This window comes from Pseudomonas sp. MWU12-2029 (assembly GCF_023242425.1).
Taxonomy (GTDB): Bacteria; Pseudomonadota; Gammaproteobacteria; order Pseudomonadales; family Pseudomonadaceae; genus Aquipseudomonas; species Aquipseudomonas kribbensis.
Genome location: NZ_JALJDY010000008.1, coordinates 168,628 through 283,506 on the forward strand (window position 1 = coordinate 168,628; position 114,879 = coordinate 283,506).

The window sequence follows — 114,879 nt, forward strand, 5'->3', positions numbered from 1 at the left end:
TGACACCGTTCGCCTGCCGGGTGCTGGTGATGCATGGCTATCTGGACGATCCGCAATATGCGCGGCTCTACCAGGCCGCCAGTTTTTACGTCAACGCGTCACGTTGCGAAGGCCTGTGCCTGCCGCTGATGGAGTTCATGTCCAGCGGCAAACCGGTGATTGCTCCGGATCACACGGCGATGGAGGACTACATCGACGACGCGGTGGCCTTTGTCGTCAAGTCCAGCGAAGAGCTGACGATCTGGCCCCAGGACACCCGCATCATCTATCGCACCCTGCGTCACCGGCCGGACTGGGGCTCGCTCAAGAGTGCTTACGAGAACAGTTACCGGATGGCCAAGGCGCAGCCGCAGGACTATCGCCGAATGTCGGTCGCCGCTGTCGAGCGAATGCACGACTACTGCTCTTTCGCCCCGGTACAGCAGCGCCTGGCGGACTTCTTCGGCCTGGTGCCGGCGGCTGCCGATGACGCCCCCGTGACGGACAACGCCCCATGCTGATCATCATTCATTCGGAAACCAACCAGCACACCATCGCGCAGAACCTTGGCCGTTCCGAGTACAGCTATTACTTCGTGCTCAAGGAATACCGCCCGGTGCTCGAGCGTCTCGGGCGGGTGGTGGAAGTGACGGACCCGGCCCATGAAGTCGACGCGCTGTACCTGGAATGCCTGGCCCGTGGCGAACCGTGTGTGTTCCTGTCGTTCTCGCCGCCCCATCGAACGCCGATTCATCTGGCTTGCCCGACATTGCCGGTGTTCGCCTGGGAGTTCAGTACCATCCCCAACGAGCCTTTCGACGGCGAACCACGCAATGACTGGCGCACGGTGCTGAGAGCCTGCGGGGCGGCAATCACCCATTCCAGCTACACGGTCAACGCGGTGCGCGAGGCCATGGGCGCCGACTACCCGATTGTCGCGGTGCCGGCGCCGGTGTGGGACCGCTTTGCCGCCCGGGGCGCCCAACTGCAAGGCCAGCCCTCGACCGGGCCGGTACGTCTGAAGATCAAGGGGCTGGTGGCCGACAGTCGCCAGCTCGATCTCGACGCCTTCGGCCCGAAGCCTCTGCGCCGCGGCAAAGGCATCGACTTCGAGGCGCCGGTCCGCGAGCAGGAGCTGTTGCTGGACGGCGTGGTGTACACCTCGGTGTTCAACCCCGGTGACGGGCGCAAGAACTGGGAGGACATGCTCAGTGCATTCTGCGTGACGTTCCGTGAGGTCGAAGACGCCACGCTGGTGCTCAAGCTCACCCACCACGATGCCGAAGAAGCCCTCAGCGACATCCTTCATCACCTGTACAAAAACCGCTCCTACCGCTGCCGCATTGTGTTGATCTACGGCTACCTCGCGGATGCGGACTACGAGCGCCTGGTGCAGGCCACTCGTTATGTGGTGAACACGTCCTACGGCGAAGGCCAGTGCCTGCCGCTGATGGAGTTCATGTCTTGCGGCAAACCGGCGGTGGCGCCACGCACCACGGCGATGATCGATTACCTGAGCGAAGACAATGCGTTCCTGGTCGAGTCCACCGATGAACTCACCGCTTGGCCTCACGATCCGCGCAAAGCGTTCCGCACGCTGCGCTACATGACCAACTGGGCGTCCGTCTGCGTCGCCTATCGCAACAGCTACGAGGTGGCGAAACACCAGCCACAGCGTTACGCGCAGATGTCGGCTCAAGCCGTCCTGAGCCTGCAAGGGTTTTGCAGTCAGGCTGTGGCCGAGCAGCGTTTGCGGGACTTTCTCGCGCAACTGTTCGAGCATCGCGCAATGGCGGTCGAGGCTTCCGGCTCATGATCCGCGCATTGATCAGACGCCTGCGCCCGGCGGCGCAACCCGCGCCAGTGCCTGCCCCTGAGCCTGTCAGCGAACGTGGTTCACCGCGGGATATCGGCTTGCTCGACGCGATCCTCGATGGCTGGTTTCGCGCTGACAGCGGCGAGTTGCTAAAAGGGTTCGCCATCGGTGCGGACGATACCTTGCTCGATGTCGGTTGCGGTGAAGGTGTGGCGACCCTGTTCGCGGTGCGTCAGGGGGCGTCGGTGATCTTCACCGACAGCGAGCTCGACAAGGTCCGTGAACTCGCCCGGCAGGTCGAGGCGCAATCGACCCGGACGAATCTGGGCCTGGTCAGCAACAGCCTGCCATTGCCTCTGGCCGATGGTTGCGCCAGCAAAGTGGTGTGCATGGAAGTGCTCGAGCATATCGACGAACCCGAACCGTTCATGGCCGAACTGGTGCGCATGGGTCGTCCCGGTGCTCAGTACCTGCTGAGTGTCCCGGCCCCGGTGGGCGAGCATCTGCAAAAAGGCATCGCCCCCGCCAGTTACTACCAGTCGCCCAATCATGTGCAGATTTTCACCCCCGAGCGGTTTGCCGCGCTGGTGGAGGACGCCGGGCTGGTGATCGAGCATCGTCAGGTCAACGGATTCTTCTGGGTGATGGGCATGATCTTCTTCTGGGCCAGCGAACGGGCGGCCGGTCGCGATCTGGAAGGCGCGGTGCGTGACCGCATCCAGGCGCCGTATCCGCCGTTGATGGAAAGTTGGGCGCGCACCTGGCAAGACCTGCTGGCGCTGCCCGACGGGCCGGCGATCAAGCAATTGCTCGATCAACTGATGCCAAAGAGTCAGGTGATCATCGCCCGCAAACCGCTGCAAACCGCTTCGTCCACCGCCGAACCTCTTTCTGGAGCCACCCCATGTTGAGCCTTTTGAAGAAACTCACGGCGACGACGCCTGCACAGCCTATCGCGCCAGTGGTCGAGGAGGTCGACACGTTCCAGCTCGGCTTGCGCGATGCCATGCTCAGCGGCTGGTTCAACCATGACACCGGCGAGCTGTACAAAGGCTTCACGGTAGGCCCCGAGGACACACTGGTCGACGTCGGTTGTGGCGACGGCGGCAACATGCAGTTCTGCGGGATGCGTGGGGCGCGGATTATCGTCGCCGACATTGACGCGGCGAAGATCGAAGCCGCCCGCCAGCGGCTCAGCGAAACCTCGGCGCGCAGCGTCGAATACCATGTCACCGACGGCAATCCGCTGCCGATCGCCGATGGCACCGCGACCCGCGTGGTATCCACCGAGGTGCTTGAGCATGTCGACGATCCGGCACAGTTCCTCGCCGAACTGGTGAGGATTGGCCAGCCGGGCGCCCTGTATCTGCTGAGCGTGCCGCATCCAAGCTCCGAGGATGTACAGAAAGGCATCGCCATGCCTGAGTATTTCGAAAAGCCCAACCACATTCGCATCATCAGCGAAGACCAGTTCAAAGCCATGGTCAGCGAGGCGGGCCTGGAGATCGTCAGTCACAGCCAGTACGGCTTTTATCGGTCACTGTGGATGTTGCTGTTCTGGGAAGCCAAGGTGGATCTGAGCAGCCCCGATCATCCGTTGCTCAATCAATGGACCAAGACCTGGGAGGCTGTGCTCAATTCGCCGCGCGGCACTCAAATCAAACATGCGCTGGACAGCGTCATGGCGAAAAGTCAGGTCATCATCGCCCGTAAGTCATAGAGCGCATTTTTCCGGGAGCGGCCGCGCTCCCGCCGGTTTTGTGTAACCTTGCAGCCTTGTGTTGCCATGGATTTGCATGTCATGCGGTTTCTCTTCGGGCTGTCAGCAATGCTTGCGGCAGCCCTGTTGCTTTCTGCCTGCGAGCGTCAGGACGCAGTACCTCTCGATCAACAACTGTACGTCTGGCAACGCCAGTGGACGCCGGCTCATGAGGCGGCGCTCAAGGGCAGCCGCGCGGATTTCTCGACCCTTCGGGTACTGGCGTTGCAGGCTTTCCCACAAGCAGGCTGGAGCCGTGCACGGATCGATCCGCCGTTGCTGAAGAGCGATGGCCGGCCGCTGATTGCGGTGATTCGCCTCGATGGCCAGCTCAAGGCGCTGGATCAGGAGCAGGTTACGGCGCAGATACTCCAGGTCATCGATGGCTGGCAGAGCCAGGGACTCACGCTGTCCGGGGTCGAGATCGACCACGATGCCGGTAACGCGCGACTGCCGGCCTACGCTGACTTCCTGACTCATCTGCGTACGGCTTTGCCGCAATCACTTCCCTTGAGCATCACTGCGCTGCCGGCCTGGCTCGACAGCCCGCAATTGCCGGCGCTGTTGGCGACGGTCGACAGCAGCGTGCTGCAGGTACATGCGGTCAGCGATCCGCGACGCGGTCTGTTCGACCCTGAGCAGGCGCGCAACTGGGCGAAGCGCTGGGGGAGGGTCAGCGATAAACCGTTCTACCTGGCCCTGCCGGCCTACGGTGTGGCGCTGTTGCCGGACAGTGGTGGTGCGCCGGTGGTGGAAAGTGAGGTGACGCTGGAGCGAAGCGGGGAACGCCGTGAATTGCTGGCCGACCCGCAGCAACTGAGCCGACTCGCCACAGAGCTGCGCGAGGATAGACCGGCGCACCTGGCCGGGCTGATCTGGTTCCGCCTGCCGCTGACCAATGACCGCCGTGCCTGGAGCCTGACCACTTTGCGTGCGGTGGCCCTAGGCGATGCACTGTCCAGCAGACTCGACGTGAACTTCAAGGCGCAGGACGGCCTCTACGACATCACGCTCGGCAACGCCGGTAACCTTGATAGCCCCTGGCCTGCGCGCTTGCAGGTCAAAGTCAGTGGCTGCGAAGGCGCCGATGCGCTGGCCGGTTACTCGTTGCAACAGACTGCGGATCTGCTTACCTTCACCCGCTTGCGCGACGGCCGATTGCCGGCGGGCGGGCGGCGTGCGATCGGTTGGGCACGTTGCGCAAATATTGATCAAGGAGGTTCGCATGTTGACCCGTAACTGGCCCCGCCATCTGCTTTGCCTGAGCCTCAGCCTGCCGCTGGGCTCGGCGCTGGCCTGCGGCCCGGATTTCCCGATGCGTCTGCTCGACGATCGCGGGCAATCGCTGACGGAACTGCCGGAGGGCAACTTCAGGTTCGAGATCAGTCGCCTCGGCAAAGCCATTCCCGGGCTGAAGAACGTTACGGCGGTCACCTACAACCCGGACGACGTCTATGGCGAACCAAAGGAGCCCGCTGAACTGCGCGAGAAGGCCGAGCAACAGGGCCTGAGTGCGGAGCAGCAGGCGCTGGTCAAACAACTGCGCAGCCTCACCGATGCGCGTCAGGTCGAGGAGCAGGGCGCGAGCCTGCCGGCGGAGCTGCGTCTGTATGTGGCGGGCGCCGTGGCGTTCGGCGCTGGCGATCATCAACTGGCCGTCGAATATTTCCGCCAGTTGCTGGCGCTGCCGGCCGATCAACGCGCGCTGCGCAGCACCTGGGCCGCTTATTCGCTGGGACGGGCGTTCTTCGCCATGAGCAGCGAAGCGGGTGATGCGCTCGAGGCGTTGGAAAACGCCATCGAAGCCTTCCGCCAGACGCGGCAACTGAGCATCGACGGTTTCAGCGATCCGCTGGAGCTGGGCGTGGCCAGCCTCGGCGAAGAAGCACGAGCGCTGCGCACGGCGGGCAGTTGGGACAAGGCCATCGAGCTCTATGCCACGCAAAACCTGCATGGCTCGAACGTCGGCTACACCTCGTTGAAGTTGTTGATGAACGATCTGGCCGAAGAACCCGAGGATCGACTGGAAAAGTTGCTACGTGGCAAAGCGGTGCAGCAATTGGTCACCGCCTCGCTGATCAGCCGGATCGGCTGGTCGTTCGGTGATGAGCCGCCGAACGAGAAAAAACTGATCAAGGCGCTGCAAGAGAGCACCCGTGGCAGCCTCGATAACGCGGATCGTCTGGCGGCCATGAATTATCAACAGGGCGATTACGCCAGCGCCAAGGCGTTCCTTGAGCACGCCGGCGACAGCGGCCTGGCGTGGTGGCTGCGGGCGAAACTGGCGGTGCGCGACGGCGATAAAAACGCCGCTGCAGCGGCTTATGCCAAAGCCGCCCAAGCCTTCCCGCAGGACGAGTCCTGGGGCGAGCGGCGTACCGCCGACTGGAATCTTGAATCCCTGCAGCCCAAGTGCCGGGTCGAAGGTGAAAGCGCGATTCTGGCGCTGCAACGTGGCGAGTATCTGCAGGCGTTCGATCAGTTGTATCGCAGCCAGAGCATTTACTGGTTCGACGCTGCAACCGTGGCCGAGCGGGTCCTGACACTTGAGGAGCTCAAACAGTATGTCGATGCCAAGGTCCCGGCGCCGCCCGCGCTGAGCCAGAAGGATCGCGACAATTACGTGCCGCTGCCGGTGGCCGCGAGCCTGCGCAATCTGCTGGGTCGACGCTTGTTGCGTGAGGGGCACTACGAAGAGGCGGTTGGCTATTTCGACAATCCCGATCTGCAACACAAGGCCCGGCTCTACGGCCAGCAACGCCTGAAAGCCGATTCCGCGTGGTGGCCGACCAAGCGTGCCAGTGCGCTGTTCAATGCCGCGTGGACGGCCCGCGAGTGGGGCATGGACATCCTGGGCTACGAAATGGCCCCGGATTACGCGACCTTCGGCGGCAACTACAGCCTGGAAACCCCCGAGCTGAAAGTCGGGCCGCTGGTGAGCGAGGCCGAAGTGCAACGCCAGAAGGCCAGCGAAGCGCAGCCGGATGAGCGCTATCACTACCGCTTCGTTGCCACGGCGTTGGCCAGTCGTGCGGCGGATAATCTGCCGCACACCAGTCAGGCGTTTGCCGCTGTGTTGTGCTCCGCGGCGGGCTGGAACAGCAGCCTGGAAGAGCAAAGCGCGTTATACAAGCGTTATGTCGATGAAGGGCCTTACGTTCCATGGGCTGTGGACTTCGGTCATCAGTGCCCGTATCCGGACTTCGAAAATGCCGATAAGCGCTATGTCACCCAGGTGACCGACTCGGTGCGTTCGACTCTGCGGCCCTACAAGTGGCCGGTGATCGGTGCGATTGTCGCGTTCACGGGCGTTGCGTTGTTGCTGATCAGCCGCCGTCAGCGCAAGGCCCGTAAAACCTAAGCCTGCTGCACGAACGTCAGGCGCACGGCAAAGCCGATCAACAGGCTGCCGAACAACCACTGCTGTACCCGTTGGGCCGTCGGGCTGTGTTTCAGCCAGCGGCCCAGCGCGGTGCCGAGCAAGGCATAGGCGCTGTCGAACAGCAATCCTGCGGCCACCAGCATCGCGCCGAGCGCCGCAAACTGCGTCAGCACCGGTGCGCCATCCGCCACGATGAACTGTGGCAGCAGCACCGAGCAGAACAACAAGGCTTTCGGGTTGAGCAGGTTGGTCAGCAGGCCACGGCGGATCGCTGCGCGCCACTGGCCATGGCTCGCCGTTACGGTGCCGGCGTTCAGATCCGGCAGCAGCGTGGTGCGCAGGCATTGAATGCCGATCCACAGCAAGTACGCTGCCCCGGCCATTCGCACCGCATCGAACGTCGACGGCGCAGCCTTGAACAGCGCCGCCAGCCCCAACGCCGCGAGCGCAACATGACAGCCTCGGGCAATCGCCAGACCCACTGCCGTGGCAAGTGCCGCGCCGCGACCCTGGCGGGCACCGGTCTGCAGCAGCAGGATCATGTCCGGGCCGGGCAGCAGATAGACCACCGCCAAAGCCAGGAAAAACAGCCAGAGACTCGCCATGTCGCACCCCTTTCGTTATCGATTCGGTGCAACCAGTCTATGACTGAGAGGCAGGGCAGGTGCTTGCGTAGTTCGCTTCTATAACCGTTGGGATTGGCATAATCTGCTTTCTTTTTTCGGTTACACCATCAGGATCTGCCAACCATGAAACTCGACGCCTTCGATCGCAAGATTCTCGCTGCGCTGCAACGGGACGGACGCCTGAGCAATGTGCAACTGGCGGACGAGATCGGGTTGTCCGCGTCGCCGTGCCTGCGTCGGGTGCGCATGCTGGAGGAGGCCGGGGTAATTCGCGGGTATCAGGCGAATCTGGATCGCGATGAAGTCGGGCTGGGGCTGACGGTGTTCGTCGGGGTCAAGGTGGAACGGCACAACGATGAACAGGCCGAAGCGTTTCACCGGGCGGTGACGGCGTTGCCGGAGGTGATTTCGGCGTTTCTGGTGTCCGGGGAATCGGACTTTCTGCTGCAAGTGGTGGTGCCGGATCTGCGCGCCTACGACCGCTTTCTCACTGGTTGTCTGCTGAAGCTGCCGGGGGTGAGCGACATTCGCAGCAATTTCGCGATTCACACGGTGAAGACCCCAGGAGCGCTGCCCCTGGGGCACCTACCGTCCTGATACTTCCCGCATTACGCGGGAAGTATCCGCGAAGTGCTTACATTTGCGTTGCCATGCCCTCGACATTCATGGCCGCCTGACGCAGGGCCTCGGAACGGGTCGGGTGAGGGTGGCAGGTCAGGGCGATATCTTCGGCCGATGCGCTGAATTCCATGGCCACGCAATACTCGCCGATCATTTCACTGACGCTCGGGCCGACCAGGTGCACGCCGAGGACTTCGTCGGTGTGCGCGTCGGCGAGGACTTTGGCAAAGCCTTCGGTTTCGTGATTGATCTTCGCCCGGCTGTTGGCGGTGAACGGGAATTTGCCGACCTTGTAGGCCCGGCCTTCGGCCTTGAGCTGCTCCTCGGTCTTGCCGACGCTGGCCAGCTCCGGTTTGGTGTAGATCACGTTCGGGATCAGGTCGTAGTTGACCTCGCCCGCCTTGCCGACGATCTGCTCGATGCAGGCCATGGCTTCGTCTTCAGCCTTGTGCGCCAGCATCGGCCCGGACGTGACATCGCCGATCACCCAGACGCCCGGTGCTTCGGTGCGATGGTGTTTGTTGGCAAGCATGCCGCGTTTGTCGGTGCTGAGGCCGACGTTTTCCAGCCCCAGACCTTGGGTGTAGGGGCGACGACCGATGGCGACCAGCACGTAATCGGCTTCCAGCAGTTCGGCGGTGCCGCCGGCTGCCGGTTCGATGCTCAGTTGCACGCCGTTGGCCGAGGACGTGGCGCTGGTGACTTTTGAACTCAGTTTGAAGCTGATGCCCTGTTTGGTCAGCGAGCGCTGCAGGGTCTTGCCGGCCTCGCCGTCCACGCCCGGGCAGATGCGGTCGAGGTATTCCACCACCGTCACCTGCGCGCCGAGCCGCCGCCAGACCGAGCCGAGTTCGAGGCCGATCACGCCGGCACCGATTACTACCAGATGTCTGGGCACTTCGCTCAAGGACAACGCGCCGGTGGAGTCGAGAATGCGCTGGTTGTCGATCGCCACGCCGGGCAGGGGAGTGGGCTCGGAACCGGTGGCGATGATGATGTCGGTGGCGGTCAGTTCGATCCGGCTGCCCTGATCGCCGGTCACGCTGACTTTTCCGGGACCGTCGATGTGGCCCCAGCCCTTGATCCAGTCAACCTTGTTCTTGCGGAACAGGAACTCGATGCCTTTGGTCAGGCCGGCAACGCTTTCGTCCTTCTGCTTCATCATTTGCGCGAGGTTGAGTGTCGGTTTGACCTCGATGCCGAGGTTGGCAAACTCCGCGCCCATTGCCGCATCGTACAGTTCGGACGCGTGCAACAACGCCTTGGACGGCATGCAACCGACGTTGAGGCAGGTGCCGCCCAGTGTGGCGCGGCCTTCCACGCACGCGGCCTTGAGGCCCAACTGGCCGGCGCGGATCGCTGCGTTATAACCGCCGGGCCCACCGCCCAGAATCACTACGTCATAGTTGCTCATGCGCTTACTCCTGGCTGAAGAATGCGGATCGCTAAAAATTACGTACGTAATATGTGCGTTTCCGGACATTTCGGTCAAGGCTTCAGGAACGCGACAGGTTGAGCGACTTTGAATGGCGCAAATGAGTACAAATATTTCACTGCTTTCGTTATATCGTAACGAGTTAAGCAGTGAGCCAAGGGTTTTGGGGGGTTATGCAAGTCGATCTGGACGTTGATGGCACGCAAGTGACCGGTTTGCCGCGCTTTCAGCAGGCGGCGGCCCAGGGTCGCCGATTGCGCCGGTTGGCCATCGGTCTCGGTGGGTTGGCCGTGGCCGGTGTGGTGCTGGCGTTTTTTGTTGGCCTGTTCGCGTCGCAATCGTTGTGGCCGGCGCTGTTGGTCAATCTGAGTGCAGCGTTGCTGGTGTTGGTCGCCGGGTTGCAATCGGCGTGGTGGGTGACCGATTGGCGAGCGCGGGTAATCAGCCCGGTGGTGCCGGTTACCGTCGAGGAAGAAGCGCCCGGACCGGACGGCTGGTACGAGCGACTGCTGGATCGGCTGAGCCGCCGCAGCCTGCATGTACTGGGGCAGATCGGTGCAGCGACATTATGGCTGGGCGGTCTGGCGCTGCTGGCGTTGCTTGGCATCGAGCAGGTGTGGAATCTCACGCTGCAACCGACTGCCGTGGGGTTGTCCGCTTCTGTCTGCGCGGCGATTGCGCTGCTACTGGCGTTCGGTCTGCTGGTGCTGGAGCGGCAACTGGCTCAGGAAAACCCGGCGCAATGGCCCGAGGCCGGTGCGCTGGCGCAACTGACGCGCGCGACCATCATCAGCCTGGTGCTGGGCGCGTTGTGCTTGTTGTTCGCCAGCGAGAATTCGGTCTGGCCCGTGCGACTGGCGGTGCTGATCGGCATCCTGCCGGGGTTGGTCGCGGCGGAGTTGCTGCTGCGTGCGGTGCTGTCGTTGTTCAGCCCGCGCCGCGAACAACTTGAACCGGTGCTACTGGCCCGCAGTTTCGTCGCCGATCTGCTGCGTTGGCCACCACAACCGCTGCTCGCGTTGCAGCACGAATTGCACAACCGCTTCGGTATCGACCTGCGGCAGATCTGGGCCTTCAGCTACATGCGCCGTGCGTTCCTGCCGGTGTTGGTGCTGGTGGCGGCAGTTGGCTGGGTGCTCACCGGCATTCATGAAATCCCGCTGCAAAGCCGTGGCATCTACGAGCGTTTCGGCAAACCGGTGCAGGTGTTCGGCCCCGGTTTACATGCCGGTCTGCCATGGCCATTGGGCCGGGTGTTGAGTGTGGAGAACGGCGTGGTGCACGAACTGGCGACCAGCGTCGGCGAGAACCCGGCGCCGGTTCAGCTGGATCCGGCAGAAGGTCCGGCCCCGATTACCGCCAACCGTCTGTGGGATGCCAGCCACGTCAACGACAAATCCCAGGTCATCGCCAGCAGCCGTGGCGAGCAACAGAGCTTCCAGATCGTCAACATGGACGTGCGTTTCGTCTACCGCATCGGCCTCAGCGATCAGGCTGCGTTGGCTGCGACTTACAACAGCGCGGATGTGCCGACGCTGATCCGCAGCACCGCGAGCCGGATTCTGGTACACGATTTTGCCTCACGCACCCTCGACGGTTTGCTGGGGCAGGACAGGGTAGGGCTGGCTGACGAGATCGGCCGAGCCGTGCAAAGCGATCTGCAGAAACTCGATAGCGGTGTAGAGATTCTCGCCACTGTGGTGGAGGCGATTCACCCCCCGGCCGGTGCCGCCAATGCTTATCACAGCGTGCAGGCAGCGCAGATTGGCGCCCAGGCATTGATCTCTCGCGAACGCGGTGCGGCGGCTGAAGCGAGCAATCAGGCGCAGTTGCAGGCCAGCCTCGCTCGCGACCAAGCCACCGCCAATGCCCACGAAACCAGTTCGACCGCCCGCGCGGCGGATCTGAAATTCAGCGCCGAGCAAAAAGCCTACGCCAGCGCCGGCCAGGCCTTTGTGCTGGAGCAATACCTCAGTCAGCTCAGTCAGGGACTGGGTAAAGCCAAGCTGTTGGTGCTCGACCATCGTCTGGGCGGCAGCAACAGCGCGCCGACTATCGACCTGCGTACGTTCACGCTGCCGGCTGACCCGTCGCCGGCGCGCACCACCGTTCAACCAGGAGCCACCCATTGAGCCAGTCGCATACTCACGATCACCATGACCACAGCGGTCACGACCATGCTCATGGCGGCCACCACCATCACGGGCATCATCACCATCATCATGGCGCGCCGGAAGAGGCGGGGCCTTTCCCTTGGCGCCGCATGGGCTGGGCCGTGTTGCTGGTGGCGTTTGCCATCGCCGCGGCAAGTCTGGTGCAGGTGCGCTCCGGCGAAGCCACGGTCATCACTCGTTTCGGCAATCCGTCCCGGGTGTTGCTGGATCCGGGACTGAGCTGGCGCTGGCCGGCGCCGTTCGAAGCGGCGATCCCGGTGGATCTGCGCCTACGCACCTCATCGAGTGGTTTGCAGGACGTCGGCACCCGCGACGGTTTGCGCATTATCGTGCAGGCGTATGTCGCGTGGCAGGTGCAGGGTGACGCGGACAACGTCCAGCGTTTCATGCGTGCGGTGCAGAACCAACCGGACGAAGCGGCGCGGCAGATTCGCACCTTTGTCGGCTCGGCACTGGAGACCACCGCCAGCAGTTTCGATCTGGCCAATCTGGTGAACACCGATGCCAGTCAGGTGCACATCGCCGATTTCGAAGCGCAGTTGCGTCAGCAGATCGATCAGCAATTGCTCGCCACTTACGGTGTGCGCGTGGTGCAAGTGGGCATCGAGCGATTGACCTTGCCGTCGGTGACGCTCACCGCAACTGTTGACCGGATGCGCGCCGAGCGTGAAACCATCGCCACCGAACGCACTGCCATCGGCAAGCGTGAAGCGGCGCAGATTCGTTCTGGCGCCGAGCGTGATGCGCGAATTGTGCAGGCTGACGCGACGGTGAAAGCGGCGGAAATCGAAGCGCAGTCGCGAGTCGAAGCCGCGCAGATTTATGGCCGCGCTTATGCCGGATCGCCACAGCTGTATAACCTGCTGCGCTCACTGGACACCCTCGGCACCATCGTGACGCCGGACACCAAGTTGATCCTGCGCACCGACGCTGCACCATTCCGTGTGCTGGTGGACGGTCCGCCGAATATGGACAGCAAGAGCGGAACGCAGCCATGAGTGAAGTTCCACGTGGAACAAATTCATTGAACAGTCCGTGGATTCAGGCGGGGCGTCTGGCATTTTTCGCCCTGTACGCGGTGACGGTGTTGGCGGCGCTGGCCTGGGCGTTTTCCAATGTGCGGCAGATCGATCCGCAGAATCGCGCGGTGGTCATGCATTTCGGCGCACTGGATCGCATCCAGAATGCCGGGTTGTTGTTGGCCTGGCCGCAGCCGTTCGAACAGGTCGTTCTGCTGCCGGCGGCAGACCGGGTCATTGAACGTCGCGTGGAAAACCTGCTGCGCAATCCCGCTGCAATACAGGCAGATCGCGTCGCGACATTCGCCACGCCAATCAGCGATGCACTGGCCGGTTCCGGCTATTTGCTCACCGGTGATGCCGGCGTGGTGCAGCTGGATGTGCGGGTGTTCTACAAGGTCACCGATCCTTATGACTTTGTGCTGCAAGGCGATCATGTGTTGCCGGCACTGGATCGGCTGGTGACCCGCAGTGCGGTGGCCCTGACAGCGGCGCGGGATCTGGACACCATTCTGGTGGCGCGACCGGAACTGATCGGCGCCGACAATCAAGCCGCTGAACGACGCGAACGCTTGCGCGGTGATCTGGTGCAAGGCATCAATCGTCGCTTGGCTGAATTGAAGGCGAACGGGCAGGGCGTCGGTATCGAAGTGGCGCGGGTCGATGTGCAATCGAGTCTGCCAGAGCCGGCCGTCGGTGCGTTCAACGCTGTACTGACGGCCAGCCAACAGGCTGACAAAACCGTGGCCAATGCCCGCACCGACGCTGAAAAAATCACCCAGACTGCCAACGAACTGGCCGACCGTACGTTGCAGGTGGCCCACGCCCAAGCCGGTGAGCGCCTGGCGAAAGCCTCCGCCGATACCGCCACCGTTCTGAGTCTGGCTCAGGCCCGACAGCAGGGCACCGACCCGCAAATGCTGCTGCGCCTCTACCGCGAACGGATACCGAAGATTCTCGGCCAGGCCGGATCGGTCACCACGGTCGATCCGAAAGACGATTCCCGCCTGATCATTCAGGGAGCCAGTAAATGACTGCCACTACTGCCGCACCGAGCCTGTTGTCCTCGGCCGAGCAACGTCGCGCTGCGCGCCAATTGACCCTGGCGATGCTCGCCCTCGGCCTGCTCGGGCTCGGTCTGATCTGGCGCTGGTTGATGCCGGAACAAACCGGGGTCAGTCAGTTGCTGCTCGGTTTTGCTTCTTTATTGGTCGCGGTGCCGGTGATGCGTTCGGCGTGGTTCAGCCTGCGTTATCCGAGCCTGCACGGCATTACCGACCAGTTGATCGCATTGGCGATGCTCGGCGCCTGGGCCACTGGCGATCTGCTGACCGCCGCACTGTTGCCGATCATCATGATCTTCGGCCATGTGCTGGAGGAACGCAGCGTGATCGGCTCGCAGGAAGCGATTCACGCGCTGGGCCAGCTCACTCGCAGCCATGCGCGGAAAATCCAGGCGGACGGCACAGTCATCGAAGTCGATAACGGCACGCTCAAGGCTGGTGACACTGTTGAAGTCCGCGCCGGCGATCGGGTGCCGGCGGATGGTTGCGTGTTGTCTGGCCAGGCCAGTCTCGACACGGCGTCGATCACCGGTGAGTCGGTACCGGTTGAGGCGGGCGTCGGAATGACCGTGTTCGGCGGGGCGATCAACCTCGATGGCCTGCTGCGTATCGAGGTGACTCGCACCGGCGATGAATCGACCCTGGGCAAGGTCATCGCTCTGATGCAGAACGCCGAGCGTTCCAAACCACCGATCACCCGGCTGCTGGAGCGTTATGCCGGCAGCTACATGGTGCTGGTGTTGCTGCTCGCGGCGGTAACCTGGTTTGTCACCAACGATGCGCAGGCGATGTTGGCGGTGCTGGTTGCTGCCTGTCCTTGTGCGCTGGTGCTGTCGGCACCGGCCACGGCGATTGCCGGTGTGGCGGTTGCGGCGCGGCACGGGATTCTGATCCGCAGTTCGGCGTTCCTTGAAGAGTTGGCTGATCTCACGTCCCTGGTGGTGGACAAGACCGGGACCCTCACTTACGGCACATTGCGTTTGCAGTCGATCAACAGCGCGCAGGCGGATCACGATTCAGTGATGGCGCTGGCTGCCAGTCTCGGTGCTGCCAGCAGTCACCCGGTCAGTCGTGCACTGGCCGGACTGGTTCACGCGGACAACGTGCTGGTGCTGACCGACATTCACGAACGCCAGGGGCTGGGTGTGGTGGCCAGAACCGAGCAGGGCGAAGCCGCGCTGGGTCGCCCGGAGCTGTTTGCGCAGCTGGGGATCCCGACCACAACGATTCCCGAACACGACGGCCCGATTGCCGGCCTGGCCTTGAACGGTGAATTCCTCGCCTGGCTGTTGCTGGCCGACAGCGTCAAACCGGAAGCGAAATTCGCGTTGAGCGAACTGCGCGAGTTGGGCCTTGGTCGGCAACTGTTGCTGACCGGCGACCGTCAGAGTGTGGCGCAAACACTCGCGCGGGATGTCGGTCTGCAGGAAGTCGAAGCCCAGGCGTTGCCCGAAGACAAACTCAATCGAGTGTTGAAGGAAATCGACAACGGTTTCCGGCCGATGGTGGTCGGCGACGGCATCAACGATTCGCTGGCACTCAAGGCGGGTGTGGTTGGGGTTGCGATGGGGGCGGGCGGAGCGGACATTGCGCTGGCGTCCGCCGACATCGTGCTGATCGGCAGCGACCTGCGCCGCCTCGGCACCTGTGTGCGCCTCAGCCGTCAGTGCCGGCGCACGCTGCAAGTGAACGTGATCATCGGTCTGGGCTGGACGCTGGCCATCGTGGTGTTCGCCGCATTCGGCTGGCTTGGCGCGGCCGGGGCGATGATTGCTGCGCTCCTGCACAACCTCAGCACATTGTTGGTGTTGGGCAATGCCGGTCGCTTGTTGCGATTCCAGGAGCCGTTGCTGAAGCTGAACGAGCAGAACTGATCATTTTTCGAACTGTGCGCCGGACTTGAAGTCTTCAGAGAAGGCGCACTGAAGCAGGGAGATCGGTGCCATTACGGCCGATATGGCTGATAGGTGGCGACTATCGAATCGATAGCCTGCTAATTTTCAAGGATGGTCTACCCTCAGATCAGACGTCTGAAACCAGGGGGATATTCCATGCTCGCGCAACTTCCACCGGCCTTACAGAATCTGCAGCTTCCGCTTCGCCTGCGACTCTGGGACGGCCATGAATTCAATCTGGGCCCGACGCCCAGCGTCACCATCGTGGTCAAGGACCCGTTGATGGTGTCCCAGTTGACCCATCCAAGTCTCGACGCGCTGGGGGCGGCGTTCGTCGAGGGCAAACTCGAACTCGAGGGCTCGATCAGCGAGGTCATCCGGGTTTGCGACGAATTGAGCACGGCGCTGCTCGATGAAGATGAAGACAGTCAGCCGGTGCGAACCGTGCACGACAAGGAAACCGACGCCAAAGCCATTTCCTATCACTACGACCTGTCCAACGCGTTCTACCAGCTGTGGCTGGACAGCGACATGGCGTATTCCTGCGCCTATTTCGAAACCGGCAGCGAAACCCTTGAGCAGGCCCAGCAGGCCAAGTTCCGGCATCTGTGTCGCAAGCTGCGTCTGCAGCCCGGCGATTACCTGCTGGATGTCGGTTGCGGCTGGGGAGGTCTGGCGCGTTACGCTGCCCGTGAGTTCGGTGCAAAGGTATTCGGTATCACCTTGAGCAAGGAACAACTGGCGCTGGCTCGTGAGCGGGTCAAGGCCGAAGGCCTGGAAGACCAGGTCGAACTGCAACTGCTCGACTACCGTGATCTGCCGCAGGACGGTCGGTTCGACAAAGTGGTGAGTGTCGGGATGTTCGAGCACGTTGGCCACGCCAACCTGGCCGAGTACTGCAAGACCCTGTTCGGCGCGGTGAAAGAGGGCGGTCTGGTGATGAACCACGGCATCACCGCCAAGCACACCGATGGCCGTCCGGTGGGACGCGGTGCCGGCGACTTCATCGAAAAATACGTGTTCCCGAACGGCGAGCTGCCGCACCTGGCGATGATCTCGGCCGAGATCAGCGAGGCCGGTCTGGAGATCGTCGATGTCGAGAGCCTGCGTCTGCACTATGCGCGCACGCTGGACCACTGGAGCGAACGGTTGGAGGACAACCTCGAAGCGGCCGGCAAACTGGTGCCGGATCAGGCCCTGCGTATCTGGCGTCTGTACCTGGCCGGTTGCGCCTACGCGTTTGCCCGGGGCTGGATCAATCTGCACCAGATTCTCGCGGTGAAGGCCCACGCCGATGGCAGCCACGAACTGCCGTGGACCCGTGACGACATCTACAACCCTTGAGCTAGAGAATCGGTGAAATCAGCCGGGCGATCCGCATGCCAAGTTGTTGCAGGCGGTGGATCTCCCGGCCTTCTTCCTTGGCGATTTCGTAGGCCTGGTCGAAGTCGTCGTTGAGCATCTGTTCCACGTGGCCGGCGAATTCACTGTCGACCGTCAGCAACATTACTTCGAAATTCAGCCGGAACGAACGGTTGTCCAGATTGGCGCTGCCGATGGCGCTGATTTCGCTGTCGACCAACACCACTTTCTGATGCAGGAAACCCGGTTCGTAGCGGAATACCCGCACCCCGGCGCGCACCGCTTCGAATGCGTAAAGGCTCGATGCGGCGTAAACGATGCGGTGATCGGGGCGCGACGGTAGCAGCAATCGCACATCGACACCGCGCAGAACCGCGAGGCGCAACGCAGCGAACACCGCTTCGTCGGGGATGAAGTAGGGGCTGGTGATCCATACGCGTTCGGTGGCGGCATGGATGGCTTCGACAAAGAATAGTGAGCAGGTCTCGTAGGCATCCGCTGGACCGCTGGCCAGCAGTTGGCAGAGCACGCCGTCTTCCGGGTAAACCTCCGGCAGGATCAGCGGAGGCAGCGTACGGGCGGCCCAGAACCAGTCTTCGGCAAATGATTCCTGCATGCACGCAACCACAGGCCCGCGCACCTGCACGTGGGTGTCGCGCCATGGCGCCAGGGGTGGTTTTTCGCCCATGTATTCGTCGCCGACGTTGTGCCCGCCAACAAAACCGATCAACCCGTCGACCACCACAATCTTGCGGTGGTTGCGGAAATTCACCTGGAAGCGATTGAGCCAGCCGCTGCGGGTGGCGAACGCCTTTACCTCGACCCCGCCATCGCGAAGTGCCTGTACGTAGCTGTGGGGCAGGGCGTGGCTGCCGATGCGGTCGTACAGCAGATGTATCGCGACACCTTCGGCGGCTTTCTTCAGCAGCAGTTCGCGCAGGCGCTGGCCGAGGCGATCGTCGTGAATGATGAAAAACTGAATCAGCACGGCTTCCCGTGCCTGGTCGATTGCGTGGAAAATCGCTTCGAATGTGGCGGTTCCGTTGATCAGCAATTTCACTTCGTTGTTCGCCAGGCACGGCATGCGTCCCAGCTTCGGCATTGCCCGTAGTGAATCGTAGGCATTCGAGGCGCGAGCGGTCAGGGCTTCTTCTACCCAGGGGCGCCAGTTCAGTTCGGAAACGGCCTGACGCATTTGTTCGTTGGCCTGGCGTCGGGCCTTGATGTAACCGTCGAAGGTGCTGCGACCGAACACCAGATAGGGAATGAGGGTGAGATAGGGAATGAAGATCAGCGACAGCGCCCAGGCGATCGCGCCTTGCGCCGTGCGGACGGTCAGCACCGCATGGATGGCGGCAATTGTGCCCAGGCTATGTATCAGCGCGATCAGATAACCGAAGATGTGCGGTCCAAAATAATCCATGGGGCAACCTTGCTCCTGAAGATTCAATGCTTAACAGACCATGTTCCTTTGCGCTTGTCGCTATTTTCTTTTTAGCCATGAAAGCAGGCCATGAACCGAAACAAGCGGCCGGCGTCTAACGGCCACTACTGATCAGGAGTTTTGCAATGAACGTTCGTCTGCTGGGTTTGGCGCTGGGTCTGGGGTTGGCCTTGCCGTTGGTGGCTCAGGCGCAAATGCTGCAGCCGGGGTTGTGGGAAATGACATCGAGCAATGTGAAGGTCGATGATCAGGCCATGGACGTGCAATCGATCCTCGGCCAGATTCAGGGCCAGATCACCCCGCAACAGCGGGCGGAACTGGAGAAGCAGGGTATCAACATTGGCGGCAAGGGCATTCGTGCCTGCCTGACACCGCAGCAAGTGGCGACCAACGATATCCCGCTGGCAGACCCGCAGTCGGGCTGCAAACAGCAGATCACCGAGCGCAACGGCAACCAGTGGAAATTTCGTTTCAGCTGCCCGCGAGCCTCGGGCACCGGTGTGGCCACGTTCGTCAGCGATCGTGAATTCACAACCATCGCCAACGGTACGTTCAATGCCATCGGCATCAACCAGAAGGGCAGTCTGGAAACCCGCGCCGTGTGGCTGGGTCAGGATTGCGGCACCGTCAAACCAAGAGCCTGAAAATCGAAACCGCCCCAGAACATTGTGGGGCGGTTTTTTTCTAGCGCATGAAGCGCAACGGCAATCCCTGACACCCGTCATGCAGCCGATTGTTGTGCCACGCAACCTGTCCCGACACCAGTGTCGTACTCACCCGATGGCGAAAGCTTCGACGGGCAAACGGCGTCCATCCGCACTGCGACAGGATCGGTTGGCGTGATACCGCGACACCCTCGGGCTCCGGTTGAATCAATACCAGATCCGCCCAATAACCTTCCCTCAGATAACCGCGATCCGGAATGGCAAACAGGTCTGCCACCCGGTGACTGGTCTTCGCCACCAGCGTGGTGATCGGCAGCACGCCATCCGCTACCAGTTCCAACAACGCCGGCAACGCATGTTGTACCAGCGGCAGACCGGACGGTGCCTGGGCATACGACAGCTGTTTCTCCGCCCAGGTATGCGGGGCGTGATCGCTGCCGATCACATCCAGTCGATTGCTCAACAAGGCCAGGCGCAGGGCATCGCGATCAGCCTGGCTTTTGATCGCCGGGTTGCATTTGATCTGGTTGCCGAAGTCCGGATAGTCGCGATCATCGAACAGCAGGTGATGCAGACAGACCTCCGCCGTGATGCGTTTGTGCGCCAGCGGTTTGTCCTCGAACAGCTCCAGCTCTCGAGCCGTGGTCAGGTGCAGCACGTGCAGGCGGGTGCCATGGCGTTTGGCGAGATCCACCGCCAGCGAAGAGGAGCGATAGCAGGCCTCGGCATTGCGGATCAATGCATGAGCATCGGGCGGCAGATGCTCGCCGAACTGCTCGCGCAACCTGGCGGTGTTGGCCTCGATGCTCGGCGTGTGTTCGCAATGGGCCAGCAGGATCGTTGGCACCTCGGCGAACAAGCGCTCCAGTGTCCGAGGATCATCCACCAGCATGTTGCCGGTCGACGCGCCCATGAACACTTTGACCCCGGCCACCTCACTCGGGTTGAGTGCCGCGACGGTGTCCAGGTTGTCGTTACTGACGCCGAAGTGGAAGCCGTAGTTGGCCACCGAATTGATCGCCGCCCGACGCTTCTTGTCGGCCAACGCGTCGAGGGTGAGGGTGGCTGGATTGGTGTTGGGCATGTCCATGAAACTGGTGATGCCACCGGCCACCGCCGCGCGGGATTCGGTGTAGATGCTGCCTTTGGTTGGCGAGCCCGGTTCACGGAAATGCACCTGGTCGTCGATCATCCCCGGCAGCAGCCATTGGCCGTTGGCGTCGATTTCCAGCGTGGCGCTTTCACCTTCAATGCTGCGGCCGATCTTGACGATGCGACCGTGGCTGACCAGCAGATCGGCGTAGAACTCATGCCCGTCATCAACCAGGCGCGCATTGCGAATCAGCACACTGTTCATGGGATCAGAACTCGTTCTGCAGGGCTTTGTAGCCGCGCACCAGATCGACGTTAGTGCGCGCCACGTCTTCGGAAAACTCCGAGGCGCTGACGCTCACCGGCGGGAATTGCGACAGATCGGTGTTCGGACCGATGCGGGTGGTGGAGGGCACATAAAACGCATCCGGCAGATCCCGGCCATCGACCACCGAGTTGTGCCGCACCACGCAACCGTTGCCCACTACGCAGTTGAACAGCACGCTGTTGAAGCCGATGAACACCCGGTCGCCGACTTTGCAGGGGCCATGCACGATCGAACGGTGGGCGATGGAACTGAACTCGCCGATGGTCACCGCTGCGCCGGACTTGGAGTGGATCACCACGCCGTCCTGGATGTTCGAGTTGGCACCGATGGTGATCGGCTCCATCTCGCCCGAGGCGTCCACTTCATCGGCGCGAATGACCGCGTAGGGACCGACAAACACGTTTTCGCCGATCACCACTTTGCCGCAGATGATCGCGGTTTTGTCGACGTAGGCAGACTCGGCAATTTGCGGCAGATCGCCGGAAGGATTTTTGCGGATCATGGTTGGCTCAGGGCGTCGTAGAGGGTGTTGAGGTTGTATTCGAACAGGCCGGTGAACGTGCTGGCCGGACCCGAAGCAGCGAGGGCATCGGAGTACAGCGTGCCGCCAATGTGCGCACCGCTTTCATCGGCGATCTGTTTAAGCAGGCGTGCGTCCTTGATGTTTTCCATGAACACCGCTTTGACCTTGGCCTGACGGATCTGGGTGATCAGCGCGGCGACTTCGGCGGCGGAAGGTTCACGTTCGGTGGACAGACCTTGCGGCGCCATGAAGTCGATCCCGTAGGCTTGGCCGAGATAACCGAAGGCATCGTGGCTGGTGACGATCTTGCGATTGCCCGGCGGCAGCGAACCGAGCTTGGCCTTGGCTTCGGCGAGGAGGGCGTAGATCTGTTTCAGGTAGGCTTTGCTGTTGCGTTCGTAGTCGGCTTTGTTCGCCGGGTCGGCGGTGATCAGTGCCTTGGTGATGTTGGCGACGTACAACTCGGTGTTGGCCAGGTTGTGCCAGGCGTGAGGGTCGGGAACGGTTTCGCCGTCTTCATCCAGAGAGCGGGGAATCACGCCATGGCTGGCACTGATCACCGTAGCTTTGGTGTCGGTGCTGGTCACCAGTCGATCCAGCCAGGGTTCGAAGCCCAACCCGTTTTTGACGATCAGTTTCGCTTTCAGAAGTGCCTTGGCATCGTCCGGCGTCGGTTCGTAAGTGTGGGCGTCAGCGTCCGGGCCGACCATGTTGGTGATCTGGATATGCTCGCCGCCGACCTGATGCACCATGTCGGCAAGGATGCTGAAACTGGTGACCACCGGTAGTTTCTCCGCCGCCGACAATGACATCGACAGCATCAGGCTGAACAACACAAGTAGAGCGCGCATCGGGAAACACCTCATTGGGATGTGAGCAAGGGCGGGCGGCGCATCAGGCCGTGAACCGGCCCGAGCACGACGGACAACAGGTAACCGATGCCGGCGACCAGCACTATGGCCGGACCGCTGGGCAGCGAGTAGTAGAACGACAGCAACAGACCGAGCCATACCGACAGGCAACCGATCACGGCGGCGATGGCGATCAGGGTTGGCAATCTTCGGCTCCAGAAACGTGAAGCGGCAGCGGGCAGCATCATCAGGCCGACCACCATCAGCGCGCCGATGGCCTGGAAACCGATAACCAGATTCAGCACCACCAGCGTGAGGAAAACACCGTGGGCAATCGGGCCGAGTCGGCTGACGGTGCGCAGGAAGAGTGGATCAAGGGTGTCGAGCAGGAGCGGGCGGTAGATCAGTGCCATGGCCATCAGGCTTAGCAGCGACACGCCCAACATTCCGTTCAGGGTGGGACCGTCGACCGCCAGTGCTGAACCGAACAGCAAGTGCAGCAGGTCGAGACGTTTGCCGGCGATACCCAGAATCAGCACGCCGCTGGCCAGGGAGATCGGGTAAATCGCGGCGAGGCTGGCGTCTTCGCGCAGGCCGGTTCGGCGGGTGATCCATGCGGCGAGTCCGGCCATGCTCAGGCCGGCACCAAGGCCGCCAAGGGTCAGCGCGGGAAGACTCAGGCCGGCAAACCAGAAGCCCAGCGCCGCACCGGGAAGGATGCCGTGGGCGACGGCGTCACCGATCAAGCTCATTCGCCGCAGGATCAGGAACACGCCCAATGGCGCAGTACTGCACGCCAGCAGCAAACCGCCGAGCAGTGCCCGACGCATGAACACGAACTCAAGGAACGGTTGCCAGAAGTGTGCGGTGGTGTGCATCAGGCCACCTGCACGTTGGGTGTTTGCTGGATCAGTTCGACACTGGGGCCGAACAGGCAGCCACTGTTTTTGATCAGCAGCGTTTGTGGAATGTGTTGGCGGACGGCGGCGAGGTCGTGGCAAACCATCACCAGCGTCCGTCCTTGCGCATGCCAGGTGTGCAGGTGTTGCCAGAGTAATGCCTGACCCAGTTCATCGAGGGCGGCATGGGGTTCGTCGAGCAGCAGCAAAGGCGTGTCGGCCAGACTCAGTCGAGCGAGAAGGGCGCGTTGCAGTTCACCGCCGGAGAGGGCCATTAATGGGCGCTGTTCCAGGCCGCTCAAGTGCCAATCTTCAAGTGCCTGGGTCAATCGTTGTGTACGCAGCTGGGTTGATAGTCGACGTCCCCAGAAACCGGCGGCTACCAGTTCCTGAAGGCTGATCGGGAATTGGCGATCCAGGTGCTGTTGCTGGGGGAGGAATGACAAACCACTTTGGCGAGGGACGCCTAATGCGACAGCGCCGGCCAAAGGCCTCTGTAGTCCGGCGATGACTTTGAGCAGGCTGCTTTTGCCGCTTCCATTTACTCCGATGATGGCGGTCGAGCTACCGCGTTCCAGTTGAAGACTCAGCGGTGGCGTGAGCGGTTGGCCGGGTGCGCCCCAACTCAATGACTGCAGGCGGATCATGCGGTCTCCCGGCGCCAGTGACTTTCAGCGACTGCATCGTGGGCGTGGAGGCTTTCGGCATGGATCACGCGCAGGTGGAACTCGCGGATGCCGGGTGAGCGACGCAGCGCCAGATTCAGACGGCGAGCGGCGTCTTCGCAGAACATCAGGTTCTGGCCATTGGCGAGGGCGAAGGCTTGTTCGTCGGCGCGTTTCACTGCGGTTTGTACGGCGGTGCCGAGGGCCGCTTCGGCATCGTTGATGGTCGAGGTCAGTGGTAAGCCATCGACGAACTCATCCAGGTGTAGATGCAGTTGTGCGGTGCTGCGCTGGCTGTGGGGCGTTGCGATGATCCCCTGAGTCGAGCCCAGCCAGGCCAAAACTTCTGAATGTCGCAACGGCTTGTTGGCGAAGTCGTCGACGAATTGCTGCTGGATCAATTGCCTCGCCAGCGCGGCAGAGCAGGGGCAAGTCGAGGAGTAAGCCACCTCGATTTTGAGTTCCACGTGGAACACTGTGTTTTTCAGAGTGGCTGCAATAGTCACCGGATAGGTTTTCCATCCTGCCAATGGGCTGACCAATGCGGGTCTTCTGAGCAGTAAATCGGTATGGATATTCAGATAGGCGGAATTAGCCAGGCCTTCATGGCTGTCGAGAAAACGCTGCAAAACCTGCTGCAAAAGTGCGGGAGTGAGGTTTTGTTGTTCCAGCCTTTCAAGCGCCAGATACAACCGTGACATGTGAATGCCACGGGCCTCGCCGTCATCCAGGCTGACACCCGCATCGGCTTTGGCAGCCAGGCGTTGCCCCTCGATAAATACAGGCAGAGCGATGCCACGCATCCCCACCCAATCAAGCGGCAAGGCTTGGCGGGCGGCTTGCGCGGCGATATCCGGCAGCGTCAGCGCATTCATGTTCAGTACCATCGTGTTGATTGAATTTGATGTTACATTATAACAATTCAAATCACGATGCCTTTTTCATGAACGGGCTTTCAAATGCACAGACGCCATTTACTTAACCTGATGTTGGCCAGCGCTGCCTTGACTTTTCCATTCAGTGTCAGCGCCACACAAATTCGCAATGCACGCCTCTGGTGGTCGGATGACAAGCTTCGGTTGGTCTTCGATTTGAGCGGGCCGGTCAGCTACAAGACGTTCATGCTGAGTGCACCGGATCGTCTGATCATCGACCTGAGTGGTGCCAGTTTGAGTGGCGATTTCAGTCAATTGGCGCTCAGCGAAACAGTTATTCGCAGCATCCGCTCAGGGCATTTTGGCAAGGGTGATACCCGAATCGTTCTGGATTTGAATCGCCCGGTTCAGCTCAATACTTTCCTGCTGGCACCTCAGGATGGCCAAGGGCACCGCCTGGTTCTGGACCTTTTGAGCGACTCAAAAGTGGCAACGCCAAGCGTTCCACGTGAAACACCGGGGAAAACCAATCATCCAAAACGAGACATTATTGTCGTGGTTGATCCTGGTCATGGCGGCAAAGATCCGGGGGCAGTGGGTGCAAAAGGCGAGCGTGAGAAGGATGTTGTGCTCTCGATTTCACAGCTGCTCGCACGTCGCTTGAAGAGGGAAAAAGGCTTTGATGTGAAGCTTGTGCGCAACGACGACTTCTTTGTACCGCTACGCAAGCGCGTTGATATCGCCCGCCAGCACAAGGCCGACATGTTCATTTCGGTGCACGCAGATGCCGCGCCGCGTCTGACCGCTTCGGGCGCTTCGGTGTATTGCCTGTCTGAAGGTGGCGCGACTTCAGCCACTGCGCGCTTCATGGCTCAGCGGGAAAACGGTGCGGATCTGCTCGGTGCAACCAGTCTGCTGAATCTGAAAGACAAGGACCCGATGCTCGCCGGGGTCATCCTCGATATGTCGATGAATGCCACCATCGCCGCCAGTTTGCAGTTGGGTAGCACGGTCCTGGGAAGTCTGGCGGGCATCACCACGCTGCATCAAAAACGTGTGGAGCAAGCAGGATTTGCGGTGCTGAAGTCACCCGATGTGCCGTCGATTCTGGTGGAAACCGGGTTCATTTCCAACGCACGGGACAGTCAGCGATTGGTCACTGCACGCCATCAGCAGGCGGTTGCTGACGGATTGTTTGAAGGATTGCAGCGCTATTTCCAGAAAAATCCACCGGCCGACAGCTACATCGCCTGGCAGCAGGGGCAGCAACAAGCGCGTGTCTAGCAGCCCGTGAGTCGGCTGCAAGTGAACTTCCCGGTGCTTCCGCCGGAGCTGGAGAAGCGGTTGATCGTCGTCCAGCCCACCCGGCGGTTGTAACCGACCCAGGCCTCGCCGTCGGAGGCGATCCCGGTGAAGAACGTCAGTTGCCCATAAATGCTGTTGGTTTGCGCCCAATAACGTTGGCCAACCTTCTCGAAACCCCGCAGATAAATCGTCTTGCCGGCGGTGTTGACGCTATAGGCGTTGCCATTGGCATCCACGCACGCCAGCAGGTTGGCGCTGCGCGTGCAGGTGGCGAGCCCCGGGACTTGTGCCCATGCATCGAAGGTCAGCAAGGCGAGACCAAAGAGTGAGCATTTCAGCGCTGTTTTCATGAGATCACTCGACGGCGAAGTGTTTCCAGCTTCCAGCCCTTTGTCGTTTCCGGCAAGAAGAAAGTGGATCTTTAATATTGTTATACTATAACATAAATTTGATCGGGCTTTCCGTGGCTCCTGTTTTCAAGCGTCTGCTTCTCTGACGGTCTCGTCGAAGCCCAAGAACGCCTGCCGCCGAGAGCGTTTCTTGTGTTTAGCTACCGTTTGATGAGGTTTACCCCATGTCTTCCCCTCTTCCCGTGACCGTTTTATCCGGCTTTCTCGGCGCCGGAAAAAGTACACTTTTGAATTACGTACTACGTAACAGAGACGATTTGCGTGTGGCGGTGATCGTCAATGATATGAGCGAAATCAACATTGATGGCAGCGAAGTTCAGCGTGATGTCGACCTGAACCGCGCAGAAGAAAAACTCGTGGAGATGAGCAACGGTTGTATCTGCTGTACGTTACGCGAGGACCTTCTGGAAGAAGTCGCCAAACTGGCCCGGGAAGGCCGATTCGATTATCTGCTCATCGAATCCACCGGGGTTTCCGAGCCACTGCCGATTGCCGAGACCTTCACTTTCCGCGACGAGCAGGGCCAAAGCCTCGCTGACATCGCGCGCCTCGACACCATGGTCACTGTAGTCGACGGTCTGAATTTCCTGCCTGATTTCCAGGCCGCCGAAAGCCTGGCCTCCCGTGGCGAAATTCTTGGAGAAGAAGATGAGCGTTCGATCACCGATCTGTTGATCGAACAGATCGAATTCGCCGACGTTCTGTTGATCAGCAAGATTGATCTGATCAGCAGCAGCGAGCGGGAAGAGTTGATGGCGATCCTCAAGCGGCTGAACGCCAACGCCGAGATCATCCCGATGGTGATGGGTGAAGTGCCGCTGGAGAAGATCCTCAACACCCACCGCTTCGACTTCGACAGGGCCGCAACCGCCCCGGGCTGGCTTCAGGAGTTGCGTGGCGAACATGTGCCGGAAACCGAGGAATACGGCATCGCGTCCACAGCCTACCGCGCGCGCCGACCCTTTCACCCTCAGCGTTTTTTCGAATTCATCGATCGGCCCTGGCTGAACGGTAAGCTGCTGCGCTCCAAAGGTTTCTTCTGGCTCGCGAGCAAACCCACGGATGCCGGTAGTTGGTCGCAGGCCGGCGGTTTGATGCGCCATGGTTTCGCCGGGCGCTGGTGGCGTTTCGTGCCGAAGAATCAGTGGCCACAGGATCAGGAAAGCACCGCTGCGATCATGGAAAACTGGACCGCGAGCGTAGGAGACTGTCGTCAGGAGCTGGTGTTTATCGGCCAGAACATCGATTTCGCACAACTCAAATCAGCCCTCGACGATTGCCTGCTCACCGATGCCGAGATGGTACTGGGTGTCGAAGGCTGGCGATTGCTGGCCGATCCGTTCGGCCCCTGGCATGACGAGGCCGCATGATGCTTGCCCTCAAACCGCTGCAAAGCAAAACACGTCATCAAGTCCTCGGTCCGACCCCGCAAGCGCTGGCGAGCATTCTTGAAGACGAAATCAACCTCGCCGTCTGGCAGCGGCAGCTCCCGTTGCATGTCGCCGAGTTTGCGACGTTGTTGCTGTCACTCAACGAGCCCTGCGCCGAAGCGCTGAGCCTCGAATTACACGACGAAGATACCGAACCGGACCTCACTGGCCTGGCCAGCGGATTTCGTGATCTGGAAGGTTATGAAGGATTTATCGCCGACCTGAAATGGCTGGTCAGCGCCTTCGCCTGCCTGCTCGGTGCACGGCGGATCGGCCTGCGCTTGCGTGTACTGGACAAGGCGATGTGCCCGCGTTTTCACGTCGATCATGTGCCCGTTCGGCTGATCACCACCTACGCCGGGATCGGTAGCGAGTGGCTGAGGGAGGGGGAAATGGATCGCCAGCAACTGGGAAAACCACTGGCCGAGCCGCAAGAAAAATCGCGAATTCAGCAACTGGTCAGCGGTGAAGTGGCGCTGCTCAAAGGGGAGAAGTGGCACGGTAACGAAGGTTTTGGGCTGATCCACCGCTCTCCACAACCGGCGCCGGGCGAACGGCGTCTGATGCTGACCCTCGACTGGCTGGGCTGACGCCTCAAGGCTTGAGCCAGTTGCCCTGGCTCTGGCTCTCGCAGTACGGCTTCAAATACGCCGCATCGGTGGCCACGCCGTAATAGTGGATATCCTGGCGATAAGGCATATTGGCGACTTGCGCGTTGCTGCACACGCCAAAAGCCCCGGCAGGGCACTGATCGACGTACTGCACGTCGACTTTTTGCCCCGCCAGCGTGGGTTGGCAGAAGCCGTCATTGAACAGCTTCTCCGGGATGTTGCGGTTCTGCTGGCAGACCTTCACGTCGAGGCGTTCTGCCTGGCTGTGTACCACACAAGCCTGGGCCAGCGCTTCGCCCGACACCAGCGCCAACAGCAACGACCATCCCATCCACCGCATTCCCTACCTCCAGAAAACCTTGATCATGTTGCAGAACATCCCTACCCACGTCATCGCAGGTCCCTTGGGCGCCGGCAAGACCAGCCTGATTCGCCAGCTCATGGCGCAACGACCGGCCGGTGAGCGCTGGGCAGTGCTGATCAACGAATTCGGCCAGATCGGCCTCGACGCTGCACTGTTGACCCGGGACGCCGATGGTATCGCACTGGGCGAAGTGGCCGGGGGCTGTTTGTGTTGTGTGAACGGTGCGCCGTTTCAGATCGGGTTGGGACGTTTATTGCGCAAGGCTCAGCCGGATCGTCTGTTCATCGAGCCTTCCGGATTGGGGCATCCGGCGCAGTTGCTGCAGCAACTGAACGAAGCACCATGGCAGGGTGTTCTCGCGGTTCAACCCTGCGTGCTGGTGCTGGACGCCCAGGCACTGTCGGCGGGCAAGACACTACCGCCGGCTCAACGGGAGGCGCTCCCGAATGCCGGTTTGCTGGTATTGAACAAGGCGGAAAACCTCGATGAATCCCGGCGAGAGCAGATTGCCCGTCAGTTGCCGTCCGTCAGGCTGATCTGGACGCAACAGGCATCGTTGCCCCTGAGCGAATTGCCGGGTGTGGCGACACAAGCACAGGCGGGTGTGGATAAGTTGATCTTGCCCAAAGGTCTGGCGCAGATGCCGGTCATCTGGAGCGATCCGGCTTCGCCGATTTGCCTGAGTCAGGCGCAGGAGGGCGGCTGGAGCATCGGCTGGCGCTGGCACCCAAGCCAGACGTTTGACGTGATTCGCATCACTCAGTGGCTGGAGTCCCTGCACTGGCGCCGGGCGAAGCTGGTTATCCACAGTCAGACTGGCTGGGAATCAGCCAATGCCCTGGATAGCGCCAAGCTGGCCTGGCAGCCCAGCGAATGGCGCAAGGATTCGCGGATCGAGCTGATTTTCGACGTACCGCAGGCGATCGATGAGTTACAGGCAGAACTGGCCGGCTGTCGGATTCAAGCGACCTGACTCAAGGCTTCCACTTGGTGTGTTCCTGGCGCCATTGGCTCAGTTCGATGACCTGAGCGCTCGGCTTGGCCACCTCCACTACCGGCGGGGTATCGTCGAACGGTGCCGGGTAGGGCGCCAGTTCAATCTGCGCGCTGTGTGGGCCGAACTGGGTGATGGTGCCGTTGTGACGGGTTTCGCCGGTCACGGTGAATTCGAAGTTGTAGACCCGGGCCAGACGCCGACGGCCATTGGCATCCTTGATGAGACCGATCTTCTTTAGTGCCACGTTGCCGTCGAGCAGTTCGACGCCGACATTCACGCAATGCTGCTTGACCCGTTCCAGCGCCCGCTCGCGCAGGCCGTGGTTGTGCCAAAGCCACGCGCCGGCAACGGCGAACAGCATCAGCACGAAAATGTTTTCCAGGGTCAGCATCAACAAGAAACTCCATAAGTTGGCATCAGCTTAACTGCGTCGCCGGTCTGTCGTACAGACTGTGTTTCGTCGCATACTGCGCGGCTTGAATTTCAATCGTTTTACGGAAAAACCCGAATGAAACGTACGCCTCATCTGCTCGCCATCCAGTCCCATGTGGTGTTCGGCCACGCCGGCAACAGCGCTGCGGTTTTTCCGATGCAGCGGGTCGGGGTCAACGTCTGGCCGCTCAACACCGTGCAGTTCTCCAACCATACCCAGTACGGCCAATGGGCCGGAGAAGTGCTGGCGCCGCAGCGGATCCCGGAACTGGTCGAAGGCATCGCCGCCATTGGAGAATTGGGCAATTGCGACGCGGTGCTGACCGGCTATCTAGGCAGTGCGGCCCAGGGCCGGGCGATTCTCAGTGGCATCGAGCGGATCAAGGCGGTCAATCCGAAAGCCCTGTACCTGTGCGACCCGGTGATGGGCCATCCGGAGAAGGGTTGCAGCGTGCCGGCCGAAGTCAGCGACTTCCTGCTCGACGAAGCCGCAGCAGTAGCGGATTTCATGTGCCCGAACCAGCTTGAGCTGGACAGCTTCTCCGGGCGCAAGCCTCAGTCGTTGTTCGATTGCCTGGCGATGGCTCGGGCGCTGCTGGCGCGTGGGCCGAAAGCGGTGCTGGTCAAGCATCTGGATTACCCGGGGAAACCGGCGGAAGGCTTCGAGATGCTGCTGGTGACGGCCGAGGGCAGCTGGCATCTGCGGCGTCCGCTGCTCGCGTTCCCACGGCAGCCGGTCGGTGTGGGCGATCTGACGTCCGGCCTGTTCCTGGCGCGAGTGCTGCTCGGCGACAGTCTGGTGGCGGCGTTTGAATTCACTGCGGCAGCTGTGCATGAAGTGCTGCTGGAAACCCAGGCCTGTGCCAGTTACGAGCTGCAACTGGTGCGGGCTCAGGACCGGATTGCGCATCCGCGGGTGAAGTTCGAGGCCACGCCGATCAGCCTCTGATACGCGTCGGCTTCAATCGCGAGCAGGCTCGCTCCCACAGAGAAAACATCAACTGTGGGAGCGAGCCTGCTCGCGATAGCGGTCGTCAGATCGCTACAAATCTCAGGCGTCGCCCTTGATTTCCTGATAGCGCTTTTCCAGCTCTTGGCGAATCTGCCGGCGCTGCTGGGCCTGCATGTAGCGGCGTTTGTCTTCGCTGTTCTGCGGTTGCAGCGGCGGTACGGCGGCCGGTTTGCGCTGATCATCCACGGCAACCATGGTGAAGAAGCAGCTGTTGGTGTGGCGCACCGAGCGCTCGCGGATGTTCTCGGTCACCACTTTGATGCCGACTTCCATCGAGGTATTGCCGGTGTAGTTGACCGACGCCAGGAAGGTCACCAGTTCGCCGACATGGATCGGCTCGCGGAAAATCACCTGATCCACCGACAGGGTCACCACGTAGCGGCCGGCGTAGCGGCTCGCGCAGGCGTAGGCCACTTCGTCGAGGTATTTGAGCAGGGTGCCGCCGTGGACATTGCCAGAGAAGTTGGCCATGTCGGGGGTCATCAGTACCGTCATCGACAGCTGGGCGTTTCCGGGTTCCATAACGTTCTCACGGGTCAAGGCAGGGTTGCTGGAAGAAGCACCTCTGCGGGTGCCTGGTCGCTTTTCAAAACCACCGTTATCGGGACGCCGGGCAACTGGCCGCCGTCACGCCCGGATCGATCTGTTTCCATATATTGCACCGCCTTTCAGCCGGAAGTCGCGGTGTTACCCTGCAAAAGCCCACCCCAAGGGCGATTCCTACACCTAAAGCGGATTTTTACTCAGCTCGCCCAGACGTTTCAGACGCCTGCCGCGAGCATCGTCATTCAAGGAGCCCACGCCATGCATGCCATCAGCTTTATTCAGGATCTGGCAGTGATCATGTTGGTCGCAGGCGTGGTGACCGTGCTGTTCCACCGTTTCAAGCAGCCGGTGGTGCTGGGATACATCGTTGCCGGCTTCATCATCGGCCCGCACACGCCGCCGTTCGGCCTGATCCACGACGAAGAAACCATCAAGACCCTCGCCGAGCTGGGGGTGATTTTCCTGATGTTCTGCCTAGGCCTGGAGTTCAGCCTGCGCAAACTGTTCAAGGTCGGCGCCACGGCGTTTATCGCGGCGTTCCTGGAAATCATCCTGATGATCTGGATCGGCTACGAAATCGGCCGCTGGTTCGACTGGAACACCATGGATTCGCTGTTCCTCGGCGCAATCCTGGCGATTTCCTCGACCACCATCATCGTCAAGGCGCTCAACGATCTGAAGATGAAGAACGAGCGCTTCGCCCAGCTGATCTTCGGCGTGTTGATCGTCGAAGACATTCTCGGCATAGGCATCATTGCGCTGCTTTCAAGCATCGCGGTCAGCGGCACGGTCAGTTCCGGCGAAGTGTTTTCCACGGTCGGCAAGCTCTCGCTCTTCATGATCGTCGCGCTGGTCGTCGGCATTCTGCTGGTGCCGCGATTGCTGGCCTATGTGGCGAAGTTCGAAAGCAACGAGATGCTGCTGATCACCGTGCTCGGGCTGTGCTTCGGTTTCTGCCTGCTGGTGGTCAAGCTCGAGTACAGCATGGTCCTCGGCGCGTTCCTGATCGGCGCGATCATGGCCGAGTCGCGGCAATTGCTGAAGATCGAGCGCCTGATCGAGCCGGTTCGCGACCTGTTCAGCGCGATCTTCTTCGTTGCCATCGGCCTGATGCTCGATCCGATGATCCTTCTGCAGTACGCGTGGCCGATTGCGGTGATTACCGTCGCCGTGGTGCTGGGCAAGATGTTGTCCTGCGGCCTCGGGGCATTTATCGCCGGCAATGACGGACGCACCTCACTGCGGGTCGGGATGGGTCTTTCGCAGATTGGCGAGTTTTCCTTCATCATCGCCGCACTGGGCATGACGCTGCAGGTGACCAGCAACTTTCTCTACCCGGTCGCCGTGGCCGTCTCGGTCATCACCACGTTGCTGACGCCGTACCTGATCCGCGCCGCCGATCCGCTGTCGATCAAGCTGTCCGCCGCCATGCCGCAGCGTCTTGGTCGGGTGTTCGGGATGTATGGCGAATGGCTGCGCAGCATTCAGCCGCAGGGTGAGGGCGCGATGCTGGCGTCGATGATCCGGCGGATTCTGCTGCAGGTCGGGGTCAATCTGGCGCTGGTGATTGCGATCTTCTTTGCCGGCGCGTTCTTTGCCGGGCGTCTCTCGACCTGGCTGCAGGACTGGATCAGCGATCCGAGCTGGCAGAAGGCGTTGATCTGGGGTGGGGCGTTGCTGCTGTCGCTGCCGTTCCTGATTGCGGCCTATCGCAAGCTCAAGGCGCTGTCGATGCTGCTGGCGGAGATGGGCGTGAAGCCGGAGATGGCGGGGCGTCACACACAGCGAGTGCGCCGGGTGATCGCCGAAGTGATCCCGATCCTCTCGCTGCTGGTGATTTTCCTGCTGCTGGCAGCCTTGTCGGCCAGTATCTTGCCGACCAACAAGCTGCTGGTGTTGGTCGCCGTGGTCGCGGCCGCCGTGGCGGCGCTGCTCTGGCGCTGGTTCATCCGGGTGCACACGCGGATGCAGGTGGCCCTGCTGGAGACCCTCGACAACCACAAGGAGTCGTCAGGGCATTGACCCGGCGTGGCGTCTGGCGGATCAGCTTTCCAGCCAGACGTCCCGTGCCCAGTGCCAGACCGACTCCCAGGACTCTTCGGTGATCAGCTCTTCTTCTCCGGACCACAGCACCACGGTGCCGTCTTCTTCGACGCAGTAGTAGTTGTCGCCGTCCTGGCAGATCGGGATCAGGTCGCGCGGCACACCGGCGTCCCAGGCATTGGCGGCTACATCCGGCAGGTAGGTGTGGGACTGCGGGTCGGTGACGGTCACCGGCTCCAGGCTGCCGTAAACTACGTCGCTGACGGTCAGCAGAAATTCTTTGAAGACGAACGGGATGTTGATGAAGAGTTCTTCTTCGACTTCCACCAACTGGTCTTCGTCGGGCAATTCCAGGGGAACCGGCACGGGTTCGTTGGCTTCGCGCAGTTGTTCGATGATTTCTTCCACGTCCGGGATCCTCTTGCTTGAATGGCGCGGTTTATATGGGCCGGTTTATACAGTAGCTCGCTATAGATGCAACCGCGAAATAGAAAACCCCGGCCGAGGCCGGGGTTTTTATTGCTGCGGGTAAAACGTCGGAGGTGATCAGCCGTTCTGGCGGATACCGGCGACCAGCCAAGGCTGGTTGTCGCCCTGTGGACGTTCCATGTTCCAGCTTTCGCTGAACACTTCGCCCTGCTGGTCGAAACGCGAGGTCTTCGACACACCGTTGAAGGTCAGGGTGGCAATGGTCTTGTCCGCACGGTCATCAACGCCATCCAGTTGTACCTGGAGGTTTTCGATGAAGGTGGACTGGAACGCATCGCCCAGTTCCGCGCGCTCGCGCTTGAGGAACTCGAACATTTGCGGAGTCACGAACTCGGCGATCTTGTCCATTTCGTTGGCGTCCCAGTGCTGCTGCAGCGCCTGAAAGTGGCTGCGGGCGGCTTCGAGGAAGCGCTGCTCGTTGAACCAGGCCGGTGCGTTGATCACCGGACGGGCGGCAGCCGGAGCGGCCGAACCACCGAAGATCGAACCCATGGCGGCAGGTTTCTGCTCGAACACTTCACGCTGCATCGGCGCACCGGCCGGCGCGAACTGCTCCTGCTGCTTGCGGCGACGAGCGGCGATGAAGCGGAAGATCACGAACGCGATCACGGCCATGATCAGGATGTCGAAGATCTGCATGCCCTGGAAGCCGCCGCCCATGAACATGGAGGCGAGCAGTCCACCGGCAGCGATGCCGGCCAGAGGGCCGAGCCATTTCGAAGCGCCGCCAGCCTTGGCAGCAGCGCCCGCGGCACCGGCAGCACCGGCAGCACCAGCGGTCGCAGCCGCGCCGCCCATGCCTGGGGAAGAAGGAGCCATCTGGCTGGTCTGGTGCGTCGGCGCAGCGCCGGCGCTTTTGCCACCACCGAAGCGCTTGGCGTTGGCGTCGAGGCTCATCGTCAGGCCGATGCACAACGCCATGGCGATGCTAAGAAAACGTTTCATAAAGGGAATTCCCGTTTGTGGAGACACGCGCGCCATGTTGCACAGCTGAAGTGTCACTGGCTAGCGAGAGAGTGTTTCGGGCTTTTGCCTGACAGGTTACGTTCAGCTCGGTCCAGGCAATAAGGCCATGTACTTTTGTCTGTAGGAAAAGTAGGTACGTTCAGTGGGAAATTGATCAGCGTCGAAACGCCAACATCACCACGCCAGCCGTGATCAGGCCGATGCCGCCCCATTGGCGCAGGTCGAGTTTCTCGCCCAGCAGGATCACGCCGAGCACCGCCACCAGCACCACGCTGAGCTTGTCCACCGGAGCGACCAGCGAGGCTGGCCCGACTTTCAAGGCACGGAAATAGCACAGCCACGAAGCCCCGGTGCCCAGACCCGACAACAGCAGGAACAGATAGCTTTTGGCAGAGATCGATCCCAGGGACTGATATTGGCCCGTGGCGTACAAAATCAAGGCCAGACTGACGAGTACCACGATGGTGCGCAGCAGGGTGGCGAAGTCGGAGTTGACGTTTTCGATGCCGACCTTGGCGAAGATTGCCGTCAGTGCGGCGAAGGTGGCCGAGAGCAGGGCCCAGAATGTCCAGGAGGAAAAGAAGCCAGAGCCCATGGATGTTGTCCTGTCGGTAAGGGTTGCATGAATCCATGTGGGAGCGAGCCTGCTCGCGATGGCTGCACCGTGGTTTATCAGATAAACGTGGCGCTCCAATTCGCGAGCAGGCTCGCTCCCACAGAACAGCAGAGCCGGCGTTTAGATGGCTTCCAGCTTCGCGTAACCCAGCATCAGCCACTTGCTGCCTTCGCTGAAGTTCACCTGCACCCGTGCCTGGGCACCGGCGCCCTCGAAGTTGAGGATCACGCCGTCACCAAAGATCGAGTGCCGCACAGCCTGGCCGAGGCTCAGGCCGGTATCCGGGATCTCGCTGCCGCTGAACAGGTTACTGCCGCTCATCGACTGATTGCCGCCGAACGGTCGGCTGACGCTGTTCGACAGCCGCACTTCCTGAATCAGGCCTTTCGGCACTTCCCGTACGAATCGCGACACCTTGTTGTAGGTTTCGCTGCCGTACAGGCGTCGGGTTTCAGCGTAGGTCATCACCAGGTTCTGCATGGCCCGGGTAATGCCGACGTAAGCCAGACGACGCTCCTCTTCAAGACGTCCCGGTTCTTCCAGGCTCATCTTGTGCGGGAACAGGCCTTCTTCCATGCCCACCAGGAACACGTAAGGGAATTCAAGGCCCTTGGCGCTGTGCAGGGTCATCAACTGAATGCTGTCTTCGTGCTCGTCGGCCTGAGTGTCGCCGGCCTCCAGCGACGCGTGGCCGAGGAATGCCGCCAGCGGCGTCAGGTCTTCGTCTTCCTCGGTGTTCTCGAAGTTGCGCGCGGCGCTGACCAATTCCTCAAGGTTTTCCACCCGGGCCTGGCCTTTCTCGCCTTTTTCCGCTTCGTGGTAGGCGATCAGGCCGGATTGCTCGATGACGGTCTGGGTCATCAGGTGCAACGGCATCTCGGCGCACTTGGCGGCGAGGTTCTCGATCAGCTCGATAAACGCACCGAGGGCGCCGGCCGCACGACCGGTCAGGCCTTTGTTGGCCACCAGTTGGCGCATGGCTTCCCACATCGACACATCGCTGTGGCGCGCATGTTCACGGATGGCTTCGACGGTCTTCTCGCCGATGCCGCGAGCCGGAACGTTGATGACCCGTTCCAGCGCCGCATCGTTGCCGCGACCTTCCAGCAAACGCAGGTAGGCCATGGCGTTCTTGATTTCCGCGCGCTCGAAGAATCGTTGGCCACCATAGATGCGGTACGGAATGCGCTCGCGCAGCAAGGCTTCTTCCAGAACGCGGGATTGGGCGTTGGAGCGGTAGAGAATCGCGATATCGCTGCGAGCCAGGCCGGTTTTCAGCGCGCTTTCGATGGTTTCGACAACGTAGCGTGCTTCATCGTGTTCGTTGAACGCGGCGTACAGGTTGATCGCTTCGCCGTCGCCGCCGTCGGTCCACAGCTCTTTTCCCAGACGCCCGGTGTTGTTGGCGATCAGGGCGTTGGCGGCTTTCAGGATGCCGGCGGTGGAGCGGTAGTTCTGCTCCAGACGGATGGTCTCGGAATCCGGGAAGTCGGAAGAGTACTGATGAATGTTCTCGATTTTCGCGCCGCGCCAGCCGTAGATCGACTGGTCGTCGTCGCCGACCACCATCAGGCTGTCGCCACCCTTGCCCAGCAGGCGCAACCAGGCGTACTGCACGGCGTTGGTGTCCTGGAACTCGTCCACCAGAATGTGGCGGAAACGCTTCTGGTAGTGGGCCAGCAGGCCCGGATGGTCGCGCCACAGGTCGAGGGCGCGCAGCAGCAGTTCGGAGAAATCGATGACGCCGGCGCGCTGGCAGGCAGCCTCGTAGGCCTCATAGATGCCGCGCATGGTGGCCAGGTACAGATCGCCGCTGGCCTGAATGTGCTGCGGACGCAGGCCTTCGTCTTTCTGCCCGTTTATGAACCACTGGGCCTGACGGGCTGGCCAGCGCTGTTCGTCCAGCCCCAGCTCACGGATCACCCGTTTGACCAGACGCTGCTGGTCATCGCTGTCGAGGATCTGGAAGGTCTGGCTCAAGCCTGCTTCCTGCCAGTGCGCCCGCAACAGGCGGTGCGCCAGACCGTGGAAGGTGCCGACCCACATGCCGGCCGGGTTGATCCCCAGCAATTGCTCGATGCGGTGACGCATCTCGGCAGCGGCCTTGTTGGTGAAGGTCACCGACAGGATCGAGTGGGGCGAGGCGTTTTCGACCTGGATCAACCAGGCGATACGGTGCACCAGCACTCGGGTCTTGCCTGAGCCGGCACCGGCCAGGACCAATTGACGACCAACGGGAGCCGCTACGGCCTGGCGTTGGGCATCGTTGAGGGAGTTCAGCAGAAGGGAGAGATCATCGCGCATCGGGGCATTCTAGGGTGCGCCGCAGGCCCGGGCAAACCGAGCTTTGCATTAGCCGATGAAAGTGCTGCCAATGACGACCGGTCGGTCACCGGCTACAGGCGTTGGCCCGCCTGGCGTCGGGGCTTTTGCGGGTGACAGGAGGTCGAAAAGTTTCGGCGAAATTATGATCTGGAGCAGTTTGGCAAGTGGTTGGGCTTGTGTATGCTCCGTCCACGTTTCCGGGCGCATGCTCACACTTATAAGAACAAGAACGTTGCCTATGACCCTCAGCTTCGACCTGTCGGGCCCCTCTGTGGAACCCCGGGTGATCCGCAAGCATTACGCCACCCAGATGGCGGTCGAGCGCACGCGCCTTCTATACCAGGGTTCGCTGTTGCCCACCCTGTTCATGTTGATCAATGGTCTGGTCTGCGCCGGTTTGCTCTGGAGCCCGCAGCGTTACTTCGTGGTCAGCGTCTGGCTGGTATGGCTGCTGTCGCTGGTGGCGTTGCGGGTGATTCAGGTTGCGGCGTTCGATTCAGCGATTCCCGACCGCCAGGCCCAGCCGATCTGGGGCCGGATGTTCCTGCTCGGTTCGACCATGACCGGCCTGACCCTGGCCGGCGCCGGCATCGCCTTGGTCCCGGCCGACAATTTCATGCAGCAGGCGTGGGTGTTCGGCCTGATCGGCGCCGCAACCCTGTCGGCCAGCGTGGCCTACGCCGTGAGCATTCCGGCCTTTCTTTCCTTTACCTTGCCGTGCTTGCTGCCGGCCATCGGCTATTTGTTCTGGGGTGGTGACGAACTGGCGCGGGGCTGGGGCTGGCTCGGACTGATCCTGCTCGGTTCCCTGAGCGTCGTGGCGTGGCAGGTCAACCGATTGATCGACCGTGGCTTGCTGCGGCGCTTTCAGAACCAGCACCTGATCGAACACTTGCAACAAGCCCAGTCTCGCAGCGAACTGCTCAATCAGGCGTTGGCGAAGGAAATCGAACAGCGCCGCTGCGCCGAAGCGAAGTTACGCGAAGCCCAGGTTGAACTGGAGGACCGGGTGGCCCAGCGCAGCCGCGAACTGGATGCCGCCAACCAGGCCCTGAGCAAAAGCGAGGCACGCCTGGCCCTGGCGTTGAAGGCCAGTGAGCTGGGGCTGTGGGACTGGAACCTGCAGACCGACGAAGTTCACCACACGCAGATTCAGGAACTGTTCGGCCTGGATCCGGAATACGTCACCGGGCTGCTCAGGCATTTGCGGCCCCGGCTGCACCCGGAAGATGTCCCACCGCTTAAACGTGCGTTGATCGAGCACTTGAAGGGGCGCACGGAGGATTATCAGATCGAGTACCGCGTGCGCCATGGCGACGGCCACTGGGTCTGGATCGAAGACCGAGGGCGCGCGGTGGAACGCGACGACAGCGGGCGGGTCATCCGCATGGTGGGCACCCGGCGTGACATCAGTGTCAGCAAAAGCCTGGAGGCCCAGCAGCAACTGGCGGCGACGGTGTTCGAGGCCGCCAGCGAAGGCATCGTGATCCTCGACCCGAATTATTCGCTGATCGCCATCAACCAGGCCTTCAGCCGGGTTACAGGGTATGACATCGATGACATGCTCGGGCGCAATGTCGTCGAATTGCCGTGCAGCCGCGACGCGCGGCGGCATTACGTCGCCATTCGCCACGCGTTGGAGCAGCACGGCAGCTGGCAGGGCGAACTGGTCGAGACTCGCAAGAACGGCGAGCTGTATCCACAGTGGCTGCAATTGAATGCGGTACGCGACAGTCGGGGAAATGTCAGTCATATCGTCGGCTTCTTCGCCGATCTGTCGGCAAGACGCGAATCCGAAGAGCGTATGCGTTATTTGACGCACTACGACGAGCTCACCGGTCTGGCCAACCGTTCGCTGTTCCGCGAACGATTGCACGAAGCGCATCAGCGTGTACGGCAGGGCGGGCGGCGGAGTCTGGCACTGCTGCACATCAATCTGGATCGCTTCAAGTTGCTCAACGACAGTCTGGGTCATGAGATAGCCGACCAGTTGCTGCAGAAAATGTCGCGGCGTCTGGTCAGTGCCCTGCCGGAAGCCGACACCATCGCCCGGTTGTCCGGCGACGAGTTCGCGGTGCTGTTCGATGCCTACGGCAATCTGTCGAGTCTGGCGCGGGTCGCCACGCGGTTGTCGGCCAAATTGCGCCTGCCGCTGACGGTGGAAGGGCATGAGCTGGTGGTCAGCGCCTCGATGGGCATCAGCATGTTGCCGGACAATGCCCGGGAGGTTGCTGCGCTGGTCAGTCAGTCGAACATGGCGATGCAACATGCCAAACACCTGGGCGGCAACAATTTCCAGTTCTACACCGACAGCCTGCAAGCCAGCACGCTGGAGCGTCTGCAGCTGGAAAACCAGCTGCGCAAAGCCATCGAGGACAAGCAGCTCAACGTCTTCTATCAACCGAAACTGTGCCTGGCGACCGGTCGTCTCAACGCCGCCGAAGCGCTGGTGCGCTGGGATCACCCGACCATGGGGCGGGTGCCGCCGGGGGACTTTATCGGTCTGGCAGAGGAGACGGGACTGATCGGGCCCATCGGCGAATTCGTCCTGCGCCAGGCCTGTTGGCAGGCCTGCGAATGGCAGCGGCAGGGGTTGGAGCCGATCCGGGTTTCAGTGAACCTGTCGGTGCATCAATTGCGTCAGGGCAAACTGGTCAGTCTGGTGCGCCAGGTGCTGGAGGAAACCGGGCTGGCGCCGCACTACCTCGAGCTGGAACTGACCGAAAGCCAGCTGCTCGACAGCGTCGAACACATCATCGCCACGTTCCAGCAGCTGCGGGATCTGGGGGTGAAGCTGGCGATCGACGATTTCGGCACCGGCTATTCGTCGCTGAGCTATCTGAAGCGGATTCCGGTGGATTACGTGAAGATCGATCAGGCCTTTATCCGTGGGTTGGGCGAGGGCAGCGAGGACGCGGCGATCACCCGTGCGATCATTGCGATGGCTCATGGATTGTCGCTGAAAGTAGTGGCAGAGGGTGTCGAACGGCCGGAGCAGCTTGAGTTCTTGAAGGCCGAGGGTTGCGACGAAGTGCAGGGGTATCTGATCAGTCGTCCGGTGGAGGCTGCCGGTCTGGCCGGGTTGCTGCGTCAGCAGGAAAATCCCCGGTAAAGGGCTACATGCAGTGCATGTCGCCTGATCCGGGGCGATCCAGTTACGCATTGAGCAGGCAAAAAGCCGATTCATGTAGTATAACTACAAGCTTGCTACATCCCCGGCATCTGGCCAAAGCACATCTTTCCATAACAAGAGTCCAGCCCCTTGAATCTGCTGCAACACATCGCCCAGTCACGTCACCTGTTACGCAAGTCGGAGCTCAAGGTCGCCGACCACGTGCTGCTTGACCCTGCGGCAGTGATGCACAGTTCCATGGCCGATCTGGCCCACAGCGTCGGCATCAGCGAGCCGACCATCGTGCGCTTCTGCCGTGCCATCGGCTGTTCCGGTTTTCAGGATCTGAAACTCAAGCTCGCGCAAAGCCTCGCGGCCGGCGCCAGTTTCGGTCAGTTCGCGATCCATGAAGACGACTCGGTCGCCGATTACAGCCTGAAGATTTTCGACACCACCCTGCACACGCTGATGGAGGTTCGCGAGAAGCTCGATCCGCTGGAGTTGCAGCGAGCAGTGACGCTGATGTCCCAGGCCCAACGTGTCGAGTTCTACGGTTTCGGTGCGTCTGGCGCGGTGGCGGCGGATGCGCAGCACAAGTTCTTCCGTCTGCTGCTGACGGCGGCGGCCTATTCTGACCCGCACATGCAGGCGATGTCGGCGGTGACGCTGAAGCCGACCGACGTGGCGATCTGTATTTCCCAGTCCGGTCGCTCCAAGGACCTGCTGATCACCGCCAACCTGGTGCGCGAGAGCGGTGCGTCGCTGATCACCCTGTGCCCGAGCCAGACGCCTTTGGCCGAGCTGTCGACCGTCAACCTGGCGATCGACGTGCACGAAGACACCGAAATCTACACGCCGCTGACCTCGCGCATCGCCCACCTGGTGGTGATCGACGTGCTGGCCATGGGCGTGGCCATGGCGCGCGGGCCGAGCCTGGTCAACCACCTCAAGAGCGTCAAGCGCAGCCTGCGCAGCTTGCGGCTGTCGCCAAAATCGGTGAAAGCGCTGGATGACTGAGTAGTCATGGGGTGAAGGCAATCTTCATCTGCCTGTAACCCCGACGCAGCCAAACCGTCATCCCTCGCGCCTATCGTGAAACTCCCGTAATCGCCTTGGGAGACTCGAAATGGCTCAGCCTTACGAAGAACGCAACAGCGCCGCGAAAACCCGTCGTCAGCAGGAAGACCAGCGCCGCATGGAATTCCGCCGCGCCATCGAAGATCGCTTCGAACTTCGTCAGCTTCAGACCGAAATCAGCGATTTTCCCGAGGACATCGAACTCAACTACTGGCAGGCAGCTCCCGTAGCTTCCCGTCGAAGCGCTCAACCAGCGCGCTGATCTGCACCCGTTCGCTGCGGATAAACGCCAGGAAGGCGTGCGCCACCGGTGACAGGCGCTTGGCCTTGGCCTGCACCAGGCACCAGCTGCGAAACAGCGGCAATTCTTCGACCGGCAGCTCCACCAGGCCGCCGGTCGCCAGCTCCAGGTTCAGGGCGTGGCGCGTCAACAGTGCTACGCCCAGACCCGCCAAAACGCACTCTCGCTGAGCTTCAGCCGACGCCACTTCCTGGGTCTGAGTGAAGTGCACGCGCTTCTCTTTGAAATACTCTTCACAGGCCAGACGCGTTCCCGAGCCGGGCTCGCGAATCAGCAATGTGTACGGCTCAAGATCCTGCAGGCGCAGCGGTCCCATGTGTGCCAGCGGATGGTCCGGTCGGGCGGTTGCCACGATCGGGTTGTTGAGGAAGGGGAGGAACTCCAGGCCCATGTCCTGCGGCACCATCGACATGATCACCAGGTCATCGCGGTTATCGGAGAGCCGGCGAATTACCTGGCCGCGGTTGACCACCGTCAGTTGCAGGTTCACTTCCGGATGCTGGCGCTTGAAGGCTGCAAACAAGTGCGGCACGAAGTATTTGGCGCTGGATTCCACCGCCAGTTTCAACTGGCCCTGTAGCGAGCCCTGCATGTCCGACAGCTGCATGTCGAGGTTTTCCAGTCGGCCAAAAATGTCCCGGCTGGCGCGCTGGAGTGCTTCGGCGGCCTCGGTCATGTAGAGTTTTTTGCCGACGTAATCGAACAACGGCTGCCCGATCAGCTCTTCGAGCTGACGAATCTGTAGGCTGACGGCCGGTTGTGTGAGAGACATTTCCTCGGCTGCGCGGCTGTAGGAGCGTAAATCACACACTTCGTTGAAGATCTGCAATTGACGCAATGTCATACGCATCAAGGACTTACGCATTTTCTACCGACTCTGGCCGCTGGTTGGTGCAATGACTATAAGTCTTTACTTATGCCTGACCCAATTTTTATTCATTTTTGTTAATCCCTTGTGAGCGCTAGTGTGAAGCCGCGACCAGATTGAAACATTTGGTCACGCGTCGACCTGGGTCTAGCAGGTCGTGGGTACCACCGGCTCAAGGGAACCTCCAAGTGATAACAAAGATCCTGATCGCCAACCGTGGTGAGATTGCCGTACGAATCGTGCGTGCCTGCGCCGAGATGGGCATTCGCTCGGTTGCGATTTTTTCCGACGCCGACCGCCATGCCTTGCATGTGAAGCGTGCGGACGAGGCCCACAGCATTGGTGCCGAGCCGCTGGCCGGTTACCTTAACCCGCGCAAGCTGGTGAACCTGGCGGTGGAAACCGGTTGCGATGCACTGCACCCCGGCTACGGTTTCCTTTCGGAAAACGCCGAACTGGCAGAGATCTGCGCCGAACGCGGGATCAAATTCATCGGTCCGTCGGCGGAAGTCATCCGCCGCATGGGCGACAAGACCGAAGCGCGCCGCAGCATGATCAAGGCCGGTGTGCCGGTCACGCCGGGCACTGAAGGCAACGTCTCGGGCATTGAAGAGGCGCTGACCGAAGGCGACCGTATCGGTTATCCGGTGATGCTCAAGGCTACTTCCGGTGGTGGCGGTCGCGGTATCCGTCGCTGCAACAGCCGCGAAGAACTCGAGCAGAATTTCCCCCGGGTCATATCCGAAGCCACCAAGGCTTTTGGTTCGGCCGAAGTGTTCCTGGAAAAATGCATCGTCAATCCGAAGCACATCGAAGCGCAGATCCTCGGCGACAGCTTCGGCAATGTGGTGCATCTGTTCGAGCGTGACTGCTCGATCCAGCGCCGCAACCAGAAGCTGATCGAAATCGCCCCGAGCCCGCAGCTGACCCCGGAACAGCGCGCCTACATCGGCGACCTGTCGGTGCGTGCGGCCAAGGCCGTGGGTTACGAGAATGCCGGCACCGTGGAGTTCCTGCTCGCCGAGGGCGAGGTGTACTTCATGGAGATGAACACCCGGGTGCAGGTGGAACACACCATCACCGAAGAAATCACCGGGATCGATATCGTCCGCGAACAGATCCGCATCGCTTCCGGCCTGCCGCTGTCGGTGAAACAGGAAGACATCCAGCATCGCGGTTTTGCCCTGCAATTCCGGATCAACGCCGAAGACCCGAAAAACAACTTCCTGCCGAGCTTCGGCAAGATCACCCGTTACTACGCCCCCGGCGGCCCGGGCGTACGGACCGACACGGCGATCTACACCGGCTACACCATTCCGCCGTTCTACGACTCGATGTGCCTGAAACTGGTTGTGTGGGCACTGACCTGGGAAGAGGCGATGGACCGTGGTCTGCGTGCCCTCGACGACATGCGTCTGCAAGGCGTGAAGACCACCGCCGCGTATTACCAGGAAATCTTGCGCAACCCGGAATTCCGTAGCGGCCAGTTCAACACCAGCTTCGTTGAAAGCCACCCTGAACTGACCAACTACTCGATCAAGCGCAAACCCGAAGAGCTGGCCCTGGCCATCGCCGCCGCCATTGCCGCCCACGCAGGCCTGTGAGGAATAGAACAATGACTAAAAAGATTTTCGTAACCGACACCATCCTGCGCGACGCCCACCAATCGCTGCTCGCCACCCGCATGCGCACCGAAGACATGCTGCCGATCTGCGACAAGCTGGACAAGGTCGGCTACTGGTCGCTGGAAGTCTGGGGCGGCGCGACGTTCGACGCCTGCGTACGTTTCCTGAAAGAAGACCCGTGGGAGCGCCTGCGCCAACTGCGCGCTGCGCTGCCCAACACCCGTCTGCAAATGCTCCTGCGCGGGCAGAACCTGCTGGGTTATCGCCATTACAGCGATGACGTGGTCAAGGCGTTCGTCGCCAAGGCTGCGGTCAACGGCATCGACGTATTCCGCATCTTCGACGCGATGAACGACGTGCGTAACCTGCGTGTGGCCATCGAAGCGGTGAAGGCTGCCGGCAAACACGCCCAGGGCACCATCGCCTACACCACCAGCCCGGTGCATACCATTGACGCTTTCGTCGCCCAGGCCAAGCAGATGGAAGCCATGGGTTGCGACTCGGTGGCGATCAAGGACATGGCCGGCCTGCTGACCCCGTATGCGACGGGCGAGCTGGTCAAAGCATTGAAAGCCGAGCAATCGCTGCCGGTGTTCATCCACTCCCACGACACCGCCGGTCTGGCCGCAATGTGCCAGTTGAAAGCCATCGAAAACGGTGCCGACCACATCGACACCGCCATCTCCAGCTTCGCCTGGGGCACCAGCCACCCGGGCACCGAGTCGATGGTCGCCGCCCTCAAGGGCAGCGAGTTCGACACCGGTCTGAACCTGGAGCTGTTGCAGGAAATCGGTCTGTACTTCTACGCCGTGCGCAAGAAATACCACCAGTTCGAAAGCGAGTTCACCGCTGTCGACACCCGCGTTCAAGTCAACCAGGTACCGGGCGGGATGATTTCCAACCTGGCCAACCAGTTGAAAGAGCAGGGCGCGCTCAACCGCATGAACGAAGTGCTGGCGGAGATCCCGCGCGTACGTGAAGACCTCGGCTTCCCGCCGCTGGTGACCCCGACTTCGCAGATCGTCGGCACCCAGGCCTTCTTCAACGTGCTGGCCGGTGAGCGTTACAAGACCATCACCAACGAGGTGAAGCTCTACCTGCAAGGCGGCTACGGCAAGGCGCCGGGCACCGTGAACGAGAAGCTGCGTCGCCAGGCCATCGGTAGCGAAGAAGTCATCGACGTCCGCCCGGCCGACCTGCTCAAGCCGGAAATGACCAAGCTGCGTGCCGACATCGGCGCACTGGCCAAGTCCGAAGAAGACGTGCTGACCTTCGCCATGTTCCCGGACATCGGTCGCAAGTTCCTCGAAGAGCGTGCCGCCGGCACCCTCACCCCGGAAGTGCTGCTGCCGATCCCGGAAGCGGGCAAGGTGGCTTCGGCCGGTGGCGAAGGCGTGCCGACCGAATTCGTCATCGACGTTCACGGCGAAACCTACCGCGTGGACATCACCGGTGTCGGCGTCAAGGCTGAAGGCAAGCGCCACTTCTACCTGTCCATCGACGGCATGCCGGAAGAAGTGGTGTTCGAGCCGCTCAACGAATTCGTCGGCGGCGGCAGCAGCAAGCGCAAGCAGGCTTCGGCTCCGGGCCACGTCAGCACCACCATGCCGGGCAACATTGTCGATGTGCTGGTCAAGGAGGGCGACACCGTCAAGGCCGGCCAGGCTGTACTGATCACCGAAGCGATGAAGATGGAAACCGAAGTCCAGGCCGCCGTTGCCGGCAAGGTTACCGCCATCCACGTTGCCAAGGGCGACCGGGTGAACCCGGGCGAAATCCTGATCGAGATCGAAGGCTGAGATAACGGCCTCGATACAACGCTTTAAACCTCGGGGGGGCATGTGCTCCCCTTTTTTTTGCTTTCAAAGTGCTGCCGCAACGTGCGGCAGCAACCCGTCCGGACTCAGAACGCCATTCGCCACTGACCCGATACGCCATGGTTGCGGCTGTCGGTGCCGATTTCTCCGGTCAGTCCGACACCCACGGCGTGGTTGTTCGAGATTGCCAGATCCAGTCCGGTGTCGAGTTTCAGGCTGTTTCGATCCAGTTCGGCACCGTAAACGGTGTAGTCGTGGCCGCCCTTGGCCAGCCGTTGGCGGGTGCTGGTGTAGGTTTCGCCGTAAACGTGTTTCCACCCCGCGCTGAATCGTGGCGTGAGGCGCATGCCGTTATCCAGCGTGCTGACTTTCGCCATGCGCAAGCCGACAGTGGTGTTGAAGTTGCCCTGGGATTGAGCATGAACCTTGAGCGCTGCATCCCCGCCTTTCTCGGTGTAGCCGTCACGCTGGTAGCGCTCGTAGCCGATTCCGGCAAATGGCTCGATGCTGACGCTGGCCCTACCAAGGTTGTACCCCGACTCGATGAACACTTGCCGGGTGCTGGCGTGGTAGTTGCCTTTGAGCCGGTCATGGAAGCGGCCGAACGCGACTTCGCGGCGGGTACTGCCTTCATGGTTGCTCCAGGCTGCGCCTAACCGAAGTGACAGCGGGCCGGTCTGGCGCAAGGCGTAGGCGCCGATGTGCCAACTGTCGAGATCGCCGTCCAGCTCCTTGCTGTCCATGCGCGTGTCGGAGGAGCCGCCCATCAAGCCCAGTCGCCATGCTTCGTCGAGACGCCAGTCCGCACCGAGCAGTAACCCTTTGGTGGAGTGCTGCATGGGCTCCATATCGCGATCCAGTTTCCCGCCATGTCCGAGGGCTTGCAGCCAGACCCTGCCGGTGTCTGCGTTTCCGGCCGCATGACGTGGAGCGTTTCCCTGAGCATCATGGATGTCATCGAGTTGATGCATGGCCGACAGCAGACTGGCGCTGACCGGTGTGACACTGCTCAAGGTTGCCTTGGCGAGATTGGCATTGCTGCCGCCTGCCAGTTGATCGTAGGCGAGGGCGGCTGTGGTTTGGTCGGCAGCGAGCACGGCTTCGATGGCTGCATTGCCGGCTGATTGAAGGGAGTCCGGTGACGCTGACTGGTCAACCAATCGGGTTTGTTGAGCGGCGGGCATTTCGGCCAGCACCGGTTCCGGCAAGGGCGCTGGTTTTTCGAGGCTTTCTTCGAGCGCGCTGCCGCTCTCGGTCGTGGCGACTGTCTTGGGTTGAGTGTCATCGGGTGTGTGAGCAGGTTCTGCCGGGGCTTCAGTAATGACGGGGTTTGTTTCCGGTGTCGGAGCGCTCCTTTCCTCACGTGGTATTTCTTCAGTGAGAGTGAGCGGAGCAGGTTTCTCCCTGGGTTTGCGCGGATTCTTGGGTTTCACATCTTTCACAACGGGCGCCTCGGGCTCCGACTGCTCCGCCAGTGAAAACTCTACGCAACCGACCGCCAGCGCAATCGCCAGGACAAGGTGTTGGAACGTGTATTTGCATTGAATGGGCATTCAGTTCGGCCTCTTGAAGGGTGAGGCCAAACTGTAAAAGTCGATGCCTGTGCACCGATGCCGGGCAATTCCGAACCGGGCGCAGGTGATGCCGCCTGCTTTTGTAGCTCGATCAATGGCGAGTCATGAACCCGCCACGATTACTCAATCGATCAGACGCCTTTGCCTACAACACCCGCTGAAGTATCGATTGGCGAAACCTCAGAAACTCATCTGCCACTGCCCGATCAACCCGTGATTACGGCTGTTGCTGCCAATCTCGCCGCTGTAACCCAACCCCAGCGTATGCCGCGCAGAAACGCCCAGATCCAGCCCCGCTTCCAGCACCAGACTGTCACGATCCAGTGAGCTGCCATCGACGCTGAACGCCGTGCCGCCGCCGACGAATGCCTGACGGGTCGAGCTGCTGACATCGCCGTAGGTGTGTTTCCAGCCAGCTGCCATGCGCGGGGTCAGGCTCATGCCGTTTTCCAGCGCGTTCAGGTGCGCCAGGCGCAGACCGACGGTGCTGCTGAAGTTGTCCTGGGTCTGGCTGTCGACCTGCAAGGCCGCCGCGCCACCCTTTTCCTGATAGCGGTCGCGGTGATAGCGCTGGTAGCCGAGGCTGGCGAACGGTTCGGTGCTGAGCCGGCCGCTGCCCATGGCGTAGCCGAGTTCGGCGAAGGCCTGCTGGCTGTTGGCGTCGTAATCGCCTTTGGGGCGGTCACTGAAACCGTTGAACGCGACCGTGCGTTTGCTCTCGCCTTGATGACCGCTGTATGCCGCGCCCAGGCGCAAGGCTAGCGGGCCGTTCTGATGCTGGGCGTAGACCCCGGCATGCCAGCTCTCGACATTGCCATCGACACCGGTGGCGTCCAGATTGGTCTTCGAATAACCGCCAAGCACGCCCAGTCGCCATTGCGGATTCAGTGCCCAGTCGGCACCGAGCACGCTGCCCTTGGTACGCTGCTCCAGACTGCTGTTGCCGTGTTCGCCATCGAGCTTGCCGTAGCCGCCGATGGCTTGCAGCCAGAGTCGTCCGCGAGCATTCGGATCATTCAGGTTTCGCGCTTCGGGCGGTACGCCGTTGGCGGCGAGGATCGGTGTGTCACGCTGATCGAGACCGACCATCAAGCCGGGGCTGCCGCCCATCTGCTGCATCGCCGAGAGCATGCTGCTGCCGACCTGGCTGCTGGCACCGAGGGTGGCACTGGTCAGGTTGGCGTTGCTGGCGCCGGCCAGTTGCTCGATGGCCGCGCCTGCGCTGCTTTGAGTCGTGTTGAGCAGGGCGTTGTACAGCGCGTTGTTCTTGCCCATCGAGGCCAGACTGTTGGCGGCGTTGCTGCCGTTGCCGGTGATGGCGAACTCATTGAACGCCACGTCATTGCGGGTGTAGGTCAGGTCAACTTGAGTCGGCGTGTAAGCCAGGGTCGGGGTGAGGAACGCGTAGTCGCTGGTGACCGTGCCGAAGGTGCCGTTGACCCTCGCAGCCTGCAACACCGTGTATTGGCTCTGCCACGGATAGGTGCCGGTACCGGGATTGACCGCCAGCGTTGCGCCATTGAGGTTGGCCGTGCCGCCGACCTGCACGGGAGCGCTGCTGCCATCGGCGTTGACACCGTAGGCGAGGGTGGATGCGCTGCCCATGTTCAAGTCGTGCACGATGGTCGCGGTGCCGAGTCGGGTGTCAGTGCGCAACGTACCATTCACGTTGAGGTTGCCCACCGAACCACCACCCGCGTAAACACCGCCGGCGTCTACGGTCAGGTTGCCGGCGATACCGCCCTGGTTGATCAGGGTTGCGCCGTTGCGCACGGCACCGCCGTCGCTGAAGTCGCCGCTGCCGGTGAGCGTCCAGGCGCCTTGCCTGACTTCCAGCCATTCGAAATTGCGGCTCGCACCGAAGCTGCCGCCCGCCGCGTCGTCCATCACTACCCGGTCATAACCGCTGCCGCCATCGACCACGCCGATAAACCGGCTGCCGCTGCGCAGGGTCAGGCTGTCGTTGCCGCCGCCCAGATCCAGCGCCAGGCCGTTGCTGCCGCTGATAGTGCCGCCGTTGATCACGTTGTCGGCGAACTCGCCGACGAACTTCACGCCGAAACCGTCGAGCCCTTGAATGGTGCCGTAGTTCTCCAGCGTGGTGGCCGCCAGCCCTGAACCGCCACTGCCATCGTCCACCAGTATCGCGCTGTTGGCGCCGCTGATCAGTGCGCCTTTGGCGTTGAGGATGTAACCGCCACCCAGGGCGATGCCTTCACTGCCGTTGGCAAAACCACCCTTGTCCACACCGCCCGCGCCGACACCCTGAATGATGCCGTAGTTTTCGATGTGGGCGATCTTGTCGATGTCCACGCCGTCACCGTCGCCATTGGGCTGCAATCCGGAATACGCGCCGGTGATGGTGCCGTGGTTGATCACCGTGCCGTCGCCGTCCGAGCCGAAACCGGAGCCGTTGCGCCCGGTGATCTGCCCGTAGTTGACCAGCGTCGCGCCGAGGTCGGTGGTGATTCCGTGGCGTCCACCGGAAATCACGCCGTAGTTGGTCACGCTGACGCCGGTCGCGGTGTCGATATCGATGCCGTCGAATTTCTCGTCGGCGTTGTGCGAGTCACCGGTGGAAATCTCGCCGTAGTTGCTGATGGTCGCGTTGGCGCCGGTCTTCATGCCGTCGCTGGCGTCGCCGCGAATCAGTCCGCCCGCGCGGTTGATGATGGTGGTTTTGACCCCGTCGCTGCGCAGCGCATCCAGATCCAGCCCTTGGCCGGTGGTCGAGCGAATGGTGCCGCTGTTGTCGATCAACAGGCTGCCGCTGACGAAGTTGCTGTCGATGCGAATCGCGTCGTTGGAACCGAGAATCTGCCCGCCGCTGCGGTTGTAAATCGCGTAATTGCGTGCCTGGGTCAGATCGCCGCTGCTGTCGATGGCCCGGCCGCCGGTGGAGATGATCTTGCCAGCGTTGTCGATGATTACGCCGACTCCACTGGTGCCATCCTTCAGGCTCACAGCCTTGCCGCTGTTGGTGATACTGCCCGGCGCCGAAATCGTCAGGGTGTCGCTGCCGCCCAGTGTCTGCGACGCGGTGGTGGCGGTGTCGATCACGACATTCTTGCCGTGGGCGGCACTGGTGGCGATCAACAGGGCAGTAGCGAGCGACAGGCGCTGAGGCGGGAGCGGCATGGGGAGAACGTCCTTTTAGTTATAAGTGAGGGCGTTCTGTATAGCGGAGGGGGTTTACAGAATGATGTCTGGGCGATGTGCATTCTTTTGCAGATATGTCTGCGGGTTGGATGCTTCATCTGCAATTCGTTGCAGATGAAGCAATATCAGACAGGAAGCCCCTTCAACTGCCGCACTCGCCGTCGGGGGCTTCCTTCTTTGCGTTTACATACTCAGCCGCGGCACTCAACCAACCCCTTCACCTGCCCATCCGCCGTCTGATTCTCGTCGCTCAACCAGCGCTCGAACCCGGCCGCAATCGCCTGCCATTCCGAGTCCAGGATCGAGTACCACGCGGTATCGCGGTTCTGGCCCTTGACCACCATGTGCTGGCGGAACACGCCTTCGAAGCTGAAGCCCAACCGTTCGGCCGCGTATTTGGAGCGGGCGTTGCCGTTGTTGCATTTCCATTCCAGACGACGGTAGCCGAGGGCGAAGGATTCCTTGGCCAGCAGGTAGACCGCTTCGGTGCTTTTCGGCGAGCGCTGCATTGGCGCGCCGAAGGTGACGTGGCCGATTTCGATGCGGCCCTGGGCCGGGACGATCGACATCAGGCTGAGGATGCCTTGCACCTGGCCGCTGGCGCGGTCGATGACGCTGAAAAAATACGGATCGCTGTGGGCGGCATGGTTGTTCAGCCAGTCATTGAAGGCGCTGCGCTCCGGAAACGGGCCGTAGGGCAAGTAATCCCAGAGTTTCGGGTCGGCGCCTGGGCCTTGCAGGGCATTGAACAGGTCGTCGCCGTGGCGTGCCGGGTCGAGCTTTTCCAGGCGAATGAAGCGGCCTTCGATCAGGGTGGTGGAGGGCGGCGGCACGCCTTTCCAGTCGGCGAGAGAAATCGTCATGCACGTGGCTCCTTAAATGGCTTTGCGAAACTGGATGAAACCCGGACGCTCGGCGATGCGCTCGTAGAGCTGGATCGCCGTGGCATTGGTTTCGTGGGTCAGCCAGTGCACCTTGCAGCAACCGTCGGCCTTGGCCGTGGCGTAGACGTGTTCGATCAGCAGGCGGCCGACGCCGGTGCCGCGGGTTTGCGGCTCCACCAGCAGGTCTTGCAGGTAGCAGGAGTTCTCGATGCTCCAGTTCGAACGATGGTAGATGAAGTGCACCATGCCCACCGCTTTGCCATCGGCCCAGGCGAGGGCGGCGTGGGTCGGTTCGTTCGGGTCGAGAAAACGCTGCCAGGTGCTTTGGCTGACGGCCTCCGGCAATTCTGTGTTGTAGAAGCGCAGGTAGGCCTGCCACAGCGGCAGCCAGGCCGCGTGATCGGCGGCGCTGACCGGACGGATGTCGATCTGACTCATGGTGATTTCCTTAACGCATCAAGTGAGCGAGGGTTTGATCGTTGATGTCGGGGCTGGCGGCCAGCCCTTCGCGTACGCCGGCGATATCTTCGGCGCTGCGGTTCTGGCTGAGCTTGCGCTTGCCTTCGAGGCGGTCGATCGGAATGGCGAACCCGACAATGGCCTTGAGCATGCCGTCGATGTAGTCGGCCGGAGCATCGTCGACCGACCAGGGCTGGGCGCGGCCCGCTTCATGGCGATTGGTAAGGGTGCTGACGATGTCCAGCAGCCGACCGCCTTCGCTGAAGGTTTCGGCGTGACCGTAGGCGTGCACGGCGACGTAGTTCCAGGTCGGCACGACTTTGCCGTGCTCGGCCTTGCTCGGGTAAAAGCCCGGGCTGACGTAGGCGTCGGGCCCCGGGAAAATCAGCATGGCCTCGGCACCATCACGCAGGTCCTTCCATTGCGGATTGGCCTTGGCCAGATGCCCGTACAGCGTGCCGTTCGCACCTTGTTCGCGATGCAGCAGCACCGGCACGTGGCTGGCCTGCAAGCCGTGTTCACCGTGAGTCACCAGAATGGCGAGGCGGGTGGCGAGGATCAGTTCGTGCAGTTGGGACAAGTCGTCGATGGCAAAGGCGCGTGGCGTGTACATGGAGAGATTTTCCTTGGCGAATGCCTGCATCCTAGGCAGGCTATTGGTCTGTTGTAAGAGCCATTGATGACCAATTTCATAGGTCCATTGCCATGCCCGATTCGACTACGCTGTCGCTGCCGTTCAACCCTGCCGGCATTGAACTCGACCGCCGCAAAGGCCTGAGTCGCCAGCTCTATCAGGCCTTGCGCCTGCGGGTGCTCGACGGGCGCCTGGCCAGCGGCACGCGGCTGCCGGCCAGTCGCGATCTGGCGGCAGCGTTGGGGATTTCCCGCAACAGCGTGGTGCGTGCCTATGATCAGCTCTACGCAGAAGGTTTCATTGAAGGCCGGGTCGGGGACGGCACTTATGTGGCGCAGTTGCCACAATCGACGAGACCGACGAAAAAACTATCCACAAAAGTATCCACAGGCTTTTCAACAGGCTTACCCACAGACTTATCCACAAAATCACCAGATTCCACTGGGGATTTATCCAGCAAAGTTATCCACAGCGGTGCGATGCAGCGGCTTGAACAGAACCATTTGCCGACGCCGCCAAGTGGTCCGCCACGGGCATTCAGGGTGGGGGTTCCGGCGTTCGACCTGTTCCCGTTCGACGTCTGGGCCAAGCTGAATGCGGCGTTCTGGCGTAAACCCGACTTGCAGCAACTGTGTTACGGCGACCCGGCGGGCGATGCGCGGCTTCGCGGTCTGATCGCCGCTTATTTGCGCAGTTCGCGCGGCATGCAGTGCTCGGCTGAACAAATTGTGATCACCAGTGGAGCACAGCAGGGAATCAGCCTTTGTGCACAGTTGCTGGTGGAGCCTGGCGCCGGGGTGGGCATCGAAAATCCCGGCTACCGCGCGGCGGGTCATGCCTTCGCATTGGCCGGTGGCCGATTGCATGGCATAGCCGTGGACGAGGAGGGCATCGACTGCACGGCACTGGCGGCCGCCGAAGATTGCCGGGTGGCGTATGTCACGCCGTCTCATCAGTACCCGACCGGGGTAGTGATGAGCCTGGCGCGCCGCCTGGAATTACTGGCCTGGGCCGAGCGCACCGGCGGCTGGATCGTCGAAGACGATTATGACGGCGAGTATCGCTACACCGGGGCGCCATTGGCCCCGCTGGCTGCGCTCGACCGCCAGGGTCGCGTGCTGTACGTCGGCACTTTCGGCAAAGTCGCGTTTCCGGCGTTGCGGCTGGGGTATCTGGTGCTCCCGCCCGGACTGGTGGACGCCTTTGCGCAACGGCGCGCGGTGGACGTGCGGCATTCCGAAGTGAGCACTCAGGCGGTGATGGCCGAGTTCATGGCGGCCGGACACTTCCAGCGGCATATCCGGCGGATGCGCCGCGCCGCCCTGAGCCGGCGTAATGCCCTTATCAACGGTTGGCCCCAGGGTTTGGCGGGTGTTGGTGAACTGCCGGCCGTGTCCGCCGGACTGCATCTGACGGTGGCGGTCGACAGCGTGGCTCGCGAACAACAATTGATCGAGCAGGCGGCGAGTGTGGAGGTGGAAGTCCACGGCTTGAGCAAGTACTGGCTGCGGGACTCGACGACGCCGATCGATCAGCGCGCCGGCCTGGTGCTGGGGTTTGCCGCAGTACCGGAACCGGCGATCGAGTCGGCTCTGGCCCGCTTGCGTCAGGTCTGGCTCGGTTAGTCGCGACAGGTCACAGTCCGTCGCGACCTGTGGACATCAGCTGAAGAACATCGAAGAAGCCAGCGCATGACTGATCTCGCTGCGATAAATGGCGATCAGTTCCTGACCTGCATTGTCCTGTTCGATGGCGCCTCCCAGTCGCCTCTGTGCAACGGTTTTCAGATGCGCGGCGGTGAACGATCCGACGGGATCCGTCGTATTGGCGTAGTGGAAATGGGCGTACCACAGTACCTCGCGGGTTCTGTGATCGAGCACCTCGTACTCGTCCAGATAGTCTTTCCCGGGCCCTTTGAGTCGGCGCCGGGTGGTGACTTTGGCGATGTCCACTTCGCCCTCGCTTTTGAGCCACTCTACTCGTGCGGCCGTGGGTGGTTGTTCCTTGATCATCCGGATGCGGGTATTGCGGCCTGTCTCGTGAAGCGTGCCGACTGCGCTCTCGAGAGCATTGCGCAGGGTGACGGCCGCATTGTTTCGTTCCTCGGTGCGGTTGCTGGCGAGCAGCGACTGATCGATGTGTTTGATGACCTCCCGCAAACGTCCGGCATGCTGCTGGTAGAGGTCCTGAATCTCGGCCGGAATTCTGGGTGCACGTCTGATCTGAGCCTGTGTGCGTCGGTCGAATTCCGCGAGCCCGTCGAGTAACGCCTGGCCGCTGGCGAGACTGTCTGCCAGTTTGGGCGCAGGCCTTTCGGGCGCGGGGCGAGCGGTGACTCTGCGCAGCCAGACACCCGGCGTTTTTTCATGGAAAGTGGCAATGATCTTGCCGGTCAAGGGGGCCTTGACGTCAACCAGCCCCGTGTCCCTGCCGTCTGCGCCTTTGCGCGGCTCACCGACCAGTGTGCCTTTGAAGCGGGTCTTGATGACCTTTTTCGTGGGCGTCGTAGCGGGCCGGGATGGGCCGGGTGTCGGCTCGACGAGACGCCGTTCCTGCAGAAGGCGGGTCAGGTGGGTCAGCGTGTCCTGGCCGAATTCGGCCACGCGCGTACGTACATGCTCCAGGCGATCGGCAATGATGTATTCGGGAAACTCGGCAACCAGGTCGGTAAAGCGCTGGTCGATGGCGGAAAACTGTTGGGCCAGTGTGTCCATGGCCTCAATCCGTTCTCCGAGGTTGAGCAGGCTTTCATCGCCGCCAAGATCCAGAGCGCTGCGAATGTTGAGGCTGGCGTCGTCGATCAGACGATCGATTGCCATCTGTGCGTCCAGGCTCGGGACGGGCTCTTCTTTCAGGCACAGGTGTTCCGCCAGGGTGATCTGCAACAGTTTGAGATCACTGAGCGTGAAGGGCGGCAGTTTGGCCTTGTAGACACGCGTGACTTCACAGGCTTCCTTGCCCAGCAGGCTGAGCTCCTGGAAGCGCGAATTGGCGAGCTCGATTTTTTCGATCATGCCCTGAGTCATGTCGGTCATGCGGGTAAAGGAGGCCGAGCGCTCAGGGCCGCGCACGGGCTGTTCTTCGTCCAGCAGCGTCAGCGTGTTGCGCAAGCCATCGCGAAAGTCCACGGATTGCTCGTTAAGCCAGGACTGCATCAAAAACAGTTGCAGCGACAGGCGTTCGACCATGGCGGAGCGGTAGTTCGGAACGGGTTCCAGCGCATTCAGGGCCCTGAGATCATGGGTGTGGGCGGCGTATGCCCTGATCTGGGTATCCAGGGTGTCGAGAAAGTGCTGGCGTGCAGCCGCGGCAGCCTGCGGTGTGGCGCCAAGCATCGCCTTGCGTACGCTGATCAATTCTTGCTGTTTGTCCTCCAGAGTGGCTTCGAAAGCGGCCAGCGAGATTTTTTTCTGGTTCAGCCGCCGCTGGTTTTCCTGCTGCATTTTTTTACGTCGACTGCCCAGTCCACCTCCCCGCAGACGCAATCGCAGGTCGATGAACCACTGCCCCTTTGCGTCATGGGTCAGCAGCGGCCCCGTGCGAATGACCTGTTGGCGCGAGTCGATGATCTGCATCAGATCATCGTCGTTGATGGACACCTCGAACCAGCGCTCGCCCACCGGTGCATACCACTTCGCTGCGTGGCTGTAGAGGTGTTGGTGCGGTCCCGCGCTCGCGGGCCCGACGAGTGACGCCGGCTTCTCGACCTTCAGTGTGTCGAGGAGCATGCCGAGTGACGGCTTTGACCGGCTCAGGGCACCCATGGTGACCAGTGACGTTTCATGAGCGGATGGAAAAACCGCTCCCCCAATGTCCCCGAGGCGCGTGATTTCGGGTTTGAGCGGCAAGGGCTTCTCCTCTGGCGCGATGACCGTTCGATGCTGTGTCTGTCGGTTGGACGCTGCCCGGTGGGCGAGGATCATGCCCAGCGTGAGCAACACATCGGTCAGGGCCGACCACTCGATGGTCCCCGGTGTTTCGTTTTGCGCATCGATCAAGGCTTGCAGGTCATCCGTGATCTGCCAGATCCACGCGGCAGTGCCAATGCTGCGACCCAGGAATGGCAAGGCTGCGTTGAACAACATCCAGCCACCGTGCTTGAGCGTTGCCCAGCGGGCTTCGGCGTTGGACACGGACTGACGGTCGGCCTGGGTGATCATGGCCTGAACATTGGCATTGAACAGCGCTGTCGCTACATCCGCTTCGATGGCATTGTCGTGTGCCAGTGAGACCGGCCCGGTCATGTCCAGTGCGACGGTGGGGTCGACCAGCAATTGCGGGAGGGTCCATACCGACATCAGCGTGCCGGGAAACACGTACTGGGAATAATTGAAGCGCACGTCGTCAGGCAACCAGGCCAGCACCGACTGCCGGAGTGTTCGGGAGTGCTGGATCGCATACAGCAAATTGGTCTGGCCGGGATACTGGGTCAGCGGCGGGTCGAGCAAAGGTCGATAGAGCAGGCACGGACCCTTGTCGGCATCCTCGGGACCAATGATGAACATGTTGGCCACGGTGTCGGTGCTGCTGTTGGTCCGATGGGCCTGGAATGCCAGCGGTCGGACCACGATCCTTTGACCATTCACCAGCCGGTCAGCGGGGGCCGTGGCGAGTGCCGCGACGACATAGCGATAACCTTGTTCATCCAGGCCTCTCTCGCCGCGAATCTTGCATTGCAGCGCCAGCAACGCCAGTTCGATCGGCAACTGATCGGTGTACAGCCGGTGCAGGGCAGGCGCCTCGACCGGATCTTCGATCAGCCGGCGCTTGAGCATGGCGGGGTAGACATTGCCGATGTCCACCGTGGTCACCAGGGTCTCGAGATACGACGGGGTCATCCAGCCCGGAAGGGGTGAGCCGTCCACATGGCGAACGGTTTTGATGCCCGTCGGCAGACCGGTCAGGTTCTGCAGCGCCAGTTCGATGAGCGTCAGCGTCAGGGTTTCTGTCTGTCCCGGTACGACGAACGTACCCCACACGACCAGGCTGGTGATGGTGATCTCGATGTTCTCGACCTTGATGTCGGGTGTCGCTGGATGATCCTTGCGAATCTGGGCGGTCAACTGCTCCACGGTGTAGGCGTGGAGCGTGGGAATCTCGCGTTGAAAGGTCTTTCCGTGGGTGCGGTTTTGCAGGATTGCCAGGTCCAGCAGGTGCCGGCTGAAACAGGTCTGGTCGGCAGTGGAGGCGTTGTCCAGCCAGTGTGGCAGTAGCGGCCGCAGTTGTTCGAAATCAGAGGCTGCCCGTGTGTTTGCTGTCAGGCTTTCGCCGAAGGGGAGGGCTGAGGTATCGCTTGCGCGCAGTGGCTGGCCGAATGAGCCGATGACGTCCGCATCCAGTGCCAGCAGCGTGCAGGCCTGATGATCGAAGAAGTTGCCATCGGGTTCGAACAGTCGCCACTTCAGGTGGCTCGCGCGGGTCAAGGGGGTCAGCAGCGCAGTCAGTGCATCGCCAAGGGCATCGTATGAATCGAAATGGCGAAATCCCTGGGTGACGGAACAGGTGCTGATGATCGTGCGCTGACCCGAAGTGCCCGTCAGAACAGCGATTGGCAATACAGTCAGATGACGGTCTTCCGTGTTGTCATTGCGGTCGATATCGATCAGACACGCACGTGTCTTGTATGGGTCGTTGTGCAGCCGCTGTCGCTTGTCGGGAAACCGGTACACGGTTCTGGCCATGGCCAGTCGTTCGGCGTCCCATCCTTGTGAATCGACGACGTTCCACTGCTCCCGCAAGGCATCCGACAGCTGATACCAGCGTGGCTCATCCGTTGCGGTGGCGGTGTTCCAGTAGGCGAGTTGCTGCTCCTGGTACGCCACGAACAGAAATGTTGCGAGCTCGTTGATCAGGCGGCCCACTGCTTCGATCTTCACCGGTAGATGAATGATCGGTTCACTCCCCGGTTGGCGCGTCAGAAAGTGTTCGCCATCAAGCCAGGTCACCGTGGTGCCATGGACGCCCAGGCGTACAAGAACGTCGGTGAGTGATTCAAACTGTTCGGGTCCGGCGACGACGTAATCGTCTTCGATGCTCCAGGTGGGGGTCACCACGATTGCCAGTTGCGGGTCGATGTCGAGATCCGGGTACAGGACCTTCAGCGCCGGGCGCAAGGCATTCGATGCGGCGTCCCTGAGTGACGGTCCGGACAGCAGCCGGGTTTGCAGATCGGCGATGTCGGGGCGGTGAGTTTCAGGCATGTCCGTGTCCTTGTTTGTCGGTAGCGGCGCTCTCCTGCAACGCCGGGATCGGGACACGTTAAAGACTTGCCGGGGACAGGGTGCGGTACATGGATACCGCAAAAAAAGACCCGCGAAGGCGGGTCTTTTCAGTGGCTGGCGTCAGGTGCCGGACTTGATCTTGGTCCACGCCCGGGTGCGCGCCCGCTCCGCGTCGCGCGGCAGCGGTTGCAGGGTGTACAGCGTATTCATCGCCGCATCGGTCGGGTACAGATTCGGGTTATTGCGGATCGCCGGATCGACATGTTCGGTGGCGTCCTTGTTCGGGTTTGGATAGCCGACAAAATCGCTGACCGGCGCGATCACCTGGGGTTGCAGCAGATAGTTGATGAAGGTGTAGGCGTCCTGCGGGTTCTTCGCGCCTTTCGGGATCGCGAGCATGTCGAACCAGATCGGCGCCCCTTCCTTCGGCAGGCGCATGTCGACCACCACACCGTTCTTCGCCTCTTTGGCGCGGTTGGCGGCCTGCGAGAAGCTGCCCGAATAACCGACCGCGACGCAGATGTCACCGTTGGCGATATCGGCCATGTACTTGGACGAATGGAAGTAGGTCACGTACGGACGAATCTTCATCAGCAACGCTTCGGCCCTGGTGTAGTCCGCCGGGTTCTTGCTGTTGGGATCCAGGCCAAGGTGTTGCAGGGCCAGCGGCAGGATCTCCGACGGCGAGTCGAGCAGGGCCACGCCGCATTGCTTGAGCTTGCTGATGTTCTCTTCCTTGAAGATCAGGTCCCAGCTGTCCACGGGTGCGTTGTCACCCAATGCCGCCTTGACCTTGGCCGGATTGAAGCCGATCAGGATGGTGCCGTACATGTATGGCACGGCGAACTTGTTGCCCGGATCGTTGGCCTCGATCAGCTTCATCAGTTTCGGATCGAGGTGGTTCCAGTTCGGCAACTGGCTGCGATCCAGCGGCTGGAACACCCCGGCCTCGATCTGCTTGGCGAGGAACACGTTGGACGGCACCACCACGTCGTAGCCGGAGTTGCCGGTCAGCAGCTTGGCTTCCAGCGCTTCGTTGGTGTCGAAGATGTCGTAGACCAGTTTGGTCTGGCTGTTCTGCGCCTTGAAGTCTTCCAGTGCCTTGGGGGTGATGTAGTCGAACCAGTTGTAGACGCGCAGGGTGCGTTCTTCGGCGTGTGCGGCGCCGCTCAGCAGTGCCGCACAAAGCGCGGGAGCGATGAAGTGCTTGAGTCTGTTCATTGTTCGAAACCTTCGAGCACGTTCACCGCGTTGATGCCGATTTCTTCCACCGCGTAGCCGCCTTCCATGACGAACAGCGTCGGCTTGCCGAGGGCGGCGATACGTTTGCCCATGGCCAGGTAGTCCGGGCTGTCGAGCTTGAACTGCGAGATCGGGTCGTCCTTGAAGGTGTCGACGCCCAGCGACACGACGATGATGTCGGCACCGTAGTTGTCGATCTCCTGGCAGGCCTGATCCAGTGCAGCGCTCCAGACATCCCAGCCGGAACCGGCCGGCAGCGGATAGTTGAAGTTGAAGCCTTCGCCGGCGCCTTCACCGCGCTCGTCTTCGTAGCCGAGGAAGAACGGGAATTCAGCTTCCGGGTGGCCGTGGATCGAGGTGAACAGCACATCGCTGCGCTCGTAGAAAATCGATTGGGTGCCGTTGCCGTGGTGATAGTCGACGTCGAGGATCGCGACCTTCTTGTGGCCCTGATCGAGAAATGCCTGAGCGGCGATGGCGGCGTTGTTGAGGTAGCAATAACCGCCCATCAAATCGCCGGCAGCGTGGTGTCCCGGCGGACGGCACAGGGCGAAAGCGCCACGGGCGCCACGCTGGATTTCCGCTTGGGCGGTCAGCGCCACTTGCGCTGCGCTGTACGCGGCTTGCCAGGTGCCGGCGGTGATCGGCGCGCCGCCGTCGAAGCTGTAATAACCGAGCTGGCCGTGCAGGCTGGTCGGTTTGACCTGACGCAACGTGCGCGCCGGCCAGGTGTAGGGCAACAAGTCGCCGTCGGTGTTGAATTCGGTCCAGCGCGCCCAGGCGCCTTTGAAGAAGTCGAGGTAGTCGCGGCTGTGGATGCGCTCGATCGGCCCGAGGCCGAAATCCTTCGGCGCCTCGACCGGGCCGAGGTTTTGGTTTTTTACCCGTTGCAGCACATGGTCGGCGCGGGACGGCATCTCGAAGCAAGGCTTGAGTTGCCCGTCGATCAATTCGCAGCGGCCATGGTGCAGGTGGTGATCGTCAGAGTAGATCGTCAGCATTTGTTGTTCTCCGCAGGGGCTGATTCGGTTGGCTCCAGTGTTGCGGCACGGGGCGAATCGGAGAACGGCCAGAGAGGCCAAAAGGGGATCGATGTGGCCAAAAATACTGACCTGATATCGCCCCTCGACGGTTTAACCGTGTGGGCGGAACTGACTCGGCGCCACGCCACTCCAGCGCACGAAGGCATGGCGGAAGCTCGCGGTCTCGCTGAAACCGAGGGTTTCGGCGATGCGATAAATCGGTAGCTGATCCTCGCAAAGCATCTGCTTGGCCCGCTCGAAACGCAGTTCGTCGAGCAGTTCCTGATAGCTGCAACCCATGTCCTTCAGATGCCGGCGCAAGGTGCGCGGCGAGCAGTTCATCTGCTGCGCCAGACCTTCCAGCCCCGGTGCGGCATTGAGTTGCGCAGTGAGCAACTGACGGATGCGCCCCAGCCACGCCTGGCGACCGGTGAACTCGGTGTTCTGTTTGCGGCAGCGCTCGGCCATGGCTTGATGGGTGATGATGTCGGCCAGCGGTAGCGGCTGGTCGAGCCAGCGCCGGTCGAAGGCGAAGGCATTGTCCTTGGCGCCGAAGTGCAGGGGTGCCTTGAAGTGTTCGGCGTAGCTGTCGCGGTAATCCGGCGCGGCATGTTCGAAGCGGGCGGCCAGCAATGGCAGCGGATGGCCGAGCAAGTCATCGCAGATGACTTTCAGCGACACCAGGCAGAACTCGGCATTGAACACTGCCATCGACGGACTCTCGCGGTAATCGGCGGCAACGAACCAGACACGTTCGCCGTCGTCTTCCAGGCTCAGCTCGAAAAGTGTTCCCAGCAGGGCCGGATAACGGATCGCCAGGCGCAAAGCGTCACCGAAGGTGGCACAGGTCAGCAGCGCGTAACCGAGGATGCCGTAGCAGGAAACGTGCATGCGCCGGCCCAGTTCCAGGCCGATGTCATGCTTGAGCGCGACCGCATTGGCACAGACCTGCATCTCCTGGTTGGTGGTGATGCGGGTGTCAGCCCGGCTCAGATCCGCCGCGCTGATGCCGCTGCCGGCCAGCAGTGCTTCGCTGGACAGACCTTCGGACTTGAACGTGTTGAGGATCAGCGAGACCGCATTGAGCGTGGTGAGGTGGGAGTGGAGCATAGGATCTTCCAGCCTTGGGATGCTGGAAACGGCAGCAAGTTGCATGCCGGGCCGAGGGAGCGGCGAAGCTCCCACGGCCGGTTGCGATCAGCTGAGCTCGCCGCACAGGTCGAGTTCGACCAGACGCCGTACTTCAGCCGTCTCAAGGCTTGCCCCCAGCAAAGCATTCAACTTGCCGAACGCCGCCTCACGGGTCATGCCGCCACCGGACAACACACCGACGCCACGCAAGCGGCTGCCCGCTTCGTAGATATCCAGTTCCACACCGCCTTCATGGCACTGCGTGACTGCAACTACGACCACGCCGCTGTCCCGCGCCCGGCCGAGGCTGGCGAGGAATTCCGGGTTGTCGCTCGGCCCGGTACCGCTGCCGTAGCACTCCAGCACCAGACCCTGAATGCCGCTGTCGAGCAGGCCGTCGATGATCTCGGCGCCGATGCCCGGGAACAGCGGCAGCACCGTAACTCTGGCCAGTTGCTTCGGCTGGTTGTAGTTCAGCGCGGCGGGCAGGGAAGTGGCTTTCACGCCGCGGCCTTGACGCTCCAGGCGTTTGAACGGGTGACGGCCGAAGCTGCGCACTTTCGCGCAACGGGTCGGGGCGAGCAGCTCGCCGTGGAAATACAGATGCACGCCCGGCGCCAGGCCTTGGCCGAGGGCGACCAGCGCGCCGCTGAGGTTTTCCCAGGCGTCGCTGTCGGTGACGCCGGCCGGCAGCATCGAACCGGTGAAGCACACGCGGGCATGCAGGCCGAGCAACTGGAAGCTCATGGCGGCGGCGCTGTAGGCCAGGGTGTCGGTGCCGTGCAGGATCAGCACGCTGTCGCAGCCTTGCACATCGACGGCGTCGACGACGGCTTCGCGCAGTTGCTGCCAGTAGGCCGGTGTCATGTTGGCGCTGTCGATCAGCGGCGACATCTCGCGAAAGCGCCACTGCGGTACGACCAGTTCAGGCTGGCTGTGCAGGTAGTCGCGCATCCGCGCTTCGAAACCGGAGGCCGGGGCCAGACCGTTGGCGCTGGCCTGCATGCCGATGGTGCCACCGGTGTACAGCACCATGACGTGCTGGGCGGCAGGGTAAGTCGAGGAATTCATGGGGAGTTCTCCTGAACGAAGACAGCAGGCGGTCGAGCATGACGCTGACCGCCGCTTGTGTCACGCCGGGCGCAAGACCTGCGCCCGGTTTTTTCCCGATCAGCGTTGCGCTGCAGGGATGCCTTGCGCCTGAGCGTCAGCCTTGGCAGCCGCCGACGGGCTGGTTGGCCAGGCCTTCAGGTCCAGGTCCAGATCGGCGAACTTGCTGGAGTCGAACACTGGCTGGTCGACGCCGGCGCGGCGCTGTTCGTCGTAGTCGCGCATCACACGCATGCCGACCTTGAACAGCAGGGCGAGGGCCACCAGGTTGACGAAGGCCAGGCAGGTCATGGTGATGTCGGCGAAGGCGAACACGGTAGACAGGTCCTGCATCGAACCCCAGACCACCAGCGCCAGCACCAGACCGCGGAACGTCATCAGCGCAACGCGGTTGCGGGTGAGGAATTGCAGGCTGTTCTCGCCCAGGTAGTAGTTGTAGAGGATGCAGGTGAAGACGAACAGCGACAGCGCGACGCTGACGAACATGCGGCCCCAGTCACCGACCACGGCGGCCAGCGAGTTCTGGGTCAGGACGATGCCGTCACCTTCGAAGCCCGGGGTGTAGAAGCCCGACAGCAGGATCAGCAGCGCAGTGCAGGTGCAGATCACGAAGGTGTCGAGGAACACGCTGAACGCCTGGACCACGCCCTGGGCGCCAGGGTGCTTCACGGCCGCCACGGCGGCGACGTTCGGCGCACTGCCCAGGCCCGCTTCGTTGGCGAACACGCCACGCTTCACGCCCATGACAATGGCGCTGCCGAGCAGTCCACCGAAGGCCGGGTCGAGACCGAAGGCGCTCTTGAAGATGGTGACCAGCATGGCCGGTACGTGTTCGATCTGGGTGCCGATCACGTACAGGGTCACGGCGATATAGGCCAGGGTCTTGACCGGAACCAGCAGGTCGGACACCGAGGCGATGCGCTTGATGCCGCCGATGAAGGTGATGGCCAGCAGCACCGCCAGGACGATGCCGGTGTGTTGCGGGTCAAACGCAAAGGCGTTTTGCAGCGAGTGAGTCACGGTGTAGGACTGCAGGCCGATGAAGGCGAAGCCGTAAGTGACCAGCAGCAGGATCGAGAACACCACCGCCATGCCCTTGAGCTTCAGGCCGTGCTGGATGTAGTAGGCCGGACCGCCACGGTACAGGCCATCACCATCGGCACGCTTGTAGACCTGGGCCAGGGTACATTCGAAGAAGCTGCTGGACATGCCGACCAGTGCGGTCACCCACATCCAGAACACCGCACCCGGACCACCCAGGGTCACGGCGATGCCGACACCGGCGATGTTGCCTGCACCGACGCGGCCGGCGAGGCTGAGCATCAGGGCCTGGAACGAGCTGAGTTGACCGGCGCTGCCTTTGAGGCTGTCGCGGAACACCGCGAACATGTGGAAGAAGTGGCGCAATTGAACGAAACGCGAGCGAATCGTGAAGTAGCTACCGAGCCCGACAATGAGCACGATCAGTACTTTCCCTGAGAGGAAGTCGTTGATGACTTCGAGCATGGATTTTTCCTCGCTGTTTATTGTGTAAGCAAATGCTGGATGGTCGGAAACATCGCGTTACACCGGTGTGCGCGCGGCACAACGGGCGAGGCGAGGGTTTCGTCCCGGATCCATATCGCGGGTTTGTTATTAGTTCGGGTTTCGCATGGGTTATGGCCTCGTTACCGACGACCGCTCACGCGAAGAGGGGCGGCACTATACCGATCAGTGCGGCGCCCGTCTGCACGGTTGTGGTGCAAGCGACGAAACGAAGCTTTGAAACACCCGACGTTACCGGCGTCGGGGCTTTTGCGGGATGGCTCCCACAGAAGACGATTGTCCTTTCAAATAGTTAAAAAAAAGGGCTTGGGGAATGATCCCCAAGCCCTCAAAAGGTGAGAGGTGTCTAGTCCCTCGACCTGGTGAGCGGTGCTACAAGTAACGCGTCGGATCAGGCCTTCAGAGGCACCAGACGCGGAGCAATCATGTTTTCCGGGCGCAGGATGTCGGCGAGCATGGCGTCGTCGAGCAGACCTTCTTCGCGCACCAGTTCCAGCACGCCACGGCCGCTTTCAAGGGCGATACGGGCGATGCGGGTGGCGTTTTTGTAGCCGATGTACGGGTTCAGTGCGGTGACCAGACCGATCGAGTGTTCGACCAGTTCGCGGCAGCGCGCTTCGTTGGCGGTGATGCCGACGATGCAGTGCTCGCGCAGCATGTCCATGGCGCGTTGCAGCAGGCGGATCGAGTCGAGGATCTTGAAGGCGATCAGCGGCTCCATCACGTTCAGTTGCAACTGGCCGCCTTCGGCCGCCATGGTCAGCGCCAGATCGTTACCGATGACCTGGAATGCAACCTGGTTTACGGCTTCCGGGATCACCGGGTTGACCTTGCCTGGCATGATCGAACTGCCCGGCTGACGTGCCGGCAGGTTGATTTCGTTGATGCCGGTGCGTGGGCCGCTGGACAACAGGCGCAGGTCGTTGCAGATCTTCGACAGCTTGACTGCGGTGCGCTTGAGCATGCCGGAGAACAGCACGAAGGCGCCCATGTCGGAGGTGGCTTCGATCAGGTCGGCGGCTGGAACCAGCGGTTGACCGCTGATCAGGGCCAGGCGCTGTACGGCCAGGGCCTGATAACGCGGGTCGGCGTTGATGCCGGTACCGATCGCGGTGCCGCCCAGGTTCACTTCGGTCAGGACTTCCGGGGCCAGCGTCTTCAGACGGGCCAGGTCTTCGCCCATGGTGGTGGCGAATGCGCGGAACTCTTGACCCAGGGTCATCGGCACGGCGTCTTGCAGCTGGGTACGACCCATCTTCAGGACGTGGTTGAATTCTTCACCCTTGGCCGCGAATGCCTGAATCAGGCTGTCGAGGCTGGCCAGCAGCGCGTCGTGACCCAGCAGCAGACCCAGGCGGATCGCGGTCGGGTAGGCGTCGTTGGTCGACTGCGCCATGTTCACGTCGTCGTTCGGGTGCAGGTACTGGTACTCGCCTTTCTGGTGACCCATCGCTTCCAGCGCGATGTTGGCGATCACTTCGTTGGCGTTCATGTTGGTGGAGGTACCGGCGCCACCTTGAATCATGTCGACCACGAACTCTTCGTGGAAATCACCGCGGATCAGACGGGCACAGGCTTCGCTGATGGCAGCGTGCTTGGCTTCGCTCAGGTGACCCAGCTCACGGTTGGCGTCAGCGGCGGCCTGTTTGACCATCGCCAGACCGACAACCAGCTTCGGGTAGTGCGAAATCGGAACGCCCGAGAGGCGGAAGTTGTTCACCGCTCGCAGGGTCTGGATGCCGTAATACGCTTGAGCAGGGACTTCCAGGGAGCCAAGCAGGTCGTTTTCTGTGCGGAATGATGCAGCGGAGGACATGATAGAAATCATCTCGATATGGACCCGGTCTGTGCCGGAACGCTGCGAATGCTAGGCTTGTGGGAATTTTTGGGCCAATGCTGTTAAACACTGCCCTATGCACATTCGGCATAATGCCCGTGTGACGCCGCGTGCGCGGCAGACGTGTGACCTGTTTTGGTGCGTGTCCGGGAGGACGTGATGAATCTGGAAAGCAAATGGCTCGAGGACTTCAGTGCCCTGGCCGCCACCCGCAGCTTCTCGCAGGCAGCCGAACGGCGCTTCGTGACCCAGCCGGCCTTCAGTCGGCGGATCCGCAGCCTGGAAGCGGCGCTCGGGCTGACGCTGGTCAACCGCTCGCGCACGCCGGTCGAGCTGACGGCAGCGGGGCAACTGTTTCTGGTGACCGCGCGCACCGTGGTTGAACAGCTCGGTGAAGTGCTGCGCCACCTGCATCACCTGGAAGGCGGGCAGGGTGAAGTGATCCAGGTCGCGGCGGCGCACTCGCTGGCGCTGGGTTTCTTCCCGCGCTGGATCGCGCAACTGCGCAACGAAGGCCTGAACATCGCCACGCGGCTGGTGGCGACCAACGTTGGCGATGCGGTGCACGCGCTGCGTGAAGGTGGCTGCGATCTGATGCTGGCGTTCTATGACCCGGACGCGGCAATGCAAATGGACCCGGAAATTTTTCCGTCACTGCACTTGGGCCAGACCGAAATGCTCCCGGTTTGCGCAGCGGATGCGGATGGCAAGCCGTTGTTCGATCTGGAAGGCGAGGCCAGTGTGCCGTTGCTTGCCTACAGCGCCGGGGCATTTCTCGGCCGTTCAGTGAACGGCTTGCTGCGCCAGCGACAGCTGCGCTTCACCACGATTTATGAAACCGCCATGGCCGACAGCCTTAAAAGCATGGCCCTGGAAGGCCTAGGCATTGCCTGGGTTCCGCAACTGAGCGTGCGTGCCGAACTGGCCCGGGGCGAACTGGTGGTCTGCGGCGGCCCGCAATGGCATGTGCCGCTGGAAATTCGCCTGTACCGCTGCGCGCTGGTGCGCAAGGCCAACGTGCGGTTGTTGTGGCGCAAGCTTGAAGGCGGTGCCGCACAATCTTCCTGAATGCGCTGGCGCTGACCTTTGAGTCAATAAAACCGGGGCTTTGGCTCATTTGACAGATGGTCGCAACGGGGGCTGTTTATTGCTTTCTTTGCGGTATACTGCGCGGCCTTCGGCCGGTTCGTCCGGCCATTTTTCCTACAACAAGCCACGCAATCTGCGTGGCTTGTTGTTTTTGACGCGCCTGCGGGCGCCCAGAGAGAAGAGGCGCGACGATGAGTGCACTGGTTGGCGTGATCATGGGCTCCAAGTCCGATTGGTCCACCCTTAGCCACACCGCCGATATGCTGGAAAAGCTCGGCATCCCGTACGAGGTCAAGGTGGTTTCTGCCCACCGCACCCCGGATCTGCTGTTCCAGTACGCTGAAGAGGCCGAAGGCCGCGGCATCGAGGTGATCATCGCCGGTGCCGGTGGTGCGGCCCACCTGCCAGGCATGTGTGCGGCCAAGACCCACCTGCCGGTGCTGGGCGTTCCGGTGCAGTCGGCCATGCTTTCGGGCGTCGATTCGCTGCTGTCGATCGTACAGATGCCGGCCGGCATTCCGGTTGCCACCCTGGCCATCGGCAAGGCCGGTGCGATCAACGCCGCGCTGCTGTCGGCGAGCATCCTGGGCGCCAAGCATCCACAATTCCACGCGGTACTGAAGACCTTCCGTGCCGAGCAGACGGACAGCGTCCTGGACAATCCAGACCCACGTATTGCCTGAGGTTGTTGAGATGAAGATCGGTGTAATCGGTGGCGGCCAGTTGGGTCGCATGTTGGCCCTGGCGGGCACCCCGCTGGGCATGAACTTCGCTTTCCTCGACCCTGCGCCGGACGCTTGCGCCGCTGCGCTGGGCGAACACCTGCGGGCCGATTACGGCGATCAGGATCATCTGCGTCAGCTGGCCGATGAAGTCGATCTGGTGACCTTCGAGTTCGAAAGCGTCCCGGCCGAAACCGTGGCGTTCCTTTCGCAGTTCGTGCCGGTCTACCCGAGCGCCGAAGCCCTGCGCATCGCTCGCGACCGCTGGTTCGAGAAGAGCATGTTCAAGGACCTGGGGATCCCGACCCCGGCGTTCGCCGACATCCAGTCGCAAGCCGATCTGGACGCCGCCGTCGCTTCGATCGGCCTGCCTGCCGTGCTGAAAACCCGCACCCTGGGTTACGACGGCAAGGGCCAGAAAGTCCTGCGCAAGCCGGAAGACGTGGTCGATACCTTCGCTGAACTGGGCAGCGTGCCTTGCCTGCTGGAAGGCTTCGTGCCGTTCACCGGTGAAGTGTCGCTGATCGCCGTGCGTGCCCGTGATGGCGAGACGAAGTTCTATCCGCTGGTGCACAACACCCACGACAGCGGCATTCTCAAGCTGTCGGTCGCCAGCTCCGGTCACCCGCTGCAGGCCCTGGCTGAAGATTACTCCAGCCGCGTCCTCAAGCAGCTGGACTATGTCGGCGTGATGGCGTTCGAGTTCTTTGAAGTCGACGGTGGCCTCAAGGCCAACGAAATCGCCCCGCGCGTGCACAACTCCGGTCACTGGACCACCGAAGGCGCCGAGTGCAGCCAATTCGAGAACCACCTGCGGGCCGTTGCCGGTCTGCCGCTGGGGTCGACGGCCAAGGTCGGCGAGAGCGCGATGCTCAACTTCATCGGCGTCGTGCCGCCGGTCGAAAAGGTCATCGCCATCGACGATTGCCATCTGCATCACTACGGCAAGGCCTTCAAGGCCGGGCGCAAGGTCGGTCACGCCAACCTGCGTTGCAAGGACAAGGCGACCCTCGAACAGCAGATCCTCAAGGTCGAGGCGCTGATCGCCGAGTAACGAGAGTTTCATCTGGCAGCGGCGGAACCATTAAGGGCCGCCGTTCTCTGATGGCAGGATGCCAAAGTCTGACTAGGCTTTGGCATATCGACCAATTCAGAGGGAAATGCCATGGGAATTATCGGAACCATCTTTATCGGCCTGATCGTCGGCCTGCTGGCACGGTTCCTCAAGCCGGGCGATGACAGCATGGGCTGGATCATGACCATCCTGCTGGGCATCGGCGGTTCGCTGGCAGCCACCTACGGCGGCCAGGCTCTGGGCATTTATCACGCGGGCCAGGGCGCCGGTTTCTTCGGTGCGCTGGTGGGCGCGATCATCCTGCTGGTGATCTACGGCCTGATCAAAAAGAACTGATCCAAAGCGACAAAGCCCTCTCTGCCAAACCGGTGGAGAGGGCTAGAATGCTCGGCGATTTACTGTTTCCTTTTTCCTACGAGCATCTTCATGCGCCGTCTTCTGTTGACTCTCCTTTTGCTGGGCAGCGGTCTGGCCCACGCCGGCGAACTGCCGGAAACCGACTGGCTGGAACTGATGCCCAAGTCGGATCAGAAAGCCCTTGAGGCCATGCCTGAAATCGACCACAACTCTCCGGAAGCCACCGGCACCTTCACCCAGAAAGGCGGGATGAAGCAGGCCAAGGGGTTGCCGGCGGTGATGTATTCGACCAAGACCGTGGCGTCGATGAACGACAAGCACATCCGCATCGGTGGTTATCCGGTGCCGCTGGAGTCGGACGCCAAGGGCCGCAGCACGCTGTTTTTCCTCGTGCCGTACCCGGGCGCCTGCATCCACGTGCCGCCACCGCCACCGAATCAACTGGTGCTGGTGCGCTACCCCAAGGGTTTGAAGCTGGACGACATCTACACGCCGCTGTGGGTGACCGGCACGCTGAAGATCGAAAAGGTCAGCAATGACCTGGCCGATGCAGCCTATGCGCTGGAAGCGGACAAGGTGCGGGTGGTGCAGGAAAAGGATCTGTAATCCCGAGCAGTAAAAAAAATCGCAGCCCAAGGGCTGCGATTTTTGTTTTCAGAGCGGCTTGCTGCCGACGCTGACACCCATGGTGTGACTGGCATCCGGCGCGAGGGTCACGATGTCATCCATCACATTCGCCGTTTCGATGCACAACATCCGCTGCCAGCCATCGTTATCCATGTCGCTGAACGCGGCGGCGCGGTCGATCCACGGGTTCCAGATGACCGCCGTGCGTGAGCCGGTAGCGGTCAGCATGATGCGCCGCTCCCAGGCCGGATCGACGATGCTCAGTTGCGGCGGAGCGTCGAGGTAGATGCGGTCGGTTTCCCCGGCAAAACGCAAGTCGCCTTGCTGAGTGTGCGTCTTCCAGTCATCCAGGGTCTCGATGTAGTTCAGGCCGTTCACGCCTTCGACACGCACGTTGCGCACATCGCTGACGGCGAAATAGCTGTGCAGCGCCTGGCTGATGCTGACGGTGTCGGCACCGCGGTTGTGGCTGGTCAGGCTGATGTGCAGCTGATCGTCGAGGCGCAGGGTCAGCGTCAGGTCAACCTGATGCGGCCAGCCCGCAAAGCCGCCTTCGGGGTAGGGCAGGGTGAACTCGACCTTCAGGCTTTCGCCCTCGGTTTCGATACCGCCCAGCTCCCAGTCCATCGCCCGGACAAACCCGTGGGCGGCCGCCGGCTCTTCGCTGACGCGCATGGCCTGCACGCTCTGCGGGTTGCGGGCGAAGACGCCGAACCACGGCCAGCACACCGGCACGCCGGCGCGGATGCTCTTGCCGGTCTTGAACACGGCCTTGTCGTTCAGCCAGATCAGCGGCGGCTGGCCGTCCACCTGATAACTGAGGATGTGCGCGCCTTGCTGGGCCACCAGCACTTCGGCCTGACCGTGGCGGATGCGCCAGCAGTTCAGTTCATCCAGTTTCACGGCTTCAACGTTGGGCGTGTTCATGGGACAACTCTCGAATCAGCAACTTGGGACGACTATCGACCTTCAAACGGCCGCGAGGTTTAACGTGCGCGTGGCGGAACCGAACGGGTGCGACCGCTGCCATCGATAGCCACGAACACGAACACCGCTTCGGTCACTTTACGCCACTCGCTGGACAGCGGATCGTCGCTCCACACCTCGACCATCATCTGGATCGAGCTGCGGCCGATTTCCAGTGTCTGGGTATAGAAGGACAATTGCGCGCCGACGGCCACCGGCACCAGAAACGCCATGCGGTCAATGGCAACGGTCGCGACACGGCCACCGGCGACGCGGCTGGCCATTGCAGTGCCGGCCAAGTCCATCTGCGCCACCAGCCAGCCGCCGAAAATATCGCCGAAGCCGTTGGTTTCGCGAGGAAGCGCGGTGATTTGCAGGGCCAGGTCGCCTTGCGGGATCGGATCTTCTTGTTCGAGCTCTATCATGCCGGGGGTGCCTCTGACCCGTGACTCTTCGTTGGGTATTGCTGGTGGTAGCCGTCTTCAGGAAAAACGATTCAGCACCGAACATACTACGTTCGTCACGTTTTCCATAAGGCAACTAAAGGGGAAACTCTGCGAAACCGACTGGTTCAACGCGCCAAGGCGACCAGCAACGTTTTCGCACAGCAACCCCCTACAAACCGGAGCAGGATTGCGAGTATATCGGTCGGTAGACTCCGCGACGACCATCCGGTTCTCATTTCGACCGTCAAATACGCGCCTCTATGTGCTTTTTCGAACAATTTGCTATGGTGCCGAACCTGCCCGAGCCACAGCCAGCGTTGTTGTGGCGGCAGATCCGACTATAAGAGAAGACCTTGCCATGACCACAGCGCCCTCGAGCATCGCGCAGCCAGACCAACCCGCACGACCCTTGACCCGCAATGACTACAAGACTCTGTCGCTATCGGCCCTGGGCGGTGCGCTGGAGTTCTACGATTTCATCATTTTCGTGTTCTTTGCCACCGTGGTCGGCAAGTTGTTCTTCCCCGCCGACATGCCCGAGTGGCTGCGCCTGATGCAGACCTTCGGCATCTTCGCTGCCGGTTACCTTGCGCGGCCGCTGGGCGGGATCGTGATGGCGCACTTCGGCGACCTGCTGGGGCGCAAGAAGATGTTCACCCTGAGCATCTTCATGATGGCCGTGCCGACCCTGATCATGGGCCTGCTGCCGACCTACGCGCAGATCGGCATGTGGGCGCCGATCCTGCTGCTGTTGATGCGCGTCATTCAGGGCGCGGCGATTGGCGGTGAAGTGCCGGGGGCATGGGTCTTCGTTTCCGAACACGTGCCCGGAAAGCATGTCGGCTATGCCTGCGGCACCCTGACCAGCGGCCTGACGGCGGGCATCCTGCTCGGCTCGCTGGTCGCCACCGCGATCAACAGCATTTATACGCCGGTGGAAGTTTCGGATTACGCCTGGCGGATTCCGTTCCTGCTTGGCGGCGTGTTCGGCCTGTTCTCGGTCTACCTGCGCCGCTGGCTGCACGAAACCCCGGTGTTCGCTGAACTGCAACAGCGCAAGGCCCTGGCCGAAGAAGTGCCGCTGCGCGCGGTGCTGCGTGACCATCGTGGGGCCATCGCGGTTTCGATGCTGCTGACCTGGCTGCTGTCTGCCGGCATCGTCGTGGTGATCCTGATGACCCCGACCGTGCTGCAGACGGTCTATCACTTCTCGCCGACGATGGCGCTGCAATCCAACAGCCTGGCCATCGTCTTCCTGAGTCTGGGTTGCATCATTTCCGGCGCGCTGGCGGATCGCTTCGGCGCCGGTCGGGTGTTCGTGTTCGGCTGCCTGGGCTTGCTGGCCAGCTCCTGGACGTTCTATCACAGCCTCGCCGATCACCCGGACTGGCTGTTCCCGCTGTATGCACTGACCGGTTTCCTGGTCGGCACCATCGGCGCGGTGCCGTACGTGATGGTCAAGGCGTTCCCGCCGGTGGTGCGCTTCAGCGGTCTGTCCTTCTCTTATAACGTCGCCTACGCGATCTTCGGCGGCCTGACCCCGATGGTGGTCAGCCTGCTGCTGAAAGAAAGTGCGATGGGGCCGGCCTATTACGTGGCGGTGCTGTGCGGGATGGGGATCCTGGTCGGCGCCTGGCTGTGGAGCAAGGGGCGGTAATTCATCCCACATGTTCGGTTACAACTGAAAGGCCAGCCTTCCGACAGGGGATGCTGGCCTTTCATCCAATTGTCATATTTCAGCCATAGAGTGTTCACACGGCCTGCTGATACTTGGCCCCGACTTAACACCCCCTATCTGCTAGGAGTAAGGCATGAAACTGAAGCGTTTGATGGCGGCAATGACTTTTGTCGCTGCTGGCGTTGCGACCGCCAACGCGTTCGCCGCTGTTGACCCGTCGATCCCGAGCTACACCAAGACCACTGGTGTGTCGGGCAACCTGTCCAGCGTCGGCTCCGATACTCTGGCCAACCTCATGACCTTGTGGGCCGAGAACTACAAGAAAGAATACCCGAACGTAAACATCCAGATTCAGGCCGCTGGCTCCGCCACCGCGCCACCTGCGCTGACCGAAGGCACCTCCAACCTGGGCCCGATGAGCCGCAAGATGAAGGACACCGAACTGGCGGCCTTCGAACAGAAATACGGCTACAAGCCAACCGCTATCCCGGTTGCCGTGGACGCCCTGGCTGTATTCGTACACAAGGACAACCCGATCCAGCACCTGACCATGGAACAGGTTGACGCGATCTTCTCGTCCACCCGTCTGTGCGGCGCCAAAGCCGATGTTAAAACCTGGGGCGACCTGGGCGTGACCGGCGACCTGGCCAACAAGCCGGTTCAGCTGTTCGGCCGTAACTCGGTATCCGGCACCTACGGCTACTTCAAGGAAGAAGCCCTGTGCAAAGGCGACTACAAGCCTAACGTCAACGAACAACCTGGCTCGGCTTCGGTCGTGCAGTCGATCAGCTCCTCGCTGAACGGCATCGGTTACTCGGGCATCGGCTACAAGACCGCCAGCGTGAAAACCGTTGCTCTGTCGAAGAAAGGCAGCACCGAGTTCATCGAAGACAGCGAAGAAAACGCCCTGAACGGCAAGTACCCACTGTCCCGCTTCCTGTACGTGTACGTGAACAAGGCCCCGAACAAGCCTCTGGCCCCGCTGGAAGCCGAGTTCGTGAAACTGGTTCTGTCGAAACAGGGCCAGGAAGTGGTAGTGAAAGACGGTTACATCCCACTGCCGGCCAAGGTTGCTGCAAAAGCACTGGCTGACCTGGGTCTGCAGGAAGGCGGCGCTGAAGTCGCAAAAAAGTAACAAACTGAGTCAGGGGTGAACCCCGCCTGACTCCCGTGTGGGGCCCGGCCCGCAAGCGGCCCGGCCCCCACACTCCCCGAATTCTTTTATCCACTGCCAGTGCCCTGCTGGCGGCGGATTTGGTGCGTCACTGCATTGTCATCTTTCTGTCATACAGGATCGCTAGGGTGTGCGCATGAATGATCTGGCCAATTCCAAAATGACTACGAACCCTCCCAAGCGCATTGATTTCAATACGCCTGAGTTGCAACGCAAGCGCCGCATTCGCGCGCTCAAGGATCGCTTCACCCGTTGGTACGTCCTCGTCGGCGGTCTGGCGGTGCTGGCAGCCATCACCCTGATCTTCTTCTTCCTCGCCTACGTCGTCGCGCCCCTGTTCAAGGGTGCCGAACTGACCGCGAAAGACGCCATTACCCCAGCCTGGATGCAGGACGCCGGCAAGCCACTGATGATTTCGCTCGAAGAGCAGAATCAGGTGGCCATGCGCGTTTCCGACAAGGGCCAGGCGCTGTTCTTCGATATCGACAGTGGCGCTGAGTTGAAGCGCGTCGATCTGCCGTTGCCGGCAGGCGCCAGTGTGACCTCCATCGGCGAAGACCAGCCGGGCCATCCGCTGGTGGCCGTGGGCCTGTCCAACGGTCAGGCGCTGGTGTTCCGTCACACCTATAAAGTCAGCTACCCGGAAGGCAAGAAAACCATCACCCCGGCGATCGAGTTCCCGTACGGCGAAGCGCCGATTGCGCTGAACGAGAGCGGCGGTGCGCTGGAGCACGTCAGCCTCAACGCCACCGACTCGACCCTGATGCTGGTGGGCTCCACCGGTTCGCAACTCAACGTGCTGTCGCTGACCAGCGAAGAAAACATGATGACCGGCGAAGTCACCAACGAGCAGAAGCGTATCGATCTGCCGCAGATGACCGAGCCGGTTAAAAACATCTTCGTCGACCCGCGCCAGCAATGGCTGTATGTGGTTAACGGTCGCGCCCAGGCCGACGTGTTCAGCCTGCGCGACAAGAGCCTCAACGGTCGCTACAAGCTGCTGGAAAACGCTGACGCGCAAGTCACTGCCGCCACTCAACTGGTGGGCGGCATCTCGCTGATCGTCGGTGACTCCACCGGTGGTCTGGCCCAGTGGTTCATGGCCCGCGACACCGATGGCGAGCTGCGCCTGAAGCAGATCCGCACCTTCCAGATGGGCAAGACGCCGATCGTTGAAATCACCGCCGAGGAGCGCCGCAAGGGCTTCGTTGCCCTGGATGCTTCCGGCAAGCTCGGCGTGTTCCACAGCACCGCGCACCGCACCTTGCTGGTCGATCAGGTGGTCGAAGGCCAGGGCCTGTTCGGTCTGTCGCCACGGGCCAACCGTGTGATCGTCGAAGCCGGCGGCAAGTTGCAACCGCTGCTGCTCGACAACCCGCACCCGGAAGTGTCGTGGAGCGCGCTGTGGAGCAAGGTCTGGTACGAGAACTACGACGAGCCTAAATACGTCTGGCAATCGACTGCGGCCAACACCGATTTCGAACCGAAACTGAGCCTGTCGCCACTGACCTTCGGCACCCTGAAAGCCGCGTTCTACGCGATGCTGCTGGCGGCGCCGCTGGCCGTCGCTGCTGCTATCTACACCGCGTACTTCATGGCCCCGGGCATGCGCCGCAAGGTCAAACCGGTGATCGAACTGATGGAAGCGATGCCGACGGTGATCCTCGGCTTCTTCGCCGGCCTGTTCCTCGCACCGTATGTGGAAGGACATCTGCCGGGCATCTTCAGCCTGCTGATGCTGCTGCCGATCGGCATCCTGGTGGCCGGTTTCACCTTCAGCCGCCTGCCTGAATCGATCCGCCTGAAAGTCCCGGACGGTTGGGAAAGTGCGCTGCTGATCCCGGTAATCCTGTTCGTGGGCTGGCTGTCGCTGTACATGAGCCCGTTCATGGAGAACTGGTTCTTCGGCGGTGACATGCGCATGTGGATCTCCCACGACCTGGGCATCACTTACGACCAGCGCAACGCACTGGTGGTCGGTCTGGCCATGGGCTTCGCGGTGATCCCGAACATCTACTCGATCGCCGAAGACGCCGTGTTCAGCGTGCCACGCGGCCTGACCCTGGGCTCGCTGGCCCTCGGTGCCACGCCGTGGCAGACCATGACTCGCGTGGTGATCCTGACCGCCAGCCCGGGCATCTTCTCGGCGCTGATGATCGGCATGGGCCGTGCAGTCGGCGAGACCATGATCGTGCTGATGGCCACCGGCAACACCCCGGTCATGGAAATGAACCTGTTCGAAGGCCTGCGCACCCTGGCGGCCAACGTCGCGGTGGAAATGCCGGAGTCGGAAGTCGGCGGCAGCCACTACCGCGTGCTGTTCCTCTCGGCGCTGGTGCTGCTGTTGTTCACCTTCGTCATGAACACCCTCGCGGAACTGATTCGTCAGCGTCTGCGCAAGAAATACTCGTCGCTTTAAGAAAGGTAGAAGTCTGTGAAACAGAACTCCCTGAATGGATGGTTCAAGAGCGGCGCCCCGGGCGTCTGGATCAGCGGTGGCGCGGTGTCCATCGCGGTCATCATGACCATTGGCCTGCTGGCGGTGATTGCCGTGCGCGGTCTGGGTCACTTCTGGCCGGCGGACCTGATCCACGCCAGCTACAACGTCCCCGGCCAAGGCAATCACCTGGTCATCGGCGAAGTGGTGCAGAAGGAAGAAGTGCCCCGCGCACGCCTGAAGAGCGCCGGCTTGCCGGTGCCTGACCAGGGCCCGGAATTCATGACCCGCGAGCTGATCAAGGTCGGCAACCGCGACCTGAACGGCAACGACTTCACCTGGATCGTCGGCGAGTGGCTGACCGATCAGAAGAACCCGCCGGAGCTGATGGCGCTGGAGCGTCGTGAGTGGGGTAACTTCTACGGCTACCTGGTCAACGTCAAACAGGACGGCAAGGTCATCGCCGAAGGCGAAGCGGCCTGGCCCGAGCTGCAGGCGCGAATCAACCGTGTGAACGGCCTCGCCGCGCAACTCAAGACCCTGGAAAAAACCGACATCGGCGCGATCAACGCCGGTCTCGAGCGCATCCGTCTACATGGCCGCAAACTGGAACTGGAAGGCAAGCTCGACGCCACCGCGCAAGCGGACATGGACGCCGAACGTGCCGAGCTGAATGCCCGCTATCAGGACATTGAGGCACGTCTGGCCGATCTGCACGCGCAGTTCAACCGCGATGCCCTGACCGCTCGCGATGCCAACGGCAAGGAAATCGAAATCGGCCTGGGCAAAGTGGTTCACGCTTACCAGCCGAATGCCATGGGTACCTTCACCAAGGTCGGCTTCTACTTCAGCAAGGTCTGGGAATTCCTGTCCGACGACCCGCGTGAAGCGAACACCGAAGGCGGGATTTTCCCGGCGATCTTCGGCACCGTGATGATGACCCTGATCATGGCGATGATCGTGACCCCGTTCGGCGTGCTGGCGGCGGTGTACCTGCGTGAATACGCCAAGCAGAACACCCTGACCCGGGTGATCCGGATCGCGGTGAACAACCTGGCGGGTGTTCCGGCCATTGTTTACGGCGTGTTCGGTCTGGGCTTCTTCGTTTACGTGCTGGGTGGCTCGCTCGACCGTCTGTTCTTCCCGGAAGCGCTGCCGGCACCGACCTTCGGTACGCCGGGTCTGCTCTGGGCTTCGTTGACCCTGGCGCTGCTGGCGGTGCCGGTGGTGATCGTGGCCACCGAAGAAGGTCTGGCGCGTATCCCGCGTACCGTGCGTGAAGGCTCGCTGGCCCTCGGCGCGACCAAGGCTGAAACCCTGTGGAAGATCGTTCTGCCGATGGCCAGCCCGGCGATGATGACCGGCATGATCCTCGCGGTGGCCCGTGCCGCCGGTGAAGTGGCGCCGCTGATGCTGGTGGGTGTGGTGAAACTGGCGCCGTCGCTGCCGGTGGATGGCAACTACCCGTACCTGCACCTGGACCAGAAGATCATGCACCTGGGCTTCCACATCTACGACGTCGGCTTCCAGAGCCCGAACGTTGAAGCCGCACGACCGCTGGTGTACGCCACCGCGTTGCTGCTGGTGCTGGTGATTGCCGTGCTCAACCTGTCGGCAGTGTGGATTCGTAACCACCTGCGCGAGAAGTACAAGGCGCTGGACAGCTGATCGCCGTCACAAGAATTGAAGGGCTGCCGGCCTGATTCCCGGCAGCCAACCGAACCGAATTTGTTAGCACAGGGGATCTCCCATGCAGCACGAAACACATACCCACGGCATCAACATGTCTGCCCTGGGCCGCGACAAGCAGAGCCTGAACCTCGAACAGGAAACCGTGGCCATCGAAGTGCCGGGCCTGAGCCTGTTCTACGGCGAGAAACAAGCGCTGTACGACGTCAGCATGAACATTCCGAAACAGCGCGTGACAGCCTTCATCGGCCCGTCCGGCTGCGGCAAGTCCACGCTGCTGCGTACCTTCAACCGCATGAACGACCTGGTGGACGGCTGCCGCGTCGAAGGCGCGATCAACCTGTACGGCAACAACATCTACCGCAAGGGCGAGGACGTGGCCGAGCTGCGTCGCCGGGTCGGCATGGTGTTCCAGAAGCCTAACCCGTTCCCGAAGACCATCTACGAAAACGTGGTCTACGGCCTGCGCATCCAGGGCATCAACAAGAAGCGCATCCTCGACGAAGCCGTCGAGTGGGCACTGAAGGGCGCGGCCCTGTGGGACGAAGTGAAAGACCGTCTGCATGACTCGGCACTCGGCCTGTCCGGCGGTCAGCAGCAGCGTCTGGTGATCGCCCGTACCATCGCCGTGGAGCCGGAAGTGCTGCTGCTCGACGAACCGTGCTCGGCCCTCGATCCGATCTCGACCCTGAAAGTCGAAGAGCTGATCTACGAACTCAAATCCAAGTTCACCATCGTCATCGTGACCCACAACATGCAGCAGGCGGCGCGGGTGTCCGACTACACGGCGTTCATGTACATGGGCAAACTGGTGGAATTCGGCGACACCGATACCCTGTTCACCAATCCGGCCAAGAAGCAGACCGAAGACTACATCACCGGTCGTTACGGCTAGCAGACGCTGGTTGTCGCTCACTGAATTGACGCTCGCACCTTACCGGACGCTCCAAGGACGCCAACATGATTAGTAAAGAAGGCCTTACCCATCACATTTCCGCGCAGTTCAACGCCGAACTGGAAGAAGTGCGCAGCCACCTGCTGGCCATGGGCGGGCTGGTCGAGAAGCAGGTCAACGACGCGGTCACCGCGCTGATCGAGGCCGACTCGGGCCTGGCCCAGCAAGTGCGCGAGATCGACGACCAGATCAACCAGATGGAACGCAACATCGACGAAGAATGCCTGCGCATTCTGGCCCGTCGTCAGCCGGCGGCGTCCGACCTGCGTCTGATCATCAGCATCTCCAAGTCGGTGATCGACCTTGAGCGCATCGGCGACGAAGCGACCAAGATCGCCCGTCGTGCGATCCAGCTGTGTGAGGAAGGCGAAGCGCCGCGCGGTTACGTCGAAGTGCGTCACATCGGCGACCAGGTGCGCAACATGGTCCGCGATGCGCTGGACGCGTTTGCCCGCTTCGACGCCGATCTGGCGCTGTCGGTGGCGCAGTACGACAAGATCATCGACCGCGAATACAAGACCGCCCTGCGCGAGCTGGCGACCTACATGATGGAAGACCCGCGCTCTATCTCGCGGGTCTTGAGCATCATCTGGGTGCTGCGCTCGCTGGAGCGGATCGGCGACCACGCACGCAACATCTCGGAACTGGTGATTTACCTGGTGCGCGGCACCGACGTGCGCCACATGGGCCTCAAGCGCATGAAGGAAGAAGTTGAAGGGACAAGTGGCGAAACCGCTAATGTTCCGGGCGATGCTGACGATAAGTAAGATTGCCTGAGAAAAGCGCCCGGCCCTTTGGCCGGGCGTTTTTGTTTCTGCTTTTCATAGGCAGAAGCGAATTAAAAAGCAGCACCCGCGAACGAAAAGTCCCGGCGTGACTGAAGAGTTTTGGCAATGTGCCATCAGCCAGCGTTATGCTTGCCGGGATTTTAATAGGGGTGTTGGATGAGCAAGATCAGTGTGTTGGTCGTGGACGATGCATCGTTCATTCGTGACCTGGTGAAAAAGTGCCTGCGTAATTACTTCCCGGGGATCCGCACCGAGGACGCCGTCAACGGTAAAAAAGCCCAGGCCATGCTGGCCAAGGAAGCTTTCGACCTGGTGCTGTGCGACTGGGAAATGCCGGAAATGTCCGGTCTCGAACTGCTGACCTGGTGCCGTGAGCAGGACAACCTCAAGACCATGCCGTTCATCATGGTCACCAGCCGTGGCGACAAGGAAAACGTGGTGCAGGCGATTCAGGCCGGCGTTTCCGGCTACGTCAGCAAGCCGTTCACCAACGAGCAGTTGCTGACCAAGGTCAAGCAGGCCCTGAACAAGGTGGGCAAGCTCGACACCCTGATGAACAGCGCCCCGACCAAGATGAACTCGGCATTCGGCAACGACTCCCTGAGCGCACTGACCGGCGGCAAGGCTGCAGTGGTCGGCTCCGCGCCGTCTGCGCCTGCGGCCAACCCGTTTGCCAAGCCTGCCGCTGCCGCCCCGGCACCCGCCGCCGCGCCACAGCGTGGCCTGCTCAACAGCCCGCCCGTGAAAGCCCCGGCAGCCTCTGCTGCTCCGGCCAGTGGTCGTGGCCAGGGTCAGTTGCGTCTGCCAAGCGGCACCCAGCAATGCGTGATCAAGGCCCTGAGCATCAAGGAAGCGCTGCTGGTGGTGAAGCGCACCGACACCCTGCCGCAGATCCTCGACAGCGCCGTGCTCGATCTGGAGCAGGGCGACAACGCCGAAATCGCCCGACTCAACGGCTACCTGCACGCCGTCGTCGCCCACGAGCCGAAACCCGACAGCGACTGGTTGCAACTGACCTTCCGCTTCGTCGACCAGGACGCGCAAAAGCTCGACTACATCTCCCGCCTGATCGCCCGCGGCACGGCGCAGAAGCACTTCGTTCCGGGCGCGTAAGCATCGCGGGCAAAAGAAGACCGCCGCCTGACACAGGCTGCGGTCTTTTTTCATGCTGTGCCAAATTTGAAACATCTGTCGACTAGCCTGGTCTGCTTCAGCTGCTAGGCTCATTCCCAGGCCTTACTCGACAGAACTTTTGCCCATGCCCCTGCGCCTGCTGTTTTTCTGTGGTCTGTTCATGGCCTCCACCTCGACTGTGGCCATGACGATCTACAAATCCACCGATGCCAACGGAGTGGTTTCGTACAGCGACCGTCCGAGCAAAGGCTCCCAGGTATTCGTGTTTCAGGACCGGATGGTCGAGAGGCTCGAGCGTCAGGTCTATCTCGACATCAAGAAGCAGAAGGGCACGGATGTGGTGTTCGTGCGCAACGACCTGTATGCGCCGGTCGAGGTCGCACTGGCGTTCACCGGGATGAGCAATGTGCGAGGCGCGCCAACGGAAACGATCCGCCGGGTGCTGCCGGCGCGCAGCAATACGCGACTGGCGCTGCTGACGGCGGTGTCTGGCGGCAAGCCGTTGGTTTACACGCCGCAGTTCCAGTATTCCCTCGGCGACCCCGCAGGCGCCGCCCAGAGCTATCGCTATCCGTTTCCCTGGCGTGGCGGTCCCTTCCGCCTGAGTCAGGGCGCCAACGGCGACTACAGCCACTACGGGCCGAAGAACAAATACGCGATGGACATCGCCATGCCGGTGGGCACTCCGATCATCGCGGCGCGGGCCGGGGTGGTGGTGAAGATCGAGAACTCGCAGAACGGGCGCGGCACCGATCCTTCCGGCAATTTCGTGCGGGTGCTGCACGACGACGGCACGATGGGTGTGTACCTGCATCTCAAGCAAGGGTCGGTGAGTGTGCGGGAAGGGCAGCGAGTGGCGGTGGGCAGTCCGCTGGCGTTGTCCGGGAACACCGGCAACAGCAGCGGCCCGCACCTGCACTTCGTGGTGCAGCGAAATACCGGAGGGGGGCTGGTATCGATTCCGTATCAGTTCAACCAGCCGCTGGGGGCGTTGCCCAACTTTGCGTTGGGCAAGCGGTAATCCCCGTCAGTCGAGCATCAGCACCTTGGCCAGAATGATCTTCGGACCTTTCATCTTCTTGATGATGATCCGCAGCCCTTCGACTTCCAGCACTTCTTCCTCTTCCGGTACCCGTTTCAGGGTTTCGTAGATCAGCCCGGCGAGGGTTTCGGCTTCGATGTGGTCCAGGTCGATACCCAGCAGGCGCTCGACCTTGAACAGCGGCGTATCGCCCCGCACCAGCAGTTTGCCCGGCTGGTAGGCGAGGATGCCGCGCTCGGCCTTGCGGTGTTCGTCCTGGATATCGCCGACCAGCACTTCCAGCACGTCTTCCATGGTCAGGTAGCCGATGATGTTGCCGTCGGCTTCTTCGACCACGGCGAAGTGCGAGCCGCCCTTGCGGAACTGCTCAAGCAACTGCGACAGCGGCATATGCCGCGACACGCGCTCCAGCGGGCGGGTCAGTTCGGCAAGGTTGAACGACTCGGGAATGTGGTCCAGCGCCGCCAGTTCCAGCAGCAGATCCTTGATGTGCAGCAGGCCGACGAATTCCTTGCGCTCGCTGTCGTATACCGGATAGCGGCTGAACTTGTGGCGACGGAACATCGCCAGGATTTCTTTCAGCGGTGCGTTGAACTCGAGGGTGATCAAGTCTTCCCGGGAGTTGGCCCAGTCGACCACTTCCAGTTCGCCCATTTCCACCGCCGAGGCCAGCACGCGCATGCCCTGGTCGCTCGGGTCCTGGCCACGGCTGGAGTGCAGGATCAGTTTCAGTTCTTCACGGCTGTAATGATGCTCGTGATGCGGGCCGGGTTCACCCTGGCCAGCAATGCGCAGGATGGTGTTGGCGCTGGCGTTGAGCAGGTAGATCGCCGGGTACATGGCCCAGTAGAACAGGTACAGCGGCACCGCCGTCCACAGCGACAGCAGCTCGGGTTTGCGGATCGCCCAGGACTTGGGTGCGAGCTCGCCGACCACGATGTGCAGGTAGGAAATGATGAAGAATGCGGTGAAGAACGAGATGCCTTTGACCACTTCCGCCGACTGCACGCCGACCGCGCTCAGCAGCGGCTCGAGAATGTGCGCGAACGCCGGCTCACCGACCCAGCCCAGGCCGAGGGAGGCGAGGGTGATACCGAGCTGGCACGCCGAGAGATACGCATCGAGCTGACTGTGTACGGTGCGCAGGATGTGCCCGCGCCAGCCGTGCTGTTCAGCGATGGCTTCGACCCGGGTCGAGCGCAGTTTGACCATGGCGAATTCCGCCGCAACGAAGAAGCCGTTGAGCAGAACCAGGATCAGAGCGAAAAGAATCATGCCGAAATCGGCGAATATTGTTGCGAGGGACAAGCCAGGGGAAGGGTCCATGATGGAGTTTTGCGGGTTCCGTGTGATTCGTAAGAGAGAAGAAATCGCGCCTGAAAGGCAGGCGCAAGTCAGCCAATGTAGCGGCTGACCTGGCGATTGCCTAGTCCGGCATTACTCAGCGGCGCTGATGAGCCGTGTCTGGGCGACCTGCGCCGGGGCGAAATGGCAAGTGAACGTGCTGCCGTGGCCGGGCACGCTACTGATCTCCATCCGCGCGCGATGGCGCAACAACACGTGTTTGACGATGGCCAGGCCCAGGCCCGTGCCGCCGGTGTTGGAGTTGCGGCTGGAGTCGACGCGGTAGAAGCGTTCGGTCAGGCGCGGCAGGTGTTTGCTGTCGATGCCGATCCCGGAGTCCTGCACGCTCAGGTGTGCGCCCTGATCGTCGCCCCACCAGCGGATTCGGATATTGCCTTCGGCCGGGGTGTATTTGACGGCGTTGAACACCAGGTTGGAAAACGCACTGCGCAGTTCCGCCTCGCTGCCCTTGAGCAGGATGCTGGCGTCGGCTTCCAGGGTGATTTTCTGATTCTTCGACCCCGACAGCTGCTGTGCATCGCTCTTGATCGACTGCAACAGGGTGTCGATGTGCACCGGCTGGTTGTCCGACGGGTAATCGGTGGCTTCCAGTTTGGCCAGCAGCAGCAAGTCGTTGAGCAGGGTCTGCATGCGTCCGCCCTGTTGCTGCATCTGCTGCAGGGCGCGGCTCCAGCGCGGGTTCACTTCCTCGACGTTGTCGAGCAGGGTTTCCAGGTAGCCGCAGATCACCGTCAGCGGGGTGCGCAGCTCATGGGAGACGTTGGCGATGAAGTCCTTGCGCATCTGTTCCAGTTGATGGATGCGCGTGACGTCGCGCACCAGCATCAAGTGTTCGTTGTTGCCGTAGCGCGTGAGGTACATCTGGATGCGCACGCGGTCGTTGGTCGGCGAGGGGATTTCCAGCGGCTCGGCGTAGTTTTCCTGCTCGAAGTATTCCTTGAAGCGCGGATGGCGGACCAGGTTGGTCACTGGCTGGCCGCTGTCTTGCGGGGTCTTGAGGCCGAGCAGGGTTTCGGCGGCGCGGTTCCACCATTCAAGGTTGCCGTCGCTGTCGAGCATGATCACCGCGTCTTTCAGTGCGGCGGTGGACTCCTGAACGCGGTCGATCACCGCTTGCAGGCGTCCGCGTACCCGTTGGTCGCGGCGTTGCAGGTGGTAGATGCTGTCGAACACCTCGCCCCACAGACCGTAGCCGTCGGGCGGTGCTTCATCGGGCTGGTGCAGGCGCAGCCATTCGTGCAGACGCAGCAGTTGCTTGAGCGTCCAGGCCAGGTACAGGCCCAGCCCCGCCGCGAGGCTCCAGCCGTAGTAGCCGGTGATCAGGCCGATCACCAGGCAGCCGGTGACCAGCAACAGCATGTGGCGAATCAGGGTGCCATGCCAGTTTTGATTCACGGGAAATACGGTCCTTGTCAGCGAGTCTGGCGGTCGGCTCAGGCCTTGGTGGAGAACCGATAGCCGGTGCCGCGCACGGTTTGTACCAGATTTTCGTAGGCGTCGCCGAGGGCCTTGCGCAGGCGCCGGATGTGCACGTCGACGGTGCGCTCTTCAACATAGACGTTGCCGCCCCAGACCTGATCCAGCAACTGGCCACGGGTGTAGGCGCGTTCCTGGTGGGTCATGAAGAATTGCAGCAGACGGTATTCGGTCGGGCCCATCTCGGCCGGACGGCCATCAATGGTCACGCGGTGGCTGATCGGGTCGAGCAGCAGGCCGCCGACTTCGATCGGCGCTTCGCCATCGGTCGGGCCGGCGCGGCGCAGCACGGCCTTGAGGCGTGCCACCAGTTCGCGTGGGGAAAACGGTTTGGTGATGTAGTCGTCGGCGCCGACTTCCAGGCCCTGGATCTTGTTGTCTTCTTCGCCCTTGGCGGTGAGCATGATGATCGGGATGTCCCCGGTCAGCTCGTCACGCTTGAGGCGACGGGCCAGCTCGATGCCGGAGGTGCCGGGCAGCATCCAGTCGAGCAGGATCAGGTCCGGCTTGCGGTCGACGATAATGGCGTGAGCCTGCTGCGAGTTCTCTGCCTCGAGGCAGTCATAGCCGGCCATTTCCAACGCAACGGCGATCATTTCGCGAATGGGCGCTTCGTCGTCGACGATCAGAATGCTCCTGCCAACCATGCCTTAATCCTCTTGTCATTTAACTGTCTTGCGCCGCATTAGATAACGGAATTATTGCAGTCGTGTGACAGTATTTTAGTCCAGCGGCGATTGTGCAAATCCTGAACTAAGCTCTAAGTCCGAATCCTGACAACCACAAAAGAAGGTTTCCATGACTCAAATGACTGCTTCCTTTAAAGCTCTGCTGATGGCTGCTGCCGTGACTCTGCCTGGCCTTGCAATGGCGGCCGAACCGGCAATGATGAAAGACGGTATGATGGTCGATCACAAAGGCATGACCGTTTATACGTTCGACAAGGACGCTGGCGGCAAGTCGATGTGCAATGACAAGTGCGCCGACAACTGGCCTCCGATGATGGCGCCGGCCGGTGCGAAGGCGGAAGGCAAGTGGACGGTGATCAAGCGCGATGACGGCAAGATGCAGTACGCCTACGACGGCAAGCCGCTGTATACCTTCAAGATGGACGCCAAGCCGGGTGACATGATGGGCGACGGCAAGATGGATGCGTGGCACGTGGTTCACGAGCACAAGTAAGCCATCGGCTGTGAAACAGGATCGCGGCCCGCAGGCATTGCCTCGGGCCGCGATGCTTTGAGGTCAGCGCAACGCGTAATCCAGCACGATCCCGACGAAAATCGCCAGACCGGCCCAATGGTTGTGCAGGAACGCCTTGAAGCAACGCATCCGGTCCCGGTCGCGGGTGTACCAGAACTCCCACGCATAGCACCCGGCAGCCACCAGCAGGCCGAGGTGGAACCACATCCCCAGTTCGAACTTCGACCCGGCCAGCAACAGGCAGCCCAGTGACAGCGCCTGCAGGGTCAGGATGATCACCCGGTCCGCTTCGCCAAACAGGATGGCCGTGGATTTCACGCCGATCTTCAGGTCATCGTCGCGGTCGGTCATCGCGTAATAAGTGTCGTAGCCCACGGTCCACAGCAGATTGGCGATCCACAGCAGCCAGGCCGTCGCCGGCAGCTCACCGGTCTCGGCGGTGAACGCCATCGGCATGCCCCAGGAAAACGCCGCCCCCAGCACCACTTGCGGGTAATAGGTGTAGCGCTTCATGAACGGATAGGTGAACGCCAGCGCCAGACCGCCCAGCGACAGCCAGATCGTCGCGGCATTGGTGCACAGCACCAGCAGGAAGCTCACGCCCATCAGCAGGGCGAAGAACACCAGCGCCTCTTTCGAACTGATCCGTCCGGCGGCCAGCGGGCGTTCGGCGGTGCGCTTCACATGGCCGTCGACCTTGCGGTCGGCCCAGTCGTTGATGACGCAGCCGCCGGCACGGGTCAGCACCACGCCGAGGACGAAAATCACGACGTTGGCCAGCGAAGGCGAACCTTTGCCGGCAATCCACAGCGCCCAGAGCGTCGGCCACAGCAGCAGGTAAATGCCGATCGGCTTGTCCATGCGGGTCAACTGAATGAAGTCCCAGGCGCGCGGGTTCAGGCGATTCAGGGATTTGAGCAGGCTTTGATACATCAGCAGTTCTCCGGACGGGCGCGGACGGCTTCCCACAGGGTAGGCAGGAAAATCTCCGCCACCAGTACGCTCAAGGCACCACGATCGAAACGCGAACGACGACCCCACAACCCGATGGCCCGGGAATCCTCGGGCAGCCAATGTTCCGGGTAATGGCAGACTTCAATGGCGCGGCGCTGAAACGCGTGATCGCAGAACAGCAGTTCGCCCAGCGAGCGGCTGCCCAACTCATCCATATGCAACCCGTCGCCCTGCAAGGCGCCACGCGAGGCCACGCTGCGAGCGAACACCCAGGCCTCACCATGACCGCGCAGATACACCTCGCGCACCCAGCCTTCGCTGCCTTCGGCCAGGTCCAGCGCCGCGCATTCGTCGTCGCGCAGGGTCTGCCAGCCTTCGAACAGCGGCGTGACGCTGAAGCCGTCATCGGACAGGCGGGTCAGGCGGCGGGTCAGGGAGCCTTCGTCGAACAGCCAGTCGAGCGTGGACGTGTCGGGGAGGGGTGTCAGGTGGCTTTGCGGGCGCCACAGCGGGGCGTTTTTGAGTTGCACAATGAGTCATTATTGGCAGCAAATGAGGCGGCGAGCTTACCATGGCGCACCGCGAATTTGATTGATCCGGGCCGCCATTGCGCCGGACAGGCTTGCATCTGGCCGGTACCATCAGTACAAAACGCCCTGAGCCGGATGGCAGTGCTGCACCATCGACCGTCCGCGCCGGCTAAAGCCTGAATCCTGAGGAAGTACCTGAATGAAAAAGTGGCAATGTGTGGTCTGCGGCCTGATCTATAACGAAGCCGACGGCTGGCCGGATGACGGCATTGCGCCGGGCACCCTGTGGCAGGACGTGCCGGAAGACTGGCTGTGCCCGGACTGCGGCGTCGGCAAGATGGACTTCGAAATGATCGAAATCAACTGAGAAAACACTGAGGAGTAGGGCATGAGCGCACCTGTCGTAATCGTTGGCACCGGGCTTGCGGGTTACAACCTGGCCCGCGAGTTTCGCAAACTCGATGGCGAAACCCCGCTGCTGCTGATTACCGCCGATGACGGTCGTTCCTACTCCAAGCCGATGCTGTCCACCGGCTTCGGCAAGAACAAGGACGCCGACGGCCTGAGCATGGCCGAACCGGGCGCCATGGCTGAGCAACTGAAGGCCGAGATCCGCACGCACACCCGCATCAGCGGGATCGACCCCGGCCACAAGCGGCTGTGGATCGGCGAGGAAGCGGTGAGCTATCGCGACCTGATCCTCGCTTGGGGCGCCGAAACCGTGCGTGTGCCGATTGAAGGCGACGGCGGGGATCTGGTGTTCCCGATCAACGATCTCGAAGACTACGCACGTTTTCGTGCGGCGGCGGCAGGCAAGCGTCGGGTGTTGCTGCTCGGCGCCGGTCTGATCGGCTGTGAGTTCGCCAACGACCTGATCCTCGGCGGCTACGAGGTGCAACTGGTTGCGCCGTGCGAGCAGGTGATGCCGACCCTGTTGCACCCGTCCGCCGCCGCAGCGGTGCAGGCCGGGCTGGAAAGCCTTGGCGCGCGTTTCCACCTCGGCCCGGTATTGACCCGTCTGCAAAAAGTTGCCGATGGGCTGGAAGCCCACCTCTCCGACGGCCAGGTTGTCCCATGTGATGTGGTGGTGTCAGCCATTGGCCTGCGGCCACGGATCGATCTGGCAGCGGCTGCCGGCATCCAGACCAACCGCGGTGTGGTGGTCGACCGTCATCTGCAAACCTCTCACGCCAATATTTACGCCCTTGGCGACTGCGCCGAGGTCGACGGGCTGAATCTTCTGTACGTCATGCCCCTCATGAGTTGTGCGCGAGCGCTGGCACAGACCCTGGCCGGCAACCCGACCGTGGTGAACTACGGACCGATGCCGATCACCGTGAAAACCCCGGTCTGCCCGCTGGTGGTTTCGCCGCCGCCACGGGGCCGCGAAGGCGTCTGGACCATCGAAGGGCAGGGCGCCGACGTCAAGGCGCTGTGTCACGACGCGCAAGGGCAATTGCTCGGTTACGCCCTGACCGGCGCGGCGGTGATGGAAAAACTCGCGCTGAACAAACAGCTTCCGGCATTGCTGGCGTAAATACCGGTCGTTCTGTCGGAATCACCCCGCTTTTGCCCCCACAAAGGTCGCGGGGAGACTGGCGCCGCCCTTATCCGCGTGCCATTCTCACTCCCGTCTGCCGCAGAGTAGAGCCTGCGGCGCCTTGGGCGCTGTTCCAACGAGAGCAGCACGGACATAACAACAAAAAACCGACTCAAAGGGGCTTCACTAATGCGTAAACCAGAACTCGCCGCTGCAATCGCTGAAAAAGCGGATCTGACCAAAGAGCAGGCCAACCGCGTTCTCAATGCCGTCCTCGAAGAAATCACCGGCGCCCTGCACCGCAAGGACAGCGTCACGCTCGTCGGCTTCGGCACCTTCCTGCAACGCCATCGCGGTGCCCGCACCGGTAAAAACCCGCAAACCGGTGAACCCGTCAAAATCAAGGCCAGCAACACTGTTGCGTTCAAGCCGGGCAAGTCGTTGAAAGATAGCGTCAATCCGTAATCCACAGCCCGCGTAGCGGGGAGCGGAATAAAAAATGGGCATCTCGATTGCGGTCGGATGCCCATTTTTGTTGGCTGTTGACCAGCCGAGCCGGTCTTGGCAGATCGTAATGGCGTTTGTCTTGGCCGGTTACCCGTAGGTGGCCAGCACCATTCTGGCGAACTCGTTCTTGCTTGGCTGGTGTCCATAAGATTTCAGGTATTTATGCCATTCGGACTCGAGTATGGGGCTTTCGTATTCGCCCTCCGTCGCCAGATGCGTAGCTGCATCGTCTATCAAGGCCTGGGTGTAATGTTTCGAGGATTTATTTGCACTGGCCTCCGAAGTTGAAATGAATGGTCCCGCTACTGTGAGAAGCAAGCCGATACCCGTCAGCATTGAGAACTCCAGGGGACCACCGTTCACCAGGCATCCAATACCAACACAGCCTTCAGCTCGAACAGAGGTGCTGGTTGTGAGCGTCAGCATGACAACCAGAGCGCATCCAATCCCCGATATTGATTGTTTATTGTGTTTACCGCTCATGATGCTTTTAACGCTCCCTTTTATTACTTGCGGATCCCTTTGTGCAGCGATTGCAAACGGCGAGTGACTGGAGGGGGGATGCCTTACCAGCTTTCGTACGGGATACCGTATTTTTCGATGTAGGCCTTGGATTCTTCATAGAGCTCCCTGTGCCTTCCGTTGGATTTGCCATCGTAGGGGCCTTTGGGATAGACCTTGCCCTGGACCCGCATGACCTCGGTCGACAAAAGACACTGGCCGCCAAGCCAGACCTTGGTGATGCCGCCTGGCGCGAGGCCGATGACCATCATATTTCGGTAATCCGTGATCCATTTGCCGTCTGCCCTACAGAAAGCTCTCTCACCCTTGAGCATTGTCTGGCGCACTGAATCCGGGATTTTTATGAAGGCTCTGTAAGTTTGTGGTTCGGCCATGGACTGCCAGCGGACGTAAACCAGATAGGGCAGCGCGGCCCCCGTGACACGTCGACCTTTGCCTACCGGATGTTCTGGCCATCCTGGTGCCTGCCCACGAAAAGTGGTGGGTACGCCTTTGCTGTGCGGTCGAGGATAGACAAACGCTGGAACTCCCCAGGCTGCCTCCAAAAATACGCGTTTGTTTACGTCCACGACATCGGCAGTTTCGATCCAGGCCTCCATGTAGTCGGGTGTGAAGAACCTGAGCATCCAGCCGTCATAAGGCAGTGAACTTGTGCCACTGGATGTGCAGCCGCCCAGCAAGACAACCAATATCCATGTGAAGCCCATCTTGAGCATGTAAGAGTTCTCACGCATTGGGGTGCACCACGCGAATAGACTTTTCGGCAGGACGATTGATAAACAGGATGCTCAATTCGGTTTCGTTCAAACCCTTCGCAGCATTCCAGTTGGATGACAGATGGATGTAGCGTTGAGCGAGTACCGCATGCTCGTTCAGGCCAAGGCCGGTATTGCGGGTTTCGCCCAGTGCATAAGCCATCAATTTTTGGGCAATACCCATGAGCTCTTCTGGTAACGCGTAACTCTGAGTTTCTTCGTTAATCGTTTCGAACTCGACACCGTTCCGGGTCGCCAACTCCCGCATGATTCGCAGGTAAATCAGGGACAGATCATTGCGCACGATGCGTTCGCAATAGACTGCCGCATACACATTTTTTGATTTTCGCCTGTCGCCCTTGACGTTACTGACCGTTTCCACTGCCCAGGTTTTCACTTGAAGGGGTAGCCCATAAAGCCGCAATTGGTCCTGAAGCCGACGGAGTTCCTGTTCAGCCAATCGATAAGCATTGGTTGCCGACGAAGGGGTATTAAAATCCACATCGCGGCTGCAGCGCGGCTTGCCAAGCAGTACCCGTTCGACGAAACCCGGCAGATATCCGCCTCCCAGGTCAGCGTGAACGCCTGGCAACACAATGTCGGCATTGCCGGCGCTGTTGAGCGAAAAGTTGTGGCGACGCTCGTCCTGGGCAACCAGATGCACGATTTTCTTCGCCATGCCGGGCGCCAGATACAGGTTGATGCCGGGGTTGTTGGCGTCATGAGCGCTGAAATCGCCGTCAGCCATACTGCTTACGGCGGCAACCGTGTCGAAGATGCCGATAAAGTTGATGCTGGAATCGCTGTTGGCGCGCCAGGAGAAACCCTCAAGAAATAGCGGAGAGTCTGCCGGGATGAGACGGGCCAATGGGCTTTGCTCGCCTTTTAACACTTCATTTGCAAAGTGCCTCGCCGCTGCGGCGCCGCGGCTGAAGCCGAAGATGTCGAATTGAACTGCCTTAATCTTGCGGGTCGGGTTCGCCAACTCGAAAAGGCGAATCCCATCTAGGATACGAGCCGGGCTTTGTTGAACTTTCGCCACTATTCCTTGTGCACCTGTGCCGGTTATTTGCGAAAGGGTCGAGTCACCTTCATGCCTGCTGGTGCCGATGCCATCAAGGTAGATCGGGATGTACCCGATAGTTTCGTCCTCACTCAGTTGCCGAACTTGGTCATCTCTATACAACCCAAACAATTTCGCCACATTGCTGGTGTCATTCCCATAGCTGTTATCCGGCGCATTGCCCTTCGCGTCATATCCGTTCATTTGGCAGAACTTTTGAATGTCCTCAGCTTCTTTTTCCAGATTTACATCTCGTGCATGACAGCCCTTTACGTGTTCGCTGTTAAACAGGTTGTTCGCCGTCCCATCGAAAAACACGCCAATCCTCAACGTAATCCCGGCAGGCGTTTCATCCTCCAGCTCGACTTCTTCTTCCTCTTCTTCGAGCTCGCTTTCCTCTGGGGAGGGTTGCGAGGCGTTCGTCTGTCCCGCTGCCGGATTACCCGTGGCCTGCGACGCAAAACGCTTGGCAGATTCATCCCTGGATACCTCGTCGCCCATGACAATCTCGGTACTGCTGAAGATCCCGCCCTCGTCGATCACGATGTGATGACCGCCCGCTTTCAGCGTGATGCTGGCGCCCGCATCCAGCACCACATTGGCACCGGCCTTGATCTGCACGTGCTGTCCCGCCTCGGCGGCAAGGACCTTGCCGACAGATGTCTGGCTGCTGCCCTGGATGCTTTCCCGTCGATCGCGTCCGACTTCCAGTCGACTGTCATGGAGGATCTGCCGCTCCATGTCGCGTTGGGCGCGCAGGTAAACCAGTTCCTGGCCGGCACGGTCTTCTAGCGTCAGTTCGTTGTAGCCGCCGGTGTCGGGTGAGCTGCGACTGCGCAGCACGGTGCGGGTCTTGTGCTCGGGCAATCTGTAAGGCGCGGGCGTGAGTTTGTTGATCACGCAACCGGTAATCAGTGGTTGATCGGGGTCGCCCTCCAGAAAGGTCACCACGACTTCCATTCCGATGCGGGGAAGGGCCATTGCGCCAAAACCGTTTCCGGCCCAGTTCGACGACACTCGTACCCAGCAACTGCTGCGTTCGCTGTTCAGCTCGGCCCGGTCCCAGTGGAATTCGATCTTCACGCGACCGAACTCATCGCAGTAGATCTCTTCACCTTTTGGCCCGGTTACCCGAGCCGTCTGGCTCACCAACGGTGGCCGGCGCGCAGGCAGTTGAGGGCGGAAAACCACTTCGGCAGGTATGGCGCGGAAGCTGTTGCGATATCCCTGGGTAAAACCGTCTGCAGTAGTGGATTCGTTTGTAGCGTGCTCCTCCAGAACTTGAGGTTGTCGCCCGGTGTGCGTGACTTCGAGTAATTGCCACAGCCCGTTGCATTGCTTGCGGGGATGTTCGGTCAATTCGAACAGGTGGCCACAGCGCAGGGTTGGCTGGTTGCTCTGACCCTCGGCCGTTTCATAATCGGCGCGATGGCGTTCCAGGGCCTGACGGGCAAGTTGTTTGCCGCGTTTTTCGTTCTCCATCGCCAGCGGATAGCGATAGTCCTCAAGTCCGGGTGTGAAATCGGCGACAAATCGGCTTTCAAGCAACAGGTGCGGGCGCTTCAGGTCGTAGTCCCGACGGGTGACGCGGCTGGTACGTGTTCGGGCGTGCCAGGAAAACCGGTGGACCACCGGGTGCTCCGCCACCATCGCGCTGTCGTGCCGGTAGGTTGTTGCGTGCAATGTCGGCAGGAACACCGTGTCATCGGTGAACACCAGCAAGTGCCTCTCCACCGAGTGCTGGTGATGCCATGCGATGCCGTCTTCGGCGCACAGGCGCTGGATGAACTCGAAATCGCTTTCACCGTACTGGGTGCAGTACGCGCGTGGTGGCAAGGTCTGGACATGGAACCTGAATGCATCGGCAAGGATGCCGTGACGTTTGAGCACTTGGGTGATGATTTGCGGGACAGTCTGGTTCTGGAAAATCTGTTGATCGCGACTGAACTGCAAATAGTGGAGGACTGGAACCAGTGTCAGGCCATAGTGCGACAGGCGCTTTCCCGACTCGCCGGCCTGTACATCCTCGATGCACCCGTGAATGCCTTCGCCATCCAGTCCGAAGCGCAGGAACGCCGGCTGACCAAGCAAAGGTTCCATGTCGAAATCAGGAACCTCGCAGACCAGTTCTACCTTGACGGCATAAAGCGTGCTGACGGCCTCGGAACCCTCGAAAGCCAACACCTTGAAGTCGTTGCGAACGGCGGGAATCTGCAGCGTAAGGCGCGCAGAACTGACAGCTCCAGACATACGCTTGTCCTTAAGCAGAGAGGGAAATTTGGCGTGATGTCGAAACCCTCCCTGGTCAGCGCACGCGAACATTCCCCGGCACGCTAACAAGGCGTGAAACAAATTTATGTAAGAAGAGTCCCTGGTTTAAGTCGGAACATTCCGCGTTGTAAAACAGCGCCAGGGTTGTGGGAAATGCCTGTGGGAAAGTGATTCAAGGCGATAAGGAAACCCTGCGATAGTCCTGTCTGTGCAGGTATTCCAACAATATCCAACATATGAATTGCCATCAATTTGATGGCACTTTTATTGTTTGCAGTTGTCGCCAGCCATTTGTTAATAGATGAGCGTGTATTTTCGGAAGCGTCCTACTTCAAATTTTTTCCGTTTTTGTCATGCTTTCATCCGTATTTATGGAACGGCCGTGCCACCACTGTTGCTGGCTTTCACTGGGCGCTCTAGATCAATGCTTACGGGGCAGCAGGCCGAAAATGTGAAATATAAACCGATATCAGGGAAACCCCTGCGACATATAGGGCGATCTCCTACACACCCCAATGAACAGTTCGTCTTGTTGTTTAATCGGATGCTTGCTAGTGGCCATCATTGTGATTACGATGCGCGCACTTGAAAGAGCACACACTCAATTGGATGAGTCTCCCCAATGCTCTTCGATACTGTCCCCGCGCCGCTGCAACTCCAATAGGCGCACGACCGTAATCCAAATAAAGGCCATGGATGTCCTACTCAAGCAAACTTTCCGCCCATTACCTCGAACTCGCTAAAGTCTCTGTTTCCAAAGAGAATTTTGCGGGCGAAGACGTTCGTTTCTCGAGCGAATTCGAGGCGTTGGAAAGCGAGCTGGCCAAAGCCTCGTCGATGCACGAAAGCGGGCAGGTCGACTGGCTGAAAATCCGCGAAAACAGCGAAAACCTGCTGCGTACCCAATCCAAGGATCTGCGGGTCGGCGCCTGGCTGACCTGGTCGCTCTACCAGCGTGAATCCTTCCCCGGGCTGCTCGCCGGCCTCGGTTTGCTGCACCACTTGTCGGAAAATAACTGGGCCGACGTTCACCCGCTCAAGCCCCGTACCCGGGCCGCCGCCATCGGCTGGCTGGTGCCGCGTCTGGAGCAGGTGATCACCGAGAACATCGCGATCAAGGAACAGCTGCCGATGTTCCGGCAGTTGTCCGAGCACCTGTCCGGTCTCGACGCGGCCTGCACCGAGCATCTGGGGGACGATGCGCCGCTGTTGCTGCCGCTCTCCCGCCGCCTGAAAACCATGATCCAGCGCGCCGCCGACAACCAGCCGGCCCCCGGCGTGGTGGGCGCGGCGGTGGCTCAGGTCAAGCAGGCTGCCAGCCAGTTGCTGGCGCCGGGCGCACCCATCGACAACGAGAAAGAAGCCCACAAGGCCCTCCGCGCCCAGCAGGAAAGCGCCCGCCCGTTGTGCGCCTGGTGGCTCAAGCAGAAGGCCACCGACCTGCGCGCCCTGCGCCTCAACCGCACTTTGCTGTGGATGACCATCGACGCAGTGCCCGAGCGAAACGCCGAGCAGATCACCGTGCTGCGCGGGCTTCCGGTCGACAAACTCAAGCAGTATCAGGACCGTTTCGATCAGGGCAAATACGCCGACCTGCTGGTGGAACTGGAGGCGAGCCTGGCGAAGGCGCCGTTCTGGTTCGATGGCCAGAGGATGGTCTGGGAATGCCTCCAGAACCTCAACGCCGAGCTGGCCATGCGCGAAGTGGAAATCCACTTCGCGCTTTTGATTCAGCGCCTGCCCGGCATCATTGAGCTGCGTTTCCATGACGGCGCGCCGTTTGCCGATCCGTCCACCCGCGCGTGGATCGCCGGCAACGTGATGCCGCACCTGCAAAGCGCCAGCGCGCCGCGCAAGGCCGAAACCGAGAACGCCGAAACCCAGCCGGCCTGGGAAAAGGCCCTGGAAGAAGTCCAGCCGATCCTGCGCAAGGAAGGCCTCAAGCCAGCGGTGCAGATCCTCAAGCAAGGATTGCAGTCCGCCCATGGCGGCCGCGAACGCTTCTTCTGGCAGTTCGCCCTCGCGCGGCTGTGCTTCCTGGCCAAGAAATACGAACTCGCCAAGAACCAGCTCGAAACCCTCGATCAGACATTACAGGACTCAGGCCTGCACGCCTGGGAGCCCGATCTTGCATTGGAAGTGCTGCACCTGCTGCACAGTTGCTGCGAGTTGCTGCCGCAGAACCATGCCGTACGTGAACGCAAGGAAGAGATTTATCGCAGGCTGTGCCACCTCGACCTCGAAGTGGTACTCGAATAGGCCCCAGGGCCACAACCGCAAGGAGAAAAGCCATGGCCAAAGAAGGCTCGGTAGCCCCCAAGGAACGCATCAACGTCACCTTCAAACCCGCCACCGGCGGTGCTCAGGAAGAGATTGAACTGCCGCTGAAGCTGCTGGCAATCGGTGACTACACCCACCGCAAGGACGATCGCAAGATCGAGGATCGCAAGCCGATCAGCATCGACAAGATGACCTTCGACGAAGTGCTGGCCAAGCAAGAGCTGGGTCTGACGCTGAGCGTGCCGAACCGTCTGCAGGAAGATGGCGAGGCCGACGAGCTGGCCGTGCAACTGCGCGTCAACTCCATGAAGGACTTCAACCCGGCCAGCCTGGTCGAGCAAGTGCCTGAGCTGAAAAAACTGATGGAACTGCGCGATGCGCTGGTGGCCCTCAAAGGCCCGCTGGGTAACGCACCTGCGTTCCGTAAAGCCATCGAAGGCGTGCTCGCCGACGACGAATCCCGCGGTCGCGTACTCGGTGAGCTGGGCCTGAACGCCGCAGCCCCGGACGCCTGAGCCCACAGCAGCCAAGGAAGCCAACACAATGAGCACTAGCGCAGCACAACAGAACGCCGCCGAAAACGGCGAATACAGCATCCTCGACAGCATCATCGCCGAAACCCGCCTGACGCCGGACGACGAAGCCTACGACATCGCCAAGCGCGGTGTGTCGGCGTTCATCGAAGAGCTGCTCAAGCCGCAGAACAACGGTGAGCCGGTCAAGAAAGCCATGGTTGACCGCATGATCGCCGAGATCGATGCCAAGCTCAGCCGTCAGATGGACGAGATCCTGCACCACCCGGACTTCCAGGCGCTGGAATCGTCGTGGCGTGGCCTGCAACTGCTGGTCGACCGCACCAACTTCCGCGAAAACATCAAGATCGAAATCCTCAACGTCTCCAAGGATGACCTGCTGGACGACTTCGAAGATTCGCCGGAAGTGATGCAGTCGGGCCTGTACAAGCACATCTACACCGCTGAATACGGCCAGTTCGGTGGTCAGCCGGTTGGCGCGATCATCGCCAACTACTACCTGTCCCCAAGCTCGCCGGACGTGAAACTGATGCAGTACGTGGCCAGCGTATCCTGCATGTCCCACGCGCCGTTCATCGCCGCTGCCGGCCCGAAATTCTTCGGTCTGGAAAGCTTCACCGGCCTGCCGGACCTGAAGGATCTGAAAGATCACTTCGAAGGCCCGCAATTCACCAAATGGCAGAGCTTCCGTACCTCGGAAGACTCCCGCTACGTTGGCCTGACCGTTCCGCGTTTCCTGTTGCGTAACCCGTACGATCCGGAAGAGAACCCGGTCAAATCGTTCGTGTACAAGGAAAACGTTGCCAACAGCCACGAGCACTACCTGTGGGGCAACACCGCTTACGCGTTCGGCACCAAGCTGACCGACAGCTTCGCCAAGTTCCGCTGGTGCCCGAACATCATCGGCCCACAGAGCGGCGGCGCCGTTGAAGATCTGCCTCTGCACCACTTCGAAAGCATGGGCGAAATCGAAACCAAGATTCCTACCGAGGTTCTGGTTTCCGACCGTCGTGAATACGAACTGGCCGAGGAAGGCTTCATCTCCCTGACCATGCGTAAAGGCTCCGACAACGCGGCGTTCTTCTCCGCAAGCTCCGTGCAGAAGCCGAAGTTCTTCGGCATCAGCGCAGAAGGCAAGGCTGCAGAGCTGAACTACAAGCTCGGCACCCAACTGCCGTACATGATGATCGTCAACCGCCTGGCTCACTACCTGAAAGTGCTGCAGCGCGAGCAACTCGGTTCGTGGAAAGAGCGTACCGACCTCGAGCTGGAACTGAACAAGTGGATCCGCCAGTACGTGGCCGACCAGGAAAACCCGAGCGCCGAAGTACGTGGCCGTCGTCCGCTGCGCGCTGCGCAAGTGATCGTCAGCGACGTTGAAGGCGAGCCGGGCTGGTACCGCGTCAGCCTGAACGTGCGTCCGCACTTCAAGTACATGGGTGCCGATTTCACCCTGTCGCTGGTTGGCAAGCTGGACAAAGAGTAAGAGCGACTCATGGACGGATACGGCAGCCTTTTCGAACGCCTCAACGGCGATGCGGAACTACGCAAGGGCAAGAGCCTCGAGGCTTCTGCCATGGCGTCGGTGGCTGCCCATCTGGCCAAAATGCTCAGCACCCGGGCCGGCAGCGTGCAAACGCTGTCCGACTACGGGTTGCCCGATCTCAATGACATGCGCCTGAGCCTGCACGACTCCCTGAGTCAGGCCCGCCTGGCCATCGAAAGCTTCATCGAAGCCTACGAACCGCGCCTGAGCAACGTGCGTGTCATTTCCCTGCCGCGAGACCACGACCAGCTCCGCCTGGCCTTCAGCATCGAAGGCCTGCTGGAAGTCGAGGGCTTCAAGCGTCAGGTCAGTTTCGCCGCGCGCCTGGATGGCAGCGGTCAAGTGAAGGTCACCTAAGGAGACCCCCGATGTCTGGCAAACCCGCAGCACGCGTATCCGACCCCACCGCTTGCCCGCTCCCCGGCCACGGCACCAACCCGATTGCCGCCGGTTCCGGCGACGTGTTCTTTGACGGCCTCGCGGCCGCCCGCCAGGGCGATGCTTCGGCGTGTGGTGGTGCGTTGGTCGGCGATCTGGCGACGACGGTTCTGATCAATGGCAAGCCGGCTGCCACCGTTGGTTCGGTTGGTTCTCACGGCAATAAAGTCACGGCTGGATCCGGGACGGTGATTATCGGCAATTCGCATTCGCCGGCACCGTTTGTGCCGCCGTTGCCGGTTGAACTCAAATGGCCATTTAACGAGCACTTCGTGATCAATTGCGAAGAGACAGGCAAGCCGTTAGCCGGGGTGGAATACACACTTAAAACAGCTTCGGGGAAAATCATAAACGGTGTGACAGGTGCCGACGGGAAAACTCAAAAAGTGTTTTCCGTTACCGCAGAAGCAGTTGAATTGATCATACAGCCACAGAGTAGGATTATTCTCGCTTAGTTGTTGAGCTTTAAAGCTGGCGAGGATTGCGTGAAGTGATATCAGAGGGATATGAATATGGCTGCAACGACAGTAGCAACGACAATGACTCCGGCGAGTAACAAGTCCGGCCAGACTGCTACTGCACGTCAGTTCAATATTACTGATATTCCGAACACGATGAGAAAACTCAAATGGCCTGTTGCAGCGGATCTGATGGTCCATTGGTTCAATGGCAAACCATGGCCAAACGAAAGTGGTGGGATGGATGATGCTGTCAAAAGGCATGAAACTTTTGCACCGGCAGAATACATCGAAGAGTCCATAGTGAAAATGAGTTGGGTCCTTGGGTTTGAGCGTGCAAATGCCGCATTCAAACAACTCAAGGCAAATTGGAATAGTCCCCTTGGGACCGATCTGATAAAGAAGAGATTGCGCAAGGCTTTTTCCAATAGTGCTCCCGGCTGTTATCCACTGGCTTTTAATGGGGTGGCCAGTGCTGCTGAAAAATTTGGTTACTCCAACAATAAAGTTGTCGAGTTCGAGCAGACCGGGGCTGATGACGTAAACGAGCTTCGAGCAGCACTCGCTAACTTCAATTTGCGTGTCATTGCCGAAGGCTCAGTAGTCGTGACGGGCAAGAGCATTGTATTTACGCCATCAAAAATTGGTTTCTATATTGAAGATGCTTACGACTTTAATGATGGCATTGCTCTTTTTAGTCAGGTTCTAGGCTACTGGAACTTTGATAAATTGATTACTGATCCCGCCGTCGGTTTTAAAACAAACGCCAAGCTGGCTGCCGAAATGAATTCTGTGGTGGCCGAGTCCACGTACAAGCAGGTCACGGGGCAGCAGTCCCCTCAGCAAAAAGAAGAAGCCATACGTCGTTATAGAGAACTGGAAGGCAAGCATTACATGCTTGTTCAAAATAGTGATTTTCGTGATTATCGGGATCAAAATAAAAAAGGCGGAGACTTTCGCGTTTATTCGGACATCTTGTACGAAAGTGTATCAGTCGCGCCTATTGAGGTCCTTTTAAAATGAATTCATGGCGTAAGGCTTTTATAATTTTTGCAGCGCTTTTTGCCAGTTTGGCAATTGCTGTTGCCTTTGTTGTAAATGGTGTTTTGAGTCGTGCATCTGATGTCTCGAAAAAAAGTCCGTCCGGACAGTACCTTATAGAGTCTGTTCCTGCGGGTTCGATTTTAACTCCGAGAGATTCAGTTTATTTGCGTTTCACAGACTTGAATGACCCTGGTCGTGTTTATCGTACTCCTCTGTTTTCAGATGTTTCGTTGGATATGAGTGCGGATGAGGATGAAGAAACTGTGGGCGTTATCTTCATTGCGTTCAGCAAGAGAAGTAAGCAGTTCACGCTGGCATTGTCCAATCCACGAAAACACTGGATGGATTTCTTCATTAGCAATACCCCTTACAAGGTTTTGGAAAATTGAAGGTTGGTTTTTAACAGTATGGCGATGTCAGCTGAAAACGTGAGCGAGCGGTAATCATGAGTGCGATGGGCATGCAGGGGTATCTGGCCGGAGTGGCTGACAGCGATTTGTTCGGCTGTCTGGCATTCCTGAGCCTGATTCTGTGCTTAACAGCATTGAGTCGGCGTGCCCGCCAGTCGAGCTGGCATCGTTTTCTGACCTACTTCGTCCTGGCATCTGTCGTCGCAATTCATGGTGCAGGCACTTGGTTCGGGAATGTGAAGCCAGCATGAACATCTACGCCCGCGTTGCCATGAACCTGGCTCTCCATGCTGTTGGATGCATTGCATACGTTTTCCTGAACGACGCAGTGGTCGTTGCCTACAAAGCATTCAATGGCGGCTTTACCACCCGTGGTGTGGGCATCGGCATCGCTCATTACATGTTCATTTATATTTTTTTTGCGGTGAACGCACTGGCCGCACTTTTCCCGAACCTATGGGCAAAACTCGTTTTGCTCGTGCTGATGGTCGCCTGGATTCTATTCATGATGGTACCCGCCAACCCGCTGCGGGCGCTGTTCTACACCGTGGCCCAAGGTGGCGTCACGTTGCTGGCGATCCTGGCCACGCAGGTCATTGAACTGCGCCTGGAAAAGCGCGCGTTAATGCGCCAGACATCGACTGTAAGTGCTACGCAAGAGGTGGCCGCATGATCAGTTCAGGTCGCCGTCTGGCGCTACTTACGGCCCTATGGCTGTTTGTGGGCTACCTCGTGTCAGGCCTGACGGTCGCGCTCTACAGGATATTTTTTTGATGAGTTCCACTACCAGGCAGGTAACCCGTGTCCTTTAACCACTACTACCAAAGCGAACTCACCGCACTGCGCCAACTGGGCCGCCGTTTCGCCGAGCGTAGTCCGGCGCTGGCGCCGTTCCTGGGGCAGGCCGGGCGGGATCCGGATGTGGAGCGGTTGCTGGAAGGCTTTGCGTTTCTGACCGGGCGGCTGCGCCAGAAGCTCGATGACGAGTTGCCGGAGCTCAGCCATTCCCTGATGCAGTTACTGTGGCCGAACTACATGCGCCCGCTGCCGGCGTTCAGCATTCTGCAGTTCGATCCGCTCAAGCGCTCGGGCCCGGCGCTGAAGGTCGAGCGTGATACGCCGATCGAGAGCGTGCCCATCGAAGACGTGCGCTGCCGTTTCCGTACCTGCTACCCGACCGAAGTCATGGCGCTGGATCTGGCCGCGCTGAACTACTCGGTAAAGGGTGACGGTTCGCTGCTCAGCCTGCGCCTGGAAATGAGTGCCGACGGACACCTCGGCGAGCTGGAGCTGAGCAAGCTGCGCCTGCACTTTGCCGGCGAGCGCTACATCAGCCAGATGCTCTACCTGAGCCTGCTGCGCAACCTCGACGGCATTGAACTGATCCCCCTCGACGGCGCCGGCAAGCCGATCGATGGCGTGAGCGGCAAGCCGATGGCGTTCAAAATTCCGGGTGATCGCGTCAAACCGGTGGGTTTTGCCGAAGAAGAAGCGTTGATCCCGTATCCGCTGAACACCTTCCGGGGCTATCGCTACCTGCAGGAATACTTCGCCTTCCAGGACAAGTTCCTGTTCGTCGATGTCCATGGCCTGGACATTCTCAAGGCGCTGCCGGAAGACACCCTCAAGCAGATGCGCGGCCTGGAATTGCGCTTCGACATCCGCAAGAGCGGCATTATGCGCATGCGTCCGACGACGGATAACGTGAAGCTGTTCTGCACGCCGATCGTCAACCTGTTCAAGCACGACGCACTGCCGATCCGCCTCGACGGCAAACAGGATGAATACCTGCTGCTGCCAGCGGAATTCGATCTGGAAAACTGCGGCGTGTTCTCGGTGGAAACCGTGACCGGCTGGAAGCCCGGCGGCCTCGGTTATCAGGAGTACGTGCCGTTCGAATCCTTCGAACACGACCCGAGTTTCGACGTGCCCAACAGCCGTCCGCATTACAGCATCCGCCAGCGCTCGTCGTTGCTGCACGACGGCCTCGACACCTACCTGAGCTTCGGCATCCGCCACACCGAAGCCCACGAAACCCTGTCGATCGAGCTGGTCTGCACCAACCAGAACCTGCCGCGCAAACTCAAGCTCGGGCAGATCTGCATGGCCTGCGAAGAGACCCCGGAGTTCCTGAGTTTCCGCAACATCACCCCGGCTACTTCGAGTTTTGCGCCGCCGCTGAACCGTGACTTCCTGTGGAAGCTGATCAGCAACATGTCGCTCAACTATCTGTCGCTGGCCGACGTCAATGCGTTGAAGGTGATTCTCGAAACCTACGACCTGCCGCGCTACTACGACCAGCACGCGGAGAAGGTCAGCAAACGCCTGCTCGGCGGTCTGAAACTGATCAAGCATCACCACGTCGACCGGTTGCACCGTGGCCTGCCGGTGCGCGGTCTGCGCACCGAACTGACCATCGACCCCGAAGGGTATATCGGTGAGGGCGACCTGTTCGTCTTCGCCTCGGTTCTCAACGAGTTTTTCGCGCTTTACGCCAGTCTCAATTCATTCCACGAGCTGCGGGTAAAAAGCACACAGGGAGAGGTGTACCAATGGACACCACGTATGGGCCTGCAGCCCCTGCTTTAAGCGGGCTGACGAAGGTAATACGCGAGTACTCGCTGTTTCAGGCCGTGCTGCTGGTGATCGACCGGCTGCGCGAGGCGCACCCGTACCTGAGCGAAGAGGATCTGTACGACCAGGTGGAATTCCAGGCCAACCCGAGCCTTGGATTTCCGCGCAGCGATGTCGACCGCGTGGAGTTTTTCGAAGAGCACGGGCAGATGCGCGCGCGCCTGCGCTTCAACCTGATCGGCCTGGTCGGTTCCGGTTCGCCGCTGCCGGCGTTCTACGGCGAACAAGCCCTGGGCGACAGCGAAGACGGCAACCCGACGCGCAACTTCCTAGACCTGTTCCACCATCGCCTGCAACGGCTGATGCTGCCGATCTGGCGCAAATACCGCTATCGCGCGAGCTTCCAGAGCGGCGCGGTCGACCCGTTCTCGTCGCAGCTGTTTGCGCTGATCGGCCTCGGTGGCGACGAGATTCGCCGGGCCAAGGAACTGAACTGGAAACGCCTGCTGCCGTACCTCGGCCTGCTCAGCCTGCGGGCCCACTCGGCGGCGCTGATCGAAGCGGTGCTGCGTTACTACTTCAAGCACGAAGACCTGGTCATCGAGCAGTGCATCGAGCGCCGCGTGGAAATCCTCGAAGAACAGCGCAACCGCCTCGGCTTCGCCAACAGCGTGCTGGGTGAAGACCTGGTGCTGGGCGAACACGTGCGCGACCGCAGCGGCAAGTTCCGCATTCACATCACCGAACTCGACTGGGAACGTTTTCACGAATTCCTGCCCATCGGTTTCGGTTACCAGCCGCTCTGCGCGCTGGTGCGGTTCACCTTGCGTGACCCGCTCGATTACGACATTCGCCTGGTGCTGCGTCCGGAAGAAATCCGCGAACTGCGCATTGGCGAGAAGAACGACTGTCGCCTGGGTTGGACCAGTTGGCTGGGCTGCGAAAAAGCAGACGGCGTGGTGACCCTGGGCAGCAAAATTCATTAAGGACGTGAGCCATGATCAACGTAGACCTGCAACAACTCATCCAGGCGCTGGACGCCGAAACCCGTCGCGATCTGGAGCGTTCGGCCGAGCGCTGCGTCGCCCGTGGCGGCAGCAAGATTCTGGTCGAAGACCTGATGCTGGGCCTGCTGGAGCGCCCGAACGGTCTGCTCTCCCGTGCGCTGCAGGATGCCGACGTTGATGCCGGCGAACTGAGCGCCGCGCTGCAATCGCGGGTCGAGCACAGCGCTTCGCGCAACCCGGTGTTCGCCCCGGAGCTGGTGCAGTGGCTGCAGGACGCGCTGCTGGTGGCCAACCTTGAACTGGGCCAGACCTCGGTGGAAGACGCGGCGCTGATCCTCGCGCTGCTGCGCAACCCGATGCGCTACGCCGGCAGCCGCTACCAGCCGTTGCTCGCCAAGTTGAACATTGATCGCCTGAAAGAATTTGCCCTGTCGCAACAGCCTCAGGCCGCGGCCAACGGCAAACCGGCCGCCCAGGGCGAATCGCTGCTGGAGCGCTTCACCCACAACCTGACCCAACAGGCCCGCGACGGCAAACTCGACCCGGTGCTGTGCCGCGATGGCGCGATCCGCCAGATGGTCGACATCCTCGCCCGTCGTCGCAAGAACAACCCGATCGTGGTCGGTGAGGCCGGTGTCGGTAAAACCGCCATCGTCGAAGGCCTGGCCTCGCGCATCGCCGCCGGTGAAGTGCCGCAGGTCTTGAAAGGCGTTGAACTGTTGTCGCTGGACATGGGCCTGCTGCAGGCCGGCGCCAGCGTCAAAGGTGAATTCGAACGTCGTCTGAAAGGCGTGATCGACGAGGTCAAAGCCTCGCCGAAGCCGATCATTCTGTTCATCGACGAAGCCCATACCCTGATCGGCGCGGGCGGCAATGCCGGCGGTTCCGATGCGGCCAACCTGCTGAAACCGGCGCTGGCCCGTGGCGAACTGCGCACCATTGCCGCCACCACCTGGGCCGAGTACAAGAAATACTTCGAGAAAGACCCGGCGCTGGCCCGTCGTTTCCAGCCGGTTCAACTGCACGAACCGACGGTGAACGAAGCCGTGACCATCCTCCGTGGCCTGGCTCAGGTCTACGAGAAGAGCCACGGCATCTACCTGCGCGATGACGCGGTGGTTTCGGCAGCGGAACTGTCCGCCCGTTACCTGGCCGGTCGGCAACTGCCGGACAAGGCTGTCGATGTACTCGACACCGCGTGCGCCCGCGTGCGGATCAGCCTCGCCGCCGCCCCGGAAAGCCTGGAACGCCTGCGTGGCGAACTGGCTGAAGGTGGCCGTCAGCGTCAGGCCCTGCGCCGCGATGCCGAAGCCGGTCTGCTGATCGACCACGAAGCGCTGGAGGCACTGGAAGCGCGTCTGGACGAAGCCGAAACCGAAATGGTCGCACTGGAAACCCTGTGGACCGAGCAGAAACAACTGGCCGAGCGCCTGCTGGATCTGCGTCAGCAACTGGCCAAGGCCCGTGAAGCGGCGGCGGTCGAGCCGGTGGTCAACGTTGAGGAAGACGCCGAAGGCACGGTGATCGAAACCGTGGTCGCTGAAGTTGAAGAAGGCCAAAGCGTCGAAGCGCTGGAAGCGCAACTGAACGAAACCCACAGCGCCCTGACCGCCGCGCAGGTCAAGGAGCGTCTGGTCAGCTTCGAAGTCTGCCCGCGTCTGGTGGCCGAAGTGATCAGCGCCTGGACCGGCGTACCGCTGGCGCAACTGGCTCGCGAACACAACGCCAAGGTCGCAAGCTTCGCCACTGACCTGCGCACCCGCATCCGTGGTCAGGAACAAGCCGTGCACGCGCTGGATCGCTCGATGCGCGCTACCGCTGCCGGCCTGAACAAGCCTGACGCACCGGTCGGCGTGTTCCTGCTGGTGGGCCCGAGCGGCGTCGGCAAGACCGAAACCGCACTGGCGCTCGCCGATCTGCTGTACGGCGGTGACCGTTTCATCACCACCATCAACATGTCCGAGTTCCAGGAGAAGCACACCGTTTCCCGCCTGATCGGTGCACCGCCAGGCTACGTCGGTTACGGCGAGGGGGGCATGCTCACCGAAGCGGTGCGGCAGAAGCCGTACTCGGTGGTGCTGCTCGATGAAGTCGAGAAGGCGGATCCGGACGTGCTCAACCTGTTCTACCAAATCTTCGACAAGGGCGTGGCCAACGACGGCGAAGGGCGCGAGATCGACTTCCGCAACACGCTGATCCTGATGACCTCGAACCTGGGCAGCGACAAGATCAGCGACCTCTGCGAAGACGGCGCGCGGCCGACCGCCGAAGTGCTGGAAGAAACCATTCGCCCGGTGCTCAGCAAACACTTCAAACCGGCGCTGCTGGCGCGGATGAAAGTGGTGCCTTACTACCCGGTCGGTGGCCCGGTGCTGCGCGAGCTGATCGAGATCAAACTCGGTCGTCTGGGCGAGCGCCTGAACCGTCGCCAGCTGGATTTCAGCTGGTGCCAGAACCTCGTCGATCACCTGTCCGAGCGTTGCACTCAAAGCGAAAGCGGTGCGCGCCTGATCGACCACTTGCTCGACCAGCACGTGTTGCCGCTGGTGGCCGACCGCTTGCTCGACGCCATGGCCACCGGTGAAAGCCTCAAGCGTGTGCATGCGACGCTCGATGGTGAAGCCAGCGTGACCTGCGAGTTCGCCTGAGGTGAGTGTGATGTTCACTCAAGTGCCGCAGCCACTGCTCTATGCCGAAGCGTTGCTGGCGCAGTTCGCCAGCCTGTCGCGCTCGGCGGACGGTGCTGCGCTGCTGGGTGACTTCGTGCGCGGTGTGGCCGGGTTGAGTGGCTGCGAATTGGCGCAACTGTATCTGCTCGATGCCACCCACACGTGCCTGGGGATGAACGCCGAGTGCCTCGAAGGCGTGCTGCAACCGCGAGGTGCGGCGAGCCTGCCGGCGGACTACAACGGCGAGCAGTTGCTGCAGTTCGCCCTGTGCCAGAACCGCGTGGTGTGCCTCGACGACCTCGGCGGCAGCCTGCACGAAACCAGTTTCCTGCCGGCGTCGGCCACGCCGTGGCAGTCGTTGTTGTGCGTGCCGCTGGTCAATCAGCAGAAAGCCGTCGAGGGTCTGTTGCTGTGCGCCAGCCGTCGTCATACCGACCTGCAAGGCTTCGCCGATTCCCTCGGTCAACTCGGCTCGTTCGTGCTCGGCCAGTTGCATCTGCTGCAGCGCCTGCGCCAACCGGTGGATACCGTGGCTCCGGCGGTTCGCAGCGTGCCGAGCATCAGCGGTTACGGCCTGATCGGCAAAAGCGCGGCCATGCGCCAGACCTATTCGCTGATCAGCAAGGTCTTGCACAGCCCGTACACCGTGCTGTTGCGTGGCGAAACCGGCACCGGCAAGGAAGTGGTAGCCCGCGCGATTCACGATTGCGGGCCGCGCCGGTCCCAGGCGTTCATCGTGCAGAACTGCGCGGCGTTCCCGGAAAACCTGTTGGAAAGCGAGCTGTTCGGCTATCGCAAAGGTGCGTTCACCGGCGCCGACCGCGACCGCGCCGGGCTGTTCGACGCAGCCAATGGCGGCACGCTGTTGCTCGATGAAATCGGCGACATGCCGCTGTCGCTGCAATCGAAACTGCTGCGCGTGTTGCAGGAAGGCGAGATCCGCCCGCTGGGTTCCAACGACACCCACAAGATTGACGTGCGCATCATCGCCGCGACGCACCGCGATCTGTCGGTACTGGTCAGCGAAGGCAAATTCCGCGAGGACCTGTATTACCGTCTCGCGCAATTCCCGATTGTCCTGCCGGCCTTGCGTCAACGCGAAGGCGACATCCTCGATCTGGCGAAGCATTTCGCCGAGAAGGCCTGTGCCTATTTGCAGCGGGATCCGGTGCGCTGGTCCGACTCGGCGCTCGAGCATCTGTCGGGTTACACCTTCCCCGGCAACGTCCGTGAACTCAAGGCGCTGGTCGAGCGTGCCGTGTTGTTGTGCGAAGGCGGCGAGTTGCTGGCCGAGCATTTTGCCCTGCGCATGGAGCCGATGCTCGAGGACGACAGCAGCCTGAACCTGCGCGAACGCCTGGAGAAAGTCGAGCGCACATTGCTGCTCGATTGCCTGCGCAAGAACGACGGCAATCAGACCCTCGCGGCCCGCGAACTGGGCCTTCCCCGACGCACGCTGCTGTATCGGCTCGGCCGCTTGAACATCAATCTGGGTGACTTCGATGGGTAGGCAAAAGTCCGTCGGTTTCACCTCGTCCGCTTCTATCAGCGCCGCCCGAAAGGGTCGGCGCTTTGTGCTTTGTCTACACCTGGAGACCCTCTGATGTCTGTTCGTCACTGGCACGCTGTCCTGCTGACCCTCGTCGTTCTATGCGGCCTCGGCGGCTGTAGCGGCAATTACAAATTCAACGATAACGATTACCGCCCATTGGGTGATCCGCAGGCGGTCAATCGCGGCAAGTGACCGCAAGGAGCATCAAACATGGAATTGGTTTTCGAAATGCTGAACACCAAGCAGTTCGTGCCCACCGAGCTGTGCCAGCGGACCTTCAAACAGGCCGGCGGCGTGATCGGGCGGGGCGAGGACTGCGACTGGATCATCCCTGACCGCAAGCGTCACTTGTCCAACCACCACGCGATCGTGAGTTATCGCGAGGGCACGTTCTTCCTGACCGACACCAGCAGCAACGGTGTTCAGGACGGCGACAGCGGCGCTCGTCTGCACAAGGGCGAGCCGGTGCGCATCGAGCACGGCAGCACCTACGTGCTGGGCGACTTCGAGATTCGTGCGCGACTGGTGCGCGACCCGGCGACCTTTGACGGTGAAGCAGGTCTGCCGCGGGCCGCCGGCACCATCATTCCGGATGACGCGTTCCTCGACCTCGACCCGCTGAAATCGCTGGAGCAGCAAGAGCGCGTGTACTCGGAATTCGAGGAAATGCTCGCGCCAACCACCGACCCGGAAGATTCCCGTCAGCGTGCCGACTACGCGCGCATCGACATGGAAAGCCTGATGGTGCCGGAGCTGATCGTCGAGCCCAAGCCAGAACCTGCGCCGGCACCGAAAGAAGTCGAGCGTCAGCCACAGGGTTTCTGGGATCACTTCGGTGCGGCACTGGGTGTCGATCTGAAAGGCCTGAGCCATGACGAGCGCGAGGCGCTGGCGGTCAACGCTGCGCGCCTGCTGCGCCAGAGCATCGGCGGTCTGCAACAGAGCCTGCGCACCCGTTCGGAGCTGAAGAACGAACTGCGTCTGGCCCAGACCACCGTGCAAGGCACCAACAAGAACCCGCTGAAATTCGCCGTCGATCCGAGCGAAGCGCTGGACATCCTGTTGCAGCCGCACAAGCCGGGCCACTTGCCGGCCGAGCAGGCGATCTCCCGTGCGTTCCGCGACTTGCAGGCGCATCAGGTGGCGCTGCTGACCGCCAGCCGTGCGGCGGTGCGCGGCACCCTGGAGCACTTCTCGCCGGAGCAGCTGACCCTGCGTTTCGAGCGCGACAACAAGCCGTTGCTCGCCACTTCCGGTGGCCGCTGGAGAGCGTTCAACCGCTACCACCACGCGCTGCGTCAGGACGACGACTGGAGCGAGCGTCTGCTGGCCCGTGACTTCGCCCAGGCCTACGAAGAACAGATCCGCCTGATCTCCACCCTCCACACCGACCACCAAGGATGATGCGCATGTCTCGCCGCTCGACCGCTTTTTTCAAGACGCTGACCGCGCTCACCCTGTTGGTGCTGCTCGCCGGTTGCTCGTCGCTGTCGCCGTATTCGAAAGTGACCAAGATCAACCTGAAGCTGACCGGCAGCGATCAGCTGAACCCGGACCTCAACGGTCGTCCGTCGCCGATCGTGGTGCGCCTGTTCGAACTCAAGCACCCGGTGACCTTCGAGAACGCCGATTTCTTCAGCCTCTACGAGCGCGCCAAGGAATCCCTCAACCCGGATCTGGTGGCCAGCGAAGAACTCGAACTGCGCCCGGGTGAAACCGTGGAACTGAAACTCAGCGTGGAGGAGGGCAGCCGCTACATCGGCATCCTCGCCGCGTATCGCGACCTGCCGGAAACCAAATGGCGCCACACGTTCCCGATCACGCCACTGGAAGTCACCGAAGCCGATCTGACCCTGGATCAGGCCGGTATCCGCAAGACCAACGAAGTGCTCGCCAAGGCGGATGACTGATCATGAATACCCATAAAGTCATCTGGCAGGAAGGCATGCTGCTGCGTCCGCAGCACTTCCAGCACAACGACCGCTACTACGATCACCAGATGAAGACCCGCACCCAGTTGCTGGGTGGTTACACCTGGGGTTTCCTGAATCTCGAGATCGACTTGCAGTTCCTCAACATGGGCAAACTGGTAATCAGTGAAGCCTCGGGGATCCTGCCGGACGGCAGCCTGTTCGAACTTGGCGGCAACACCGAACCGCTGGCCCTGGACATTCCGCCGAACACCGGCAATACGCCGATTTACCTGGCGCTGCCGCTGGTCACCGGCAACCACATCGAGGCCCGTCGTCCGGAGCAGTCCGACGTGCTGGCGCGCTACACCGCCTATGAAACCGAAGTGGCCGACTCCAACGCCGGCGACGATTCGGCGAGCCAGGTCAAATGCGGTCGCCCGGACTTCAAGCTGTTGCTCGGCGAGCAACAGAGCGACCAGGCCTACGTGAAGCTGAAGATCTGCGACGTGCTCGACACCACGCCGGACGGCGTGATCAGCCTCGACCCGGATTTCGTGCCGACCTACATTCAGGCCCACGCCTCCAGCTACCTGCTGTCGTGCCTGAAAGAAGTGATCAGCATGCTCGGTCACCGGGGCGACACCATTGCCGAGCGGATCCGTTCGAACGGCAAGGTCGGCGGCGCGGAAATCGGCGACTTCATGATGCTGCAACTGATCAACCGCACCGAACTGCTGCTGCGCCACTACCTGGGCCTGGAGCAGGTTCACCCGGAAGAGTTGTACCGCACGCTGCTGACCATGCTCGGCGATCTGGCGACCTTCTCCAGCGACAGCAAACGCCCGCGACTGGACAGCCGCTACTCCCACGCCGACCAGGGTGCGAGTTTCCGCAAACTGATGGAGTCGATCCGTCAGGTGCTGTCGATGGTGCTGGAACAGCACGCCATCGAACTGATCCTGCAGGCGCGTCAGTACGGGATCATCGTGTCGCCGCTGCACGACCACAAACTGCTGGGCTCGGCGTCGTTCGTGCTGGCAGCCAGTGCCAACTGCGACTCCGAAGAACTGCGCAACCGCTTGCCTGCGCACCTCAAGGTCGGCCCGGTGGAGCGCATCCGCCAACTGGTCAACCTGCACTTGCCGGGGATCAAGGTCAAACCGTTGCCGGTGGCCCCGCGGCAGATCGCGTTCCACTCCAACAAAACCTATTTCATCCTCGAACTCAGTTCCGAAGACCTGGCGCAACTCGAGCGCTCCGGCGGCTTCGCGTTCCACGTGTCCGGCGAATTCGCCGAGCTTGAACTGAAATTCTGGGCCATCAGGAACTGACCGACATGATCAAGGACATGGAACACAACCAGGACGACAAAACCGTCCTGCTCGACCGTCAGGGCCATGGCCCGGCGGCGAGTCCGCTGACCGACTTCGCCGCGCCGCCGCGCTTCGAACAACTGGAAGAACGGATGATCTACGCCGCGCGCCTGCGCCCGGCGGAAGCCTTCAACATCAGTCTCAATTCGCTGGTGGCGGCGTCGTCCGAACTGCTGTCGGAAGTGGTGCGCCTCAAGCACAGCGAAACCCGCGAAGATCTTTACGCGCTCAATGAGCGCCTGACCGCCGGGCTCAAGCTGTTCGAAGTGCGCGCCCTGCACAACGGCGCCGAAAGCAGCCAGGTGATGGCCGCCCGTTACGTGCTCTGCACCGTGGTCGACGAAGCCGTCGTGACCACGCCGTGGGGCAACGAAAGCGAGTGGTCGCAGATGAGCCTGCTCAGCAGCTTCCACAACGAAACCTTCGGCGGCGAGAAGTTCTTCCAGCTGCTCGATCGGCTGTCGAAAAACCCGGTCAAGCACCTGCCGATGCTGGAGCTGATGTACCTGTGCCTGTCCCTCGGTTTCGAGGGCAAGTACCGCGTGCAGGCCCGCGGCATGCTGGAGCTCGAAGGCATCCGCGACGCCCTGTACCGGCAGATCCGTCAGTTGCGCGGCGACGTGCCGCGCGAATTGTCGCCGCAGTGGGAAGGCCTCAACGATCAGCGCCGCAACCTGGTGCGCATCGTGCCGGCGTGGATGGTGGTGCTGTTCACCTTCGTCTGCCTGGTGATGATGTATTCGGGCTTCGCCTGGGTCTTGGGCGAGCAGCGCGACACCGTTCTGCAACCTTATCAGCCGCTTGATCCGGCCGCGGTCCAGCCGCAGTCGCAGCCGTAAACAGGGACGTGTGATGAAAAAGTTTTTCAAGAAAGTCGGCGCCTTCCTGCGCCAGACCTGGGTCTGGACCTTGCTGCTGGTGCTGTTCGTGGCGCTGCTGGTGTGGTTCGTCGGCCCGCTGTTGGCGGTGGATGACTACAAGTTCTGGGAGAGTTCCACCTCGCGCTTGCTGACCATCGCCGTGCTGTTCCTGATCTGGGGCCTGACCATGGTCTTCGTCAGCTGGCGCGCCGGTATCCG

At 61.2% G+C, this 114,879-nt stretch carries 101 protein-coding genes (2 of these 101 cut by a window edge); 61 read left to right on the forward strand and 40 right to left on the reverse strand.

What is annotated here, in order from left to right; genetic code table 11:
* The 6 genes from M5B44_RS20665 to M5B44_RS20690 form a co-directional block, all read left to right on the forward strand.
* On the forward strand, window positions 1-500 hold the 3' end of the coding sequence (locus M5B44_RS20665; protein WP_248740334.1) for a glycosyltransferase. It extends 1,060 nt beyond the left edge of the window; 500 of the gene's 1,560 nt are visible here — the last part of the coding sequence; its start codon lies beyond the left edge, outside the window; it ends in the stop codon at window positions 498-500.
* Window positions 494-1,795: a glycosyltransferase gene (locus tag M5B44_RS20670; protein ID WP_248740335.1), complete on the forward strand. Its 1,302-nt coding sequence runs from the start codon at window positions 494-496 to the stop codon at window positions 1,793-1,795. The genes M5B44_RS20665 and M5B44_RS20670 overlap by 7 nt, the downstream gene beginning before the upstream one ends.
* Window positions 1,792-2,706: a class I SAM-dependent methyltransferase gene (locus M5B44_RS20675; RefSeq protein WP_248740336.1), complete on the forward strand. Its 915-nt coding sequence runs from the start codon at window positions 1,792-1,794 to the stop codon at window positions 2,704-2,706. Before M5B44_RS20670 ends, M5B44_RS20675 begins: the two co-directional genes overlap by 4 nt.
* Window positions 2,700-3,515 (forward strand): class I SAM-dependent methyltransferase, encoded by an 816-nt coding sequence (locus tag M5B44_RS20680; RefSeq protein ID WP_248740337.1) that lies wholly within the window; start codon window positions 2,700-2,702, stop codon window positions 3,513-3,515. Before M5B44_RS20675 ends, M5B44_RS20680 begins: the two co-directional genes overlap by 7 nt.
* An 81-nt stretch (window positions 3,516-3,596) precedes the next feature.
* Complete coding sequence (locus M5B44_RS20685; RefSeq protein WP_248740338.1) at window positions 3,597-4,793, forward strand: DUF3142 domain-containing protein; 1,197 nt, start codon at window positions 3,597-3,599, stop codon at window positions 4,791-4,793.
* On the forward strand, window positions 4,780-6,915 hold the full coding sequence (locus M5B44_RS20690; RefSeq protein ID WP_248740339.1) for a hypothetical protein: 2,136 nt from the start codon (window positions 4,780-4,782) through the stop codon (window positions 6,913-6,915). Before M5B44_RS20685 ends, M5B44_RS20690 begins: the two co-directional genes overlap by 14 nt.
* Here the strand turns inward: M5B44_RS20690 and M5B44_RS20695 are convergent.
* A complete protein-coding gene (locus tag M5B44_RS20695; RefSeq protein ID WP_248740340.1) occupies window positions 6,912-7,541 on the reverse strand; it encodes a LysE family translocator in 630 nt (209 codons plus the stop codon). The genes M5B44_RS20690 and M5B44_RS20695 overlap by 4 nt on opposite strands.
* A 144-nt stretch (window positions 7,542-7,685) precedes the next feature.
* Between M5B44_RS20695 and M5B44_RS20700 the strand changes: the two genes are divergently transcribed.
* Complete coding sequence (locus tag M5B44_RS20700) at window positions 7,686-8,159, forward strand: Lrp/AsnC family transcriptional regulator (protein WP_007954205.1); 474 nt, start codon at window positions 7,686-7,688, stop codon at window positions 8,157-8,159.
* Window positions 8,160-8,196: 37 nt separating this feature from the next.
* Here the strand turns inward: M5B44_RS20700 and lpdA are convergent, their stop codons facing one another.
* Complete coding sequence (gene lpdA, locus M5B44_RS20705) at window positions 8,197-9,597, reverse strand: dihydrolipoyl dehydrogenase (protein ID WP_248740341.1); 1,401 nt, start codon at window positions 9,595-9,597, stop codon at window positions 8,197-8,199.
* Window positions 9,598-9,791: 194 nt separating this feature from the next.
* Here lpdA and hflK (M5B44_RS20710) point away from each other — a divergent pair, with 194 nt between their 5' ends.
* The 5 genes from hflK (M5B44_RS20710) to cfaB all read left to right on the forward strand — a co-directional run bounded on the left by hflK (M5B44_RS20710) (window position 9,792) and on the right by cfaB (window position 17,114).
* A complete protein-coding gene (gene hflK / locus M5B44_RS20710; protein ID WP_248740342.1) occupies window positions 9,792-11,750 on the forward strand; it encodes a protease modulator HflK in 1,959 nt (652 codons plus the stop codon).
* Complete coding sequence (gene hflC / locus M5B44_RS20715) at window positions 11,747-12,790, forward strand: protease modulator HflC (protein ID WP_248740343.1); 1,044 nt, start codon at window positions 11,747-11,749, stop codon at window positions 12,788-12,790. The genes hflK (M5B44_RS20710) and hflC overlap by 4 nt, the downstream gene beginning before the upstream one ends.
* Window positions 12,787-13,845: a protease modulator HflK gene (gene hflK, locus M5B44_RS20720; protein ID WP_248740344.1), complete on the forward strand. Its 1,059-nt coding sequence runs from the start codon at window positions 12,787-12,789 to the stop codon at window positions 13,843-13,845. Before hflC ends, hflK (M5B44_RS20720) begins: the two co-directional genes overlap by 4 nt.
* Window positions 13,842-15,749 carry a heavy metal translocating P-type ATPase gene (locus tag M5B44_RS20725; protein ID WP_248740345.1) on the forward strand — a complete coding sequence of 636 codons (1,908 nt, stop codon included), beginning with the start codon at window positions 13,842-13,844 and terminating at the stop codon, window positions 15,747-15,749. The genes hflK (M5B44_RS20720) and M5B44_RS20725 overlap by 4 nt, the downstream gene beginning before the upstream one ends.
* Window positions 15,750-15,926: 177 nt before the next feature.
* Window positions 15,927-17,114, forward strand: a complete 1,188-nt coding sequence (cfaB, locus tag M5B44_RS20730) for a C17 cyclopropane fatty acid synthase CfaB (protein WP_085708771.1) — start codon at window positions 15,927-15,929, stop codon at window positions 17,112-17,114.
* A 1-nt stretch (window position 17,115) separates the two neighbouring features.
* On the opposite strand, the gene cls is transcribed toward cfaB, so the two are convergent.
* Window positions 17,116-18,555, reverse strand: a complete 1,440-nt coding sequence (cls, locus tag M5B44_RS20735) for a cardiolipin synthase (protein WP_248740346.1) — start codon at window positions 18,553-18,555, stop codon at window positions 17,116-17,118.
* A gap of 146 nt (window positions 18,556-18,701) precedes the next feature.
* On the opposite strand from cls, the gene M5B44_RS20740 reads away from it, so the two are divergent.
* Window positions 18,702-19,220 carry a DUF3617 domain-containing protein gene (locus tag M5B44_RS20740; RefSeq protein ID WP_085708773.1) on the forward strand — a complete coding sequence of 173 codons (519 nt, stop codon included), beginning with the start codon at window positions 18,702-18,704 and terminating at the stop codon, window positions 19,218-19,220.
* Between the two features lie 40 nt (window positions 19,221-19,260).
* Here M5B44_RS20740 and M5B44_RS20745 read toward each other — a convergent pair whose 3' ends face one another.
* Genes M5B44_RS20745 through folE2 form a run of 6 tightly spaced genes read right to left on the reverse strand, consistent with a single transcriptional unit; the run spans window position 19,261 to window position 24,474 of the window.
* A complete protein-coding gene (locus M5B44_RS20745) occupies window positions 19,261-20,598 on the reverse strand; it encodes a dihydroorotase (protein ID WP_248740347.1) in 1,338 nt (445 codons plus the stop codon).
* A 4-nt stretch (window positions 20,599-20,602) separates the two neighbouring features.
* Entirely contained in the window at window positions 20,603-21,163 is a 561-nt protein-coding gene (locus M5B44_RS20750) for a carbonate dehydratase (protein WP_096817088.1), read from the reverse strand.
* Complete coding sequence (locus M5B44_RS20755; protein ID WP_248740348.1) at window positions 21,160-22,035, reverse strand: metal ABC transporter substrate-binding protein; 876 nt, start codon at window positions 22,033-22,035, stop codon at window positions 21,160-21,162. Before M5B44_RS20755 ends, M5B44_RS20750 begins: the two co-directional genes overlap by 4 nt.
* A gap of 11 nt (window positions 22,036-22,046) precedes the next feature.
* Window positions 22,047-22,913, reverse strand: a complete 867-nt coding sequence (locus tag M5B44_RS20760; protein WP_248740349.1) for a metal ABC transporter permease — start codon at window positions 22,911-22,913, stop codon at window positions 22,047-22,049.
* Window positions 22,913-23,581: a metal ABC transporter ATP-binding protein gene (locus M5B44_RS20765; protein WP_248740350.1), complete on the reverse strand. Its 669-nt coding sequence runs from the start codon at window positions 23,579-23,581 to the stop codon at window positions 22,913-22,915. The genes M5B44_RS20760 and M5B44_RS20765 overlap by 1 nt, the downstream gene beginning before the upstream one ends.
* Window positions 23,578-24,474 (reverse strand): GTP cyclohydrolase FolE2, encoded by an 897-nt coding sequence (gene folE2 / locus M5B44_RS20770; RefSeq protein WP_248740351.1) that lies wholly within the window; start codon window positions 24,472-24,474, stop codon window positions 23,578-23,580. Before folE2 ends, M5B44_RS20765 begins: the two co-directional genes overlap by 4 nt.
* Before the next feature lie 84 nt (window positions 24,475-24,558).
* Between folE2 and M5B44_RS20775 the strand changes: the two genes are divergently transcribed.
* Window positions 24,559-25,758, forward strand: coding sequence for an N-acetylmuramoyl-L-alanine amidase (locus M5B44_RS20775; RefSeq protein ID WP_248740352.1), 1,200 nt, complete (start codon window positions 24,559-24,561; stop codon window positions 25,756-25,758).
* On the opposite strand, the gene M5B44_RS20780 is transcribed toward M5B44_RS20775, so the two are convergent.
* On the reverse strand, window positions 25,755-26,129 hold the full coding sequence (locus tag M5B44_RS20780) for a glutamine synthetase (protein ID WP_248740353.1): 375 nt from the start codon (window positions 26,127-26,129) through the stop codon (window positions 25,755-25,757). The two genes, M5B44_RS20775 and M5B44_RS20780, sit on opposite strands and share 4 nt — an antisense overlap.
* A 224-nt stretch (window positions 26,130-26,353) precedes the next feature.
* Here M5B44_RS20780 and zigA point away from each other — a divergent pair, with 224 nt between their 5' ends.
* Together zigA and M5B44_RS20790 are read left to right on the forward strand one after the other, a co-directional pair.
* Complete coding sequence (gene zigA / locus M5B44_RS20785; protein ID WP_248740354.1) at window positions 26,354-27,559, forward strand: zinc metallochaperone GTPase ZigA; 1,206 nt, start codon at window positions 26,354-26,356, stop codon at window positions 27,557-27,559.
* Window positions 27,559-28,209, forward strand: coding sequence for a DUF1826 domain-containing protein (locus M5B44_RS20790; RefSeq protein ID WP_248740412.1), 651 nt, complete (start codon window positions 27,559-27,561; stop codon window positions 28,207-28,209). The genes zigA and M5B44_RS20790 overlap by 1 nt, the downstream gene beginning before the upstream one ends.
* A 4-nt stretch (window positions 28,210-28,213) precedes the next feature.
* Here the strand turns inward: M5B44_RS20790 and M5B44_RS20795 are convergent, their stop codons facing one another.
* On the reverse strand, window positions 28,214-28,570 hold the full coding sequence (locus tag M5B44_RS20795; protein WP_085708784.1) for an NADH:ubiquinone oxidoreductase: 357 nt from the start codon (window positions 28,568-28,570) through the stop codon (window positions 28,214-28,216).
* Window positions 28,571-28,595: 25 nt separating this feature from the next.
* Between M5B44_RS20795 and M5B44_RS20800 the strand changes: the two genes are divergently transcribed.
* Window positions 28,596-29,567, forward strand: a complete 972-nt coding sequence (locus tag M5B44_RS20800) for a CobW family GTP-binding protein (protein WP_248740355.1) — start codon at window positions 28,596-28,598, stop codon at window positions 29,565-29,567.
* A gap of 1 nt (window position 29,568) precedes the next feature.
* Here M5B44_RS20800 and M5B44_RS20805 read toward each other — a convergent pair whose 3' ends face one another.
* Window positions 29,569-29,982, reverse strand: coding sequence for a DUF3301 domain-containing protein (locus M5B44_RS20805; RefSeq protein ID WP_248740356.1), 414 nt, complete (start codon window positions 29,980-29,982; stop codon window positions 29,569-29,571).
* Between the two features lie 117 nt (window positions 29,983-30,099).
* On the opposite strand from M5B44_RS20805, the gene pdxY reads away from it, so the two are divergent.
* Window positions 30,100-30,972, forward strand: a complete 873-nt coding sequence (gene pdxY / locus M5B44_RS20810) for a pyridoxal kinase PdxY (protein WP_248740357.1) — start codon at window positions 30,100-30,102, stop codon at window positions 30,970-30,972.
* A 102-nt stretch (window positions 30,973-31,074) separates the two neighbouring features.
* Here the strand turns inward: pdxY and M5B44_RS20815 are convergent, their stop codons facing one another.
* Window positions 31,075-31,557 carry an acyl-CoA thioesterase gene (locus M5B44_RS20815; protein ID WP_003229693.1) on the reverse strand — a complete coding sequence of 161 codons (483 nt, stop codon included), beginning with the start codon at window positions 31,555-31,557 and terminating at the stop codon, window positions 31,075-31,077.
* Window positions 31,558-31,839: 282 nt separating this feature from the next.
* Between M5B44_RS20815 and M5B44_RS20820 the strand changes: the two genes are divergently transcribed.
* Complete coding sequence (locus M5B44_RS20820) at window positions 31,840-33,603, forward strand: cation:proton antiporter (RefSeq protein WP_248740358.1); 1,764 nt, start codon at window positions 31,840-31,842, stop codon at window positions 33,601-33,603.
* Between the two features lie 21 nt (window positions 33,604-33,624).
* On the opposite strand, the gene M5B44_RS20825 is transcribed toward M5B44_RS20820, so the two are convergent.
* The 4 genes from M5B44_RS20825 to uvrD form a co-directional block, all read right to left on the reverse strand.
* Complete coding sequence (locus M5B44_RS20825; RefSeq protein WP_007995855.1) at window positions 33,625-34,032, reverse strand: SMI1/KNR4 family protein; 408 nt, start codon at window positions 34,030-34,032, stop codon at window positions 33,625-33,627.
* Between the two features lie 138 nt (window positions 34,033-34,170).
* Window positions 34,171-35,058 carry a Tim44 domain-containing protein gene (locus M5B44_RS20830; protein WP_248740359.1) on the reverse strand — a complete coding sequence of 296 codons (888 nt, stop codon included), beginning with the start codon at window positions 35,056-35,058 and terminating at the stop codon, window positions 34,171-34,173.
* A gap of 175 nt (window positions 35,059-35,233) precedes the next feature.
* Window positions 35,234-35,674, reverse strand: a complete 441-nt coding sequence (locus M5B44_RS20835; RefSeq protein ID WP_016984014.1) for an EamA family transporter — start codon at window positions 35,672-35,674, stop codon at window positions 35,234-35,236.
* Between the two features lie 141 nt (window positions 35,675-35,815).
* On the reverse strand, window positions 35,816-37,999 hold the full coding sequence (gene uvrD / locus M5B44_RS20840; RefSeq protein WP_114886442.1) for a DNA helicase II: 2,184 nt from the start codon (window positions 37,997-37,999) through the stop codon (window positions 35,816-35,818).
* 259 nt (window positions 38,000-38,258) lie between these two features.
* On the opposite strand from uvrD, the gene M5B44_RS20845 reads away from it, so the two are divergent.
* The 3 genes from M5B44_RS20845 to M5B44_RS20855 all read left to right on the forward strand — a co-directional run bounded on the left by M5B44_RS20845 (window position 38,259) and on the right by M5B44_RS20855 (window position 42,471).
* On the forward strand, window positions 38,259-41,132 hold the full coding sequence (locus tag M5B44_RS20845) for a GGDEF domain-containing phosphodiesterase (RefSeq protein WP_248740360.1): 2,874 nt from the start codon (window positions 38,259-38,261) through the stop codon (window positions 41,130-41,132).
* Window positions 41,133-41,282: 150 nt separating this feature from the next.
* Complete coding sequence (gene hexR, locus M5B44_RS20850) at window positions 41,283-42,149, forward strand: transcriptional regulator HexR (RefSeq protein WP_007954250.1); 867 nt, start codon at window positions 41,283-41,285, stop codon at window positions 42,147-42,149.
* 109 nt (window positions 42,150-42,258) lie between these two features.
* Window positions 42,259-42,471: a PA3496 family putative envelope integrity protein gene (locus M5B44_RS20855; protein ID WP_248740361.1), complete on the forward strand. Its 213-nt coding sequence runs from the start codon at window positions 42,259-42,261 to the stop codon at window positions 42,469-42,471.
* Here the strand turns inward: M5B44_RS20855 and M5B44_RS20860 are convergent.
* Window positions 42,413-43,375 carry a LysR family transcriptional regulator gene (locus M5B44_RS20860; RefSeq protein WP_085708793.1) on the reverse strand — a complete coding sequence of 321 codons (963 nt, stop codon included), beginning with the start codon at window positions 43,373-43,375 and terminating at the stop codon, window positions 42,413-42,415. The genes M5B44_RS20855 and M5B44_RS20860 overlap by 59 nt on opposite strands.
* A gap of 191 nt (window positions 43,376-43,566) precedes the next feature.
* Between M5B44_RS20860 and M5B44_RS20865 the strand changes: the two genes are divergently transcribed.
* A complete protein-coding gene (locus M5B44_RS20865; RefSeq protein ID WP_248740362.1) occupies window positions 43,567-44,982 on the forward strand; it encodes an acetyl-CoA carboxylase biotin carboxylase subunit in 1,416 nt (471 codons plus the stop codon).
* Between the two features lie 11 nt (window positions 44,983-44,993).
* A complete protein-coding gene (gene oadA, locus M5B44_RS20870) occupies window positions 44,994-46,802 on the forward strand; it encodes a sodium-extruding oxaloacetate decarboxylase subunit alpha (RefSeq protein ID WP_085708795.1) in 1,809 nt (602 codons plus the stop codon).
* 104 nt (window positions 46,803-46,906) lie between these two features.
* Here oadA and M5B44_RS20875 read toward each other — a convergent pair whose 3' ends face one another.
* The 5 genes from M5B44_RS20875 to M5B44_RS20895 form a co-directional block, all read right to left on the reverse strand.
* Window positions 46,907-48,004 carry an autotransporter domain-containing protein gene (locus M5B44_RS20875; protein WP_412546977.1) on the reverse strand — a complete coding sequence of 366 codons (1,098 nt, stop codon included), beginning with the start codon at window positions 48,002-48,004 and terminating at the stop codon, window positions 46,907-46,909.
* 570 nt (window positions 48,005-48,574) lie between these two features.
* Window positions 48,575-51,532, reverse strand: coding sequence for an autotransporter domain-containing protein (locus M5B44_RS20880; protein ID WP_248740363.1), 2,958 nt, complete (start codon window positions 51,530-51,532; stop codon window positions 48,575-48,577).
* Between the two features lie 212 nt (window positions 51,533-51,744).
* Complete coding sequence (locus tag M5B44_RS20885) at window positions 51,745-52,416, reverse strand: GNAT family N-acetyltransferase (RefSeq protein ID WP_248740364.1); 672 nt, start codon at window positions 52,414-52,416, stop codon at window positions 51,745-51,747.
* Window positions 52,417-52,428: 12 nt separating this feature from the next.
* A complete protein-coding gene (locus tag M5B44_RS20890; RefSeq protein ID WP_114886430.1) occupies window positions 52,429-52,875 on the reverse strand; it encodes a GNAT family N-acetyltransferase in 447 nt (148 codons plus the stop codon).
* Between the two features lie 10 nt (window positions 52,876-52,885).
* A complete protein-coding gene (locus M5B44_RS20895; protein ID WP_248740365.1) occupies window positions 52,886-53,509 on the reverse strand; it encodes an FMN-binding negative transcriptional regulator in 624 nt (207 codons plus the stop codon).
* A 92-nt stretch (window positions 53,510-53,601) separates the two neighbouring features.
* Here M5B44_RS20895 and M5B44_RS20900 point away from each other — a divergent pair, with 92 nt between their 5' ends.
* Window positions 53,602-55,155, forward strand: coding sequence for a PLP-dependent aminotransferase family protein (locus tag M5B44_RS20900; RefSeq protein WP_248740366.1), 1,554 nt, complete (start codon window positions 53,602-53,604; stop codon window positions 55,153-55,155).
* 36 nt (window positions 55,156-55,191) lie between these two features.
* Here M5B44_RS20900 and M5B44_RS20905 read toward each other — a convergent pair whose 3' ends face one another.
* From M5B44_RS20905 to aspA, 7 genes are all read right to left on the reverse strand, one after another.
* The gene (locus tag M5B44_RS20905; RefSeq protein WP_248740367.1) at window positions 55,192-59,730 is read right to left on the reverse strand and encodes a dermonecrotic toxin domain-containing protein; all 4,539 of its coding nucleotides are present in this window, start codon (window positions 59,728-59,730) and stop codon (window positions 55,192-55,194) included.
* A gap of 141 nt (window positions 59,731-59,871) precedes the next feature.
* Entirely contained in the window at window positions 59,872-60,972 is a 1,101-nt protein-coding gene (locus M5B44_RS20910; RefSeq protein ID WP_248740368.1) for a polyamine ABC transporter substrate-binding protein, read from the reverse strand.
* Complete coding sequence (locus tag M5B44_RS20915; protein ID WP_007954279.1) at window positions 60,969-61,994, reverse strand: histone deacetylase family protein; 1,026 nt, start codon at window positions 61,992-61,994, stop codon at window positions 60,969-60,971. The genes M5B44_RS20910 and M5B44_RS20915 overlap by 4 nt, the downstream gene beginning before the upstream one ends.
* Window positions 61,995-62,126: 132 nt before the next feature.
* On the reverse strand, window positions 62,127-63,125 hold the full coding sequence (locus tag M5B44_RS20920) for an AraC family transcriptional regulator (protein WP_248740369.1): 999 nt from the start codon (window positions 63,123-63,125) through the stop codon (window positions 62,127-62,129).
* An 87-nt stretch (window positions 63,126-63,212) separates the two neighbouring features.
* On the reverse strand, window positions 63,213-64,217 hold the full coding sequence (locus M5B44_RS20925; protein WP_248740370.1) for an asparaginase: 1,005 nt from the start codon (window positions 64,215-64,217) through the stop codon (window positions 63,213-63,215).
* Between the two features lie 99 nt (window positions 64,218-64,316).
* A complete protein-coding gene (locus M5B44_RS20930) occupies window positions 64,317-65,762 on the reverse strand; it encodes an alanine/glycine:cation symporter family protein (RefSeq protein WP_085708807.1) in 1,446 nt (481 codons plus the stop codon).
* Between the two features lie 430 nt (window positions 65,763-66,192).
* Window positions 66,193-67,617: an aspartate ammonia-lyase gene (aspA, locus tag M5B44_RS20935; RefSeq protein WP_085708808.1), complete on the reverse strand. Its 1,425-nt coding sequence runs from the start codon at window positions 67,615-67,617 to the stop codon at window positions 66,193-66,195.
* A 180-nt stretch (window positions 67,618-67,797) separates the two neighbouring features.
* Between aspA and M5B44_RS20940 the strand changes: the two genes are divergently transcribed.
* From M5B44_RS20940 to M5B44_RS20960, 5 genes are all read left to right on the forward strand, one after another.
* Entirely contained in the window at window positions 67,798-68,706 is a 909-nt protein-coding gene (locus M5B44_RS20940) for a LysR substrate-binding domain-containing protein (RefSeq protein WP_248740371.1), read from the forward strand.
* Window positions 68,707-68,918: 212 nt separating this feature from the next.
* Window positions 68,919-69,410, forward strand: coding sequence for a 5-(carboxyamino)imidazole ribonucleotide mutase (purE, locus tag M5B44_RS20945; protein ID WP_007954291.1), 492 nt, complete (start codon window positions 68,919-68,921; stop codon window positions 69,408-69,410).
* A 10-nt stretch (window positions 69,411-69,420) separates the two neighbouring features.
* Entirely contained in the window at window positions 69,421-70,503 is a 1,083-nt protein-coding gene (locus M5B44_RS20950) for a 5-(carboxyamino)imidazole ribonucleotide synthase (protein ID WP_085708810.1), read from the forward strand.
* Between the two features lie 111 nt (window positions 70,504-70,614).
* Complete coding sequence (locus M5B44_RS20955; protein WP_114886415.1) at window positions 70,615-70,860, forward strand: GlsB/YeaQ/YmgE family stress response membrane protein; 246 nt, start codon at window positions 70,615-70,617, stop codon at window positions 70,858-70,860.
* 90 nt (window positions 70,861-70,950) lie between these two features.
* On the forward strand, window positions 70,951-71,487 hold the full coding sequence (locus M5B44_RS20960; RefSeq protein WP_085708811.1) for a DUF3299 domain-containing protein: 537 nt from the start codon (window positions 70,951-70,953) through the stop codon (window positions 71,485-71,487).
* A 48-nt stretch (window positions 71,488-71,535) separates the two neighbouring features.
* Here the strand turns inward: M5B44_RS20960 and M5B44_RS20965 are convergent, their stop codons facing one another.
* The gene (locus tag M5B44_RS20965) at window positions 71,536-72,435 is read right to left on the reverse strand and encodes a D-hexose-6-phosphate mutarotase (RefSeq protein ID WP_248740372.1); all 900 of its coding nucleotides are present in this window, start codon (window positions 72,433-72,435) and stop codon (window positions 71,536-71,538) included.
* Window positions 72,436-72,494: 59 nt separating this feature from the next.
* Complete coding sequence (locus M5B44_RS20970; protein WP_003229628.1) at window positions 72,495-72,899, reverse strand: acyl-CoA thioesterase; 405 nt, start codon at window positions 72,897-72,899, stop codon at window positions 72,495-72,497.
* Window positions 72,900-73,278: 379 nt separating this feature from the next.
* Between M5B44_RS20970 and M5B44_RS20975 the strand changes: the two genes are divergently transcribed.
* From M5B44_RS20975 to M5B44_RS21010, 8 genes are all read left to right on the forward strand, one after another.
* Window positions 73,279-74,577 carry an MFS transporter gene (locus M5B44_RS20975; protein WP_119426847.1) on the forward strand — a complete coding sequence of 433 codons (1,299 nt, stop codon included), beginning with the start codon at window positions 73,279-73,281 and terminating at the stop codon, window positions 74,575-74,577.
* Between the two features lie 154 nt (window positions 74,578-74,731).
* On the forward strand, window positions 74,732-75,733 hold the full coding sequence (locus tag M5B44_RS20980; protein ID WP_085708814.1) for a phosphate ABC transporter substrate-binding protein PstS: 1,002 nt from the start codon (window positions 74,732-74,734) through the stop codon (window positions 75,731-75,733).
* A gap of 424 nt (window positions 75,734-76,157) precedes the next feature.
* A complete protein-coding gene (locus tag M5B44_RS20985) occupies window positions 76,158-78,191 on the forward strand; it encodes an ABC transporter permease subunit (protein WP_170931577.1) in 2,034 nt (677 codons plus the stop codon).
* A 15-nt stretch (window positions 78,192-78,206) separates the two neighbouring features.
* Window positions 78,207-79,877 carry a phosphate ABC transporter permease PstA gene (gene pstA, locus M5B44_RS20990; RefSeq protein ID WP_248740373.1) on the forward strand — a complete coding sequence of 557 codons (1,671 nt, stop codon included), beginning with the start codon at window positions 78,207-78,209 and terminating at the stop codon, window positions 79,875-79,877.
* An 82-nt stretch (window positions 79,878-79,959) separates the two neighbouring features.
* Window positions 79,960-80,793 (forward strand): phosphate ABC transporter ATP-binding protein PstB, encoded by an 834-nt coding sequence (gene pstB, locus M5B44_RS20995; protein ID WP_065258233.1) that lies wholly within the window; start codon window positions 79,960-79,962, stop codon window positions 80,791-80,793.
* A 65-nt stretch (window positions 80,794-80,858) separates the two neighbouring features.
* Window positions 80,859-81,620 (forward strand): phosphate signaling complex protein PhoU, encoded by a 762-nt coding sequence (gene phoU / locus M5B44_RS21000; RefSeq protein ID WP_007954334.1) that lies wholly within the window; start codon window positions 80,859-80,861, stop codon window positions 81,618-81,620.
* A 177-nt stretch (window positions 81,621-81,797) separates the two neighbouring features.
* Entirely contained in the window at window positions 81,798-82,754 is a 957-nt protein-coding gene (locus M5B44_RS21005) for a response regulator (RefSeq protein WP_134828539.1), read from the forward strand.
* Window positions 82,755-82,899: 145 nt separating this feature from the next.
* Window positions 82,900-83,796 (forward strand): peptidoglycan DD-metalloendopeptidase family protein, encoded by an 897-nt coding sequence (locus tag M5B44_RS21010; protein WP_085708818.1) that lies wholly within the window; start codon window positions 82,900-82,902, stop codon window positions 83,794-83,796.
* Between the two features lie 6 nt (window positions 83,797-83,802).
* On the opposite strand, the gene M5B44_RS21015 is transcribed toward M5B44_RS21010, so the two are convergent.
* From M5B44_RS21015 to phoB, 3 genes are all read right to left on the reverse strand, one after another.
* Window positions 83,803-85,143, reverse strand: coding sequence for a hemolysin family protein (locus tag M5B44_RS21015; RefSeq protein ID WP_007954342.1), 1,341 nt, complete (start codon window positions 85,141-85,143; stop codon window positions 83,803-83,805).
* 111 nt (window positions 85,144-85,254) lie between these two features.
* On the reverse strand, window positions 85,255-86,577 hold the full coding sequence (gene phoR / locus M5B44_RS21020; RefSeq protein ID WP_305834480.1) for a phosphate regulon sensor histidine kinase PhoR: 1,323 nt from the start codon (window positions 86,575-86,577) through the stop codon (window positions 85,255-85,257).
* Between the two features lie 38 nt (window positions 86,578-86,615).
* Complete coding sequence (gene phoB / locus M5B44_RS21025) at window positions 86,616-87,305, reverse strand: phosphate regulon transcriptional regulator PhoB (protein WP_003229608.1); 690 nt, start codon at window positions 87,303-87,305, stop codon at window positions 86,616-86,618.
* A gap of 151 nt (window positions 87,306-87,456) precedes the next feature.
* Between phoB and M5B44_RS21030 the strand changes: the two genes are divergently transcribed.
* Complete coding sequence (locus tag M5B44_RS21030) at window positions 87,457-87,840, forward strand: hypothetical protein (protein WP_085708820.1); 384 nt, start codon at window positions 87,457-87,459, stop codon at window positions 87,838-87,840.
* A 63-nt stretch (window positions 87,841-87,903) separates the two neighbouring features.
* Here M5B44_RS21030 and ubiA read toward each other — a convergent pair whose 3' ends face one another.
* Together ubiA and M5B44_RS21040 are read right to left on the reverse strand one after the other, a co-directional pair.
* The gene (gene ubiA, locus M5B44_RS21035; RefSeq protein WP_192552596.1) at window positions 87,904-88,794 is read right to left on the reverse strand and encodes a 4-hydroxybenzoate octaprenyltransferase; all 891 of its coding nucleotides are present in this window, start codon (window positions 88,792-88,794) and stop codon (window positions 87,904-87,906) included.
* Entirely contained in the window at window positions 88,794-89,345 is a 552-nt protein-coding gene (locus tag M5B44_RS21040) for a chorismate--pyruvate lyase family protein (RefSeq protein ID WP_248740374.1), read from the reverse strand. The genes ubiA and M5B44_RS21040 overlap by 1 nt, the downstream gene beginning before the upstream one ends.
* A 199-nt stretch (window positions 89,346-89,544) precedes the next feature.
* On the opposite strand from M5B44_RS21040, the gene M5B44_RS21045 reads away from it, so the two are divergent.
* The 3 genes from M5B44_RS21045 (at window position 89,545) to M5B44_RS21055 (ending at window position 91,350) form a co-directional block, all read left to right on the forward strand.
* The gene (locus M5B44_RS21045) at window positions 89,545-89,712 is read left to right on the forward strand and encodes a rubredoxin (RefSeq protein WP_007954349.1); all 168 of its coding nucleotides are present in this window, start codon (window positions 89,545-89,547) and stop codon (window positions 89,710-89,712) included.
* A 21-nt stretch (window positions 89,713-89,733) separates the two neighbouring features.
* Window positions 89,734-90,882, forward strand: coding sequence for an NAD(P)/FAD-dependent oxidoreductase (locus M5B44_RS21050; protein WP_248740375.1), 1,149 nt, complete (start codon window positions 89,734-89,736; stop codon window positions 90,880-90,882).
* 192 nt (window positions 90,883-91,074) lie between these two features.
* Window positions 91,075-91,350, forward strand: a complete 276-nt coding sequence (locus M5B44_RS21055) for an HU family DNA-binding protein (RefSeq protein ID WP_003213368.1) — start codon at window positions 91,075-91,077, stop codon at window positions 91,348-91,350.
* Window positions 91,351-91,479: 129 nt separating this feature from the next.
* Here the strand turns inward: M5B44_RS21055 and M5B44_RS21060 are convergent, their stop codons facing one another.
* The 3 genes from M5B44_RS21060 to tssI form a co-directional block, all read right to left on the reverse strand.
* Entirely contained in the window at window positions 91,480-91,875 is a 396-nt protein-coding gene (locus tag M5B44_RS21060; RefSeq protein WP_248740376.1) for a hypothetical protein, read from the reverse strand.
* 83 nt (window positions 91,876-91,958) lie between these two features.
* Window positions 91,959-92,648, reverse strand: a complete 690-nt coding sequence (locus M5B44_RS21065; RefSeq protein WP_248740377.1) for a DUF2931 family protein — start codon at window positions 92,646-92,648, stop codon at window positions 91,959-91,961.
* Window positions 92,641-95,982 carry a type VI secretion system tip protein TssI/VgrG gene (gene tssI, locus M5B44_RS21070; RefSeq protein ID WP_248740378.1) on the reverse strand — a complete coding sequence of 1,114 codons (3,342 nt, stop codon included), beginning with the start codon at window positions 95,980-95,982 and terminating at the stop codon, window positions 92,641-92,643. Before tssI ends, M5B44_RS21065 begins: the two co-directional genes overlap by 8 nt.
* Window positions 95,983-96,699: 717 nt before the next feature.
* Here tssI and tssA point away from each other — a divergent pair.
* From tssA to tssM, 19 genes are all read left to right on the forward strand, one after another.
* Window positions 96,700-98,262: a type VI secretion system protein TssA gene (gene tssA / locus M5B44_RS21075; protein ID WP_248740379.1), complete on the forward strand. Its 1,563-nt coding sequence runs from the start codon at window positions 96,700-96,702 to the stop codon at window positions 98,260-98,262.
* 32 nt (window positions 98,263-98,294) lie between these two features.
* A complete protein-coding gene (tssB, locus tag M5B44_RS21080) occupies window positions 98,295-98,798 on the forward strand; it encodes a type VI secretion system contractile sheath small subunit (RefSeq protein ID WP_003229587.1) in 504 nt (167 codons plus the stop codon).
* Between the two features lie 28 nt (window positions 98,799-98,826).
* Window positions 98,827-100,302: a type VI secretion system contractile sheath large subunit gene (gene tssC, locus M5B44_RS21085; RefSeq protein ID WP_085708829.1), complete on the forward strand. Its 1,476-nt coding sequence runs from the start codon at window positions 98,827-98,829 to the stop codon at window positions 100,300-100,302.
* Window positions 100,303-100,311: 9 nt separating this feature from the next.
* Window positions 100,312-100,719 carry a type VI secretion system baseplate subunit TssE gene (tssE, locus tag M5B44_RS21090; RefSeq protein WP_102688426.1) on the forward strand — a complete coding sequence of 136 codons (408 nt, stop codon included), beginning with the start codon at window positions 100,312-100,314 and terminating at the stop codon, window positions 100,717-100,719.
* Between the two features lie 11 nt (window positions 100,720-100,730).
* A complete protein-coding gene (locus tag M5B44_RS21095; RefSeq protein WP_248740380.1) occupies window positions 100,731-101,255 on the forward strand; it encodes a PAAR domain-containing protein in 525 nt (174 codons plus the stop codon).
* A gap of 57 nt (window positions 101,256-101,312) precedes the next feature.
* Window positions 101,313-102,281 carry a DUF6402 family protein gene (locus M5B44_RS21100; RefSeq protein WP_248740381.1) on the forward strand — a complete coding sequence of 323 codons (969 nt, stop codon included), beginning with the start codon at window positions 101,313-101,315 and terminating at the stop codon, window positions 102,279-102,281.
* Entirely contained in the window at window positions 102,278-102,691 is a 414-nt protein-coding gene (locus M5B44_RS21105) for a hypothetical protein (protein ID WP_248740382.1), read from the forward strand. The genes M5B44_RS21100 and M5B44_RS21105 overlap by 4 nt, the downstream gene beginning before the upstream one ends.
* A gap of 56 nt (window positions 102,692-102,747) precedes the next feature.
* Complete coding sequence (locus M5B44_RS21110; protein ID WP_248740383.1) at window positions 102,748-102,963, forward strand: hypothetical protein; 216 nt, start codon at window positions 102,748-102,750, stop codon at window positions 102,961-102,963.
* Window positions 102,960-103,385 (forward strand): hypothetical protein, encoded by a 426-nt coding sequence (locus M5B44_RS21115; protein WP_248740384.1) that lies wholly within the window; start codon window positions 102,960-102,962, stop codon window positions 103,383-103,385. The genes M5B44_RS21110 and M5B44_RS21115 overlap by 4 nt, the downstream gene beginning before the upstream one ends.
* A 128-nt stretch (window positions 103,386-103,513) precedes the next feature.
* Entirely contained in the window at window positions 103,514-105,301 is a 1,788-nt protein-coding gene (gene tssF, locus M5B44_RS21120; RefSeq protein WP_007954380.1) for a type VI secretion system baseplate subunit TssF, read from the forward strand.
* Entirely contained in the window at window positions 105,265-106,272 is a 1,008-nt protein-coding gene (tssG, locus tag M5B44_RS21125) for a type VI secretion system baseplate subunit TssG (protein WP_085708833.1), read from the forward strand. Before tssF ends, tssG begins: the two co-directional genes overlap by 37 nt.
* 11 nt (window positions 106,273-106,283) lie before the next feature.
* Window positions 106,284-108,941, forward strand: a complete 2,658-nt coding sequence (tssH, locus tag M5B44_RS21130; protein WP_248740385.1) for a type VI secretion system ATPase TssH — start codon at window positions 106,284-106,286, stop codon at window positions 108,939-108,941.
* A gap of 10 nt (window positions 108,942-108,951) precedes the next feature.
* On the forward strand, window positions 108,952-110,472 hold the full coding sequence (locus M5B44_RS21135) for a sigma-54 interaction domain-containing protein (RefSeq protein WP_248740386.1): 1,521 nt from the start codon (window positions 108,952-108,954) through the stop codon (window positions 110,470-110,472).
* Window positions 110,473-110,565: 93 nt separating this feature from the next.
* Window positions 110,566-110,706 (forward strand): hypothetical protein, encoded by a 141-nt coding sequence (locus M5B44_RS21140; protein WP_003229566.1) that lies wholly within the window; start codon window positions 110,566-110,568, stop codon window positions 110,704-110,706.
* A gap of 18 nt (window positions 110,707-110,724) precedes the next feature.
* The gene (tagH, locus tag M5B44_RS21145; RefSeq protein ID WP_085708836.1) at window positions 110,725-111,918 is read left to right on the forward strand and encodes a type VI secretion system-associated FHA domain protein TagH; all 1,194 of its coding nucleotides are present in this window, start codon (window positions 110,725-110,727) and stop codon (window positions 111,916-111,918) included.
* Window positions 111,919-111,923: 5 nt separating this feature from the next.
* Window positions 111,924-112,424: a type VI secretion system lipoprotein TssJ gene (tssJ, locus tag M5B44_RS21150; RefSeq protein ID WP_085731356.1), complete on the forward strand. Its 501-nt coding sequence runs from the start codon at window positions 111,924-111,926 to the stop codon at window positions 112,422-112,424.
* Between the two features lie 2 nt (window positions 112,425-112,426).
* Window positions 112,427-113,758, forward strand: a complete 1,332-nt coding sequence (gene tssK, locus M5B44_RS21155; RefSeq protein ID WP_085708838.1) for a type VI secretion system baseplate subunit TssK — start codon at window positions 112,427-112,429, stop codon at window positions 113,756-113,758.
* A 5-nt stretch (window positions 113,759-113,763) separates the two neighbouring features.
* Entirely contained in the window at window positions 113,764-114,639 is an 876-nt protein-coding gene (gene icmH, locus M5B44_RS21160) for a type IVB secretion system protein IcmH/DotU (RefSeq protein WP_007954389.1), read from the forward strand.
* A gap of 13 nt (window positions 114,640-114,652) precedes the next feature.
* Window positions 114,653-114,879 carry the 5' end (the start) of a type VI secretion system membrane subunit TssM gene (gene tssM / locus M5B44_RS21165; RefSeq protein ID WP_248740387.1) on the forward strand. The gene runs 3,313 nt beyond the window's last position, so 227 of the gene's 3,540 nt are visible here — the first part of the coding sequence; its start codon is at window positions 114,653-114,655; its stop codon lies off the right edge, out of view.

Bases quoted from the DNA above. Each gene is read 5' to 3' on its own strand.
- M5B44_RS20670 (WP_248740335.1), top strand. From the start codon at position 494: ATGCTGATCATCATTCATTCGGAAACCAACCAGCACACCATCGCGCAG.
- M5B44_RS20675 (WP_248740336.1), top strand. From the start codon at position 1,792: ATGATCCGCGCATTGATCAGACGCCTGCGCCCGGCGGCGCAACCCGCG.
- M5B44_RS20680 (WP_248740337.1), top strand. From the start codon at position 2,700: ATGTTGAGCCTTTTGAAGAAACTCACGGCGACGACGCCTGCACAGCCT.
- M5B44_RS20685 (WP_248740338.1), top strand. From the start codon at position 3,597: ATGCGGTTTCTCTTCGGGCTGTCAGCAATGCTTGCGGCAGCCCTGTTG.
- M5B44_RS20690 (WP_248740339.1), top strand. From the start codon at position 4,780: ATGTTGACCCGTAACTGGCCCCGCCATCTGCTTTGCCTGAGCCTCAGC.
- M5B44_RS20695 (WP_248740340.1), bottom strand. From the start codon at position 7,541: ATGGCGAGTCTCTGGCTGTTTTTCCTGGCTTTGGCGGTGGTCTATCTG.
- M5B44_RS20700 (WP_007954205.1), top strand. From the start codon at position 7,686: ATGAAACTCGACGCCTTCGATCGCAAGATTCTCGCTGCGCTGCAACGG.
- lpdA (WP_248740341.1), bottom strand. From the start codon at position 9,597: ATGAGCAACTATGACGTAGTGATTCTGGGCGGTGGGCCCGGCGGTTAT.
- hflK (WP_248740342.1), top strand. From the start codon at position 9,792: ATGCAAGTCGATCTGGACGTTGATGGCACGCAAGTGACCGGTTTGCCG.
- hflK (WP_248740344.1), top strand. From the start codon at position 12,787: ATGAGTGAAGTTCCACGTGGAACAAATTCATTGAACAGTCCGTGGATT.
- M5B44_RS20725 (WP_248740345.1), top strand. From the start codon at position 13,842: ATGACTGCCACTACTGCCGCACCGAGCCTGTTGTCCTCGGCCGAGCAA.
- cfaB (WP_085708771.1), top strand. From the start codon at position 15,927: ATGCTCGCGCAACTTCCACCGGCCTTACAGAATCTGCAGCTTCCGCTT.
- cls (WP_248740346.1), bottom strand. From the start codon at position 18,555: ATGGATTATTTTGGACCGCACATCTTCGGTTATCTGATCGCGCTGATA.
- M5B44_RS20740 (WP_085708773.1), top strand. From the start codon at position 18,702: ATGAACGTTCGTCTGCTGGGTTTGGCGCTGGGTCTGGGGTTGGCCTTG.
- M5B44_RS20745 (WP_248740347.1), bottom strand. From the start codon at position 20,598: ATGAACAGTGTGCTGATTCGCAATGCGCGCCTGGTTGATGACGGGCAT.
- M5B44_RS20750 (WP_096817088.1), bottom strand. From the start codon at position 21,163: ATGATCCGCAAAAATCCTTCCGGCGATCTGCCGCAAATTGCCGAGTCT.
- M5B44_RS20755 (WP_248740348.1), bottom strand. From the start codon at position 22,035: ATGCGCGCTCTACTTGTGTTGTTCAGCCTGATGCTGTCGATGTCATTG.
- M5B44_RS20760 (WP_248740349.1), bottom strand. From the start codon at position 22,913: ATGCACACCACCGCACACTTCTGGCAACCGTTCCTTGAGTTCGTGTTC.
- M5B44_RS20765 (WP_248740350.1), bottom strand. From the start codon at position 23,581: ATGATCCGCCTGCAGTCATTGAGTTGGGGCGCACCCGGCCAACCGCTC.
- folE2 (WP_248740351.1), bottom strand. From the start codon at position 24,474: ATGAATGCGCTGACGCTGCCGGATATCGCCGCGCAAGCCGCCCGCCAA.
- M5B44_RS20775 (WP_248740352.1), top strand. From the start codon at position 24,559: ATGCACAGACGCCATTTACTTAACCTGATGTTGGCCAGCGCTGCCTTG.
- M5B44_RS20780 (WP_248740353.1), bottom strand. From the start codon at position 26,129: ATGAAAACAGCGCTGAAATGCTCACTCTTTGGTCTCGCCTTGCTGACC.
- zigA (WP_248740354.1), top strand. From the start codon at position 26,354: ATGTCTTCCCCTCTTCCCGTGACCGTTTTATCCGGCTTTCTCGGCGCC.
- M5B44_RS20790 (WP_248740412.1), top strand. From the start codon at position 27,559: ATGCTTGCCCTCAAACCGCTGCAAAGCAAAACACGTCATCAAGTCCTC.
- M5B44_RS20795 (WP_085708784.1), bottom strand. From the start codon at position 28,570: ATGCGGTGGATGGGATGGTCGTTGCTGTTGGCGCTGGTGTCGGGCGAA.
- M5B44_RS20800 (WP_248740355.1), top strand. From the start codon at position 28,596: ATGTTGCAGAACATCCCTACCCACGTCATCGCAGGTCCCTTGGGCGCC.
- M5B44_RS20805 (WP_248740356.1), bottom strand. From the start codon at position 29,982: ATGCTGACCCTGGAAAACATTTTCGTGCTGATGCTGTTCGCCGTTGCC.
- pdxY (WP_248740357.1), top strand. From the start codon at position 30,100: ATGAAACGTACGCCTCATCTGCTCGCCATCCAGTCCCATGTGGTGTTC.
- M5B44_RS20815 (WP_003229693.1), bottom strand. From the start codon at position 31,557: ATGGAACCCGGAAACGCCCAGCTGTCGATGACGGTACTGATGACCCCC.
- M5B44_RS20820 (WP_248740358.1), top strand. From the start codon at position 31,840: ATGCATGCCATCAGCTTTATTCAGGATCTGGCAGTGATCATGTTGGTC.
- M5B44_RS20830 (WP_248740359.1), bottom strand. From the start codon at position 35,058: ATGAAACGTTTTCTTAGCATCGCCATGGCGTTGTGCATCGGCCTGACG.
- M5B44_RS20835 (WP_016984014.1), bottom strand. From the start codon at position 35,674: ATGGGCTCTGGCTTCTTTTCCTCCTGGACATTCTGGGCCCTGCTCTCG.
- uvrD (WP_114886442.1), bottom strand. From the start codon at position 37,999: ATGCGCGATGATCTCTCCCTTCTGCTGAACTCCCTCAACGATGCCCAA.
- M5B44_RS20845 (WP_248740360.1), top strand. From the start codon at position 38,259: ATGACCCTCAGCTTCGACCTGTCGGGCCCCTCTGTGGAACCCCGGGTG.
- M5B44_RS20855 (WP_248740361.1), top strand. From the start codon at position 42,259: ATGGCTCAGCCTTACGAAGAACGCAACAGCGCCGCGAAAACCCGTCGT.
- M5B44_RS20860 (WP_085708793.1), bottom strand. From the start codon at position 43,375: ATGCGTAAGTCCTTGATGCGTATGACATTGCGTCAATTGCAGATCTTC.
- oadA (WP_085708795.1), top strand. From the start codon at position 44,994: ATGACTAAAAAGATTTTCGTAACCGACACCATCCTGCGCGACGCCCAC.
- M5B44_RS20875 (WP_412546977.1), bottom strand. From the start codon at position 48,004: ATGCCCGCCGCTCAACAAACCCGATTGGTTGACCAGTCAGCGTCACCG.
- M5B44_RS20880 (WP_248740363.1), bottom strand. From the start codon at position 51,532: ATGCCGCTCCCGCCTCAGCGCCTGTCGCTCGCTACTGCCCTGTTGATC.
- M5B44_RS20885 (WP_248740364.1), bottom strand. From the start codon at position 52,416: ATGACGATTTCTCTCGCCGACTGGAAAGGCGTGCCGCCGCCCTCCACC.
- M5B44_RS20890 (WP_114886430.1), bottom strand. From the start codon at position 52,875: ATGAGTCAGATCGACATCCGTCCGGTCAGCGCCGCCGATCACGCGGCC.
- M5B44_RS20895 (WP_248740365.1), bottom strand. From the start codon at position 53,509: ATGTACACGCCACGCGCCTTTGCCATCGACGACTTGTCCCAACTGCAC.
- M5B44_RS20900 (WP_248740366.1), top strand. From the start codon at position 53,602: ATGCCCGATTCGACTACGCTGTCGCTGCCGTTCAACCCTGCCGGCATT.
- M5B44_RS20905 (WP_248740367.1), bottom strand. From the start codon at position 59,730: ATGCCTGAAACTCACCGCCCCGACATCGCCGATCTGCAAACCCGGCTG.
- M5B44_RS20910 (WP_248740368.1), bottom strand. From the start codon at position 60,972: ATGAACAGACTCAAGCACTTCATCGCTCCCGCGCTTTGTGCGGCACTG.
- M5B44_RS20915 (WP_007954279.1), bottom strand. From the start codon at position 61,994: ATGCTGACGATCTACTCTGACGATCACCACCTGCACCATGGCCGCTGC.
- M5B44_RS20920 (WP_248740369.1), bottom strand. From the start codon at position 63,125: ATGCTCCACTCCCACCTCACCACGCTCAATGCGGTCTCGCTGATCCTC.
- M5B44_RS20925 (WP_248740370.1), bottom strand. From the start codon at position 64,217: ATGAATTCCTCGACTTACCCTGCCGCCCAGCACGTCATGGTGCTGTAC.
- M5B44_RS20930 (WP_085708807.1), bottom strand. From the start codon at position 65,762: ATGCTCGAAGTCATCAACGACTTCCTCTCAGGGAAAGTACTGATCGTG.
- aspA (WP_085708808.1), bottom strand. From the start codon at position 67,617: ATGTCCTCCGCTGCATCATTCCGCACAGAAAACGACCTGCTTGGCTCC.
- M5B44_RS20940 (WP_248740371.1), top strand. From the start codon at position 67,798: ATGAATCTGGAAAGCAAATGGCTCGAGGACTTCAGTGCCCTGGCCGCC.
- purE (WP_007954291.1), top strand. From the start codon at position 68,919: ATGAGTGCACTGGTTGGCGTGATCATGGGCTCCAAGTCCGATTGGTCC.
- M5B44_RS20950 (WP_085708810.1), top strand. From the start codon at position 69,421: ATGAAGATCGGTGTAATCGGTGGCGGCCAGTTGGGTCGCATGTTGGCC.
- M5B44_RS20955 (WP_114886415.1), top strand. From the start codon at position 70,615: ATGGGAATTATCGGAACCATCTTTATCGGCCTGATCGTCGGCCTGCTG.
- M5B44_RS20960 (WP_085708811.1), top strand. From the start codon at position 70,951: ATGCGCCGTCTTCTGTTGACTCTCCTTTTGCTGGGCAGCGGTCTGGCC.
- M5B44_RS20965 (WP_248740372.1), bottom strand. From the start codon at position 72,435: ATGAACACGCCCAACGTTGAAGCCGTGAAACTGGATGAACTGAACTGC.
- M5B44_RS20970 (WP_003229628.1), bottom strand. From the start codon at position 72,899: ATGATAGAGCTCGAACAAGAAGATCCGATCCCGCAAGGCGACCTGGCC.
- M5B44_RS20975 (WP_119426847.1), top strand. From the start codon at position 73,279: ATGACCACAGCGCCCTCGAGCATCGCGCAGCCAGACCAACCCGCACGA.
- M5B44_RS20980 (WP_085708814.1), top strand. From the start codon at position 74,732: ATGAAACTGAAGCGTTTGATGGCGGCAATGACTTTTGTCGCTGCTGGC.
- M5B44_RS20985 (WP_170931577.1), top strand. From the start codon at position 76,158: ATGCAGGACGCCGGCAAGCCACTGATGATTTCGCTCGAAGAGCAGAAT.
- pstB (WP_065258233.1), top strand. From the start codon at position 79,960: ATGCAGCACGAAACACATACCCACGGCATCAACATGTCTGCCCTGGGC.
- phoU (WP_007954334.1), top strand. From the start codon at position 80,859: ATGATTAGTAAAGAAGGCCTTACCCATCACATTTCCGCGCAGTTCAAC.
- M5B44_RS21005 (WP_134828539.1), top strand. From the start codon at position 81,798: ATGAGCAAGATCAGTGTGTTGGTCGTGGACGATGCATCGTTCATTCGT.
- M5B44_RS21010 (WP_085708818.1), top strand. From the start codon at position 82,900: ATGCCCCTGCGCCTGCTGTTTTTCTGTGGTCTGTTCATGGCCTCCACC.
- M5B44_RS21015 (WP_007954342.1), bottom strand. From the start codon at position 85,143: ATGGACCCTTCCCCTGGCTTGTCCCTCGCAACAATATTCGCCGATTTC.
- phoB (WP_003229608.1), bottom strand. From the start codon at position 87,305: ATGGTTGGCAGGAGCATTCTGATCGTCGACGACGAAGCGCCCATTCGC.
- M5B44_RS21030 (WP_085708820.1), top strand. From the start codon at position 87,457: ATGACTCAAATGACTGCTTCCTTTAAAGCTCTGCTGATGGCTGCTGCC.
- ubiA (WP_192552596.1), bottom strand. From the start codon at position 88,794: ATGTATCAAAGCCTGCTCAAATCCCTGAATCGCCTGAACCCGCGCGCC.
- M5B44_RS21045 (WP_007954349.1), top strand. From the start codon at position 89,545: ATGAAAAAGTGGCAATGTGTGGTCTGCGGCCTGATCTATAACGAAGCC.
- M5B44_RS21050 (WP_248740375.1), top strand. From the start codon at position 89,734: ATGAGCGCACCTGTCGTAATCGTTGGCACCGGGCTTGCGGGTTACAAC.
- M5B44_RS21055 (WP_003213368.1), top strand. From the start codon at position 91,075: ATGCGTAAACCAGAACTCGCCGCTGCAATCGCTGAAAAAGCGGATCTG.
- M5B44_RS21060 (WP_248740376.1), bottom strand. From the start codon at position 91,875: ATGAGCGGTAAACACAATAAACAATCAATATCGGGGATTGGATGCGCT.
- M5B44_RS21065 (WP_248740377.1), bottom strand. From the start codon at position 92,648: ATGCGTGAGAACTCTTACATGCTCAAGATGGGCTTCACATGGATATTG.
- tssI (WP_248740378.1), bottom strand. From the start codon at position 95,982: ATGTCTGGAGCTGTCAGTTCTGCGCGCCTTACGCTGCAGATTCCCGCC.
- tssA (WP_248740379.1), top strand. From the start codon at position 96,700: ATGTCCTACTCAAGCAAACTTTCCGCCCATTACCTCGAACTCGCTAAA.
- tssB (WP_003229587.1), top strand. From the start codon at position 98,295: ATGGCCAAAGAAGGCTCGGTAGCCCCCAAGGAACGCATCAACGTCACC.
- tssC (WP_085708829.1), top strand. From the start codon at position 98,827: ATGAGCACTAGCGCAGCACAACAGAACGCCGCCGAAAACGGCGAATAC.
- tssE (WP_102688426.1), top strand. From the start codon at position 100,312: ATGGACGGATACGGCAGCCTTTTCGAACGCCTCAACGGCGATGCGGAA.
- M5B44_RS21095 (WP_248740380.1), top strand. From the start codon at position 100,731: ATGTCTGGCAAACCCGCAGCACGCGTATCCGACCCCACCGCTTGCCCG.
- M5B44_RS21100 (WP_248740381.1), top strand. From the start codon at position 101,313: ATGGCTGCAACGACAGTAGCAACGACAATGACTCCGGCGAGTAACAAG.
- M5B44_RS21105 (WP_248740382.1), top strand. From the start codon at position 102,278: ATGAATTCATGGCGTAAGGCTTTTATAATTTTTGCAGCGCTTTTTGCC.
- M5B44_RS21110 (WP_248740383.1), top strand. From the start codon at position 102,748: ATGAGTGCGATGGGCATGCAGGGGTATCTGGCCGGAGTGGCTGACAGC.
- M5B44_RS21115 (WP_248740384.1), top strand. From the start codon at position 102,960: ATGAACATCTACGCCCGCGTTGCCATGAACCTGGCTCTCCATGCTGTT.
- tssG (WP_085708833.1), top strand. From the start codon at position 105,265: ATGGACACCACGTATGGGCCTGCAGCCCCTGCTTTAAGCGGGCTGACG.
- tssH (WP_248740385.1), top strand. From the start codon at position 106,284: ATGATCAACGTAGACCTGCAACAACTCATCCAGGCGCTGGACGCCGAA.
- M5B44_RS21135 (WP_248740386.1), top strand. From the start codon at position 108,952: ATGTTCACTCAAGTGCCGCAGCCACTGCTCTATGCCGAAGCGTTGCTG.
- M5B44_RS21140 (WP_003229566.1), top strand. From the start codon at position 110,566: ATGTCTGTTCGTCACTGGCACGCTGTCCTGCTGACCCTCGTCGTTCTA.
- tagH (WP_085708836.1), top strand. From the start codon at position 110,725: ATGGAATTGGTTTTCGAAATGCTGAACACCAAGCAGTTCGTGCCCACC.
- tssJ (WP_085731356.1), top strand. From the start codon at position 111,924: ATGTCTCGCCGCTCGACCGCTTTTTTCAAGACGCTGACCGCGCTCACC.
- tssK (WP_085708838.1), top strand. From the start codon at position 112,427: ATGAATACCCATAAAGTCATCTGGCAGGAAGGCATGCTGCTGCGTCCG.
- icmH (WP_007954389.1), top strand. From the start codon at position 113,764: ATGATCAAGGACATGGAACACAACCAGGACGACAAAACCGTCCTGCTC.